The 115,343-nt window shown below is 63.4% G+C and carries 99 protein-coding genes and 4 pseudogenes (2 of these 103 running past the window's edge); 55 read left to right on the plus strand and 48 right to left on the minus strand.

The annotated features are described in order from the left end of the window. From SPYCW_RS17290 to SPYCW_RS17310, 5 genes are all read right to left on the minus strand, one after another. Positions 1-1,652, minus strand: the 5' portion of a protein-coding gene (locus SPYCW_RS17290) for an efflux RND transporter permease subunit (RefSeq protein ID WP_120217857.1). Its footprint begins 1,510 nt before the window's first position; the window shows 1,652 of its 3,162 coding nt (coding positions 1-1,652); it begins with the start codon at positions 1,650-1,652; the stop codon falls past the left edge of the window. Positions 1,653-1,669: 17 nt separating this feature from the next. Next, a complete protein-coding gene (locus SPYCW_RS17295) occupies positions 1,670-2,932 on the minus strand; it encodes an efflux RND transporter periplasmic adaptor subunit (protein WP_003046516.1) in 1,263 nt (420 codons plus the stop codon). Beyond that, positions 2,929-4,164 carry a TolC family protein gene (locus tag SPYCW_RS17300; protein WP_003046513.1) on the minus strand — a complete coding sequence of 412 codons (1,236 nt, stop codon included), beginning with the start codon at positions 4,162-4,164 and terminating at the stop codon, positions 2,929-2,931. Before SPYCW_RS17300 ends, SPYCW_RS17295 begins: the two co-directional genes overlap by 4 nt. A gap of 65 nt (positions 4,165-4,229) precedes the next feature. Beyond that, entirely contained in the window at positions 4,230-4,568 is a 339-nt protein-coding gene (locus tag SPYCW_RS17305; RefSeq protein ID WP_003046510.1) for a hypothetical protein, read from the minus strand. A 49-nt stretch (positions 4,569-4,617) separates the two neighbouring features. Next, on the minus strand, positions 4,618-4,992 hold the full coding sequence (locus SPYCW_RS17310; protein ID WP_037553271.1) for a DUF3703 domain-containing protein: 375 nt from the start codon (positions 4,990-4,992) through the stop codon (positions 4,618-4,620). A 446-nt stretch (positions 4,993-5,438) separates the two neighbouring features. On the opposite strand from SPYCW_RS17310, the gene SPYCW_RS17315 reads away from it, so the two are divergent. From SPYCW_RS17315 to SPYCW_RS17370, 12 genes are all read left to right on the plus strand, one after another. Further along, positions 5,439-5,801: a hypothetical protein gene (locus SPYCW_RS17315; protein ID WP_003046504.1), complete on the plus strand. Its 363-nt coding sequence runs from the start codon at positions 5,439-5,441 to the stop codon at positions 5,799-5,801. Between the two features lie 65 nt (positions 5,802-5,866). Then, entirely contained in the window at positions 5,867-7,174 is a 1,308-nt protein-coding gene (locus SPYCW_RS17320; protein ID WP_037553274.1) for a TolC family protein, read from the plus strand. A 109-nt stretch (positions 7,175-7,283) separates the two neighbouring features. After that, positions 7,284-8,453: an efflux RND transporter periplasmic adaptor subunit gene (locus tag SPYCW_RS17325; RefSeq protein WP_003046498.1), complete on the plus strand. Its 1,170-nt coding sequence runs from the start codon at positions 7,284-7,286 to the stop codon at positions 8,451-8,453. A 3-nt stretch (positions 8,454-8,456) separates the two neighbouring features. Beyond that, complete coding sequence (locus SPYCW_RS17330; RefSeq protein ID WP_003046495.1) at positions 8,457-11,699, plus strand: efflux RND transporter permease subunit; 3,243 nt, start codon at positions 8,457-8,459, stop codon at positions 11,697-11,699. A 12-nt stretch (positions 11,700-11,711) separates the two neighbouring features. Next, positions 11,712-12,056 (plus strand): DUF190 domain-containing protein, encoded by a 345-nt coding sequence (locus SPYCW_RS17335; RefSeq protein WP_003046493.1) that lies wholly within the window; start codon positions 11,712-11,714, stop codon positions 12,054-12,056. A gap of 81 nt (positions 12,057-12,137) precedes the next feature. Beyond that, positions 12,138-12,608, plus strand: coding sequence for an SRPBCC family protein (locus SPYCW_RS17340; protein WP_003046490.1), 471 nt, complete (start codon positions 12,138-12,140; stop codon positions 12,606-12,608). Between the two features lie 190 nt (positions 12,609-12,798). After that, a complete protein-coding gene (locus SPYCW_RS17345; RefSeq protein WP_003046486.1) occupies positions 12,799-15,339 on the plus strand; it encodes a heavy metal translocating P-type ATPase in 2,541 nt (846 codons plus the stop codon). A gap of 44 nt (positions 15,340-15,383) precedes the next feature. After that, positions 15,384-18,563 carry an efflux RND transporter permease subunit gene (locus SPYCW_RS17350; RefSeq protein WP_003046483.1) on the plus strand — a complete coding sequence of 1,060 codons (3,180 nt, stop codon included), beginning with the start codon at positions 15,384-15,386 and terminating at the stop codon, positions 18,561-18,563. 13 nt (positions 18,564-18,576) lie between these two features. Further along, positions 18,577-19,062, plus strand: coding sequence for an SRPBCC family protein (locus SPYCW_RS17355; RefSeq protein WP_003046480.1), 486 nt, complete (start codon positions 18,577-18,579; stop codon positions 19,060-19,062). Then, on the plus strand, positions 19,059-19,493 hold the full coding sequence (locus SPYCW_RS17360; RefSeq protein WP_003046478.1) for a disulfide bond formation protein B: 435 nt from the start codon (positions 19,059-19,061) through the stop codon (positions 19,491-19,493). The genes SPYCW_RS17355 and SPYCW_RS17360 overlap by 4 nt, the downstream gene beginning before the upstream one ends. After that, positions 19,490-20,134 (plus strand): DsbA family protein, encoded by a 645-nt coding sequence (locus SPYCW_RS17365; RefSeq protein ID WP_003046475.1) that lies wholly within the window; start codon positions 19,490-19,492, stop codon positions 20,132-20,134. The genes SPYCW_RS17360 and SPYCW_RS17365 overlap by 4 nt, the downstream gene beginning before the upstream one ends. A gap of 191 nt (positions 20,135-20,325) precedes the next feature. Beyond that, positions 20,326-20,631, plus strand: a complete 306-nt coding sequence (locus SPYCW_RS17370; protein WP_003046472.1) for a hypothetical protein — start codon at positions 20,326-20,328, stop codon at positions 20,629-20,631. Positions 20,632-20,658: 27 nt separating this feature from the next. Here SPYCW_RS17370 and SPYCW_RS17375 read toward each other — a convergent pair whose 3' ends face one another. The 4 genes from SPYCW_RS17375 to SPYCW_RS17390 all read right to left on the minus strand — a co-directional run bounded on the left by SPYCW_RS17375 (position 20,659) and on the right by SPYCW_RS17390 (position 24,775). Next, positions 20,659-21,318: a class I SAM-dependent methyltransferase gene (locus tag SPYCW_RS17375; RefSeq protein WP_037553277.1), complete on the minus strand. Its 660-nt coding sequence runs from the start codon at positions 21,316-21,318 to the stop codon at positions 20,659-20,661. A gap of 47 nt (positions 21,319-21,365) precedes the next feature. Beyond that, positions 21,366-21,920, minus strand: a complete 555-nt coding sequence (locus tag SPYCW_RS17380; RefSeq protein WP_171005260.1) for a helix-turn-helix transcriptional regulator — start codon at positions 21,918-21,920, stop codon at positions 21,366-21,368. A 261-nt stretch (positions 21,921-22,181) separates the two neighbouring features. After that, entirely contained in the window at positions 22,182-24,128 is a 1,947-nt protein-coding gene (locus SPYCW_RS17385; protein WP_003046463.1) for a cytochrome c/FTR1 family iron permease, read from the minus strand. A gap of 5 nt (positions 24,129-24,133) precedes the next feature. Next, positions 24,134-24,775, minus strand: coding sequence for a cation transporter (locus SPYCW_RS17390; RefSeq protein WP_037553278.1), 642 nt, complete (start codon positions 24,773-24,775; stop codon positions 24,134-24,136). A 70-nt stretch (positions 24,776-24,845) separates the two neighbouring features. On the opposite strand from SPYCW_RS17390, the gene SPYCW_RS17395 reads away from it, so the two are divergent. Then, positions 24,846-25,259 (plus strand): MerR family transcriptional regulator, encoded by a 414-nt coding sequence (locus tag SPYCW_RS17395; protein ID WP_003046458.1) that lies wholly within the window; start codon positions 24,846-24,848, stop codon positions 25,257-25,259. A gap of 35 nt (positions 25,260-25,294) precedes the next feature. On the opposite strand, the gene SPYCW_RS17400 is transcribed toward SPYCW_RS17395, so the two are convergent. Together SPYCW_RS17400 and SPYCW_RS17405 are read right to left on the minus strand one after the other, a co-directional pair. Continuing rightward, positions 25,295-25,522 (minus strand): GDCCVxC domain-containing (seleno)protein, encoded by a 228-nt coding sequence (locus SPYCW_RS17400; RefSeq protein WP_081611194.1) that lies wholly within the window; start codon positions 25,520-25,522, stop codon positions 25,295-25,297. Beyond that, complete coding sequence (locus SPYCW_RS17405; protein ID WP_051066412.1) at positions 25,515-25,874, minus strand: mercuric ion transport protein, MerT; 360 nt, start codon at positions 25,872-25,874, stop codon at positions 25,515-25,517. Before SPYCW_RS17405 ends, SPYCW_RS17400 begins: the two co-directional genes overlap by 8 nt. Before the next feature lie 72 nt (positions 25,875-25,946). Between SPYCW_RS17405 and SPYCW_RS17410 the strand changes: the two genes are divergently transcribed. Next, the gene (locus SPYCW_RS17410) at positions 25,947-26,348 is read left to right on the plus strand and encodes a MerR family transcriptional regulator (protein WP_003046453.1); all 402 of its coding nucleotides are present in this window, start codon (positions 25,947-25,949) and stop codon (positions 26,346-26,348) included. A gap of 84 nt (positions 26,349-26,432) precedes the next feature. On the opposite strand, the gene SPYCW_RS17415 is transcribed toward SPYCW_RS17410, so the two are convergent. From SPYCW_RS17415 to SPYCW_RS17445, 7 genes are all read right to left on the minus strand, one after another. Then, positions 26,433-26,801, minus strand: a complete 369-nt coding sequence (locus SPYCW_RS17415; protein ID WP_003046451.1) for a copper-binding protein — start codon at positions 26,799-26,801, stop codon at positions 26,433-26,435. Then, positions 26,798-29,932 (minus strand): efflux RND transporter permease subunit, encoded by a 3,135-nt coding sequence (locus SPYCW_RS17420; protein WP_058539243.1) that lies wholly within the window; start codon positions 29,930-29,932, stop codon positions 26,798-26,800. The genes SPYCW_RS17415 and SPYCW_RS17420 overlap by 4 nt, the downstream gene beginning before the upstream one ends. Next, the gene (locus tag SPYCW_RS17425) at positions 29,929-31,155 is read right to left on the minus strand and encodes an efflux RND transporter periplasmic adaptor subunit (RefSeq protein WP_003046445.1); all 1,227 of its coding nucleotides are present in this window, start codon (positions 31,153-31,155) and stop codon (positions 29,929-29,931) included. Before SPYCW_RS17425 ends, SPYCW_RS17420 begins: the two co-directional genes overlap by 4 nt. Further along, positions 31,152-32,378 (minus strand): TolC family protein, encoded by a 1,227-nt coding sequence (locus SPYCW_RS17430; RefSeq protein ID WP_003046442.1) that lies wholly within the window; start codon positions 32,376-32,378, stop codon positions 31,152-31,154. The genes SPYCW_RS17425 and SPYCW_RS17430 overlap by 4 nt, the downstream gene beginning before the upstream one ends. 66 nt (positions 32,379-32,444) lie before the next feature. Continuing rightward, the gene (locus SPYCW_RS17435; RefSeq protein ID WP_003046439.1) at positions 32,445-32,711 is read right to left on the minus strand and encodes a hypothetical protein; all 267 of its coding nucleotides are present in this window, start codon (positions 32,709-32,711) and stop codon (positions 32,445-32,447) included. Positions 32,712-32,775: 64 nt separating this feature from the next. Next, entirely contained in the window at positions 32,776-33,138 is a 363-nt protein-coding gene (locus SPYCW_RS17440; RefSeq protein WP_003046437.1) for a hypothetical protein, read from the minus strand. 102 nt (positions 33,139-33,240) lie between these two features. Continuing rightward, positions 33,241-34,062: a MauE/DoxX family redox-associated membrane protein gene (locus SPYCW_RS17445; RefSeq protein ID WP_003046430.1), complete on the minus strand. Its 822-nt coding sequence runs from the start codon at positions 34,060-34,062 to the stop codon at positions 33,241-33,243. A gap of 80 nt (positions 34,063-34,142) precedes the next feature. Between SPYCW_RS17445 and SPYCW_RS17450 the strand changes: the two genes are divergently transcribed. Together SPYCW_RS17450 and SPYCW_RS17455 are read left to right on the plus strand one after the other, a co-directional pair. Next, positions 34,143-34,541 carry a MerR family transcriptional regulator gene (locus tag SPYCW_RS17450; protein ID WP_003046425.1) on the plus strand — a complete coding sequence of 133 codons (399 nt, stop codon included), beginning with the start codon at positions 34,143-34,145 and terminating at the stop codon, positions 34,539-34,541. A 642-nt stretch (positions 34,542-35,183) separates the two neighbouring features. Continuing rightward, positions 35,184-37,298: a TonB-dependent receptor gene (locus SPYCW_RS17455; RefSeq protein WP_052181951.1), complete on the plus strand. Its 2,115-nt coding sequence runs from the start codon at positions 35,184-35,186 to the stop codon at positions 37,296-37,298. A 307-nt stretch (positions 37,299-37,605) separates the two neighbouring features. Here the strand turns inward: SPYCW_RS17455 and SPYCW_RS17460 are convergent, their stop codons facing one another. The 8 genes from SPYCW_RS17460 to copC all read right to left on the minus strand — a co-directional run bounded on the left by SPYCW_RS17460 (position 37,606) and on the right by copC (position 45,839). Continuing rightward, the gene (locus tag SPYCW_RS17460; protein ID WP_037553287.1) at positions 37,606-38,883 is read right to left on the minus strand and encodes a hypothetical protein; all 1,278 of its coding nucleotides are present in this window, start codon (positions 38,881-38,883) and stop codon (positions 37,606-37,608) included. Between the two features lie 185 nt (positions 38,884-39,068). Further along, positions 39,069-39,662, minus strand: a complete 594-nt coding sequence (locus SPYCW_RS17465; protein WP_223181176.1) for a c-type cytochrome — start codon at positions 39,660-39,662, stop codon at positions 39,069-39,071. Positions 39,663-39,926: 264 nt separating this feature from the next. Then, positions 39,927-40,403 (minus strand): YybH family protein, encoded by a 477-nt coding sequence (locus tag SPYCW_RS17470; RefSeq protein WP_037553291.1) that lies wholly within the window; start codon positions 40,401-40,403, stop codon positions 39,927-39,929. Between the two features lie 52 nt (positions 40,404-40,455). After that, a complete protein-coding gene (locus SPYCW_RS17475) occupies positions 40,456-42,777 on the minus strand; it encodes a heavy metal translocating P-type ATPase (protein WP_120217858.1) in 2,322 nt (773 codons plus the stop codon). A gap of 166 nt (positions 42,778-42,943) precedes the next feature. Continuing rightward, entirely contained in the window at positions 42,944-43,621 is a 678-nt protein-coding gene (locus SPYCW_RS17480) for a class I SAM-dependent methyltransferase (RefSeq protein ID WP_003046415.1), read from the minus strand. Positions 43,622-43,758: 137 nt separating this feature from the next. After that, positions 43,759-44,448 carry a helix-turn-helix domain-containing protein gene (locus SPYCW_RS17485; RefSeq protein WP_003046411.1) on the minus strand — a complete coding sequence of 230 codons (690 nt, stop codon included), beginning with the start codon at positions 44,446-44,448 and terminating at the stop codon, positions 43,759-43,761. Between the two features lie 32 nt (positions 44,449-44,480). Beyond that, a complete protein-coding gene (gene copD, locus SPYCW_RS17490) occupies positions 44,481-45,449 on the minus strand; it encodes a copper homeostasis membrane protein CopD (protein ID WP_003046408.1) in 969 nt (322 codons plus the stop codon). 6 nt (positions 45,450-45,455) lie between these two features. Further along, the gene (gene copC / locus SPYCW_RS17495; protein WP_011542702.1) at positions 45,456-45,839 is read right to left on the minus strand and encodes a copper homeostasis periplasmic binding protein CopC; all 384 of its coding nucleotides are present in this window, start codon (positions 45,837-45,839) and stop codon (positions 45,456-45,458) included. Positions 45,840-45,982: 143 nt separating this feature from the next. Here copC and SPYCW_RS17500 point away from each other — a divergent pair, with 143 nt between their 5' ends. The 9 genes from SPYCW_RS17500 to SPYCW_RS17545 all read left to right on the plus strand — a co-directional run bounded on the left by SPYCW_RS17500 (position 45,983) and on the right by SPYCW_RS17545 (position 54,528). Next, positions 45,983-46,249, plus strand: coding sequence for a hypothetical protein (locus SPYCW_RS17500; RefSeq protein WP_003046403.1), 267 nt, complete (start codon positions 45,983-45,985; stop codon positions 46,247-46,249). Positions 46,250-46,251: 2 nt separating this feature from the next. After that, positions 46,252-46,689: a periplasmic heavy metal sensor gene (locus SPYCW_RS17505; RefSeq protein ID WP_003046401.1), complete on the plus strand. Its 438-nt coding sequence runs from the start codon at positions 46,252-46,254 to the stop codon at positions 46,687-46,689. Beyond that, positions 46,686-47,270 carry an RNA polymerase sigma factor gene (locus SPYCW_RS17510; protein WP_003046398.1) on the plus strand — a complete coding sequence of 195 codons (585 nt, stop codon included), beginning with the start codon at positions 46,686-46,688 and terminating at the stop codon, positions 47,268-47,270. Before SPYCW_RS17505 ends, SPYCW_RS17510 begins: the two co-directional genes overlap by 4 nt. Before the next feature lie 119 nt (positions 47,271-47,389). Beyond that, complete coding sequence (locus SPYCW_RS17515) at positions 47,390-49,225, plus strand: copper resistance system multicopper oxidase (protein ID WP_374046507.1); 1,836 nt, start codon at positions 47,390-47,392, stop codon at positions 49,223-49,225. Continuing rightward, complete coding sequence (locus tag SPYCW_RS17520) at positions 49,222-50,433, plus strand: copper resistance protein B (protein WP_003046391.1); 1,212 nt, start codon at positions 49,222-49,224, stop codon at positions 50,431-50,433. The genes SPYCW_RS17515 and SPYCW_RS17520 overlap by 4 nt, the downstream gene beginning before the upstream one ends. A gap of 92 nt (positions 50,434-50,525) precedes the next feature. Continuing rightward, positions 50,526-50,915, plus strand: coding sequence for a DUF305 domain-containing protein (locus SPYCW_RS17525; protein WP_223181178.1), 390 nt, complete (start codon positions 50,526-50,528; stop codon positions 50,913-50,915). Between the two features lies 1 nt (position 50,916). Next, on the plus strand, positions 50,917-51,441 hold the full coding sequence (locus tag SPYCW_RS17530) for a DUF411 domain-containing protein (protein WP_003046385.1): 525 nt from the start codon (positions 50,917-50,919) through the stop codon (positions 51,439-51,441). Between the two features lie 26 nt (positions 51,442-51,467). After that, positions 51,468-51,815, plus strand: a complete 348-nt coding sequence (locus tag SPYCW_RS18855; protein ID WP_003046382.1) for a hypothetical protein — start codon at positions 51,468-51,470, stop codon at positions 51,813-51,815. Between the two features lie 241 nt (positions 51,816-52,056). Further along, on the plus strand, positions 52,057-54,528 hold the full coding sequence (locus SPYCW_RS17545; protein ID WP_003046379.1) for a TonB-dependent receptor plug domain-containing protein: 2,472 nt from the start codon (positions 52,057-52,059) through the stop codon (positions 54,526-54,528). Between the two features lie 36 nt (positions 54,529-54,564). On the opposite strand, the gene SPYCW_RS17550 is transcribed toward SPYCW_RS17545, so the two are convergent. Further along, positions 54,565-55,470, minus strand: coding sequence for a LysR substrate-binding domain-containing protein (locus SPYCW_RS17550; RefSeq protein ID WP_003046376.1), 906 nt, complete (start codon positions 55,468-55,470; stop codon positions 54,565-54,567). Between the two features lie 55 nt (positions 55,471-55,525). Between SPYCW_RS17550 and SPYCW_RS17555 the strand changes: the two genes are divergently transcribed. The 7 genes from SPYCW_RS17555 (at position 55,526) to SPYCW_RS17585 (ending at position 65,209) form a co-directional block, all read left to right on the plus strand. Then, positions 55,526-56,596 carry an amino acid ABC transporter substrate-binding protein gene (locus SPYCW_RS17555; RefSeq protein ID WP_003046368.1) on the plus strand — a complete coding sequence of 357 codons (1,071 nt, stop codon included), beginning with the start codon at positions 55,526-55,528 and terminating at the stop codon, positions 56,594-56,596. Continuing rightward, positions 56,593-58,785, plus strand: a complete 2,193-nt coding sequence (locus tag SPYCW_RS17560) for an ABC transporter permease subunit (RefSeq protein ID WP_223181174.1) — start codon at positions 56,593-56,595, stop codon at positions 58,783-58,785. The genes SPYCW_RS17555 and SPYCW_RS17560 overlap by 4 nt, the downstream gene beginning before the upstream one ends. Further along, positions 58,775-60,022, plus strand: coding sequence for a cystathionine beta-lyase (gene metC / locus SPYCW_RS17565; RefSeq protein WP_037553302.1), 1,248 nt, complete (start codon positions 58,775-58,777; stop codon positions 60,020-60,022). Before SPYCW_RS17560 ends, metC begins: the two co-directional genes overlap by 11 nt. After that, positions 60,019-60,771 (plus strand): amino acid ABC transporter ATP-binding protein, encoded by a 753-nt coding sequence (locus SPYCW_RS17570; protein ID WP_037553304.1) that lies wholly within the window; start codon positions 60,019-60,021, stop codon positions 60,769-60,771. Before metC ends, SPYCW_RS17570 begins: the two co-directional genes overlap by 4 nt. Before the next feature lie 285 nt (positions 60,772-61,056). Then, positions 61,057-63,762, plus strand: a complete 2,706-nt coding sequence (locus SPYCW_RS17575) for a TonB-dependent receptor domain-containing protein (RefSeq protein WP_037553305.1) — start codon at positions 61,057-61,059, stop codon at positions 63,760-63,762. A gap of 11 nt (positions 63,763-63,773) precedes the next feature. Beyond that, positions 63,774-64,478 (plus strand): PepSY domain-containing protein, encoded by a 705-nt coding sequence (locus SPYCW_RS17580; RefSeq protein ID WP_011542692.1) that lies wholly within the window; start codon positions 63,774-63,776, stop codon positions 64,476-64,478. Continuing rightward, on the plus strand, positions 64,475-65,209 hold the full coding sequence (locus SPYCW_RS17585) for a PepSY domain-containing protein (protein ID WP_037553306.1): 735 nt from the start codon (positions 64,475-64,477) through the stop codon (positions 65,207-65,209). Before SPYCW_RS17580 ends, SPYCW_RS17585 begins: the two co-directional genes overlap by 4 nt. A gap of 6 nt (positions 65,210-65,215) precedes the next feature. Here the strand turns inward: SPYCW_RS17585 and hutC are convergent, their stop codons facing one another. Together hutC and SPYCW_RS17595 are read right to left on the minus strand one after the other, a co-directional pair. Continuing rightward, on the minus strand, positions 65,216-65,917 hold the full coding sequence (gene hutC / locus SPYCW_RS17590) for a histidine utilization repressor (RefSeq protein ID WP_120217859.1): 702 nt from the start codon (positions 65,915-65,917) through the stop codon (positions 65,216-65,218). 196 nt (positions 65,918-66,113) lie between these two features. Further along, entirely contained in the window at positions 66,114-66,884 is a 771-nt protein-coding gene (locus tag SPYCW_RS17595; RefSeq protein ID WP_081932949.1) for an AraC family transcriptional regulator, read from the minus strand. An 83-nt stretch (positions 66,885-66,967) separates the two neighbouring features. On the opposite strand from SPYCW_RS17595, the gene SPYCW_RS17600 reads away from it, so the two are divergent. The 6 genes and pseudogenes from SPYCW_RS17600 (at position 66,968) to SPYCW_RS19445 (ending at position 71,467) form a co-directional block, all read left to right on the plus strand. After that, positions 66,968-67,702 carry a class I SAM-dependent methyltransferase gene (locus SPYCW_RS17600; RefSeq protein WP_172595545.1) on the plus strand — a complete coding sequence of 245 codons (735 nt, stop codon included), beginning with the start codon at positions 66,968-66,970 and terminating at the stop codon, positions 67,700-67,702. After that, on the plus strand, positions 67,644-68,573 hold the full coding sequence (locus SPYCW_RS17605) for an alpha/beta fold hydrolase (protein ID WP_197411521.1): 930 nt from the start codon (positions 67,644-67,646) through the stop codon (positions 68,571-68,573). The genes SPYCW_RS17600 and SPYCW_RS17605 overlap by 59 nt, the downstream gene beginning before the upstream one ends. A 237-nt stretch (positions 68,574-68,810) precedes the next feature. Beyond that, positions 68,811-70,004, plus strand: coding sequence for a hypothetical protein (locus SPYCW_RS17610; RefSeq protein WP_037553308.1), 1,194 nt, complete (start codon positions 68,811-68,813; stop codon positions 70,002-70,004). A gap of 121 nt (positions 70,005-70,125) precedes the next feature. Further along, positions 70,126-70,773: pseudogene (locus tag SPYCW_RS17615) on the plus strand (ParB/RepB/Spo0J family partition protein); the annotation flags it as partial. 380 nt (positions 70,774-71,153) lie between these two features. Then, a complete protein-coding gene (locus SPYCW_RS19440) occupies positions 71,154-71,276 on the plus strand; it encodes a hypothetical protein (protein ID WP_255265930.1) in 123 nt (40 codons plus the stop codon). Positions 71,277-71,344: 68 nt separating this feature from the next. Then, entirely contained in the window at positions 71,345-71,467 is a 123-nt protein-coding gene (locus SPYCW_RS19445) for a hypothetical protein (protein WP_255265931.1), read from the plus strand. A 289-nt stretch (positions 71,468-71,756) separates the two neighbouring features. Here SPYCW_RS19445 and SPYCW_RS19080 read toward each other — a convergent pair whose 3' ends face one another. Beyond that, positions 71,757-71,951 carry a hypothetical protein gene (locus SPYCW_RS19080; RefSeq protein WP_172595386.1) on the minus strand — a complete coding sequence of 65 codons (195 nt, stop codon included), beginning with the start codon at positions 71,949-71,951 and terminating at the stop codon, positions 71,757-71,759. Between SPYCW_RS19080 and SPYCW_RS19560 the strand changes: the two genes are divergently transcribed. Together SPYCW_RS19560 and SPYCW_RS17625 are read left to right on the plus strand one after the other, a co-directional pair. After that, positions 71,857-72,183, plus strand: a complete 327-nt coding sequence (locus SPYCW_RS19560; protein ID WP_443029470.1) for a lasso peptide biosynthesis B2 protein — start codon at positions 71,857-71,859, stop codon at positions 72,181-72,183. The two genes, SPYCW_RS19080 and SPYCW_RS19560, sit on opposite strands and share 95 nt — an antisense overlap. A 353-nt stretch (positions 72,184-72,536) precedes the next feature. Then, positions 72,537-73,880 (plus strand): asparagine synthase-related protein, encoded by a 1,344-nt coding sequence (locus tag SPYCW_RS17625; RefSeq protein WP_443029471.1) that lies wholly within the window; start codon positions 72,537-72,539, stop codon positions 73,878-73,880. On the opposite strand, the gene SPYCW_RS17630 is transcribed toward SPYCW_RS17625, so the two are convergent. The 6 genes from SPYCW_RS17630 to SPYCW_RS17655 all read right to left on the minus strand — a co-directional run bounded on the left by SPYCW_RS17630 (position 73,781) and on the right by SPYCW_RS17655 (position 83,328). Further along, complete coding sequence (locus SPYCW_RS17630) at positions 73,781-75,754, minus strand: Atxe2 family lasso peptide isopeptidase (protein WP_037553315.1); 1,974 nt, start codon at positions 75,752-75,754, stop codon at positions 73,781-73,783. The two genes, SPYCW_RS17625 and SPYCW_RS17630, sit on opposite strands and share 100 nt — an antisense overlap. Next, positions 75,748-78,684: a TonB-dependent receptor gene (locus SPYCW_RS17635; RefSeq protein WP_052181959.1), complete on the minus strand. Its 2,937-nt coding sequence runs from the start codon at positions 78,682-78,684 to the stop codon at positions 75,748-75,750. The genes SPYCW_RS17630 and SPYCW_RS17635 overlap by 7 nt, the downstream gene beginning before the upstream one ends. An 87-nt stretch (positions 78,685-78,771) precedes the next feature. Continuing rightward, the gene (locus tag SPYCW_RS17640; RefSeq protein WP_052181960.1) at positions 78,772-79,692 is read right to left on the minus strand and encodes a FecR family protein; all 921 of its coding nucleotides are present in this window, start codon (positions 79,690-79,692) and stop codon (positions 78,772-78,774) included. Further along, entirely contained in the window at positions 79,689-80,333 is a 645-nt protein-coding gene (locus tag SPYCW_RS17645) for an RNA polymerase sigma factor (RefSeq protein ID WP_136173115.1), read from the minus strand. Before SPYCW_RS17645 ends, SPYCW_RS17640 begins: the two co-directional genes overlap by 4 nt. A 206-nt stretch (positions 80,334-80,539) precedes the next feature. Then, entirely contained in the window at positions 80,540-82,198 is a 1,659-nt protein-coding gene (locus SPYCW_RS17650; RefSeq protein WP_037553316.1) for a hypothetical protein, read from the minus strand. Between the two features lie 203 nt (positions 82,199-82,401). After that, on the minus strand, positions 82,402-83,328 hold the full coding sequence (locus SPYCW_RS17655) for a lipid kinase (protein ID WP_052181962.1): 927 nt from the start codon (positions 83,326-83,328) through the stop codon (positions 82,402-82,404). A 369-nt stretch (positions 83,329-83,697) separates the two neighbouring features. On the opposite strand from SPYCW_RS17655, the gene SPYCW_RS17660 reads away from it, so the two are divergent. Together SPYCW_RS17660 and SPYCW_RS17665 are read left to right on the plus strand one after the other, a co-directional pair. Then, positions 83,698-84,021: a DUF736 domain-containing protein gene (locus tag SPYCW_RS17660; protein WP_037553318.1), complete on the plus strand. Its 324-nt coding sequence runs from the start codon at positions 83,698-83,700 to the stop codon at positions 84,019-84,021. Positions 84,022-84,104: 83 nt separating this feature from the next. Next, positions 84,105-85,034 (plus strand): HEPN domain-containing protein, encoded by a 930-nt coding sequence (locus SPYCW_RS17665; protein WP_037553319.1) that lies wholly within the window; start codon positions 84,105-84,107, stop codon positions 85,032-85,034. Positions 85,035-85,040: 6 nt separating this feature from the next. Here the strand turns inward: SPYCW_RS17665 and SPYCW_RS17670 are convergent, their stop codons facing one another. Continuing rightward, the gene (locus tag SPYCW_RS17670; RefSeq protein ID WP_037553321.1) at positions 85,041-85,271 is read right to left on the minus strand and encodes an EexN family lipoprotein; all 231 of its coding nucleotides are present in this window, start codon (positions 85,269-85,271) and stop codon (positions 85,041-85,043) included. Between the two features lie 209 nt (positions 85,272-85,480). On the opposite strand from SPYCW_RS17670, the gene SPYCW_RS17675 reads away from it, so the two are divergent. The 4 genes from SPYCW_RS17675 (at position 85,481) to SPYCW_RS17690 (ending at position 89,495) form a co-directional block, all read left to right on the plus strand. Continuing rightward, complete coding sequence (locus SPYCW_RS17675) at positions 85,481-86,557, plus strand: PIN domain-containing protein (protein WP_037553323.1); 1,077 nt, start codon at positions 85,481-85,483, stop codon at positions 86,555-86,557. A 163-nt stretch (positions 86,558-86,720) separates the two neighbouring features. After that, positions 86,721-87,818 carry a MarR family transcriptional regulator gene (locus SPYCW_RS17680; RefSeq protein ID WP_037553325.1) on the plus strand — a complete coding sequence of 366 codons (1,098 nt, stop codon included), beginning with the start codon at positions 86,721-86,723 and terminating at the stop codon, positions 87,816-87,818. Next, on the plus strand, positions 87,818-88,726 hold the full coding sequence (locus SPYCW_RS17685; RefSeq protein WP_037553327.1) for a hypothetical protein: 909 nt from the start codon (positions 87,818-87,820) through the stop codon (positions 88,724-88,726). Before SPYCW_RS17680 ends, SPYCW_RS17685 begins: the two co-directional genes overlap by 1 nt. Positions 88,727-88,778: 52 nt before the next feature. Beyond that, on the plus strand, positions 88,779-89,495 hold the full coding sequence (locus tag SPYCW_RS17690) for an SDR family NAD(P)-dependent oxidoreductase (protein WP_037553328.1): 717 nt from the start codon (positions 88,779-88,781) through the stop codon (positions 89,493-89,495). A gap of 10 nt (positions 89,496-89,505) precedes the next feature. Here the strand turns inward: SPYCW_RS17690 and SPYCW_RS17695 are convergent, their stop codons facing one another. The 4 genes from SPYCW_RS17695 to SPYCW_RS17715 form a co-directional block, all read right to left on the minus strand. Then, positions 89,506-92,442: a YecA/YgfB family protein gene (locus SPYCW_RS17695; RefSeq protein WP_197411522.1), complete on the minus strand. Its 2,937-nt coding sequence runs from the start codon at positions 92,440-92,442 to the stop codon at positions 89,506-89,508. Continuing rightward, positions 92,439-93,224: a hypothetical protein gene (locus SPYCW_RS17705; protein WP_120217863.1), complete on the minus strand. Its 786-nt coding sequence runs from the start codon at positions 93,222-93,224 to the stop codon at positions 92,439-92,441. The genes SPYCW_RS17695 and SPYCW_RS17705 overlap by 4 nt, the downstream gene beginning before the upstream one ends. Positions 93,225-93,263: 39 nt before the next feature. Continuing rightward, positions 93,264-96,227 carry a TrlF family AAA-like ATPase gene (locus tag SPYCW_RS17710; protein ID WP_037553330.1) on the minus strand — a complete coding sequence of 988 codons (2,964 nt, stop codon included), beginning with the start codon at positions 96,225-96,227 and terminating at the stop codon, positions 93,264-93,266. Positions 96,228-96,738: 511 nt separating this feature from the next. Beyond that, positions 96,739-97,644: an endonuclease/exonuclease/phosphatase family protein gene (locus tag SPYCW_RS17715; protein ID WP_037553331.1), complete on the minus strand. Its 906-nt coding sequence runs from the start codon at positions 97,642-97,644 to the stop codon at positions 96,739-96,741. Between the two features lie 140 nt (positions 97,645-97,784). On the opposite strand from SPYCW_RS17715, the gene SPYCW_RS17720 reads away from it, so the two are divergent. After that, the gene (locus SPYCW_RS17720) at positions 97,785-98,060 is read left to right on the plus strand and encodes an HU family DNA-binding protein (RefSeq protein WP_037553418.1); all 276 of its coding nucleotides are present in this window, start codon (positions 97,785-97,787) and stop codon (positions 98,058-98,060) included. 249 nt (positions 98,061-98,309) lie between these two features. Here the strand turns inward: SPYCW_RS17720 and SPYCW_RS17725 are convergent, their stop codons facing one another. Then, on the minus strand, positions 98,310-98,774 hold the full coding sequence (locus SPYCW_RS17725; protein ID WP_231732705.1) for an SOS response-associated peptidase family protein: 465 nt from the start codon (positions 98,772-98,774) through the stop codon (positions 98,310-98,312). A 103-nt stretch (positions 98,775-98,877) separates the two neighbouring features. Here SPYCW_RS17725 and SPYCW_RS17730 point away from each other — a divergent pair, with 103 nt between their 5' ends. Next, the gene (locus tag SPYCW_RS17730) at positions 98,878-99,495 is read left to right on the plus strand and encodes an SOS response-associated peptidase family protein (RefSeq protein WP_037553333.1); all 618 of its coding nucleotides are present in this window, start codon (positions 98,878-98,880) and stop codon (positions 99,493-99,495) included. Continuing rightward, positions 99,492-99,929, plus strand: coding sequence for a DUF1810 domain-containing protein (locus SPYCW_RS17735; protein ID WP_037553335.1), 438 nt, complete (start codon positions 99,492-99,494; stop codon positions 99,927-99,929). The genes SPYCW_RS17730 and SPYCW_RS17735 overlap by 4 nt, the downstream gene beginning before the upstream one ends. 12 nt (positions 99,930-99,941) lie before the next feature. Here the strand turns inward: SPYCW_RS17735 and SPYCW_RS17740 are convergent, their stop codons facing one another. Next, the gene (locus SPYCW_RS17740; RefSeq protein ID WP_037553336.1) at positions 99,942-100,499 is read right to left on the minus strand and encodes a cytochrome b; all 558 of its coding nucleotides are present in this window, start codon (positions 100,497-100,499) and stop codon (positions 99,942-99,944) included. 295 nt (positions 100,500-100,794) lie between these two features. Between SPYCW_RS17740 and SPYCW_RS17745 the strand changes: the two genes are divergently transcribed. Next, positions 100,795-102,078, plus strand: coding sequence for a hypothetical protein (locus tag SPYCW_RS17745; protein ID WP_145986011.1), 1,284 nt, complete (start codon positions 100,795-100,797; stop codon positions 102,076-102,078). On the opposite strand, the gene SPYCW_RS17750 is transcribed toward SPYCW_RS17745, so the two are convergent. After that, a complete protein-coding gene (locus SPYCW_RS17750) occupies positions 102,079-103,347 on the minus strand; it encodes a site-specific integrase (protein ID WP_120218387.1) in 1,269 nt (422 codons plus the stop codon). Positions 103,348-103,898: 551 nt separating this feature from the next. Here SPYCW_RS17750 and SPYCW_RS17755 point away from each other — a divergent pair. Further along, positions 103,899-104,093 (plus strand): hypothetical protein, encoded by a 195-nt coding sequence (locus SPYCW_RS17755; RefSeq protein WP_120217865.1) that lies wholly within the window; start codon positions 103,899-103,901, stop codon positions 104,091-104,093. A gap of 682 nt (positions 104,094-104,775) precedes the next feature. Here the strand turns inward: SPYCW_RS17755 and SPYCW_RS17770 are convergent. Then, a pseudogene (locus tag SPYCW_RS17770) lies at positions 104,776-105,096 on the minus strand (ATP-binding protein); the annotation flags it as partial. A gap of 48 nt (positions 105,097-105,144) precedes the next feature. Beyond that, positions 105,145-105,918, minus strand: a complete 774-nt coding sequence (locus SPYCW_RS17775) for an SDR family oxidoreductase (RefSeq protein ID WP_120217867.1) — start codon at positions 105,916-105,918, stop codon at positions 105,145-105,147. A gap of 198 nt (positions 105,919-106,116) precedes the next feature. Here SPYCW_RS17775 and SPYCW_RS17780 point away from each other — a divergent pair, with 198 nt between their 5' ends. Further along, the gene (locus SPYCW_RS17780; RefSeq protein ID WP_172595546.1) at positions 106,117-106,938 is read left to right on the plus strand and encodes a helix-turn-helix domain-containing protein; all 822 of its coding nucleotides are present in this window, start codon (positions 106,117-106,119) and stop codon (positions 106,936-106,938) included. A 600-nt stretch (positions 106,939-107,538) separates the two neighbouring features. Next, positions 107,539-107,991, plus strand: a pseudogene (locus SPYCW_RS19565) (tyrosine-type recombinase/integrase); the annotation flags it as partial. Between the two features lie 25 nt (positions 107,992-108,016). On the opposite strand, the gene SPYCW_RS17790 reads toward SPYCW_RS19565, so the two are convergent. Then, a protein-coding gene (locus SPYCW_RS17790; RefSeq protein WP_120216151.1) for an IS630 family transposase occupies positions 108,017-108,960 on the minus strand; the annotation gives its coding sequence in 2 pieces (ribosomal slippage) (positions 108,017-108,622 and positions 108,625-108,960; 942 coding nt in all). Positions 108,961-109,428: 468 nt separating this feature from the next. On the opposite strand from SPYCW_RS17790, the gene SPYCW_RS17795 reads away from it, so the two are divergent. Together SPYCW_RS17795 and SPYCW_RS19570 are read left to right on the plus strand one after the other, a co-directional pair. Continuing rightward, on the plus strand, positions 109,429-110,784 hold the full coding sequence (locus tag SPYCW_RS17795) for an EAL domain-containing protein (protein WP_120217870.1): 1,356 nt from the start codon (positions 109,429-109,431) through the stop codon (positions 110,782-110,784). Positions 110,785-111,994: 1,210 nt separating this feature from the next. Beyond that, positions 111,995-112,342 (plus strand): annotated as a pseudogene (locus SPYCW_RS19570) (BapA/Bap/LapF family prefix-like domain-containing protein); the annotation flags it as partial. A 57-nt stretch (positions 112,343-112,399) separates the two neighbouring features. Here SPYCW_RS19570 and SPYCW_RS19385 read toward each other — a convergent pair. Then, positions 112,400-115,343, minus strand: the 3' end of a protein-coding gene (locus SPYCW_RS19385) for a hypothetical protein (RefSeq protein ID WP_232014757.1). 6,071 nt of this gene lie beyond the right edge of the window; the window shows 2,944 of its 9,015 coding nt (coding positions 6,072-9,015); its start codon lies beyond the right edge, outside the window — the gene reads right to left on this strand; its stop codon occupies positions 112,400-112,402.

Genomic DNA, 115,343 nt, shown 5'->3' on the forward strand with positions numbered 1-115,343 from the left:
CTCAGCGCGACAAGCGCCAAAGCACCAGCCAGCGCAGCCTTCGGCCAATTGAGGACGCGGTCGAGCATCGGGCGGTAGCCCTTGCCGAGCCCGCGCATCAGCCAATTTTCCTTTTCTTCGACCTTGCCGGTCACGAACAGCGCCACCGCGGCCGGAACCAGGGTGAGCGACAGCAGCAGAGCGGCGGTAAGCGCGAGGACGACGGTGATCGCCATCGGATGGAAGGTTTTGCCCTCGACGCCCTCGAGCGCGAAGATCGGCAGATAGACTGCGGTGATGATAATAATGCCGAAGATGCTCGGCTTGATCACTTCTGCGCTTGCGGAAGCGACTAGGCCGAAGCGCTCGTCGCGGTCGAGCAGGCGTCCGAGCCTGTGCTGAGCCTCGCCGAGCCGGCGGAGGCAGTTCTCGACGATGATGACGGCCCCGTCGACGATGAGGCCGAAGTCGAGCGCCCCGAGGCTCATGAGGTTTGCCGATGTCCGCGTCTGGAGCATGCCCGTCAGCGTCATCAGCATCGCGACCGGAATGACCGCCGCCGTGATCAGCGCGGCCCGGAAATTGCCGAGCAGCAGGAACAGGATCACGATGACGAACAGCGCGCCCTCGGCGAGATTCTTCTGCACCGTCGAAATCGTCCGCTCGACGAGCGCGGTGCGATCGTAGAGCGGCTTGGCAACGACACCCTTCGGCAACGCACGCGAGGCTTCGACGAGGCGTTCGGCCGAGGCCTGCGCCACCACGCGCGGATTCTCGCCGATCAGCATCGAGACCGTCGCGAGGACGACTTCCTTGCCATTTTCGGTTGCGGCGCCTGTGCGGAGCCCCGAGCCGATCGCGACATCGGCGACGTCGGCGATCCGGATCGGAACCCCGCCGCGGGTGGTGACGATGATCTGCGACAGGTCACGCTCATTATTGGCCTGACCCGGCACGCGGATCAGAATCTGTTCGCCGCTGCGCTCGACATAACCGGCCCCGCGGTTGGCATTATTGGCCTCGAGTGCGGTGACGACATCGTTGAGCGAGAGATTGAGCGAGGCGAGCGAGGCCGGGTTGGGTGTCACATGATATTGGCGGGCATAGCCGCCGATCGTGTTGATCTCGGCGACCCCCGGAATCGTGCGCATCTGCGGCCGGATGACCCAATCGGACATCGTCCGGAGGTCTTCCGCCGTATAAGGCGTGCCGTCGGGTTTTCGCGCGCCCGGTTCGGCCTCGATCGAGAACATGAAGATTTCGCCGAGGCCCGTCGAGATCGGGCCCATTTCGGGCTCCATCCCGGGCGGAAGCTGGCCGCGCGCGGCCTGGAGCCGCTCGTTGACCTGCTGGCGCGCGAAATAGATGTCGGTCCCGTCCTCGAAGACGACAGTGACCTGGCTCAGGCCATAGCGCGAGATCGACCTGGTATAGTTGAGGTTCGGGATGCCCGCGATCGCGGTCTCGATCGGATAGGTGATGCGCTGCTCGGACTCGAGCGGCGAATAGCCTTCCGCCTTGGTGTTGATCTGGACCTGGACGTTGGTGATGTCGGGAACGGCGTCGATGGGCAATTTGGTCGCGCTCCACGCGCCGATCGCGCAGAGGAGCGCGACCACCGCGAGGACGAGCCATCGTTGCCGGATCGAAAAGCCTATGGTTCTGGCTAGCATGTTATCCTGCTCCCCGATCAATGGTCGTGGCCCGCGCCGGACTTTTCGATGTCGGCGCGAACGAGGAAACTGCCCTTGGTGACATAGGCGGTGCCGGGCTTGATGCCCGACAGGACCTCGGTCCATTCGGGCGACGAACGGCCGAGCTTCAGCATCCGGACCTCATAGTCCTGCCCGAAATTGGCATAGACCACCTTGAAGTCGCGGAAGGGCTGGATCGCCTCGGTGCGCACGGCAAGCGGCACGGTGACGGGGTTGACCATCACGCGGCCGCGCAAGGCCATGCCAGGGCGGAGCGTTCCCGAGCGGTTCGGGATGGTCGCGCGGATGAGCGCAGTGCCCGCCTCGACATTGCCGTCGGGCAGGAACTGCCCGAGCGGCGCGGTCGCGATTTCGGCGCCGTCCTGCGTCTCCACCGTCACCCGCATGCCCGGACGTATGATCGCGAGGTCGCGGGGGAAGATGTTGAAGACGACCGTGGTCTGCGCCGGGTCGGTGACCACATAGAGTGCGCGCCCGTCGGTGACGTCGCCGGGGTTGGCGTTGCGCTCGGCGATCACGCCGCCGACCGTCGCATATACCGGATAGACCTGGAGGCTCTCGCTCGACTCGATGCGCGCGAGCAGTTCCCCACGGCGGACGCTGTCGCCCACCGCCTTGGTCACCGAGACGACGCGGCCGGGGAACTGGCCGCGAATTTCGGAGCGGGCGGTCGGCGACAGTTGGACGGTGCCGTAGAGTTCGCGCATTTCGCCCACCGTCGCCGGTCCGACGACCGCGGTTTCGATGCCTCCGGCCTTGGCGGCGTCAGCCCCGATCCGCGTGCGCCCTTCGGGGTTCGCATATTTCCAAACGTGCCGCTTGCCGCCCGTCACCGCGACAACCTCGACGTCGAAGCTGTGCGGTTCGGTGACGACACCTTGCCCTGCGAGGAATTTGCCCTGCGGGCGGAAGGTGAAGCGATCGACGTCGCCGCCAAGCCGCGTGAGGGTGATGGCGAGCTGGACATCCTTCGGGTCGACCGGTTTGCCGTCCCGCGTTGCGAAAACGCGGAATTGCGGCTCGGTGCCATTCTCGAAGATTATGACCTCGACCGCGAAATCGCCATTCTTGAGCAATTTGCCACCGTTCGGGCCTTTGGCATCTTCCTCGCCTTCGCCCTCAGCGTGGCTTTCGCCTTCTTCATGCTTGTCTTCGCCCTCGGCTCCGCCACCGCAGGCAGCGAGAGGCACAGCAAGGAACAGCGCCGCAGCCGCGGCGGGAAATGGAAACTTCTTCATGGAATATTCTCCGCAAGGGGAGCCGCATCGAAGCGGCCGGTCAGGCGATCGATCTCCGCGAGCAAATCGCGGTAGCGTGTCATGGCCTCGGCCCACTGACCCTGGATCTGGATGATGACGTCGGCGGCATCCTGTACGTCGGCGAACAGGAACCCGCCGCGGGCATAGCCTTCGCGCACCTGGCCGAGCGTCTTCACCGCCTTGGGATAGACGTCGTTCATGATGCCCTCGGCCCGGACGCGTGCGGCGTCGGCATCGGCGCGCAGCGACGCGAGGCGCCGCAGCCGCTCGAGCCGGCTCGCTTCGGATTGGAACTCGAGCTGCCGCCGTTCGGCCTGCGCCCGGGCGATATTGCCCTGGTTGCGGTCGAACCGTCCGAGCGGGATCGAGATGCCGCCAAGAACGGCGACATCATTGGTCTCGCGAAGAAAGCGCGTGCCGCCCGAGACCGTATAGTCTTGGTGCGCACGGCTCTGCTCGACGACGACCTGCGCGCGGGCCCGGTCGACGGCGGCGTCGAAGACCGCCGCGTCGGCTTCGGCGAGCGGCGGATCGCGCGGATCGGGTTTCTCGATCCCCTCGGCGATAACGAGGCTGTCAGGCGTGCCGCCCCAGAAGGAGGTGAGCAATGCGCGTGCGGACTGCCGCTTCGCCTGGGCTTCCTTCAGGGCCAGTTCGGCTTCGAGAATGCGGGCATCGGCGCGCGTCTCGACGAAGAGCGGATCCTTGTAGCCGCGCACGCGCCTGATCGCTTCGGTCCGCATCTCCTTTTCAAGTTTGACGCGATCCTCTGCGATCCAGACCATCTGCTCGGCGATCTGGACGTCGATATAGGCGCGCTGCACTTCCTGGGCGATGTCGAGCCGGACGAGCCGCCACTGCGCCTCGGCGAGAACGACACCGCGCTCGGCAAGCGCCATTCGCGCCTCGCGCTTGCCCCCGCGTTCGAGCGGCTGCGAATAGGTGACGGTGAGTTCCGATTGCCGGAACAGGCCATAGCCGCCCGTCCCGACGCCATTGTCCATGTCGACCGACACGGTCGGATTGGGACGGACGCGGGCTTGCAGCTGGTCGGCGCGCGCGGCGTCGACCCCCGCTTCGCCCGCTCTAAGCTCGGGCGATGCAGCGATGGCCCGCTCGACCGCCTGGTCGAGCGTTAGCGGCTGGGCCCAAACGGACCCCGCCAGCAGCGCAGCCCCGGCCAACAGGGCGGCGCGCATATGGATATGCATGAATGATCACTCCTGAACGATTCGACTGAGCGCAGGCCGAAAAGGGGCCGCGCGGCAGGCGGCGTTCAGGCGAGGGGAGGGTTCAGGGGCGGTGCGAGCGCGCGCGAAGCGAGGCGCGTCGCGGGCAACGCAAAGTGCAGGCCGCCGGAAAAACAGGACAGATCGTCATGACCCGAAAGGGCCTGATCGGATGCGACCGGGCAATTATGGTGACTGCCGTGGAGGTCGGCGTCCTGCTGACCTTTTTGCGTGTCCTTGTCCGACGCATGGCCCGGCTCGACATGGTGCGAAAGATGCGAATCCGTCGCATGGTGCGTCATGCCCGCCATCGCCGGCGCAGCATTGTGGAGCCCGCTGAGCAGCAGGATGAACACAAGCAACAGGCGAAGGGTAGCGCCGGACATGGTCGCGCCCCTAACAGCGAATGACCCGTTCCGGAAGTCCAAAACCGGATCAATCGGTTCGCGCAGCGCGGCTCTCCGTCGACCGGGCCGTTTCGATCAGCGCTTCGAGGGCCTGCGGCATCGGCATCGGCTCGAAGGCGCTCACCCGCGCGCGACCATTATTCCCTGCGGGGAGGCGGCCGGTCAGCGAACCGAGCGGGACGAGCAGGAACCGCATTGCCTGACCGGTAGCTTCACGGGCATCGCCGAGCTCGATCGCATAGCGAAACATGTGCCAGTGGGAGGCGAGATGCGCGCCCATATAGGGCTGGCTCAATATATGTTCCCATTCCAGCGCCTGCCACGCAGCGGCTTCATCTCCGATTCGGCGTGATTCGCAAAACAGGCGATATTGCTCGCGCAGCAGCGGCTCGATGACGGCCATGCTCACGGGATTTACTGTCGGCGGCACCATCCTCTTTCCCCCTTTTTTGTGCAGGGCAGGCTCTTGCACCCTGTAGTAGATACAGGGTCAAGCCCTGATGTTCCGGCAGGACGCTGTGCCGCTCTGCGTCCGATTTACCCCCTCGTCTCACGGGAAGCATATCGCTCGAATGTCGTCCCGAACAAAGGAGGCGGGAGCCAATAGCGAAGCGATAGAAATAAGAGTGAAAGACAATTGTAGAATTATTGTGCTTAACGCGTGATTGTTCGGCCGATATCCTGTTTCTTGAGGCGCATCTGCAACTATAGAGGGGCAAGGTGCACTGCTCTCTTACCTCCATGAGATAAAATTACGGAGCCGGTTCGGGGGTTCGAAGAGTGCCGCCGAAGTTGATTGAAAATCTTCTACTTTTCACCGCGCCGTTTCGATGCTAGGGGCCGGTTTCAATGCGACGGGTGATCCTCTTCCTCCTGACCCTTCTCCTTGCATCCGGAACGGTTGCGGGGTCGCTCGCACATGCGACCGAGGATCGGGCCGAGGCGAGCCTTTTCGTTGCTGTGATCGAAGCCGGCTGCGTTCCCGCACCGGCGATCGAAGGCGCCGAAGTCGACAAGAAAAAATCCTCTCCCGGCGAAAAGCAGCAGGTGCCTGCCGCCGCTCATGGCTGCCACGGTCACCATTCGGGCGTCCCGGCGGAATCGCTGTCGGCAGCGACCGAAACGCCTGCCCCTGAAGCGCATACGCGCATCCTGACGGCCGCCTTGCCGCCCGTCGCCTATATCGGGACGTTCCGCCCTCCAATCGCCTGACGCTCTAGGTCTGCGCGTGCCCTTCGCGTGCGCTTCTCCCTGGAAACGTCAGGAGTCTCCTTTTCATGAAATCCATAGTTGTCGCCGCGAGTCTCGTGGCGCTCGTTGCAGGCTCAAATTCCGCGCCCGCCGCTGCCCAGTCGGCAGCGACGGAGCTGGTGGGACCGCCTTCTTCCGCAGGCGAGGCCGTGCGTACCGGCCCGCTTCCCGCTCGATTGTCCCTCGCGCAGGCGATGGAGGAAGCCGACGCGCGCTCGCCGCGCGTGGTTGCCGCCGAAGCCGAAGTGGAGGCCGCTCGCGGTCGCCAGCGTCAGGCGGGCTATCGCTACAATCCGACGCTCAATGTCGATGTCGAGAATTTCGCAGGCACCGGCCCCTACTCGGGCCTGAACGGTCTCGAAACGACCGTGTCGGTCAATCAGCGTCTCGATATCGGGGGCCGGCGCCGGTCGCGCATGACGCTCGCCGACGCCGAGTTTCTGGCCGCGAAGTACAAGTTGGAGATTGCACGCGCAGATCTTGCGCTCGATGTCCGCAACCAGTTCGCGACCGCTCTCGCGGCCCGCGATAGCCTCGCGCTCGCACGCGAAAATGAAGCGCGTGCCCGCGAACTCGTCCGCGTGGCACAGGCCATGGTCGATACCGGCAACGAGCCGCCGCTCCGTGCGTTCCGCGCCAATGCGGCTCTCGTTCAGGCCACCGCCGAGCTACGCACGGCCGAGGCCGAAGAAAGGACCGCCCGGCGTTCGCTCGCGGCGCTCCTTGGAAGCTCGGTCCCGCCTGCCGAGTTGATGGAAGGCGATATGTGGGTGGCACCGGAGACGGTGGACTCGCTCGCGACGCTCGACGTTCGCTTGGCAGAAACCGAGAAGCTGATTGCTGAAGCGCGGCTCCAGGGGCAGCGCGCCGATGGCCGGCTCGATCCGTCGGTCGGCTTCGGGGTGCGTCAGCTTCGCGACACCGGCGATCGCGCATTGATCGCCAATGTTTCCGTGCCGCTCCCCGTCTTCGACCGCAACCGCGGCAACATCTCGGCAGCCAAATCCGATGTCGCCGCCGCCATTGCGCGGCGCGAGAATGCAGTGGTCAATGCTCAGGCGGAGATCGCCAATGCGCAGGCCGAACTCGAAGCCGCAGAGGCCCGCCTCGCGGCGCTTGAGGGTAGCGGCATCGAGCAGGCGCGCGAAGGTGTCCGGCTCGCCGAACTCAGCTACCGCGCCGGCAAGTCCTCGCTCGTCGAATATATCGACGCGCAGCAGGCCTATGCGGCAACGCAGGCCGAACTGATCGCGGCGCGCCAGGCCCGGGCCGAAGCCCGCGCCATCCTATCGCGCCAGGCAGCCGCCGACGGCGATGCGGATCATCAGCCATGAGCGCGCCGAGCCTTCCAGTGGACGGAGGCGCCTTCGCCATCGTCCTTCCAAGTCAACAGGGGTGCGCCGCCGGTCGGCGCGCGAACCGCATCAACAGCGGAGATAGAATATGATCACCAAGGACAAGCGTCTCCTCGGCACTGTCGCGGGCGCCATGATACTCGCTGCCGTCACGGGCTTCGGCGTTGCACGCTGCACCGCCGACCCGGCCGCCGCGCCGGCTGCCGAAGGCGAAAAGGAAGCGGCGAGCGAAGCCCTTCCGAGCAGCCTCGCCATCACGCCCGAAGCGATCAAGGCCGCCGAGATCGGCGTCGAGACGATCGGCGCCGGCGGACTCGGTTCGGAAATCATCTCGCAAGCGACCGTTACCGCCGCGCCGAGCGGCGAGGCGATCGTCACCGCCCGCGCGGGCGGCGCGGTCACCCGTCTCTTCAAGCGGCTCGGCGATCCGGTCAGCGCCGGTGAGACGATCGCGATCGTGCAAAGCCGCGACGCCGCCCAGATTGCGGCCGAACGGATTGCCGCCGATGCGCGCTCGACGCTCGCGCAGAAAAATCTCCACCGCGAGAAGACCCTGTTCGACCAGAAGGTGTCGGCGCGCGTCGACTATGAGCAGGCGCAAGCCGAAGCCGCGGCCGCCGCGGCCGAAGCGCAGCGCGCGCGTGCCGCAGCGAGCGCCGCGCAGGTCACGCGCGATGGCAGCAGCGTCATCGTGGCAAGCCCGATCTCGGGACGGATCACGGCCGAGAACGCCAGCCTTGGCGCCTTCGTTCAGCCCGAAACCGAATTGTTCCGCGTTGCCGATCCCAGCAAGGTGCAGATCGAGGCCGCCGTCGGTCCGGCCGATGCCCAGCGGCTCTCGCCCGGAGACCGTGCGATCATCGAACTTCCCGACGGACGGACGATCGATGCCCGCGTGCGCGCCGTCACGCCCGGCCTGTCGGGCGACACGCGCTCGGCAACCGCCGTGCTCGACGTACCCGGGGCGCTCCAGCCGGGCTTGGCGGTCCGGGTGCGGCTGCTTCCGAGCCGCGGCGCCGAAACCGGTGGGCCGGCCCGTATCGTGATCGCGGACGAAGCCCTCCAGACGCTCGAAGGCCGCGACGTGGTGTTCGTCCGCACGAAGGACGGCTTCCGCGCGCAGCAGGTGACCGTCGGCCAGCGCAGCGCGGGCCGTGTCGAAATCCTCGCCGGGCTGAAGCCGGGCCAGATCGTCGCGACCAAGAACGCATTCCTGCTCAAGGCCGAACTCGGCAAGGGCGCGGGCGAGGAGGAATAAACCGTGATCGCGAAACTGATGGCGCTATCCGTCCGCGCGCGCTGGGCGGTACTCTTTCTCTTCCTCGTGATCGCGGGACTCGGCGTATGGCAGCTCACCAAGCTGCCGATCGACGCGGTTCCCGACATCACCAACAAGCAGGTGCAAATCAACACGATCGATCCGCGTCTCTCGCCGGTCGAAATCGAGAAGCTCGTAACCTATCCGATCGAAATCTCGCTCGCCGGCATTCCGGGGCTCGAGACGACACGCTCGATCTCGCGCAACGGCTTCAGCCAGGTGACGGCAATCTTCACCGATGAAACCGACCTCTATTTCGCGCGCCAGCAGGTGGGCGAACGGCTTCTCCAGGCGGGCGAGAATCTTCCCGACGGGGCCCAGCCGCAGATCGGTCCCGTCACGACGGGTCTCGGCGAGGTCGTCATGTACACCGTCGGCTACAAAAATCCCGACGGGAAGGGCGCCAAGAAGGTCGCGGGCCAACCAGGTTGGCAACCCGACGGCAGCTATCTGACCCCCGAGGGCGATATCCTCACCGACGAGATCGCCAAATCGGGCTATCTTCGCACGGTCCAGGACTGGATCGTCAGCCCGCAATTGAAGTCGGTCGGCGGCGTCGCCGGCGTCGACTCGATCGGCGGCTATGCCAAGACCTTCGTGGTCGAACCCGATCCGACCCGCCTCACCAGCTACGGCATTTCCTATAGCGAACTGGGCGAAGCCCTTGAACGCGCCAACCTCGCGGTCGGTGCCAACTACTATAACCGGGCAGGCGAGGCCTATCTCGTGCGCGTCGATGCACGCGTCCGCTCGGTCGACGAAATCCGCAACGCCGTCGTCGCGACGCGCGGCGGCGTGCCCGTGACGGTTGGACAGCTCGCCAATGTGAAGATCGGCGGCGACCTCAGAACCGGTGCGGGCAGCATGAACGGCAAGGAGGCGGTCATCGGGACCGTGCTCATGCTGATCGGGCAGAATAGCCGCACTGTTGCGGAGGATGTTTCGGCGAAGATCGCGCAGGTGTCGAAGACCCTGCCGCCCGGCGTCGAAGTGAAGGTGGTACTCGACCGCGCCAAGCTCGTGAACGCAACCGTCGGCACGGTTGAAAAGAACCTCACCGAAGGCGCGCTGCTCGTAGCGGCCGCGCTCTTCTTCCTGCTCGGCAACTGGCGCGCCGCGATCATCGCGGTGCTCGTCATTCCCTTCTCCTTCCTGATGATGGCGATGGGCATGAACGCCTTCCGGGTCCCCGGTAACCTGATGAGCCTCGGCGCGCTCGACTTCGGTCTGATCGTCGACGGGGCGGTGATCATCATCGAAAACTGCCTCGCCAGACTGGCGCACCGGCAGGAGCATGAAGGGAGATTGCTCAACCTTCGCGAACGTCTCGAGGAGACGATGCGCGCGAGCCAGGAGATGATCAAACCGACCGTCTTCGGCCAGGCGATCATCCTACTGGCCTTCGCGCCGTTGCTGATGTTTACGGGCGTCGAGGGGAAGACCTTCTCGCCGATGGCCATCACCATCATGCTCGCGCTCGTTGCGGCCTTCATTCTCGCGATCACCCTGGTTCCGGCGCTTGTCGCGCTGATGATTCGCGGCAAGGTTGCCGAGAAGGAAGTCTGGGCGATCCGCAAGTCGAAGGAGCGCTACCTGCCCTTGCTCGACAAGGCGCTCGCCAAGCCGTGGGCTTTCATCGCCGGCGGCTTTGCCTTCTTCGTCCTTGCGATCCCGGCGTTCGGACTGCTCGGCTCGGAATTCATTCCGCAGCTCGACGAGAAGAATATGGCGCTTGCCTCGACGCGCGTGCCTTCGGTGAGCCTCGAACAGTCTCTGGTCATGCAGCGCAACGTCGAGACGGCGATCTCGAGCCTGCCCGAAGTCGAGCTGATGTTTTCGAAGACGGGTACGGCCGAGGTGGCGACCGACCCGATGCCGCCGAACATCTCCGACGGTTTCGTGATCCTGAAACCCCAGGATCAGTGGCCGGCAGGTGTCGATTCGAAGGCCGATGTCGTCGAGCGTATCGAGAAAGCCGCTGGCGGCCAGCTCGGCCAGCTTTATGAAGTCAGCCAGCCGATCCAGCTTCGTTTCAACGAACTGATCGCGGGCGTTCGCGGCGACGTGGCCATCAAGCTCTACGGGGACGACCTCGACAAGATGTCGCTCGCGGCGAACGAGATGGTGCGCGTGCTCCAGGGCATACCGGGTGCGGGCAGCGTCAAGGCCGACCAAGTGGGCGGCGCTCCGACGCTCGACGTGAAGCTCGATCGCAATGCGATCGCGCGCTACGGTCTCTCGGTACAGGAGGTTGCCGATACGGTGTCGGCGGCGCTCGGCGGGCGGGAATCCGGCCTGCTCTATGAGGGCGACAGGCGCTTCGACATCACGGTTCGCGTCCCCGACGCGACCCGGGTCAATCTCGACGACATCCGCGCGCTGCCCGTGTTGCTGCCCTCCGAGGGCGGCAATCGCGGACAGATACCGCTCGCCCAGGTGGCGCAGATCCGGCTGACCGAAGGGCTCAACCAGATCAGCCGCGAAAATGGCAAGCGGCGCGTCGTCGTGCAGGTGAACCTCGAAGGCCGCGATGCGGGATCCTTCGTGGCCGAAGCGCAGGCGAAGATCGCCAATGTGAAGCTTCCGGCGGGCTATTACCTCGAATGGGGCGGGCAGTTCGAAAGTCTGCAGGCCGCATCGCAGCGGCTCTCGATCGTGGTGCCGCTCTGCTTCGCGGGCATCTTCATCCTGCTTTACATGGCGCTCGGCACGTTCGGGCGCGCGACCGCCGTGTTCCTCGCCGTGCCGCTTGGGCTCGCGGGCGGGGTGTTCACTCTCGCGCTTACGGGCATCAACTTCTCGGTGTCGGCGGCGGTGGGCTTCATCTGCCTTGCCGGCGTCGCGGTGCTCAACGGTCTCGTCGTCATGACGGCGATCCGCGAACGGCTCGAGAATGATGTCCCGCTCACGGAGGCAATCCGCGAGGGCATGACCGAGAAGATGCGTGCGGTGATCATGACCGGCTTCGTGCCCGCGATCGGCTTCGTGCCGATGGCGATCGCGACCGGCACGGGTGCCGAGGTGCAGAAGCCTCTCGCGACGACCGTCATCGGCGGTCTCATCGCGGCGACCATCCTGACGCTGCTCGTTCTCCCCGCGATCGCAAAAGTCGTCCTCGGGGCGAACTGGCAGCCGAAGTTCCTCAAGCGAAAAGCGGAGTCGGCGGTCCAGCCGGTCACGGAATAGGGAGAGACTGTCATGACAAAAGCATCCAAGCTCTTGCGCATCTACACCGATGAATCCGCCTTCTTCGGTGATCAGCGGGTCTTCGAGTTCATTTCCGAACTCGCTCGCCAGCAAAAGCTGGCAGGCGTTACGGTGCTCGAAGCGGTTCTCGGTTTCGGTCGCTCGGCGCATCTCCACCGCAAGCATGCGCTGGAGAATGACCGGGCGGTCGTGATCGAGATCATCGACGAGGAGCAGCGGCTCCGCGACTTTGCGGCGCAGCTGACCGAAATACCGGACATCGGGCTCATCACGCTCGAAGCGGTCGAAATCCTCGGCGGGAAATCCGCCGCGGAGCCCCCCGATGTTCAGAGCTGACCGGCATCTTGCCGGTCTACACCGCGGCGCAGGTCCCCGGCCTGCGTCGCGGACCAGCTCGTGCGAGCGAGGAGGTCTCCGATGTTCTCGGTAGGCACCTCGCTCCGCTTGCCGGTCCCGATCGGGCGGGTCTGGCGACTGCTCGTCGATATCGAGCGGTACGACGACTGGCATCCGACGCTCCGTTTCACCGATCGTCCGGGAGATGATGAGCGCGTAGGCTATGTCTATTCTCCGCGCGGGAAGCGGGGTCCGGAATTTGCATCCGAGGGGCGGATAACCGGCCTCGACTGGCTGACGGGCTTCTCCTGGCGGACAGGCACGCGCGGGCTGCTCGTCATCGAGGAGAGCTACCGGCTCGAAAAGCTCGGCCAAGGGGTGGAGGTTACCCATCGCCTGGAATGCGCGGGTCTCTTCTCATGGCTCGGCTATCCCATTCTGCGGCGGGTTTGCAGCGTTTTTCTCAAGCGCTCGAACATGGCGCTCGAACAGCAACTCCGTCGCACGACAGTTCAGTCCCGCTACGCGCGGCCAAGCGGGCGCCGCGCATGATCTTGAATTCGAAACCTGGCCGTCGGAGGCCCCTCTCAATCGCCCCCCTCACCACGGGCAGGGATTTCCGGCTGTCAGGGAGGTGCGGGAGCCGGGTCGCATCCCGCAATGGCTCCCGCACCTCATCCTGCCGCGCGTTTAACATGCGCCCGGATCGCATTGCCGACCGCCAACAGAAAAGGATGGCATCATGAGTGACCAGTTGCGGCTCGATATTCCGCTTCTCCTCCCCGAAGTCGCCGATACCGCCGACCGCTGCGTCGCGCGCCTGACGAGCGAACTCGAAGGACGCGAAGGCGTCGACAAGGTCCATGTTGTCCGCTCAAGCGACGGTTCGCCGCCACAGCTCTGCATCCATTACCGTCCGGATATTCTCCCGCTCGAACGCGTGCGGCAGCTCGCGCGCAGCGCCGGTGCCGAGCTCACCGGCCAGTATCAGCATCTCTTCTGGGATGACCTCGAAGGCGTCGGCCACGCCCGTCGCGCGCGGACGATCGGACTGAAGCTTCGCGAAATGCCGGGCGTGATCGAGGCCGAAGTCGGCGCCGCCGGTACGCTGCGCGCCGAGTTCCAGCGCTCGGAGACCTCCATCGAAATGATCAGAAAGACACTCTCGGATATGGGCGTCACTCAGAAATCGACTGCCGTCGCCGCGGCTGCCCCGGCACAAGCCGCCCACCAACATGGCGATGATGGCCATGACCATGGTCCGGATCACGCGCATGGGCCAGATCACAAACATGGCCATACGGGCGAGGATAGCCACGACCATGGCCATGATCATGGCGGCATCTTCGGCGAGCGGACCGAGCTGATCTTCGCGCTGCTGTGCGGTCTCGTCCTCGGCATCGGCTTTGCGATCGAGAAGCTCGCCGCGGCGCCGGAGTGGGTGCCGCTCGCATTCTATATTGCCGCTTATGGCTTCGGTGGCTGGTTCACTGTCCGCGAGGCCATCGAGAATCTGAAGCTCAAGCGCTTCGAGATCGACACGCTGATGCTCGTCGCCGCGGCCGGCGCTGCCGCGCTTGGTGCGTGGGCCGAAGGCGCGCTGCTCCTCTTCCTCTTCAGCCTCGGCCATGCGCTCGAACATTATGCCATGGGCCGCGCCAAGCGCGCAATCGAGGCGCTTGCGGAGCTGGCGCCGCAGACCGCGACGGTGAAGGATGCCGACGGGACGGCTCGCGAAGTCCCGGTCGAGCAGCTGGCGATTGGCGACACCGTCATCGTCAAGCCCAACGAGCGTCTTGCCGCCGACGGCTTCGTCGTCGTTGGCCGCACGGCGATAGATCAGGCTCCGGTGACCGGCGAGAGCGTCCCCGTCGACAAGGAACCGGTGGCCGATCGTGCGCAGGCCGCGGCAAAGCCCGATGCACTCGACGCAAAATATCGCGTCTTCGCGGGCACCATCAACGGCTATGGCGCGATCGAGATCGCGGTAACCCGTCTTGCGGCCGATACCACGCTCGCTAAGGTCGTGAAGATGGTGAGCGAGGCGGAAACGCAGAAATCGCCGACCCAGCGCTTCACCGACAAGTTCGAGCGCATCTTCGTGCCGAGCGTGCTCGCGCTTGTGTTCGTCCTGCTCTTCGCCTGGGTCGTTGTCGACGAGCCGTTCCGCGACAGCTTCTATCGCGCCATGGCGGTCCTTGTCGCGGCAAGCCCGTGCGCGCTCGCGATCGCGACGCCGAGTGCCGTCCTGTCGGGCGTTGCGCGTGCGGCGCGCGGCGGCGTGCTGGTCAAAGGCGGTGGCCCGCTCGAAAATCTCGGCTCGCTGACCGCGCTGGCGTTCGACAAGACGGGAACGCTCACCGAAGGAAAGCCGCGCATCACCGACGTCCTGCCGGCCAGCGGCGTGCCGAAGGAGGAACTGCTGCGGATCGCGGTGGCGGTCGAGCGGCTGAGCGATCATCCGCTTGCCGCTGCCATCGCGCGCGATGGCGAGGCCATGCTGACGTCGACGCGCGTACCGGTGGCGGACGACCTTAACAGCCTGACGGGTCGCGGCGTCACGGCAAAGGTCGAGGGCGAAACCGTCCTGATCGGCAAGGCCGAAATGTTCGGTGCCGACGGCATCGCGCCGATCGGCGGCGAAGTGGCGGCTGCGATCGCCGGCCTCCGCGAGCAGGGCCGCACGACGATGGTCGTTCGTATGGGCGACCGCGATCTTGGCGCGATCGGTCTGATGGACACGCCGCGCGAAGCGGCGCGCACCGCGATCGCCAAACTGCGCGAGCTCGGCATCGGCCGGATGATCATGATTTCGGGCGATCACCAGAAGGTCGCGGAATCGATTGCCGCCGAGGTCGGGATCGACGAGGCCTGGGGCGACCTGATGCCCGATCAGAAGGTCGACGCCATTCGCGACCTCAAGGCGCAGCAGCCGGTCGCCATGGTCGGTGACGGCGTCAATGACGCACCGGCGATGGCGAGCGCCACCGTCGGGATCGCGATGGGCGCCGCGGGGTCCGATGTTGCCCTCGAAACCGCCGACGTCGCGCTGATGGCCGATGACCTCGCTCATCTGCCGTTCGCGATCGGACTTAGCCGCCAGACGCGCCGCATCATCCGCCAGAATCTGGTGGTCAGCCTCGGCGTCGTCGTGGTCCTCGTGCCGGCGACGATCTTCGGACTCGGAATCGGTGCGGCGGTCGCGGCGCACGAAGGCTCGACCCTCGTCGTCGTCGCCAACGCGCTTCGCCTGCTCGCCTATCGCGATCGCAGCATGGGCTGAGGGCGCACAGTCGCGGTGGGATCGAACCGGAAGGGGGAGAGAGGATGAACTTCAAGAATATCTCGGCCTGGTCCATCCGGAACCCGATCCCGCCGCTCGTCATGTTCTTCGGTCTGACGGTGGCGGGCATCGTCTCCTTCCTCATGATGGGGGTCCAGAGCGATCCCGACATCGATTTTCCGGGCGCCATCGTCATCATCGCCCAGCCGGGCGCCGCGCCCACCGAACTCGAAACGCAGGTCACGCAGCGTGTCGAGGCGGCGGTGCGGACGATCGAGGGGATCGACGAGCTCAATTCGACGGTTACCGAAGGCCAGTCGCAGACCTTCGTCCAGTTCGCGATCGGCACGCCGATCGACCGGGCGGTGACTGACATTCGCGACAAGATCACCCAGATCCGCAGCAACCTGCCGAACGGCATCCTCGAACCGCAGGTTATCCGCCTCTCTACCTCGGGCAACACGCTTGCCTATTGGTCGGCTTCGGCCACCGATATGACGCTCGAGGAATTGAGCTGGTATGTCGACAATGTCGTCGCGAAGCGGCTGATCGCGGTCCCCGGCATGGGCGACGCCTATCGCCGGGGCGGCGTCAGCCGCGAAATCCGCGTCATCCTCAACCCCGAACGCATGCGCGCCTACGGCCTTACCGCCGCCGCGGTGAACACCCAGCTCGTCCAGCTCAATGTCAATGCGGCCGGCGGCCGGATGGAGGTCGCGGGCTCCGAGCAGGCGGTGCGTATCCTCGGGAACGCGAGCAGCGCCAACGCGCTCGGCGAGACGCTAATCTCGGTCGGGACGAACCGGACCGTGCGCCTCGCCGATATCGCCGAGGTCAAGGATCTCTACGCCGAGCAGCGCTCGGTCTCGAAGCAGGACGGGCGGCAGGTGCTGACCTTCGGCTTCGAGCGCGCCAAGGGCGCCTCGGATGTGACCGTCTATGACGCTGCGGTCGAGGAGCTGCGAAAACTCGAGAAGGAAAACCCCAAGGTCAAATTCACCGAGCTGTTCAGCGATATCGAATATACCAAAGGCCAATATCATTCGGCGATCAATGCGATGGTCGAGGGCGCGATCCTCGCGGTCGTCGTCGTCTTCCTTTTCTTGCGCGACTGGCGGGCGACGTTGATCTCGGCGCTCGCCATCCCGCTGTCGGCGGTCCCGACCTTCCTGTTCATGGACCTCATGGGCTTCTCGCTCAACATGATGACCTTGCTCGCGCTCAGCCTCGTTGCCGGCGTGCTGGTCGACGATGCGATCGTCGAGATCGAGAATATCGTGCGCCACATGCGGATGGGCAAATCGGCCTATCAGGCCTCGATCGATGCGGCCGACGAGATCGGCCTCGCGGTGCTCGCGACAACCATGACGATCGTCGCGGTGTTCCTGCCGGTCGGGCTGATGCCGGGCGTCGCCGGGCAATATTTCAAGAATTTCGGACTGACGGTCGTGGCCGCGGTGCTGATGAGCCTCGCGGTCGCGCGCATGATCACACCCATGCTCGCCGCCTATTTTCTCTCTGCGCAGGGTCCGCAAAAGCATGGCGAGGGCCCGCTGATCGACACCTATATGCGCATCTTGCGCTGGAGCCTCGACACCAGCGGGGCCGCTGCCGCGCGTGCGCGCGGCGGGCGCTGGAAATGGCTCGGTTACATCAAGGACCATCGCGTCTGGGTGGTCGGCATCGGTGTGCTGGCGCTCTTTGCGACCATTTTCAGCTTCTCGCTGCTCCCGATGACCTTCCAGCCGTCGATCGATTCCGACACGAGCCGCGTGGCCATCCAGCTCGCCCCGGGCGCAACGCTCGAACAGACCGAGGCAGTGGCCGACGAGGTGACCGATCTCATGAAGCGCGACCCGCTCGTCGAATCCGCCCTGTCGCGGATCGATGTCGGCACGGCGACGGTCTATCTGAAATTGCGCAAGGACCGCGAGCTGACCTCGACCGAGTTCGAAAAGGACCGCGCGCCGCGGCTAGCGCAGGTTCCCGATGCCCGAATCAACTTCCAGTCGCAGCATGGCGGCGGCGGCGGCAGCAGCCGCGACATCTCGATCACGCTCGGCAGCGACGACCCGAAGAAGCTCGAAGATGTCGGCAACCGGCTGCTTGCCGAGATGGCCCGCGTGAAGGAAATCCGGTCGCCGCGTGTCGAGGGCAATCTTCAGCGCCCCGAGATCGTCATTCGCCCGCGCTTCGCGCTCGCGGCGCAGCTCGGCGTGACGACGCAGGCGCTCAGCCAGTCGATCCGCGTCGCGACATTGGGCGAGATCGACCAGAATAGCGCGAAATTCTCGCTGTCCGACCGGCAAATCCCCGTTCGCGTCGCGCTTGCGGAAACCGCGCGCGAGCGGCTCGATACGCTGCGCAATATGCCTGTTCCGACCCGGAACGGGGGAACGGTGCCGCTCTCGGTTGTGGCCGAGATCGGCTTCGGCGCCGGCCCGACCCAGATCAATCGGACCAACCAGGTGCGCCAGCTCACCATCGGGGCCGACCTGGCTCCGGGTCTCGTGACCGGTCAGGCGATGGACAAGGTCGAGGCGCTGCCGGCGCTCAAGGCGCTGCCCGCCGGGGTCACGCGGCTGGTACTCGGGAGCGCCAAGTGGCAGGCCGAGATGCTGCGCAACTTCGCGATCGCGGTCGTATCGGGGATTTTTCTCGTGCTCGCTGTGCTGATCCTACTCTATCGCAAGATCATCCCGCCCTTCGTCAACATGGGCTCGCTTCTGCTCGCCCCGCTCGGCGGGGCGGTCGCGTTGCTGCTGACGGGCTATCCGCTCTCGCTTCCCGTGTTCATCGGCGTGCTGATGCTGCTCGGTATCGTCGGCAAGAACAGCATCCTTCTCGTCGACTTCGCGATCGAGGAAATGGCGTCGGGGGTGCCGCGCGACGAGGCGATTGTCGACGCCGGACACAAGCGCGCGCAGCCGATCCTGATGACCACGGTCGCGATGGTCGCGGGCATGATCCCGACCGCGCTGTCGCTCACCGGCGACGGCGCATGGCGCGCGCCGATGGCGGTCACGGTGATCGGCGGGCTCATCCTGTCGACGATGCTGACACTGCTGATCGTGCCGGCGTCCTTCAGCCTCGCGGCGGGCTTCGAACGCCGGATGGTCCCGCGCTTGCGCCGCTGGTTCACGACGGGCGGCGCGCACGCCGACCCATCGCCTGCGGGCGTCACCGACATCGGCGCGGGGCAAAGCCCGGCGGCCGATCGATAGAGGAGTTAAGCTGATGGAGTTCGAGCGGGAGCATGACCTCCCCTATAGTCCGGAGCAGATATGGGCGGTCCTCGGCGATTTCGAGAACCACCGGATCTGGAATCCCTATGTCCGGATCGAGCAGCTTGCCGAGGACCCGATCGCGATCCGCTATTCGATGCGCATGGATCCGCACAAGCCCAAGTTTCTCGAAGTCTCCGCGGCGGTGCTCTCCGCGCGCCCGGGCGAGGAGCTGATACTCGACGTCAAGCCGAGCTTCATCCTCCAGTTCGAGGAGAGTTATATCCTGACGCCGACGGCGAGCGGGACGAAGTTCGTTCACCGCTATCGTTGCCGCGGGCCCTTTGCCTGGCTCCGGCTTCCCGGCATCAAGACCAGCTTCCAGCGAATGATCGCGTCGATCGACGGCATCCTGCTCAGCTACCTCAAGTCCAAATACAGCAAGCCGCCACCGCCGCCGCGACGGCCCAAGTCCAAGTTCAAAGGTGGCCGGCGATGACGAGCTTTCCGCTGCTCGCGCCGCACAAATGGCGTCCGCTCGGCGCGGCCTGGGCAATCGCCCTCCTGTCGAGCCTGGCCGTCCTCTTCGTCGGCGAGGTCATGGGCCAGGCGCCGTGCGACCTCTGCTGGTTCCAGCGTAGCTTCATGTTCCCGCTTGCGATCATTCTCGGCATCGCGGCGTTCAGGTCGGACCGCGCCATCGTTCCTTATGGGCTGGCGCTGGCTGCGGGCGGTGGTCTCGTCGCTTTCTATCATAGCCTGCTCTACGTCGGCGTCATTCCGGCCCCGATCGTCCCCTGCACCGGCGGTCCATCATGCTCGGGAGAGAGCATGGCAATCGGAGGCGTGCCGCTGCCCCTCCCGTCGCTGACCGCGTTCGCGCTCATCCTCACCCTCTTGCTCAACTTCCAAAGGAGACTGAAATCATGAACAAACGCATCGGAGTGGTGGCCACGCTTGTCGTTTCCGCACTCGCTTTCACCGGCGGCGCGATGCTCTACAGCGGAACCGCCGAGGGCGAACCCACGAAGAAGGTCGTGGCGGGGCCCGTCGACAGCCTCATTCGCCCGCATTCGCCGATCATCGGACCGAAAAATGCCCCGGTCACCATCGTCGAATTTTTCGACCCGTCGTGCGAGGCCTGCCGCGCCTTCTATCCCACGGTGAAGGGCATCGTTGCCAAATATCCCAAGGATGTGCGTCTCGTTATGCGCTACCTGCCGCTGCACCCCGGCTCGGCCGAGGCGATCGTGATCCTCGAAGCCGCCCGCGTCCAGGGCAAGCTCGAGCCGGTGACGGCCGCCCTGCTCGAAGCGCAGCCCGAATGGCACGACGGCAAGATGGACGGTGCCTGGGCGGCCGCCGAGAAGGCCGGCCTCAATGTCGCGAAGGCGCGCGCGATGCCGACAACCGATGCGATGGCCTGGATGGAGCAGGACATCGCCGACGCGCGTGCGGTCGGCGTCCGGGGCACGCCGACCTTCTTCGTCAATGGCGAGATGCTCGTCCAGCCGAGCCCCGAACAGGTCGAGGCCCGAGTCCAGGCCGCGGTAGCGGCAAAGGGCAAATGAGGGCCCGCACCCGTCCCGCTTCGTCCACGCGGGACGGGTGCCCACCATGCGGCGCGATACTGTCTCTCCCGCCATCGGCCTGTCGCATGGAGACGCCGGGTCACCGTCCGATCGGCAGCATCGGAGCCAATATTCACAGCGCATTCAAACATGAAGGGGGATTTTGAACGCCACGAAAAGGAGAGACTGACATGCGAAAACTGATGACGATCGCGGCCGCGATGCTCGCCTTCGCGCTCCCCGGAACAGCGCTTGCCCAGCACCATGGCGATCGCGGGGGATATAGCCGCGGACATGACGCGCCACGTGGTCATGACCGCGACTATCGTTCCTCACGCCACGGCGTGCCCAATTATGGCTATGATCGTGGCTATCGTGGCTACGATCCCTACTACCGCGGCCATGATCGCCGCTATGAACGGCGGGACCGCTACGAGCGGCGCTATCAGAAGCGCCGGATGCACCACCATCACCGCGGGCGTCACTGGCGCGGCTAGCCGCGACCGCGCGGGCCGGGCGAGAAACTACCGCTTCGCCCCATAGATTGAAATCGAGCCGGTCGGCGTCGGGATGACTCTCATCTCTTCGACCGCCTCGAAACCCGCGGCTTTAAGGATCACCGGGACGCAGCCCTTAGCGTTGGGTTCGGTATATTCGAACCCGTCGAGCAGCTGGATCTGTCGAAAAAGCATGCGCATCAGCAGCGAGCGCTGCTCGCCATAGTCGGCTATGAAAAGGGTCCCGCCCGGCCTCAGGAGCCTGAACATCTGCGCGGCAATCGCTTCCTTAACGGCCATCGGGCACTGGTGAAGGACCAGGCTCGATACGATCTTGTCGCATTGCCGGAGTGCGTCGATGCCGTCCAGCTCGTCGCCCATAGCCTCGAACCATCGAATCTCGGCATCGGCAACCTCAGCCTTGGCGCGCGCGATTTCCAGCACGGCGGGGTCGGGATCGACCGCCAGAACGATGCTCTCCGGCGCCGCCTGCTTGAGGGCGATCGCAAAGGTTCCCGTGCCGCACCCGATATCGACGATCCGCTCGCCCGGCCGCGGTTCGGCGAAGCGCAGCAAGTCGCTTCGCCATCTTTTCTCTCTGGTCATGAGGGCTATGGCGGCATCGTAGCGGTCGAGCGATCCGCTCTTGCCGAGTGCCGGGACGAAGTCTCTGTGTGCGTCTGACATGATGCGCCTCTACCAGGCGCGATCACGCACCGGCTTGAACGGAGAGGCTATGATTCGATGAAAAGGTCGCTTGCCCGGATACCGAACATCGCCTTGATCGTGCGGGCGAAATGCGCGCTGTCGCTGAACCCTGCCATGTGTGCGGCCTCGGTCGCGCTGCGGCGCATTCCCAATTCGTCGAAGGCGATAATCAACCTTCGCCAGAGCACAAAGCGCTGGAAGGGCATGCCGATCTCGGCGGCAAAGAGATGCCGGAAGCGGCCGAGCGAAAGGCGGCTCTCCTCCGCCACAGCCGCGAGACGGACAGAGCCCATGGGGATCAGGCGGTCAATCGAGGCGGCGGCGCGGGTGATGCGCGGATCGAGCGGGGGTCGGGCGCCTCGCGTGAGCCAGTTTTTCCAGAAGGACCGCTGTCCCGGCAGCGCGACATGAATCGGATCGGAGCAGATCAGCCGGTCTTTCAGATCTACCGGCGGACCGAAGACCACTGTCGGCTCGACGAACCATAATTCAGCCGTGGGCGCGGGGAGCAGCCGGTGCACGGTATCGGGTTCGATGAGCAAGCAACGCCCCGACAGGCGCGCGCCATCAGCATCGACCACGGTAAGCGGCTCGGCACAAAACACTGCCTGCGCCGCAAAATGGCGGTGCGCGGCGGCATCGCCAACCGAACCCGACCAGAGAGCATGATAGTCGCCGAGGCTAAGTCGGCCGTTCCAGTTGGACGTTTCGGGCATCGGGTCGCAATAGCAGGCCTAACTCGTGTGCGTAACGGGCGCCGGGTAAGCACTCTGGCTCGGAGGCTCTTTTCGGAAGCCGTCTTACGGCCAAGGAGGAGTGCGCCGACCCCGTGATGATTCCCCTCATCGACCGGGCGCTGTCTCGATGCGGCGATGTTGCCGACTGTTGTAACGATAGCCGATCCAGAGGATTGCAAGCGCGAGAAGCTGGAGCAACAACGGTTCGAGCGAAGGAAATATCCCCATCGCCGGGAAGCGGGGAAAATGAGCTAGCGGGGTGATGCCGAGGAGGCCGGCTTCCTGTAGCGCGCCCGCGCCCTTGCCGGCCAGGACAACCGCGAGGATAGCGATGAGCGAAGAGCTGTAAGCGAAAAATCTTCCGATCGGCAGGACCCGGCTGTAACGAAGCATGACCCATGCGATTGCTGCCAGGATCACCACTGCGGTTCCGGCTCCGGCGGCGATCGCGCTGCGGCTTCCTTGCGCGGCGAGAGCTGCGAAAAACAGGATGGTCTCAAAGACTTCCCGATAGACCACGAGGAAAGCGAGCCCGAACAGGAACCAGGCCGAGCGACGTGAAAGCGCTTTGCCCATCGCTTCGCGAATATAGCGCTGCCAGCTCTCCGCATGTGACTTTCCGTGCATCCAGATGCCGACCCAGACGAGAACGACTGCGGCGAAAAGCGAGCCAAATCCCTCTGTCAACTCGCGGTTCGCTCCGCTGATCGAGATTGCATAGGTCGCGACTGCCCAGGTTGCGCCGCCGGCTGCCAGGGCTGCGATCCAGCCGCCATGGACATAGGGTAGGACCTCAGGCCGTTCGGCCTTTCGTAAGAAAGCGATCATCGCCACGATGATCAGAAGCGCTTCGAGACCCTCGCGCAGCAAGATGGTAAGCGCCCCGACAAAGGTCGATGCGTCGCTGGCTGCATCGGGAGACAGTGCAGCTTCGGCATCGGCGAAAAGGGTTTCGACTGCGGCGGCTTTACCCGCGACCGCATCGACCGGCACACCTCGCGCGATGGACACGCGATAATCGGACATCGCGGATTCGATTTGCGCCATAAGGGCGGAATCGCGCGTCGTCAGGATCGGCTCAATCGGTTCGAAACCGTCGAGATAGGCGGACAGCGCGAGACGCTCTGCCTCGCTCCGATTTCCCTTGCGGTACGCGGCAAGGCTTTGCGCCAATTTGTCACGGGCAACCGCAAGCGTCGCGGGCGAAGCGGTTGTCAATGCTTGGGGATCTGAGCGCAAATAGGCGGTAAGCGCGTCGGCCTGCTCCGATCCCAGCCCACGACCAAGCACTTCCGGGCTGAGACTCGTGAAGGCTTGCAGGTCGGGGACCAGTTCGCGCGCCGCAGGGGTCTGGTTCCAGACACGCCGGCCGGCTGCGACGTCGCGAAAGGCAAATCCACCGGCATAGGCTGCTACCGCCCAGCGGTCGTCGGAGGGCAAATGGGCAAAACTGGGCATGGACGTGCCTTCGAGCCCCTGTCCTATCACCTGATAGAGCGCGAACAGACTGCGCTTGCGAGCGCGTCCGGCGTCGGTGAAATCGATAGGTGCCGGGTCGAGCCCCTTGGCCTGAGGTCCATTGCCATCGCCGCGCGCGCCGTGACAGCTGGCGCAATTTTCCAGATAGACTTGGGCTCCGCGCCGGGGATCTGGAGCGTTGCGCGGCGCGAGGGGCACAGGGTAGGCGGCGAGGAGGTCCGCCGCGAGTCCGCGCGCCTGGCCAGCCACCTTGCCGGGGTCCGCCTTCGATGCGATCGCCGTCTGGAGTTGTCCCGCTTCACTGACAAGGCGAGCCCGCGCCGGGGATACCGGAAGCGCTTCGATCCCCTTGCGAACGGTGGCGGAAAACTCGGTCATCTCGGCATATTCGACCGTGCTCGTCACCGCGCCATTCGAGACCGCTCCACCATAGTCGACCGCAACATAGTCCAGCAGGCGCCAGATGGTCTGGACTTCGCCGGCATCAGTGCGGGCCTGTGCCGTCGGCACGACGAGGCCGCAGATTGCAGCGAGCGCGATCAGCAGAGAGAGAAAGCGGCGGGCGGGGGGCATTGGCCCTATTGTCCGGGCACAGTCGACAGTTCGCGCAATTCGGTCCGCGCGCTGCGTAGAATCTCATAGGCCGAATGCAGGAAAAGCGTGGCAATGATGGCGGCGACTGCAAGGTCGGGCCAGGCTTGCCCGGTCCATGCGACGAGGCCGGCGGCGATGATCACCGCCACATTGGCGATCGCGTCGTTGCGGCTGAACAGCCACACCGCCCGGACATTGGCGTCGCCTTCGCGGAACCGCGAGAGGACCGCGGCCGAGGTGAGGTTGACGAGGAGGGCGGCGGCGCCGATGCCGCCCATCAGCTCGGCTTCGGGCGGAACCGCGGTCAGGGCACGCCACAGCGCGACGCCGATGACCCCTATGCCAAGCGACAGCAGGAACAGGCCTTGGGCTAAGGCGATACGCGTGCGGGCGAGCGCAGTCCAGCCTATCGCGACGAGGCCGGCCAACGTGATCGTGCCGTCGCCGATAAAGTCGAGCGAGTCGGCTTTCAGCGCCTGGCTGTTGGCGATGAACCCGCCGACGATCTCGATCGCGCCGAAGCCGAGATTGAGAATTACGACGATCCACAAGGCCCTTCGATAGGCGGGATCGCGTTCGGCCCTGACGGTGTCGCCCGTGCAGCCGCAATTGCTGTCGTTGCTCATTCCCCTGTTCTACATTCTACAGTAACTGTAGAAGCAAGCTGAAATCGAAACGAGACTGAGAGGAAGGGAGATGGCGCGCGACACGCGGCTGCCGATCGGCGGCCTGGCGAAACGCACCGGCACCAAGGTAAACACGATCCGCTTCTATGAGGATATCGGATTGCTGCCTTGCGCAGCGCGCACAGCCTCTGGCCGGCGCACCTACGGGGATGAGGATGTCGGGCGCCTCGCATTCATCCGCAATGCCCGCGGCCTCGGCTTTTCGATCGATGAAATCCGGTCGTTGACGGCGCTGGCCTTGGGGCCGGGGCAGGACTGCGCCGAAATCCGCGCAGTTGCGGCGCGTCACCTGCTCGATGTCGATGAAAAGCTGGAACGGATGGCGCGGCTCCGTGCTGAACTTGCCCGTATCGTCCAGCTCTGCGATGGCGGGCCGGTGTCGGATTGCCGGGTCATCGAGGCCATCGCCGCCGGAAATGCCTAGCCGCCGCGCTATCGGGACTGTCGGCGGCTTGCGGCTCAGCCGCAGCAACTGCCCTTGCCGCCGTCAACCTGTATTGGCGGGCAGGGTACCGTGCCATAGGAACAGAAGACACAGCAGTCTCCTGGCAGCGGCTTGAGCAGCGCGCCGCATCCCTTGCAGTCGTAGAAATACTGACACGCATCGGTGGGCATGATTTCGTCGGCGATTTGACCGCAGAGCGGACACGTCAGCGTCGATTGCAGGACCGGCGAGGGATCAAGCATAGCGATAGCCGAGCCAGAGGAGGACGGCGGCGAGGAGCAGTCCGATCAGGGTCACAAAGCGCAGCGACGCGGGCACGCACAGGCCATCGGCGCCGCAGCGCGCCGCGCGCATCTGCTGGCGCGCCAGCAGGACGCCACCGGCGACGAGCGAAATTGCGCCGAATGCGACGAACCAGAGCCGGTAGGGCGCGGCCGGGACCGCTATGCCGACGAGCCAGGCGGACCCGAGCCCCGCCGAGGCCAGCAGCATGGGGAGGGCGCAGCAGGTGGCTGCGAGAAAGCCCGATGCGATCCCGCCAAGCGCCAGCGAAATGGCCCCAAATCCTTTTGGACGCCTTGCATCTCCAGCCAAATTCAAACTCCTTGTTTCGCGGTAGCGGCAAGTCTACCATCTGTAGTGACTACAGATGCAAGCGGAATCGCAATGGCCCCCTCAAGCACCATCCCCATCGGCGAGCTTTCTCGGCTTACCGGCTGCAATATCGAGACGATCCGCTATTATGAGCGCATCGGCATTCTGCCCGCGCCGGTCCGGTACGGGCGATTTCGCCGTTATGATTCAGCTGGTGTGCGGCGCCTTGCATTTGTGCGCCGCGCGCGCGAACTGGGGTTTCCCCTCGATACGGTCCGGACTTTGCTCCTTCTTGCCGAAGGCGGCGGCCATAGCTGCGATCAGGCGCGCCATATGGCCGAGAGCCAGCTTGCCGACGTCCTCGCCAAGCGCGCCGACCTCGACCGGATGGCCGCTGTCTTGGGCGATCTTGTCGAGGCGTGCGGCGCCGGCGATGCCGGGGGCTGCCCGCTTCTGGAGGCGCTGTCCGACTAGGTTCGAGTACAGCCGTCTTCCGCCAGCGCCCCAAAGCAGCCATTGCGCGCGGCAACTAGGGCCACCGCGCGCAATGGCGGCGCGTTACGGCGCCTTGTCGAGCTTGGTGATCGTCCCGGCCTTGCCGTCCCAATTGAGCTCGAACGCGACCTTGTCGCCGACCTTGATGTCCTTCAGCAGCTCGGGTTTCGCCGCAAAACCCATCGTCATCGGCGGCCATTCGAGTTCGGCGATCGCGCCATGATCGAGCGTGACCTGGCCTTTTGCCGTATCGATCGCGGTCACGGTCGCCGTGCCCTTGCCATGCTTCGTTTCGGCCGGGGCCGCCATGGTCCCTGTGTCATCGGCCATCGCGGCCTTTTCTTCCGTCTTCGGTGCTTCGCCTTGCTTGCCGCAGGCGACAAGTCCAGCGCCGAGCGCAAGGCTGAGCGTAATCGCAGTGAGTTTATTCATGTCGTTTCTCCTTCGGGTTGGACGGGATGAGCCGCACGCCTTCGCATCAGCAGATAGGCGGCGGGAATGATAAGCATCGACAGCAGCGGCGCGGTGAGCATGCCGCCGATCATCGGCGCGGCGATGCGGCTCATCACTTCGGAGCCGGTGCCGGTCCCGACGAGGATCGGGAACAGGCCCGCGAGGATAACCGCAACGGTCATCGCCTTCGGGCGGACGCGGAGCAGCGCGCCTTCGCGAACCGCGGCCAATATGTGGCCGTCGCTGCGATCGGCGAGCGCATGCTTGAGATAGATGAGCATGACGACCCCGAACTCGGCGGCAACGCCCGCAAGCGCGATGAACCCGACCGCGCTCGCGACCGACTGGTTATAGCCAAGCAGATAGAGGAGCCAGAGCCCGCCGGTGAGCGCAAAGGGCAGGGTCGCCATGATGAGCAGCGCCTCGTCCCAGCGGCGGAAGGTCAGGTAGAGCAGCAGGAAGATGATCGCGAGCGTGACCGGCACGACGACCTTCATCCGCTCGGTCGCACGAACGAGGAACTCGAACTGCCCGGTGTAGGAAACGCTGACGCCGGGCGGCAGATCGACATCGCGCGCGATCGCCCGCTGGATGTCCTGCACGAGGCCCTGCAAATCGCGGCCGCGGCTGTCGACGTAGATCCAGGTCACCGGGCGGCCATTCTCGCTGCGCAGCATCGGCGGCCCGTCGCTGACCTTGACTCTGGCCACCGTGCCGAGCGTGATCTGCTGGCGCGACGGCGTCAGGACCGGAAGGCTCGCGAGCTCGCCGATACTGTCGCGCAGCTCGCGCGGGTAGCGGACGCTGATCGGATAGCGGGCGAGCCCCTCGACCGTCTGGCCGATCGTCTCGCCGCCGATCGCGCCCGAGACGATCGCTTGCACGTCGGCGACATTGAGGCCGTAGCGTGCTGCGGCGGCGCGATCGATGTCGACATCGATATAGCGCCCACCAGTCAGCCGCTCGGCCAGCGCCGACGCTACGCCGGGTACGGTCTTGACGACCGCTTCGATGCGCTTGGCGGTGCGATCGATCCCGGCAAGATTCGAGCCCGCGACCTTGATGCCGACCGGGCTCTTGATCCCGGTCGCAAGCATGTCGATGCGATTGCGGATCGGGGGAATCCAGAAATTGGCGAGCCCCGGAACCCGGACCCGCGCGTCGAGCTCCTCGATCAATTTCTCCTCGGTCATGCCGGGGCGCCAACGGTCCTTCGGCTTGAAGCGGATCGTCGTCTCGAACATCTCGAGCGGCGCGGGGTCGGTCGCGCTGTCGGCCCGCCCCGCCTTGCCGAACACGCTCTCGACCTCGGGCACGGTCTTGATCAGTCGGTCCGTCTGCTGGAGCAGGCTCGATGCCCTTGCGGCCGAGATGCCGGGTAGCGCCGAGGGCATGTAAAGGAGGTCGCCTTCGTGCATCTGCGGCATGAACTCGCCGCCGATCTGGGTCATCGGCCACAGGCTGGTGGCGAAGACGAGGCCGGCGATCACGAGCGCTTTTTTCGGCCGTTCGAGCACCCAGTCGAGTGCCGGGCGATAGATGCGGGTCAGCCAGCGGTTGACCGGATTACTCTGTTCGGCGGGTATCTTACCGCGGATCAGCCAGCCCATCAGCACCGGGATGAGCGTGATCGAGAGGATCGCGGCGGCCGCCATCGCATAGGTTTTGGTGAAGGCGAGCGGCGAGAAGAGCCGTCCCTCCTGGCCTTCGAGCGTGAAGATGGGGAGGAAGGAGAAGGTGATGATGAGGAGGCTGAGGAAGAGGGCGGGCCCAACCTCGGCGGCGGCGTCGGTGATGACGCGCCAGCGTTCGGCGCCTTTCAGTTCCTCGCCCGGATGATCGCGCTCCCAATGTTCGAGATGCTTATGGGCATTTTCGATCATCACCACCGCAGCGTCGACCATCGCACCGACCGCGATGGCGATGCCGCCGAGCGACAATATATTGGCGTTGAGTCCCTGCAGCCGCATCACGATGAAGGCGATGAGGATGCCGAGCGGCAGCGTCAGGATCGCGACCAGTGCCGAGCGCGCGTGCCAGAGGAAGAGCGCGCAGACGAGCCCGACGATGATGAACTCTTCGACGAGCTTCGAGGTAAGATTGTCGACCGCGCGGTCGATCAACCCCGAGCGGTCATAAGTGGTGATGATCTCGACCCCGGGCGGCAGGCTGCGCTTGAGCTCGGCGAGCTTGGTGCGCACGCCGTCGATGACTTCGCGGGCATTCTTGCCCTCGCGCATGACGATCACGCCGCCCGCGACTTCGCCCTCGCCGTTGAGTTCGGCGATGCCCCGCCTTGTGTCGGGACCGATCTGCACCGTCGCGACATCGCCGACCGTTACCGGGAGTCCGCCCGCGGCGGTGCGGATCGGGACGGCGCGGAAGTCGTCGAGCGACTCCAGATAGCCGCTCGCGCGGACGATATATTCAGCCTCAGCGAGTTCTAGGGAGCCGCCGCCGCTTTCCTGGTTGGCGCGCTTGAGGGCGTCGGCGACGTCGGTTGCAGTCACCCCGAACGCGGCGAGCTTCTGCGGATCGACGATGATCTGATACTGGCGCACCATGCCGCCGATGCTCGCGACCTCGGCGACGCCGGGAACCGATTTAAGCTCGAAGCGGAGGAACCAGTCCTGAAGACTGCGGAGTTCGGCAAGATCGTGGCGGCCGCTTTTGTCGACGAGCGCATATTCATAGATCCAGCCAACCCCGGTCGCGTCGGGACCGATGCTCGCGCGCGCGCCCTCGGGGAGACGGCTTTGCACCTGGCTCAGATATTCGAGCACGCGGCTGCGCGCCCAATAGGGATCGGTGCCGTCGTCGAACAGGACATAGACGAAGCTGTCGCCGACGAAGCTGTAGCCGCGCACCACGCGCGCGCCCGGCACCGAGAGCATCGTCGTCGTGATCGGATAGGTGACCTGGTCCTCGACGATCCGCGGTGCCTGTCCCGCATAGCTGGTGCGGACGATGACCTGGACGTCCGACAGGTCGGGCAGGGCGTCGACCGGAGTCGTGCGCACCGCGGCGATCCCGAGCAAGGTCAGGATCAGCGCCGAAGCGACGACAAGCCCGCGCGCCGCGACCGAGGCGCGAATAATGCGTGCGATCATTGCGCTGGCTCCAGCGGACGAACCGTGAGACCGGTCAGGCTCGCCTCGGAATCGAGCAGGAACTGGCCCGACGCGACGACCTTCTCGCCGGGGGCGAGCCCTCGCAATATCTCGGTCTTGCCGCCGCCTTCGCGTCCGGCGACCACTTCGGCGGGATGGTAGCGTCCGTCGCCCTTCTCGAGCATCACGATGCTGCGCGTGCCGGTGCGGATCACCGCTTCGCTTGGCACCAGCAGCGTTGGCTTGGCGTCCCCGCCGAGCGCGACGACGGCGAACATGCCGGGGCGTAGGCGACCGCCGCGGTTGGCGAGCTCGATGCGCACTGTCAGCGTCCGGCTGTCCGCCGCTGCGGTCGGCAGGATCGCGACGACCCGCCCGGTAAAAGCCTCGCCGGGAAAGGCGGTGAGGTTCGCGGTGGCAGGTTGGCCGATCTTCACCAGTCCGGCCTGCGCTTCGGGGAGCGCGGCATTGAGCCACACCGTTCCAAGTCCCGAGATTTCGGCAAGTGTCTGCCCCGAGGCGAGAGTCACGCCTGCACGGGCATTGAGCGTCTGGACCACGCCGCCGATCGGCGCGCGCACCGTCAGTCTGCCGCCGGTCCGTCCGCTCCGGTCGACCTCGGCGATCACGCCTTCGGGCATGCCCATCAGCCGCAGCCGCTGCCGCGCGGCCGCCGTGAGTTCAGGTTTGCCGAGCTTCTTGACGCTCAGATATTCGGTCTGGGCGCTGCCCCATTCAGGCAATTGCAATTCGGCGATCGGCGCACCGGCGCCGATGACATCGCCAGGCGCGAGGCGATAGACGCGTTCGACGAAGCCGCCCGAGCGCGCCTGGACGATCGCGACATCGCGCTGGTTGAAATCGATACTGCCGTTGACGTCGAAGGTTGCGGCAAGGCTCCCCATTTCGGCCGCGACCACTCTTATGCCGAGGCTCTGACGCGCCGACGGGTCAATCGACACGCCGGGCGCCGCGCCGCCACCCTCGTCGGCATATTTGGGCTCGAGCTGCATGTCCATGAAGGGCGACTTGCCGGGCTTGTCGAACTTCTGGTTCGGGAACATCGGATCATAATAGTAGAGGATCTTGCGCCCGCCGCTTGCCGTCTCGGTTGGTGCATCGCTCTTGCCGCTCTGTCCCAACCAATAACCGCCGCCGCCCGCGATCAGCACCGTGGCCAGGATTGCGACGCGCCAGCGCGCCGCTGATGTTGCATCGGTCATCGACCTGCCTCCCCATAAATATAATTGATCCGGATCGCGTCGCGCGCGACCTCGGCTTCGCGCGCCAGCGCATCGACTTCGGCCTCGGCAAGCGCGAGAGTCGACAGGAGCGCGGTCCCGAGGTCGAGCTTTCCGGCGGCGTAGCTTGCAAGATCGAGCTCGGCGCGCTTCTTCGCGAGCGGCACGAGCCGCGTACGTGCATTGGCGAGCTGCTCATGATGCATGCGGTGATCGGCGAGATCGGCGTCGAGCGCTGCCGCGATGTCGCGCTTGGCAGCCTCGCGGTCGAGCCGGGCGCGCATCGCCTCGCTGGCGCGCGCGGCGATCTTGGGGTCCTGCCGCTTTTTCGAGAAGAAGGGCAGGTCGACGGTGACCCCGACCGTGACGAGATCACCGTAATTGGGCTCGCGGCGCCCATAGGCCGCGTTGACGCTCCAGTCGGGTCGCTTGTCGGCGCGTGCGAGACCGGTCTCGGCGTCGGCGGCGAGGGCGCGGGCATCGAGTGCTCTGAGCTTTGGCAGGGCGTCGATGCCGGCGCGCAATCCTTGTTCGTCGATCGACTGCGGCGGCAAGTCGCCGAGCGTGTCGGCGGCGGGGTCGCCGGTGAAGCGGGCGAGCTGCGCGCGGGCGCGGGCGATCTCGGCGGCGAGCGCGCTGCGGCGATCGTTGATCGCGGCGCGAAGCTGATCGGGTTCGAGCGCCTGCGCCGGGCGCGCCGCACCGCTGGCAAGCCGCGCCGTCACGGTCGATTGAAGGTCCTCGAGGCCGCTATCGAGCAGGTCGAGTTCCTTCAGCTCCTTCTTGGCATAATAGAGATCGACCCAGGCGAGCGCGGTCGCGAGCCTGATGTCCTGCGCGGTGACCGCTTCGTCGGCGCGGGCGATTCCAATGTCGGCCTGCGCGCGGGTCGCGCGCGCGCGGCGTTTGGCGGGGTTCGGAAAATCCTGGCTGACGCCGATGACCTGCATCGTGAAATCGTCGCGATTGAACCGGCCCGCGTCGGGTCCGGTCACCGGGAAATCCTGGAGGACGATATTGAGTTTCGGGTCGGGCAGCCGGTCGGCGGCGATCGCCGCCGATTGGGCGGCGTCGACGCCCGCTTCGCGGCTTTGCAGTTCGGGTGCCTCCGATGCTGCTCGGCTGAGCGCCGAATCGAGCGTCATCGGCTCGGCGTGAAGAGCCGAGGGCAGCGCAAGCAAGGCTGCCGTAAAATATGGGCGCATGATGTCCCCCTGCTGTGGACTGGGCGAAAGCCTCCCCGGCGTCTGTACGCCGGGGAAGAAAGACCGTTACCCTTGCGGGGGCATCCTTTGGTCGCCGGACATATTCTTCATGCAGTCCGCCGGACTCACCTTCATCATGTCGCAGTCGCAATGCGCCATCTGTCCCGGCTTGTCCTTGACCCAGACGCGGACTCGCGAGGTGGTATTGGACTTGTTCGGCCCTGGCACCTGGCGGGTCTGCCATTCATGATGGCCGCCGGACGGTTCTTGGGCGAGGACGGGAGCGGCAAGCGTTGCTGCCGCGAGCGCGGCAACGGCAAAAAACGGTTTCATGTTGAATTCCTTGATTGAAAAGCGTGAAACCGCGCGCCGGGACGAGCCGGTGCGCGTCGGCAATTCAGGCAAGAAATAGGGGCGGGTCGGGTTCGGGGCCGAATGTTCTTCCGGCGAGGCGCCGGACAGGAAGCGGATCGAAAGAGCCGGCGACAAATGTCTTTTCGGCAAGGGGGGTAGCCGGAGAGACGACGGCGGGCGGTAGCGCGCAGCCCATCTTGGCGATGCAGTCGAGCGTGAGGCCCTTGCACGGAGCGCTCTTCTGGGATTTTTTAATCCCCATCATCTCCGCGCATTCGTCGCTCATCGCCGCCGCGAACGCCGTCTCGGCCGACGGGAGCGCGGGCGCCGAGGCGAATGCGGTCTCCTGCGCCAGAAGGCCGAGTAAGGCTCCGACAAGAAGTAGAAAGGTGAGCCAGCGTTTCACGGTCGAAGCATGATCCTTGTCAAACTTGGCGTCAATCTAAACCGGGGTGGAGATCCCGCTCACTTGTTCGCCGACTGTCCCGTCGTGGTTACGCCGGACCCGTTAAGAATGGCCCATTGTCATGGCGGCGGGCGCGACCAGCATCCACAGCGCCATGGCGATCATCATCAGATTTTCGGTCAGTGAGATGAAACCCAGCGGCACATTGCTGTCGCCGCCGACGCAGGCGCATTTGAGTTCGCGCTTGTCGATATACACCGCCTTGAACACCGACACGGCGCCGATGATCCCGATGAACAGCGCCACCGGAATCGATATCCAGTTCAGCGCGCCAGAAATCATCAGGATGCCGGCAAGACCCTCCGCAAAGGGATAGATGGTAGCATAGGGTACCCAGCGTTTGGCGAGCAAGTCATAGTTCAGGAACATGCTCGAGAAGCTCTCGATGTCGCGGAGCTTGAGGAAGGCAAGCAACGCCATGCTGAACCCGATAAACCATTCGGCGGCACGGATTGTGAAGGGCGTGCCCGACACCGCTTGGCTGGCGGCCAGCGCCATCAGCGCGGTGATAGAGAAGAGCGCGATGACGGGCTTATAGGTAAGCGCCTTAGGATCGCGGACTTTCAGACCGAGATGGCGCCTCAGATCGTCAAGACCGCCGATCCGCTCGCCTTCGATGAAGGTCTGCGGCGTCGTCGCGACGCCATGTTTCGCCTTGAATGCGTCGGTTTCCTCGCGGGTCGTCAGCCAGACATCCTCGACGTCATAGCCGCGGCTGCGCAACAGATGCAGCGCCTTCAGGCCATAGGGGCAGATATGCTGCTCCATCACCATGCGATAGATGGTCGCCCGCGGCTTGCCCGAAACCGCCGCACCAGTGTGCGCTGGCGCGCTTTCGTTCGCGCGCTGAACCTGCATATTCATCGATTCGCCTTTCTTGATTCCCGATCGCTTCCCGCTATATAGGCTCCGTACCATAGTACGGAGTCAAGGCCTTGCGTGACATGACCATCGGCCAGCTTGCCCGGCAGGGCGGCGTCAATGTCGAGACGATCCGCTATTACCAACGCCGCGGCCTGTTGCCCGTTCCGCCTCAGTCGGCCAGCGCCCCGTCGGAAGGCCGAGTCCGGCGTTACGACGAGGCGGTTCTGCGCCGTCTGCGCTTCATCAAATCGGCACAAGCAGCGGGATTTACGCTCACCGAGATCGCCGAACTGCTCGAACTCGACGCGTCGAGCGATCGCGCGCGAGCGCGCGAACTGGCCGATGCGCGCATCGCGGCGATCGAAAAGACGATCGCCGAACTCGATGCGGCGCGGCGCGCGCTCATGGGCCTGTCGCGCCAATGCGCTGCCGCCGACACGCTCCACTGCCCGATCATAGCGGCGTTCGAGCAGGTCTAGCCCGACTGGCCTTGGCGGCGGATGGTGCTGACGGCCGGTCTCACCTCCCAACTGGTGTCAATCGGTCGCAAATGGTTCCAGCATCCCGGCTACAAGCGATGGGATGGTAATTCCGGCTGCGACATCGAGCAGAAGGCTAGCGCGGATCGCAGCCGCAGGTCTCGCCGCTGCCGCGTCCGGAGTTGCGACGGCCGTCCGAAGTGCCTGGGTCAGGCGCCATCGAATCTCCGCGGCTAGGACCGGCATCAGAGCGAACAAATAGGCTTCCACGGGGAAGACCTGACCATAGGGTCAAGCGAGCGATTGCGTCACGTGCACGGCGCCGACCAAGGCTCCGACGAGGGGCAGAAGCGAAAAGCGCCGCTTCTGGATGAAGGTAGGAGCCTTTGGGCGTTCCGGATCAACTTCATCCTGGCGATCTGAACAAATCGGGGAGCCCAATTCCAATGGTTTTACGTCGCCCGAACCATTTTTGAGGGATGAGTCGTTCTGGTGCGTAATCAATGTCAGTAGGGGATGTTGGGTGCTTGAACTCGGAAGCCGTAAGCAGCGGTTTCCGGGCATGCATGTTTTTGTCCTCGACTTCCCCGAAACTCATTTGGGCTGCGCGAAAGGGCAGTTCTTCGAAACAGGGGAAGCATAATGAACAAATTATACTGTTATTCGTCGACGAAGCGCGCAATGCAGCGAAGCTCGATGGCGGCGATTGCGGTGGCGGTCGCGTTTCCCGCGCAGGCTCAGGAAGCCCAGTCGGACGGCCTCGCCGAGATCATCGTAACGGCGGAGAAGCGCGAGGAAAATCTGCAGTCCGTTCCCGTCTCGGTGACAGCGATGACCGGCGAGGCGCTTACGGCAACGGGCATATCAAACGTCGAAGACCTCCAATTTTTTGTGCCGGGCGTGTCGATCACCAACGATTCCATGGCGATCATCAATATTCGTGGAATTGGCACCTCGGCGTTCGGCGTTGCGACCGACCCCAGCACGACAGTCCATTATGACGGCGTCTACATCTCGCGCCCGACCACAAGCTATCAGGATTTGTTCGACGTCGAACGCATCGAGGTGCTGCGCGGACCGCAAGGCGTTCTCTTCGGTCGCAACTCCGCCGGCGGCACACTCAACATCATTTCCAAAATGCCTACGGAGGATTTGACTGGCGCGCTGGGGCTCACCGTCGGAAATTACGAGAAGCGCTCGCTGAGCGGCACGATTTCTGGACCGCTTGGAGCGGGCGTCCGAGGCCGCCTCACCTTGCTTGCCAACCAGCGCGACGGCATCTACCGCGACGTCGTCTCGGGACGGCGATACCAAAACGAAGATAATCTCGCTGGACGACTGACGCTTGCGATTGACGCGAGCGACCGTCTTGAGATCGTGTTGCGGGCGGATGCCAGCCGTGATCGCGAGACCGGCGCGCGGTCTGTTCGGCCCTTTTATCCGCAAGGCTTCGTCGATGCGGGGGCGACGATCCCGGCCAATGACAAAGAGGCCGCACTCGACCGCCTGCCGCGTTACGATGTCGATGCCTGGGGCGTGTCCTCGACCATGAACTGGGACGGCGGCCCGGTCACGCTCCGCTCGATTACGGCGCTGCGCAAGAGCAAGGTCGTCCAGGCGCTCGACGTTGACTCGACTGACCTCTTCCTCCGCGATATCGAATTTTACGAACGTTCCCGCAGTTTCACGCAAGAGTTCCAACTTCTCAACAACGATGCGGACAAGCTGCGCTGGATCGTCGGAGCATTCTATCTGAATGAAAAGGGCAACGACGAAATACGGATCATCGAACCGGGTCGTCGGCTCGCGATCCCGGAAAACAATACGACGAATGCATTCGCGCTCTTCGGACAAGCAAGCTACGAACTCATCGACCGCCTGCGATTGACCGGAGGGCTTCGATACTCATACGAAAAAAAGGATTTCGGATATCGTGTCCTGCTGAACGGAAATCAGGTCGATGCCGGTCAGCCCAAATCATCCTGGACCGCCTGGACTCCGAAAATTGGGATCGATTACGACCTTGCCGATGACGTCATGGCTTATGCGTCGGCAACCCGCGGGTTCAAATCGGGTGGATTCCAGCTGGGAGACGGGCGGCCTTTCCTCCCGGAGTATGTCTGGAGCTACGAAGTCGGCCTGAAGTCGACGCTCCTCGATCGCCGGCTTCGAGCTAATTTTTCCGCCTTCTATTATGATTACACCAATCTTCAGGTGGTCGAGTATAATAATGGCGTTGCCAGTACCACCAACGCCGGCAAGGCGACGATCAAGGGCGTTGAAGCGGAACTGATGGCACGGCCGTTCGATCGCCTGACGCTTACATCCACGATCGCTTATCTCGATGCGCGCTACGATGTCTATTTTGACGACGTCGGCGCAAGCCTCAAGGGCAAGCGGCTGCCGAACGCGCCGAAGTGGAACATCACTTTCGGCGGAGAATATAAGGCCTCCCTGGGCGGCGGAATGCTGACATTACGGACCGATATCTCCTGGCGCGACAGCGTCTTTTTCAAGCCCAGCAACAATCCGCTTTTTTCCGGAAACGCCACGACCCTTATAAATGGGCGTGTCACATGGCAGCCGGCGAGCGAAGCGTGGGAAATTGCGCTTTATGGCCGAAATCTCACCAACGAGCGCTATGTGAGCTATAGTACGATCGGGACGGACGCGACGGGTGTCTCGAACCCTACTCTTCCGCTCTACATCTACGGCGAGCCGCGCCAGTATGGACTGCAGCTGCGCTACTTTTTCTGAGGTTCCTCGTCCTGCGAGGTCCCCCGGCGACTCCCCTACGGTCGTCGGTCCCCCTGGGCGCTTGCGCCCGGGGGGAATACTTCCTCTGAACGCAGGACATGATATGTCCCTGTTCTCACCGGCGCCGTTACTTGAACGGCCCTGCTGATGGCACGATGAGCCGGGCAGTAAGATGGCACGAACAGATACGGGCTAGTCCCATCCTGAACGTCGGTAGCGCGCGCGATTTCGATGCCCGGCTTTCCCTGTGACGCCGCGAGGATGCAAAGACCAACTGCTTTCGGAGGCCTACGCGTCGTCGGCTGCCTCACGGCAATGGATGGGAGATCGCCTTGATCGCCTTCAGGCCCGTACCGAAGCGGGCAATGGCGACCCTGTTCTGTTCGAGCTCGGCGTAGGGCAGGTAGGAAATGTCGAGATCACCGATCCGGCTGAAAGCCGGGCGTCGGAGCTGAGCGCGGACATCGGCTTCTCGCGCATCGGGTGCAACCAGGAAAAGTGGCGTCGACAAATGAAGATTCTCGCTGCTCAGCGCGAGATCAAGCATGCGGACAATTCCGGAATAAATGGATGTCGAATGCTCCACTTCGAATGCCGCCGCGACCGTAGCCGTCGATTGCTCGAGCCATAAGATGTCGATCAGTCTTATGGCATCGCTTCCTTGAGCGGTTGCGATGGCATGCGGCAAGCTATCGAGGCATCGAGACCCGAGCGGCACACCCTCATGAAGGCGCCCCCGGTCATTTGCCGCTACCCAGACGTCATATCCAAGTGCAAGCCCGAGGTCCCGAAGCCAGGATTGGACTTCGCTATGCGTCCGGTCGGTCTCTTTCTGATTTGCAAGCCCCTTATCGAACTTGTCGGACTGTGAGCGCGTTTCATTCAGCAAGGCCATCCAATCGCGCGCATTTTCGCTCGAACCGCTGAGCGGTGGGGCTGGAAACCGTCCCGATCCGATATCGAACAGCAGCCCTCCTATCGCCCCCAAATCGTTGGAAAGAAGATCCCGGTAGCGATCGTTGAGATCCAGAATGCCCGCGCGCATCGCGAGAAAATGCTCCCAACTGCCAAGCTTCACATTCGCACCCGTTAGCGCGTTGTAGCCCTTTACGATTGCCGTATTGAACGGAGGCACAAGAGTGGGATGCAGAAAATAGAGAATGTTGGCCACCGCAGGACCCAACCCCTTGATCTTCTGTCTATCGATTGCGAGGATCCCGGCGACGACCTCCTCGGCGGTATCGCAACAGGAGCAATGGTGAAGAAGTCTGCCAAAAGCTCGTTGATTGTCGGCGTTCTCGTAGATGTCCGGGATTCGGAGTTTGGGCTTCCACAAGAAAGCATGATCCGCACCTTTGAAAATCTGTCGTTGCTCGGCGATTGAATGAACAATGATCTCCAATGACGAGCCCCGATATGCCGCTCCGAAGGTGCCGGCCTCAATTTCGGCGACGACCTGCGAGATGCCTCTTCTGATCGACCGAAAATTCTTCAGTCGCTCCTCCCACAGGAACCAGCTTTGATAGGTCGAGCCGGAATCGCCGCGCCAGCGCTCGATCAGTTCGCGAACAAGGTCGCGCTTCATGTTTATAGCCCCCGCTTGATCCATTCCGAATTGCTGTTTTCCACCTGCGGCTTGCCGGCCAAGACAGTTCGCTCGATTCGGCCCTTAGCGAAAGGCGAAACCTTCCGTCCCACCGGCAAGGTGGGCGGGAATGGAAGGTCGAAACGAGCCCGTTCACGCCCGGCGCTGCATAATTGTCGACGACCTCAGTGCCCTGCGTGTTCGCCCGCTCCGCTTGGTTTCTGACTCGCGCCTTCCGCCTCTGTCATGCCCTTCATCATCGCGTCATGGTCCATTGGCGCATTCTGCGTAATAGCCTGATATTGTGCCGGCGACAGGCCAGGGAGTTTTCGGACAAACGCGACCATATCCCAGATGAGACGATCATCATGCGTTTTCCCCCAGGCCGGCATGGCGGTCATCTTGATGCCATGCTTGATGATCCAGAATTGCTCCGCAGCCGAACGTTCCGAACCTTTGAACAAGACGGGCGCTTGCGGATACAGCCCTTGACTCATTTCGGTCTTTTCCATCCCGGGCGCGAGATGGCAGCCGCTGCACATCTCGGTATAGAGACCTGCGCCCGACGCGATCCGCGCCGGAGCCGCCAAATCTGCCGGCACCGCGATCGATCCGGATCGCGCTGCGATGGACTTCTCCCTGAATGTTTCGATGACGCTGTAAGTCAGCCGGTTATGGGGGGCATCGGCCGCTATATTATATAGGCCGAGATAGACGGTGATCGCACCCGCGCCCGCTATCAGGGCCACCGCCAGCAGCGTGAACGTCACGCTCGGCATATGCTTTCGGAAATCGAAAGTTCGAAATCGCTCCATTATCTATCTCCCGCATAACAGGCCTTGAGCTTTGCAGCCGAACGCAATGCGGCGGCTGTTCAACAGATGATACGCACCCCAACAGCTTTGCCCTTGTCACAGACGAGGCAGGCGTTTCCGTACTTGCCGCGACGAGCCATTTCAGGGTGCCCACACCCGCTCGGGCTCATGCGTCCTGCTAGGTGTGGGTTCGGAGAGATCGTGAGGACTAGCCCCTTTTTTGCCCGCTCAGCTGCCACCCGCCGGTCGCACCTTCGGCTTGCGTGAGGAGCTGTGGAGATTGAAGATCTGCCACTTTCCGTTGTCCTGTTTGAGGACACTCGTAGCGACGCCATCCCGTTCGATGGTCTCGCCGCTCGCGAGCACAATCGAGAAGCTGTAGGTCTCGGTTGCGATCGCGATATTTCCTTCGCCGCGAACCGAAATCTTGTAATTGCGGAAGGTGAAGGATTTGAATTCCTTGAGTTCGGGACCCAGGTGATGGTCGCGATAGTGGGCGAAATTCCCTTCAACGCCGCCGGATTCGAATATCTGGGCGTCTGGCGAAAAGAGGGCCTCGACGCCGGTCAGGTCCAGTTTCTCCATCGCCGATTTATACTGCGCGAGCGCTGCCGCCGCGCCCTGAAAATCCGCAGGCTCGGTCGCCTGAGCCGGGACGGCCACCAGCATGGCCAATGCGATTGCTGTAATCGTCAGTCGTCTCATATCATTTCCCCTTGTTGTGCCGACACTTCACGAGTGCCTCCCGTGGTTTCGATCAGATTCTGGCAAAGCGCAGCCGCAAAGAATTGGCAATGACGCTGACGGACGAGAGTGCCATTGCAGCGGCGGCAATGACCGGCGAGAGCAATAGTCCGAAAATCGGATAGAGCACGCCCGCAGCGACGGGAATCCCGGCGACATTATAGGCGAAAGCGAAGAAGAGATTCTGACGGATGTTCGCCATCGTCGCATGGCTGAGATGCCGCGCCCGCACGATGCCCAGAAGGTCGCCGCGCAGTAGCGTCACACCCGCGCTTTCGATGGCGACATCGGTTCCCGAGCCCATCGCGATGCCGACGTCGGCGGCGGCGAGCGCGGGGGCGTCGTTGACCCCGTCGCCGGCCATGGCGACGATCCGGCCCTCTTCGCGCAGCCGCTGCACGACCGCGCTCTTCTGGTCGGGGAGGACATCGGCCTCGACGTCGTCGATGCCGAGGCGCCGCGCGATCGCCTCGGCGGTGACGCGATTGTCGCCGGTGAGCATGATGACCTTGATTCCGGCTTCGCGCAGCGCAGCGAGCGCGTCGCCCGTCGTTTCCTTGACGGGGTCGGCGATGGCGATGACCCCGGCCGCCTTGCCATTGACCGCGATGTAAATCGCCGTCGCGCCGTCTGTGCGAAGGCGGTCGGCTGCCTCGGTGAGCGCGCCCAGATCGACGTCATATTCTTCAAGAAAGCTCGCATTGCCGAGGACTATCGCCTTGTCGTCGACGACCCCGACGATACCCTTGCCGACCGGCTGGTCGACCCCCGATGGCTCGACCAGCGCGAGGCCCCGGTCCTCGGCGGCCTTGACGATCGCGGCCGCCAATGGATGTTCGCTGCTGCGCTCGAGGCTCGCGGCAATCCGGAGCAGATCCTGCTCCTCGAAGCCGCCGGCGACTTCGATGGCGACGACCGAGGGTCTGCCTTCGGTCAGCGTCCCGGTCTTATCGACGACGAGCGTGTCGACCTTCTCCATCCGCTCAAGCGCCTCGGCATTTTTGATCAGCACGCCGGCTTCGGCGCCGCGCCCCACGCCGACCATGATTGACATTGGCGTCGCGAGGCCGAGCGCGCAGGGACAGGCGATGATGAGCACCGAGACGGCGGCGATAAGGCCATAGGCCATGGCGGGCGCGGGCCCCAGAAGCGACCAAACAACGAAAGCGACAATGGCGACGACGATGACGCCGGGCACGAACCAGCCCGAAACGGTATCGGCGAGACGCTGGATCGGCGCCCGGCTGCGCTGCGCGTCGGCGACCATTTGTACGATCCGCGCGAGCATCGTGTCGCGCCCGACCTTCTCGCTGCGCATGAGCAGGCCGCCCGTCTGGTTGATCGTTCCGCCGATCAGCGCCGCGCCGGCCGCCTTGGTCACCGGCATCGATTCGCCCGTGACCATCGATTCGTCGACCGTGCCGCGGCCTTCTACGACGATGCCATCGACGGGGACTTTTTCGCCCGGACGGATGCGCAGCATGTCGCCGACCGCGACTTCCTCGAGCGCTACCTCCTCGTCGCTTCCATCGCTGCGGACGCGCCGGGCGAGCTTCGGTGTCAGGTCAAGGAGCGCGCGGATCGCGCCGCTCGTCGTCTCGCGGGCCCTGAGTTCGAGCACCTGCCCGAGTAGCACCAGCACCGTGATGACCGCGGCGGCCTCGAAATAGACCGCGACCGAGCCATCGGCGGCGCGGAAGGCTGCCGGGAAGATTTGCGGGAGAATCGCCGCGATCATGCTGTAGCCCCAGGCAACGCCCGTCCCCATCGCAATGAGGGTGAACATGTTGAGGCTCTTGTTGCGGATCGAGAGCCAGGCGCGCTCGAAGAAGGGCCAGCCCGCCCATAGAACGACGGGGGTCGCGAGCAGCATCTGGACCCAGTTGTTCGTCTGGCGGCCGACATATTGGTGGAGGCCTGTCAGATGGCCGCCCATTTCGAGCGCAACCACCGGGAGTGCGAGAAGGAGCCCGATCCAGAAGCGCCGCCGCATATCGCGATATTCTTCGCTGGGGCCGCCCGATGCTGTCGGCATGACGGGCTCGAGTGCCATGCCGCAGATCGGGCAGCTTCCGGGGCCGGCGCGCTGGATCTCGGGATGCATCGGGCAGGTCCAGATGGCGCCTTCGGGTGCATCGGCTGCGGCCGGCTCGCGTTTTGCGGCATAAAGATCGGGATCGGCCTCGAATTTGGCGAGGCAGCCTGCGCTGCAGAAATAGTGATGCTTGCCGCTATGCGTCGCGATATGAGGTGTGGTGGCCGGATCGACCATCATGCCGCAGACCGGATCAGTCGTGCTCCCGCTGTCTTTTTCTGCGCCCTGATGATCGTGCATCGCCGCCGCTCCCGTATGTGTCGGATGCCCGCCTCGCGGCGGGGCGGTCCAAACGCCACCGGTCGAGTTCGCCGTTGGCGTCGTTCCTGGCGGTTCCAGAATGGAGCCGCTTCTATCGATACGCAAGAAGAGCGGTTATCCCTTGGATTTTCTTTGCCCCGTGCCGTCAGGTCCCGGGCTTTCGGGCCTCGATGATCCCGATCGCACCGGTTGGCGTGCGGAACGTCTCAAGCTCGCGAACATCGCAAAAGCCTGCCTCTCTCATCAGCACCGGGAGCAATCCATCGGCGTTGGGCTGGGTGTCCTGGACGCCGTCGAGCTGCTGGATCGTGAGGCGGAACAACAACCGCATGAGGCGGCTGCGCTGTTCCCCATAGTCGGCAACATAGAGTTTGCCGCCCGGCGCGAGCACCTGCCGGGCCTCGCGTAGCAGACGTGCCTTTTCCTCAAGCCCGACCTGATGAAGGACGAGGCAGATCGCAATCTTGGCAGGCGGGGGCCAGTCATCGATCGCCGAAGCCGCGAAAAAGCCAACTCGAAACTCCGGCGGTGGAACAATCTGCGCGGTCTTCGTTCGGGCAATTCGCGTCGCTGCCTCGTCGGGGTCGAAACCAAGATAGCGGACGTCCCGGCTATGGCGAGCGATCGCCAGCGCAAGATTTCCCGTACCCGAGCCGATATCGAGAATGACGTCACCCTCGCCGAGCGCCATATGGCGAACGAGACGGTCGCGCCACACGCGCTCGCGCGTTGTCACCGCGACGCCGAAATCATAAAAGGGCGTCAGGAAGTGATATCCTGCCGCTGGCGTGTAGGATCTTGCTACGGGTTTCGGGTCGGGCATGGCCGTCTCCTTTCGACGCTTTGGCTTGCCGCCGGATTGCGGCCGCAATCGCCGGTCTCGACGAGACGCTTAAGGGCAAACAGGCGCGGCAGTCTTGAATGTTTCGCCGGGGCGACGCGGTGCGAGGCGCATCCGGCTCAGGGCACGATTTCGAACGCGAAGGCACTAAGGCCGGCCGAAGGCGTCACGCCTAGCCATTGAGCGCAGCGGCGCGTGAAGTGCGACTGATCGGCGAAGCCTCCCGCCGCCGCGGCGTCGGCAAGACCTCCGCCGCCGACCAGCGTCCGCACGGCGCGTTGAAGCTGGAGCCATTGCAGCAATTTGGCCGGAGGCACGCCGAAGTCGCGGCTGACGATTTCGCGGAGGCGCGAGGGCGAAAGGCAGGCGACGTCGGCCAAGGCGCGCGCGGTCGACAAATCGTCAGGGGCCGCGAGCACTTCGGACAGGCGGGCATCCACCGGACGCGCCTGCGAGCGGTCGAGATAGTCGGACGCCCAGCGCTTCGCGTCCGCGCCGCTTGCGATGTCACCTAGTCCGGCTGTCTCTATCGGCGTCAACAGGACAGGCGCCGATCCGGCGGACAGCCGGGTGCCGGCACGAAAAAGCGGGTCGAGATAAAATGACCGCACGAGGGCGCCCGGCGGCCCGAGGCGGTGCCGGACATGCGACGCTATCGCAATGGCGTGTCCGGCGGGAACTATCAGGTCGGCATCACCGGAAATTTCGAGGTCGCGTTCGATGGCGAGGCTGATCTGGTGCGCCACATGGTTATGGGGACGGCTGCTCCCGATGCGCGCGTCAATGAGCGCCCAGCCGGTCCCGAGCATGATCGAACCCGACCAAGAGGCGGTGCTTGGGGTCAAACCGGATCGGCGGTGACGAAGGGTTCGAGCGTACCGAACCAGGCAACCAGCGCGAGTATGGCGAGCGCGGCCGACGCTTCGATGATGAGGCTTCTGCGCATGGCTGCAATCGCGAGGTCGGGGTCGGCGTCGACATTGTCGGTATCGGTCCCCGGGACGGCGGCCGCGAGCGCCGGGGTCAGCCGCCAGCGGTTCGCCGCCGCGAGCGCCAGCATCAGTCCGAACAGCGCAAGCTTGGCGAGAAGCAATTGTCCATAGGGCGAGCCGAGGGAACGGCCGAGATTCTCGGCGCCGACGATCATCTGGCTGTTGACGAGGCCGGTGGCGGCGATGACGAGGACGCAGATCGTACCGACGCGCGAGAATTGATCGAGGCTCCGCGCCGCAATTTGGAGTCCGCCCGGCCATTCGCGGACACGACGTGGTGAGATCAGGATCAGGAAGGCGCCGATCGCGCCGATCCAGACCGCCGCTGCAATCAGGTGCAAGATGTCGCTGATCCGGTGCACGGTGCCTGCGGCGCCTTCGGTCGCGCCGGCGTGGCCGGACCAGACCAGACTCGCGACGGCCACCGAGCCCGCGGCCGCGAGTACGGCGGCCGAAGTTGTCGGCCAGCGGACCATCCAGATCGCGACTCCCAGCGCGAGCAGCAGCGCTGCGCTCCGGTAGACCCAGGCTGTGCCGACCTCGGTCTCGCGAACAAGGTCCCAAAAAGGCTGGAGTTCCAGGGAGAGGAGCCCCACACCCTGCATCGAAGCCGCGAGCACGCCCATCCCCAAGATGGAGAGAAGCAGTCCGGCGGCGCAGAGCCATCGCTCTGCGCGCCAGATCGAGGCCATCATCGACTGCGGCGCAAGGCGTTCGCTCCGTGTCAGCGCAAAAAGCGGGAACGCAGCAAGGCCGGCGATGAGCATCAGGTCCGCATAAAGTGCGAACCTGATGCCGATCAGAACGGGGTCCCCCACCGTCTTTTACTTTACGGTGAAGCTGAATTCGCTGCCCATGCGGTGGGTATCAGCGCCCGCCGCCGACCATGTGACCTTGTAGGTTCCGGCTGTCAGCGGCCGCTTGAGCATCAGCATCGCCGACTTGCCCTCTTTGCCCATCATCGACGAGTAAGGCACCTTCATCGGGGCATGATTGGCCATGCCGGGCATGCCGGTCATGACCAGCTCGGTCTTGAGGGTCGAGGCGACGATCTTTTCGTTGAACTGAAGATTGACCGACGTGACCTTCGAAACGGTCGAATTGGCGGCGGGCGTCGAGCTGACGAGCTTGGTGTGCGCGCTTGCCGTGGCCGGCATGAGAAGCAGAGCGAAAGCCGCCGCTGCAGAGGGGAGAAGAGACTTGAACATGAACACCTCCAAATGCGTGTCTGTCCTGCTAATACGCAGGATATCGGCATGGCCCTCAAATATTCCGGAATAATATTCTGGTGTGAGGGGTGAGGCGCTTCGGCGCGTATGTACAATGATGGAAAGGTTTGAAGAGACGATCGATGGATAAGGAGCTTCGCATTTTGAACAGGATCGATCTGCCCGCAGCGCTCGATGCGCTCGATGATCGCATCATGGGCGCATTGGCGATCCGCCGGCGCGAAGCGGTAGCGATGCGCCGCCTGATGGCGCTCGCGGCCTTTGTCTCGCTCGGCGGCGGTGTCTTTGCGGGGAGTGCGATTTCCCAGCCGGCGGTCGCGGCAAGCCCCCTGACCCCATTCGGCCCGCCTAGCGCATTGGTGCCTTCCACCTTGCTGGATGTACAGTAGCGATGCCGTCGCGCCGTCTTCTTCTCTTGGGGCTCATTGCCTTCGCCGCGGCGATTGCCGGCGTGTTCATCGGCCGTCTGGTAGCCGATGCGCCCAAAGCCAGCGAAACCGAACTTCATGCGCTTCTCCACGGCCAACTCGACCTGACCCCGGAGCAGGAAAAGAAACTCGAGCGGATCGAAGCCGACTTCGCCGGTCGCCGCCAGGCGCTCGAACTCGAGATGCGCGCCGCCAATGTCCGGCTCGCGCAGGCGATCGAAGCCGAGCATGGCTATGGACCGCGCGTCACCGAGGCGATCGACGAGACGCATGAGGTGATGGGGACATTGCAGAAGGAAACGCTCCAGCATCTCTTCGCGATGCGCGGGGTTCTCAACCCCGATCAAGCGGAAATGTTCGACAAAAGCGTGGTCAAGGCGCTGACCGCCGATGCGCGGTGAGCGCCGACCTATCGCAATGTAGCGACCAGGATCTGGCGGCCTTTGCGCGCGCGCACCGCGAAGACGCCTATCGCGAGTTGCTGCGCCGTTACAAAACGGGCGTCTACCGGCTCATCGTAAAGCAGATCGGCGATGCCGACGAGGCGATGGATTTGACGCAGGAGACGTTCGTCTCCGGCTTTTCGGCGCTCGATCGCTATGATGGCGAACGCCCCTTCCGCACATGGATCGCCCGTATCGCGCTCAACAAATGTCGCGACTGGGCACGACGGCGAAAGGTGCGCGCCTTTTTCTCCCGCGCGCTCCCGCTCGAAAATGCGCATCACGTAGCAAGCGATGGTCCTGGGCCCGATTCCGCGGCGACCGACAGGCGAGAGCTCGCCAGGGTTCGCGGGGCGATCGATCAGCTGCCGCAGAATTTGCGCGAAGTGTTGCTCCTCCGCGGTGTCGACGAGGTCAGCCAGGCCGAAACAGCGGTCATTTTGCGGGTCAGCGAGAAAACAGTCGAAACGCGCCTCTATCGAGCGCGGACCAGGCTCCGGGAATTGCTCGCGGGAACATCTGCGAGCGCCGAGGGTTGAGGGTTCGACCGCTCGTTCAGGCGGCATCTCCTCATCGTCCGGCATTTTTATTGAGGGGCAGGCGTGCCGCCTGCGTATAGCTTTAGGAACAGTCAGTAACGGTCGGAAAGAATATGCAGATGGAAAGGCGTCGGTTCGTCAGTGGAGCTTTGGGTGGAGGGGCTGCTGCGGCGATGGCCGCATGGTTCCCGGCCTGGGCCCAGCCGGTGTCGTCCGGCATCACCGCGCCGCTTCCGACCGTATCCGGCAATGACATAACGCTGCGCATCGCGCGCCAGACGATGCGCATCGACGGCAAGGTCAGTCGCGCGATCGGGATCAACGGCACCGTGCCCGCGCCGCTCGTCCGGCTGAAGGAGGGACAAAACGCGCGCCTCACCGTCGTCAACGATCTCGACGAGGACAGCTCGATTCACTGGCACGGCCTGATCCTGCCGTTCCAGATGGACGGCGTGCCCGGCGTCAGCTTCCCCGGGATCAAGCCGCGCTCGAAGTTTGTCTATGAATTCCCGGTCGTTCAATCGGGGACCTATTGGTATCACAGCCATTCGGGGCTTCAGGAACAGCTCGGCCATTATGGCCCGATCGTCATCGATCCCGCGGGCGCCGACCCGATCGGCTACGACCGCGAGCATGTCGTCGTCCTGTCCGACCACAGTCAATTGTCGCCCGAGGCGATCTTCCGCAAGCTCAAGGTCAATCCCGGCCATTTCAACATGCAGCGCCAGACGCTGGCGGGCCTGCTTGCCGGCAAGGATCAACCGCTCAAGGAGCGGATCGATTGGGGCAAGATGCGGATGGACCCGACCGACGTCGCCGACGTCAATGGTTCGACCTACACCTTCCTCGTCAACGGCCATGGTCCGCGCGACAACTGGACCGCGCTCTTCAGCCCCGGCGAGCGGGTACGCCTGCGCATCGTCAATGCGTCGGCGATGACGATCTTCAACGTCCGTATCCCGGGCCTCAGGATGACCGTCGTCCAGGCTGATGGGCTCAATGTCGTGCCGACCGAAATCGACGAGTTCCAGATCGCGGTCGCCGAAACCTATGACGTCATCGTGACCCCGGTCGAGGACCGTGCTTATACGCTCGTTGCCGAGGCCAATGACCGCTCGGGCATGGGACGCGCGACGCTCGCACCGCGCGCTGGCATGGTCGCCGAGGTGCCGCCGCTCCGCGAACGGCCGCTCGCGACCATGAAGGACATGGGCATGGGCGACATGTCGGGCGGCGCGATGGCGGGTATGGACCATTCGGGCGGCGATATGGGCGCCATGCCCATGCCGGCGAGCGACCCTTCTTGTCCTCCCGAACATGCCAAGATGGGCCATTGTACGCCAGCGGGGGAAAGCGGCGCGATGGCGGGCATGGATCATGGATCTGGCGGAGGCATGCAGCACAGCATGCGCGACTTCAGTGTCGCGCCGCAGGTCAAGCGCGATCCCAGCGTTCAGACGATCTCGCCGATGCCGATGGATCGCATGGGCGAGCCGGGGCAGGGACTGGAGAATGTCGGGCACAAGGTGCTGACCTACCATGACCTTGTCGCGCTCGAGCGCAACCCCGATACCCGCGCCGCCTCGCGCTCGCTCGACATCCATCTGACCGGCAATATGGAACGCTTCATGTGGTCGTTCGACGGCATCAAGATGTCCGACTATCACGAGCCCATCCCCTTCATCGAGGGAGAGCGCGTGCGGATCAACCTCATCAACGATTCGATGATGAGCCACCCCATCCACCTCCACGGCCATTTTTTCGAACTGGTGACGGGCAAGGGCGACCGGTCGCCGCGCAAGCATACGGTGCTTGTCCAGCCGGGCGGCATCGCGAGCTTCGATTTCACCGCCGACGCGCTCGGCGACTGGGCGTTCCATTGCCACCTTCTCTATCACATGCACGCGGGGATGATGCGCGTCGTCAGCGTCCGTCCGAAGGGAGACGGCGAATGACCCGGGTCGCGCTTCTCCTCGCGGGTATCGCCCCGCTGGCCTTTGCTGTGCCCGCCGCGGCGCAGTCGATGGATCATTCGATGCATGGTGCGGCGCCCGCGCCGACACCCGCTCCCTCGCCAACGCCAGCACCCGTAGCGCAGTCCGCGCCCGAAGCGCCCGCCGAAGGGTCGATGGAGCAGATGGACCATGGGAACATGCAGGGCATGGACATGGAACCCGAGGCTTCAAGCTGCCCGCCCGAACATGCGGCGATGGGTCATTGTACGCCTGAGGCGGAAGCTCCAGGCAAGGGCGCTTCGGACATGGGTGCGATGGATCATGGCGCACCGCAGCCGTCCGATCCCGATTGCCCGCCCGAACATGCCAAAATGGGCCATTGCACCCCGAAGGGCGGATCTGCGGACGCGATGGCGGGAATGGAAGGCATGGCGACCACGAGCAGCGCTAGCGGCACCGATTTGCCGCCGGGCGATGCTACCGCGCCTGCGCCTCCCGGCGACTGGTATGCCGATCGCATTTATCCCCAAGCCGAAATGGAGCATTCGCGCCACGACATGATGAAAGAGAATGGTGCGCAGACCATCGCTTTCATCAGCTTCAACCTTGCCGAATATCAGGCGCGCAAGGGCCGCGACGGGTTCCGCTGGGACGGTGAGGCTTGGTACGGCGGCGACATTAACCGGCTGACGATCAAGAGCGAAGGCGAGGGCGTGTTCGGCGAAGGCATCGAGAGCGCCGAGGTACAGGCGCTCTACAGCCGGGCGATCGGACCCTATTTCAACGCGCAGGCGGGTATCAGGCAGGATCTTGGGCCCGGCCCCGACCGCACCTATGCGACGATCGGCTTCGAGGGGCTCGCCCCCTATTGGTTCGAAGTCGAGGGCGCGCTGTTTCTTTCGAACAAGGGTGATCTGCTCGCCCGGCTCGAAGGCTATTACGACCAGCGCATCACCCAGAAACTGATCCTCCAGCCGATGGCGGAGGTCAATTTTGCGCTCCAGGATGTCCCCGAGACCGGCGTTGGTTCGGGGCTTTCGGATTTCGAGCTCGGGCTTCGCCTGCGTTACGAGGTCGTGAAGGAATTCGCGCCTTATGTCGGCGTCGAATGGGCGCGCAAGGTCGGCGATACCGCGCGTTTTGCCCGCGCCGCGGGCGAGGATGCGAGCGGCGTCAGCTTCGTGATGGGGGTGCGGGCCTGGTTCTAGAAGTTTCGCGGGGTGGCGACACGTCGAGGAGAAATGCCGTGAAACCAGCCTATCGCAGCCTCGCGCTGCAGACGATCGTCAGCGGCGTCATCATGTATCTGGTGATGTTCGTCATGATCGACCGCCTCTCGAGCTTCTACAATAATCTCAACATGCTCTACATGACGCTGATGATGGTCTCGCCGATGGTCGTGCTGATGATCGTCGCAATGCCGGGCATGTTCCCGTCGAAACGTCTCAATACGTTCCTGCTGCTGGGATCGGCAGTTGCCTTCTTCGGGAGCTTCGGGCTCATCCGGACACAGACGACGATCGGCGACACGGCCTTCTTGCGTTCGATGATCCCGCATCACTCGGGCGCGATCCTCATGTGTGAACAGGCTTCTCTCAAAGATGCCGAGATACGCGAACTCTGCCGCGGCATCATCGCGGGGCAGGCGGCCGAAATCGAACAGATGAAATCCATTCTCGCGAGGAAATGACATGAAAAATCTGATGACGCGCCGTCATCTTTTCGGCCTGATTGCGGTCGGATCGGGGATGGCGCTTGCGGCATGCAATTCTGCCTCGGGCCCGGCGGCGACCAGCGATAAGAATGGCGCGGCGCCCGCGCCGGGCGCCGAGACGTCCAGCCCCAAGCGAATGCTCGTTTATCGCGATCCCGAATGCGGCTGCTGCGAAGCTTGGGCGGATATCGCACGCAAGGCCGGTTATGATGTGACTGTCGAGAACCGCGCTGACATGGCCGCCGTAAAGACGCGATATGGTGTGCCTGGCCAGCTGGCGTCGTGCCACACGGCCGTGATCGGCGGCTATGCGATCGAGGGTCATGTGCCGATGCGGCATGTTGCGAGACTCCTCCACGACAAGCCACGCGACATTCGCGGAATCGCCGTGCCCGGCATGCCGCGCGGTTCTCCGGGAATGGAAATGCCGGACGGAAGCGCGGACGCATTCGAAGTGATGGCATTCGGCAGCGACGGCAAGGTTTCTGAATTCCGCGCATGACCTGCCGACACGAAGAGGAGACAGATATGACGAGATTCATTCCCCTAGCGAGCGCCGCCGCGCTGATATTTGCTCTGGCAGGATGCGGCACTGAGCCCGCGCAGCAGAGCGACGTCACACCGGAACAGAGTGAGGTCACTGCCGGTGAGCCGCCCGCAATGGTCGAGACCATGCCCGTAGCGGACGAGCCGCCCGCCGCGTCTGCCCCGGCGGCGCCGACCGAAGAAGCGATGCCTCCGGAGAAATCCCGCCCCAAGCAAGAACCCGCCGCGAAGGCCGCTGTGCCGCCGCGGGCAAAGGCCGCGCCGGAAGCGCCGAAACCTGTCGAACCCGAACCCGATCCTCATGCCGGGCACGATATGGACAAAAAATAAGGAGCATGTGCCGACGCGGCATGTCGCCCGGGCGGTCGAGGACAAGCTGCGCGAAGTGTCCGGCATCGCCGCGCCCGGCATGCCGCGCGGTCGGGCGCTGCTCGATGCCGCAGCGAGAGATATAACCATATGGAATAACCATCTCGTTTATAGCGATGAGTGGTGATTATTTCTGGTCATGCCAAGGCCGCGAAGATAGCTCGGTGGCGAAGCCGAGAGCTTTCGCAAATGGGAGGGGACCATGAGAAAATTGCTTCGCACGAGTGGCTCGATTATCGCCGTCCTGGCAGGCATGTCGGCCGCCGCCGCCTTCGCGCAGGATAACGCCAAAGAGGCGCCGGGGCCAGGCGCGTCGCAGGGCGAAATCGTCGTGACGGGTACGCGGCGGAACGATCTCAAGGCGGCCGATTCCGCTCAGCCGATCGACATCATCACCGGTGCCGAACTGCTCGAAAAGGGCACGGCCGACATGAATGATCTCCTGCGCACCGAGGTCCCGTCGCTCAATGTCCAGCGCCTCGTCAGCAACGACGGCGCCGTTTTTACCCGGCCTTTCTCGCTGCGCGGCCTGCCGCCGGACCAGACGCTGGTGCTCGTGAATGGCAAGCGGCGCCATCGCGGCGCGACGGTCCAGTTCACCAATGTTCCCTATATCCGGGGATCGCAGGGACCCGATCTTTCGGCGATCCCGTCGATCGCGATCGGCCAGCTCGAGGTTCTGCGTGACGGCGCGTCGGCGCTCTATGGATCGGATGCGATCGCCGGCGTCCTCAATTTCGGTCTGCGCCGCGACCGCGAAGGCGGATTGCTGATCGCCCGCTATGGCCAATTCTATAAGGGCGACGGCGAGGATTTCCTCGTCCAGGGCAATGTCGGGCTTCCCTTCACCGACGCCGGTTTCGTCAACATCAGCGGCGAATATGTGAACGCCAGCACGACGTCGCGCGGCATTCAGCGTCCCGACGCGCAGGCGCTCATCGATGCCGGCGTTCAGGATGTCCCGGTCCCGGCGCAGCGCTGGGGAAATCCCGAATCCGAGGCGGCGCGCATCTTCGTCAATGCCGGCATCGAACTGTCGGACGAGATGGAATTCTACACCTTCGGCAACTATAGCTGGAGCCGCGGCACGACGGCCTTCTTTTACCGCAACCCCGATGCCAGCTTCATTTCCACCTCGATTCCGCTCACCAATACGCCCGGAGGACAGCGGTTCAGCTTCCGCCAGCTCTTTCCCGGCGGTTTCACCCCGGATTTCGGTGCCACGGTGACCGATGCGGCGCTGGCGGCCGGCCTCAAGGGCGAATTCTCCTCGGGCCTGACCTATGACCTCAGCGCTTCCTATGGTCAGAACCATGCTTCCTACCGGATCGAAAATACGGTCAATCCGTCGCTTGGCCTCGCGTCGCCGACCTCCTTCAAGCCGGGGCAGCTCGAGCAGCGCGAACTCGCTTTCAATCTCGATCTCACTTACCCCATCGCGATCGGCACCTCCGATCCGCTGACGCTTGCAGGCGGTCTCGAGTATCGGCGCGAGACATATGAGATCACGGCCGGCGACATCGCATCATGGCAGGTTGGTCCTTTCGCGTCGGTCATCGATCCCGATACCGGAAACCGCGTCGGACTGCCGGTCGGCTCGAACGGCTTCCCGGGCTTCAGTCCCATCCAGGCGGGCGAGTTCGCGCGCAGCAACTGGGCCGCCTATACGTCGCTCGAAGGCAATCTCACCGACGCGCTCCAGTTCGGCCTTGCCGGCCGCTACGAGAATTACTCGGACTTCGGCTCGAAATTCACCTGGAAGATCAACGGGCGATATGATTTCTCGGACGTCTTCGCGGTGCGCGGATCGGTCAACACCGGCTTTCGGGCGCCGACGCCGGGCCAGTCGAACGCCTCGCAGGTCCAGACCAACATCGACTCGATAACCGGGGCGCCGCTGACCGCAGGCATTATCGCGCCCAACAATCCGGTGGCGCAATTCTTCGGCGCGACGCCGCTTCGGCCCGAGAATTCGTTCAACGTCGCCGGCGGCATCGTGGTGAAGCCCTCCAATCGCATCACCTTCACGCTCGACTATTTCAACATCAAGGTCGAAGACCGGATCGCCGTATCGGGCAATTTCAATCTCACCCCGGCGCAGCGTGCGCAGCTCGCGGCGCTTGGCATTCCCGGTGGGGATTCCTTCCAGCAGGTGAGCTTCTTCACCAATTCCTTCGACAGCCGCACCCAGGGCGTCGATGCGGTGCTCACCGTGGGCTTCGACCTCGGCGACGGCAAGGCCACGCTCGGCCTCAACGGCAACTATACCAAAACCGATGTCATCAAGGCCTCGCCGGTGATCACTGCGGACCGCGAGCGGCTGCTCGAACTCGAGGGCTTCGTTCCGAAGTGGAAGGGCAATGCGTCCTTCACTTATGCGGGCGAGCGCTTCGGCTTCGTCGCGCGCGCGAACTATTATGGCAAATGGACCGACTATGGCGCCGCACCGGCTGCCGACCAGACGGGCGGCGCCGAACTGCTGGTCGATCTCGAGCTGTCCTACAAGGTTAGCGACATGCTCAAGCTCGCGGTCGGCGGCGAGAATATCTTCGACAATTACCCCGACGTCGAGGCGCGGCAATCCCAGATCAACAACGGGATCCGATATCTCCGCTTCGCGCCGACGGGGTTCAACGGGGGCTTCTGGTACGTCCGCGCGACCGCCTCCTTCTGATCGGTGGCCGTGAGGGCCGTGCGGCGTCTTGTGTCTTCAGCTGGCGTCGGAGCCGAACATCGCGTCGCGGTGGGATTCGAGCACCGCGATAAAGGCCGCAGCGACTTGGGACATCGGCCTCAACTTCGGCGTGAAGAGCATATATTCGAAATGGACCTCCGGCGCGAAATCACGGACCGTAAGGCCCCGCTCGGCATAATCCGCTGCGGTCACGGGGTTGAGAATCGAACATCCGACCCCCTGCATGACAAGCGCGCAGATGGTCATCGCATATTGGGTTTCGATGACCATCTCGCGGTGGACGCCCGCGTCCTCGAAAATGCGGTCGATGCGGTGACGCACGCCGTCCTCGAGCGCGAGCGAAATGAAGGGCTCGCCCTCGAGATCGGCCGGCCGGATGACGTCCTTGACGGCCAAGCGGTGGCCGGCAGGGAGAACGCAGGCGCCGGGGCAGCGCAGGAAGCGCTCCATCCTTATGCCGGGCAATTCGCGCGCCGGCGTCGCGAGCCCGATGTCGAACTGCTGGTTCGCCATCCATTGCCGCACCGTCGAGGAACTGCGGGTCTGGAGCTGAACGGTGACGCCGGGATGTGTCTCGCGAAAGGCCGCGATCACACGCGGCAGGAAACTGACCGCGAGCGCCGGAAGGGCGGCGATCCGGAGCGTGCCGGTCGCCATGTTGCGGATGTCTTCCGCTACCCGCTTCAGGGCCGCAATGCCCGAGAAGCTCCGCTCGACTTCGTAGAAAAAGGCGTCGGCTTCGGGCGTCACGGTGAGCGCGCTGCCGCGCGAACGCAGGAAGAGCTGAAAGCCCAGCTGATGCTCGAGCTCGGCAAGCATCTTGCTCACCGCGGGTTGCGACAGGTTGAGCGACTGCGCGGCCTGGGTGACCGATCCCGAGAGCATCACGGCCCTGAAGGCTTCGAGGTGACGCAGGTTCATCGGACATCGCTCCCTATAGCTATTTCTTATGGCGCTAGCATTGAAAGCCTCGTTTATGAATAGGTCGCACGCATCGCGCCGCTGGTTACCGGCGCTGCTCGCCGCAGGCGCCCTGTTACTCGGCGGCTGCGGCCGCGAGCCCGCCGGCACCGGTGGGCATGAAATCGCCGCGGCGAAGGGATCGACGCTTGCGCGGATTCGCGCGCGCGGAACGCTCAATTGCGCAATTCATACGGGGCAGCTCGGCATGTCCTATCTCGACAAACGCGGACGCTGGCAGGGCTTCTTCGTCGATTACTGCCGGGCGCTCGCCGCTGCGGTCCTCGGCGATGCCCGCAAGGTCCGGTTCATGCCGGTCGCCTCGAACAAGCGCTTCACGATCGTGCAGACGGGCGAGGCCGACGTCCTGTCGCGGACGACGACATGGACGCTGACGCGCGACACCGACCTCGGGGTGAATTTCGTCGGCACCATGTATTATGACGGGCAGAGCTTCCTGGTGCCCCGGCGATCGGGTGTGCGGCTTCCGACGGATCTCGATGGCGCATCGATCTGCATCACCAAGGGGACGACCTCCGAACTCAACACCGCCGAATATTTCGAGCGCAAGGGGCTGCGTTTCCAGTCCGTCGTGTTCGAGAATCCCGAGGAAGCCAAGCTCGCCTTCTTTGCCGGGCGGTGCGACGCAATGACCACCGATGCCTTCACGCTGACGGTGATCCGCCTGGCCGACACCGCGCATCCCGACGATTATGTGGTGCTGCCCGAGCGGCTCACCAAAGAACCGGTCGGCCCAGTCGTGCGCAGCGACGACGAGCAATGGTACGAGATCAACAAATGGGTGCTGAACGCGCTCTTCGCTGCCGAGGAAATGGGGGTCACCCGCGCGAATGCCGCGCGCATGCGGATGGCCTCGCGCGACCCTGAAGTGCGCAAGATGCTCGGCGGCTTGCCCGGATTCGGCAAGTCGCTCGGCCTTGACGATGACTGGGCGTACCGGGCAATCGAGGCGACCGGCAATTATGGCGAAATCTTCGACCGGCACATTACGCCGCTCGGCGTCGAACGCGGACAGAATAAGCTCTATCGGGACGGCGGGCTGATCTACCCGTTGCCGATGCGATGACTCATAAACACAGGCGGCTTGCCATCGCTGCGTTACCCTGGCTGCTGATCGCGGGCGGGCTTGTGGTCGCCTACGGCCTGTTTGCGACATTGGCGGACAATCTCGCGGACCGAAACATCCGGACGGGGTTCGGTTTCCTGTTCGACCGGGCGGGTTTCGCGATTGGCGAAACGCTGATTGCTTACGCGCCGGGCGATTCCTATGCCGCGGCGCTGGCGGTGGGTCTTCTCAACACGCTCCTGATATCGGCGCTCGGCATCATCTTCTCGACCTTGCTCGGCCTCGCGGTCTGCATGGCGCGCCTGTCGTCCAACTGGCTGCTTGCGAGGCTCTCCGGCCTTTATATCGAGCTGGTTCGCAATATTCCGCTGCTGCTCCAGATGTTCGTCTGGTACGCCGCGCTGCTGTTCGGTCTGCCCGGACCCGGCCCGGGCGCCGTCGGACCGTTCGACCTCGATAATCGGGGATTGCACCTCCCCGCGCTCTCCTTGGCCGATCCGGGACGGCCGGTCTTTCTCATCGCGATCGTCGCCTGTGCGATCCTGCTGGGTGCCGTGCGGCGAGGAGCCGTTCGCACGCGCACTGCGCTGGCCTTCGCCGGCATCTCCCTGGTGCCGCTCTTGCTGTGGGGCGGGATCGATCTGCCGCGGGCGGGGCGCTTCGGAACCGTCGGCGGATTGTCGCTCTCCACGGAGTTTCTGACGCTGGTCGCCAGCCTTTCGGTCTATGCCTCGGCCTATCTGGCCGAGATATTCCGCGGCGCGATCCTCGCCGTTCCCGCAGGGCAGAGCGAGGCCGCCAAAGCGCTCGGCCTGTCGCCCGCGCAAACAATGGGACGGATCGTGATGCCGCAAGCGCTGCGCATCGCCATACCGCCGATGACGAGCTGGCATCTCAACACGATCAAGAACAGCTCCCTGGGGGTCGCGATCGGATATCCCGAATTTGTCTCGGTGGTCGATACCGTCATCAGTCAGACAGGGCAGGCGATCGAGGGCGTCGGCCTGATCGTCGCGACCTTCCTGCTGCTTTCGCTATCCTTGTCGTTCGTCACCGGCCTCTATGCCCGCCAGTTGGGCTGGAGCGTCGCCGGGCAGCCCGGCCGGAGCATCCAGTCGGCGCCCCTCGAACCCTTTCCGCTGCGCTCGGCGACCGCCTGGCCGTCGTGGATACGGCGCAATCTGTTCAGAGGAGGACGCCAGTCGATACTCACCATCGCGATCCTCGCCATGACCGCGGCTTTCGCCGGCAAGGGGCTCTCGTGGCTGCTGTTCGACGCGACCTTCGCCGGGGGCGCGGCCGATTGCCGTTTGGCCAGCGGTGCTTGCTGGCCATTCCTCCGCGAAAATGCGCGGCTGATATTGTTTGGCACCTATCCCGAAGCCGAGCAGTGGCGGTCCGCAGCAGCGGCGGCCGCGCTGCTTTCATGCCTTGCCTTCTCCTTCGTCCCGCGATTCTGGCGCAGCCGCCTCGGGCTTGTCTGGCTCGGCGCAATCGCCGTGGCGGTACTTCTGCTACGAGGAGGATTCGCGGGCCTTTCCTATGTCCCGATGGAGAAGTGGAGCGGCCTGCCGGTCACATTGCTGCTCGCGAGCCTTGCGGTGGTCGGCGCTTTTCCATTGGCTATACTCCTCGCGTTCGGCCGCAGGTCGGCGCGGCGCGGCATTCGCTGGCCGAGCGTCGCCTTCATCGAGCTGGTTCGCGGAACGCCGCTGATCGGAGTGCTCTTCCTCGCTGCGGTCCTGTTCCCGCTGTTCGTGCCCTCCTATCTCTCGATCGACAGCCTGCCGCGCGTCCAGCTCGCGCTCATATTCTTCACTGCCGCCTATATGGCCGAGGTCATCCGGGGCGGCCTGCTGGCGGTTCCCGTCGGGCAAGCCGAGGCCGCGCATGCTCTTGGCCTCACCAAATGGCAGGCGCGGCGCCATATCCTGTTGCCGCAGGCGCTGAAAGTCAGCGTGCCGGGGCTGGTCAACACTTCGATCAGCGAGGTCAAGAACACGACGCTCGTCCTCATCGTCGGCGTCTTCGATTTGTTGCAGACGACCCGCCTCTCCTACGTCGAGGCGCAATGGCGACCCTATTTCGCCGAAGCCTATCTTTTTACCGGGACAATCTTTTTCCTCCTCTGTTTCTCCCTGTCCCGGCTCAGCATGAAGATCGAACGGAAACTAAACTATGCAGGATAATCACGACAGAAAATGGCCCGGGGAGCCGGCAAGCCCGAAAGGGCACGCCTGGCAGGACCCGACGCGTGCCGTTCACGGCGGTCCCCGCCCGCGCGATCAGCGGGGCCTCATCAATCCGCCCGTCGATCGAGCCTCCACCATTATCTACGGCAGCGTCGAGGCCTATATGGACCGGCACCAGGGTCTCTACGATGAGGTCATCTATGGCCTGTACGGAACGCGAACGACCTTTGCGCTCGCCGAGGCCGTCAGCGAACTCGAAGGCGGCTGCGCCACCGTCATCACCTCGTCTGGAACCAGCGCGATCGCGCTAGCCCTCACGGCTTTCGTGGCCGGGGGCGATCATCTGCTCGTTGCGGATTGCGTCTATGGGCCGACCCGCAAGTTTCTGACCGACGTTCTCGCGCGCTTCGGGGTCGAGGTGGAATATTTCCGGCCCGATATCGGAGCGGAGATTGCCGGGCTGTGCCGCAGCAACACCCGGCTCATCTACATGGAGACCCCGGGCTCGCAGACATTCGATATGATCGACGTCCCCGCGATCACGGCGGTTGCACGCAGCCGGGGCATATTGACCGCTCTCGACAACACCTGGGCGACGCCGCTTTTCTTCAAACCGTTGGCCCATGGGGTCGACATCTCGCTTGCTTCGGCAACCAAATATCTCTCGGGGCACTCCGACTGTCTGCTCGGCACGATGACCGCCGCCAGCGATGCCGTCTACCGCCAGCTCAAGGATGCGGCGGCGCGCTGGGGCAACTGCGCGAGTCCCGACAATTGCTATCTCGTCCACCGGGGCATCAGGACGCTCGATGCCCGCCTTGAACGCCACCAGCGTACCGCGGCGACGCTGATCGAATGGTTCGCCCAGCAACCCGAAGTGGTCGCGGTCCGCTATCCGGCCCATCCTTCCGATCCCGGCCATGCGATCTGGAAGCGGGATTTCACCGGAGCGTCCGGATTGTTCGGTGTTCAGCTCGATGGTCTTACCCCTCCGGAAACCAGCGCCTTTTTCAACGAATTCTCGCTGTTCCAGCTCGGTTCGAGTTGGGGCGGCTTCGAAAGCCTCGCGGTTCCGGCGTGGCCCGCTCCGATCCGCGATTTTCCCAATGGCGAGGCAGATGGGGCGCTGATCCGTATTCACGCCGGCCTCGAAGCGCCGCAGGATCTGATCGCCGACCTCGCCGCAGCCTTCGCGCGGGTACGGGCGATACGCGGCCGGGGGCAGGCGTCATGACCGATGCCTCGGGCCACGCGGCCGTCAGCTTGCGGCAGGTCGACAAATATTATGGCGCCTATCATGCCCTCCGCTCGATCGACCTCGAAATCGCCCCGCGCGAGCGGATCGTGATTTGCGGCCCTTCAGGCTCCGGCAAATCGACGCTCATTCGCTGCATGAACAGGCTCGAGGTGCCCGACTCCGGTGCCGTCCTGATCGAGGGAACCAGGATAACCGACGCGTCGCGAGAGGCCGTTGCGGCGCTCCGCGCCATTGGCATGGTTTTTCAGCAGTTCAATCTGTTCCCGCACAAGACGGTGCTGGAGAATTGCACCCTCGCGCCCGTCCTGCTCGGCGGCTTGTCTCTTCCGGAGGCGGAGGCGCGCGCCATATCCTATTTGGACAAGGTGAGGATTGGCGACCAGGCGGGCAAATATCCGGGGCAGCTCTCGGGAGGGCAGCAACAGCGGGCCGCGATAGCCCGCGCTCTGGCGATGGAGCCCCGGATTCTTCTCTTCGACGAGCCGACATCGGCGCTCGATCCCGAGATGATCAAGGAGGTACTCGATGTGATGACGTCCCTTGCCGGCGAAGGACGGACGATGGTGTGCGTGACGCACGAAATGGGATTCGCGCGCGAGGCGGCCGATCGCATGCTTTTCATGGATCAGGGCCAGATCATCGAAGACGCAAGGCCGGCAGATTTTTTCGCCGCGCCGAAAAGCGAACGCGCACGGACCTTTCTCGAACAGATACTTTCGCATTGAGCGGCTCAAGTCGGTCGCGCCCCCAAGCTGTGCCGACCCACTTAATCATGTCATTTCATAAGCAAGCCGAGGGAGGGGCCCGCCGGCTCCTTGCGCGAAAAGGCTCAGGCCGGAAAAAATTTCAAAATTGATGAGGGGTAGAGCTTTGGGGTGCGTATCTAGTAGGTATCGTGCGCCCGGAATTTACTTCATAACCAATTGATATGATTCAATAAATTCCTATTGACCTGTATATACATTTGATGCTCTCTGAGGGGAATCAGCCAACCATCAGGGGGTTTCGCTATGATGACCAGGACAATTTTGCTCGCCAGCGCCGCAGCGGTCGCGACCTTTGCAACGCCAGCGCTCGCGCAGAGCGATGCTGCGACGCAGTCACCCGCCGCGGAGGATGCTCCGAACGGATCGGACATCGTCGTGACCGGCTCGCGCATTCGTCGCCAGGATCTCGCGGGCGTCGGCCCCGCGACCGTCGTGTCGGCCGAGCAGATCGAGAACACCGGCGTCGTCAATATCGAGACGGTGCTGCAGCGCCTTCCCGCCAACGCCGGCTTCGCAGGCAACCAGACCTCCGCCTATTGGGCGAACAATGGATATGGCACGGCGCAGGTGAACCTGCGCGGTCTCGGCATCAAGCGCACGCTTGTTCTGCTCAACGGCCGCCGCCTCGTCGCGGGCGGCACCGGCGCGAACTCCTCGCCCGATCTTAACATGATCCCGGTCGCGGCGCTCGCGCGCACCGATGTGCTCAAGGACGGCGCCTCGGCGATCTATGGCGCCGACGCGATGGCGGGCGTGGTCAACCTCGTGACCCGCACTGACTATGAAGGCCTCGGCCTCAGCGTGCGCCAAGGCATCACCGAAAAGGGCGATGGCTCGGACTTCACCGCCGACCTCCTGTGGGGCGTCCGCAACGATCGCGGCGGTTTCATGGCGGCGGTCACCTATCAGAAGACGAGCGCGGTCAATATGGCAACGCGCGCGCCTTGCTCGCTTGCCGAAACCACGCCCGGCATGCTGAGCTGCGTGAACAGCGCCTCGACGATCGGCGGCCGCGCGGTGCTGCCGAACGGCCAGCAGATCAACTTCAATCAGGTGCTGGGCGGTAACGGCAACTTCTTCGAGCCGTACAGCGCTGCCAAGCACAACTTCAACTCGAACCCGTTCCTCAACGCGGTGAGCCCGGTCGAGCGCGTGAGCACGGCGTTTTTCGCCGACTATGACATCACTGACAATATCGAGGCGTTCGGCGAATTCCTTTACACCTTCCGCAAGTCGAATCAGATCGCGACGCCCGGAACGCTGCGCAACCTCTCGATCGCGGCGAGCAATCCCACCAATCCGACGGGGCAGAATATCGTCCTCATCCAGCGCCGCCTCGCCGAGCCCGGCCCGCGCCAATTCTTCCAGGAAACCGATACCTGGCAGGGTACGTTTGGCCTCCGCGGCAAGCTCTCTAACGATTGGGGATGGGAAATCGCGGGCGCCTTCGGCCGCAACACCGCGGTCGATGGTTCGACCAACATCGCCAATCTCGAGCGAGTGGCGAATTCCCTCGATACGACCAAGTGCAGTCTTGCTGCCGGTGCCACGATCCCCTGCGCCGACTATCTCGGGTTCGGCGACCTGACCCCGGAGGTTCTCGACTATATCCTGTTCACGTCGCGCGACCGCGGCGGCAACGAGCTTGCGACGGTCACCGCCGATATCAACGGCGATCTCTTCAAGCTGCCCGCAGGCCCCGTCTCCTTCGCGGCGGGTGTCGTCTATCGCAAGGAAAAGGGTTGGCGCGATCCCGATCCGCTGACGGTGCTCGGTATTGCCAACACCAACCAGCAGGATCCGATCTCCGGAACGAGCACGGCGAAGGAAGCCTATCTCGAACTGTCGGTGCCCGTTCTGGCCGACACACCCTTCTTCCAGTCGCTTACCCTCGACGGCGCGGTTCGCTACTCGAACTACGACCTGTTCGGCAGCGACTGGAACTACAAGGGGAGCGTCGACTGGGTCATCAATGACAGCTTCCGCCTGCGCGGCACCTACGGCACCGGCTTTCGCATTCCGAACGTCCCCGAATTGTTCGGCGGCGTCTCCGAGGGCAATCTGACGACCACCGACCCCTGCTCGCGCTATTCGACCAGCGGCAATGCGACACTGATCGCCAATTGTCAGGCGTCGGGCGTGCCGGCCAATTATGTTCAGCTCGGTACAACGATCCTGACAACGGTCGGCGGCAACGAGAATCTGAAACCCGAAAGCTCGACGACCTGGACCGTCGGGACGGTGATTTCACCGAAGGGACTGGTTCCGGGACTCTCGCTCACTGCCGACTGGTTCGACATCAAGATCAAGGATGCGATCCGTGCTATTCCGGGCTCGACAAAGCTCAGCATTTGTTATGCGAGCCAGAATCTTTCGCATCCCTTCTGCGAAGATTTTACCCGCAGCCCGTTGACCGGCGAGGTTACCTTCCTCTCCGCGCAACCGATCAACACGGGCCGCGAAGAAATGAACGGCCTCGATCTGGGTCTCGTTTACAACAATGACATCGGCAGCGTGAACGTCTCGCTCGACGTCAACGTGACCTATCTCAACAAATATGTGGTCCTGCCTTTCCCCGGCGGCGCGCCGATCGACTTCGACGGCTTTATCGGCGGCGGCAATGGCGGCTATCCGAAATGGCGCGGCTATGGCGTGCTGACCGCTGAAAAGGACGGGGTCAGCGCGACCTGGTCGACCCAGTGGATCGGCAAGGCGACCGACTTCAATGCGGCCCCCGGCGACATCGGCTACAGCACGCCGAATGTCTTCTACCACAATCTCCAGGTCGCTTTCGAAATCGACGAGAAGACCCGGTTCCAGGTCGGTGTCGACAATCTTTTCGATCGCAAGGCGCCCTATATCCAGAGCTTCACCGATGCGAACACCGACACGATGACCTATGACCTGCTCGGACGGCGTTTCTACGTCGGCTTCCGCACCGCGTTCTGAGGGTAATCGATATGGCGATCCGTTGGCCGCTGCTCGTCCGGCGAACGCATAAATGGCTGGCCTTGGTGGTCGGCGTCCAGGCGCTGCTCTGGACGCTGACCGGCTTCTACATGGTGGTCGTGCATATCGACACCATCCATGGCGACCATCTCGTGCGCGCGCCGATGGTTCAGCCCTTCGACCTCGCGGGCCTCGCGCCGCCGTCGCGGATCGTTGCGGCCGCGCCCGGTGCGTCCGAGGTTCGCTTGCAGCGGTTCTTCGATCGCCCCGTCTGGCGCGCTGAAACTCCCGAAGGGGCGCGGCTGTTCGATGCCCGCTCGGGTGCGCCGCTGCCTGCGCTTACCGAGTCCCAGGTCCGCGAGCAGGCGCGGCGCATCTACACCGGCGACGGCAAGATCGTGTCGGTGCGGCTGTTGACCGAAGCGCCACAGGAAATGCAGTCGCGCAAGCCGCCCTATTGGCAGGTCGAGTTCGAGGGCTGGAACCGCCCGACGCTCTATCTGTCGCCGACGACCGGTGAGCTTATCTCGCGCCGGCACGCATTGTGGCGCGTGTTCGACTTCGCGTGGATGCTCCACATCATGGACTATGATGAGCGGACCGACGTCAACAACCCGTTGCTCCGCGTCGCGACCTGGAGCGTCTTCGCGATGGCGATCAGCGGGGCGTGGTTGCTGATCTGGTCCTTCAAACGCCGCAAGAGGAAGCAGGCATGAAACGCATCCGACTGACGCCGCTCTTCTTCCGGCGCATCCACAAATGGGTCGGGCTGATCCTGGGTCTCCAGTTCCTGCTCTGGGCGCTCAGCGGATCGGTGATGGCGCTGCTCGACAAGGATAAGGTCGGCGGGCACGGCGGCGGGATGTCGCATGCGCATCCACTGCCACCGGGGGAATATTTCGACGTGGCGGCCCTGCCGCGCGGCGAACCTGTCACGGGCGTGATCCTTCGCGATCTCGGAACCCGGCCGGTCTATGAAGTGCGCTCCGCAAAAGGCGTCCGTCTCGTCGACGCGACAAGCGGCGAGCACATCCGGGTCGACGAGGCCATGGCGCGCGAAGTCGCCTCCATGATGAACGAGGCGCCGATCCGAGAGGTGAGCGTAATCGCCAAGCCGAACCTCGAATCGCGCGATCATGAGGGGGCGATGTGGCGCGTCGATTTCGCGGACGACGAGAACAGCAGCGCCTATGTCTCGCTCGATACCGCCCGCTTTCTCGTGATGCGCGGCGATACCTGGCGCACATGGGACTTCTTCTGGATGCTCCACAATATGGACTATATCAACCGGTCGAGCTTCAACCACCCGCTGATCATCTTCGTCGCCTTCGGTGTACTATGGCTGTCGGGAACCGGCTTCTACCTGCTGTTCAAAAGCTTCAGCAAAGCCGACTTCCGTTGGCTGCGCCGGCGCCGCAAGCCGGTCGTGGTCACCCGCACCGGCTGACCGGCCTCAATCGTCGATCGAAAAGGCGGCTGACAGCTCGAAGCGTGTTCCGGGGTGTGTCAGCCAGGCATGCGACACAAGGCGCGAGCGGCTCCAAGTCCGGCGCGTCATCTGGAGCACCGGTTCGCCGTCGGACAATCCCAGCATGCCGCGCATCCGCTCGTCGGGCATCGTCGAGCAAACGCGATGCTCGACCCGTTCGAGCGGTGCAATGCGCGTCAGATATTCATTTGGTGTCATCCGCGTGAAGTCGAGCGTGCCATAGTCGGGGGCGATCGACGCGAGAACGAACCTCTCTTCTATCTGTATCGGAAATTCGGCTTCGTGATGGACGATGATCGAATGGAACAATTTCGTGCCCACGGACACCTCGAGCAGCGGCGCCGTCTCTACATTGGCGCGCTCTTCGCGGTTCTGGATCACGCGGGCGCGGTACGCATGACCGCGCTCCCGGATTTCCTCGGCGATGTTGCGGATTTCAATCATCTGGCCGATCGGCTTTGGCTCTGCGATGAACGATCCGCTGCCGGCGCGCCGCACGACGACGCCCGCCGCCTGCAACTCGCGTAGAGCGCGGTTCGCGGTCATCCGCGAAACGTCGAACTGCTGAACCAGCCCCGCTTCCGACGGCACCCGGTCTCCTGGGTTGAGGCGGCCGTCCCGCACTGCATCGCAAATGCTTTGCTTGATGGCGACGTACCGGGGCATCACCTCGCCTCCCGTCTCTTCGGGCGGCCGGGTTGCCTCGCGGGGCCGAGATTCTGAAGCGGGGGATTTTCGAGTGAGCGAAGGGTTCATAAGTCGTCTATACAACTTCGCCGACTCCCAGCTAGGTAAAACAGAATGTCACGCGCCGATTGCGCAAAAACTTGCGCGCCAAGCCACTCTCGGTGAGAGCGGGAGACTAATTGTCTCGATTCCGCTTGCGATCGGGAAAGTAGCGTGCCGGCGTTACACCGGTCAGTTCGCGAAACGAGCGGATAAAGTTACTCGCCGTCCCAAAACCGAGTTCGAGCGCGATCGATGTGACCGCCTCGCCCTGCGCCAGCCGCAAGAGCGCGGCCTTGAGCCGAATCTGGTTCCGAAACGCGGTAAAGCCTGTTCCGGTATCGCGTTGGAACAGCCGCGCAAGGCTTCGGCTCGAGATATGGAGTTGCTCCGACCAGGCTTCGAGGCTCCTCCGGTCGCCGGGATTGCGATCGAGTGCCGCGGCGATTTGCGCGATACGGGGCGCTGTGACCGACGGGATCGTCAGGGCAGGCGATATTTTCAACGCCATCTCGTCGGCGAAGAGGAAGGCCAGATGCCGCTGACGCGCCCCTGCGCCCGTGCCTGCGGCCGCAAAAATGATCTCGCGCATCAAGGGGCTCACGGAAGTTAGCCCGGCTTCTTTCGGCAGCCTCCGTAGAATGCTGCCGAAACAATATATGCTGTACATCTCGAAACCGCCCGAGGTCTCGACGCGATGCTCATGGTCCGCGGGCAGCCAAACGCCCTGCTGGGGCGGAACGACCCATTGTCCCTCACGGGTGTGCAATATCATGACCCCCCTGCTCGGGTATATCAGTTGGACTACTGGGTGCCGGTGCCACTCCCCGATGCTTCGTGCATGGAATGTGGCTCGTTCCACCTCGATCGAGACCGAAGGAGCATTCTTGTCGGATAGTGAATTCATTATGTCCTGATATCATCTATCGGACATAGTCTCCAACGCTCAGCATCGTCTTCGCAATCGACGGAGACCTTATGCGCCTACCCATGATGATCCAGTCCACGAAGCGTTCGTCCGCCGCCCGTCCCCATGGGGAATATAAGCGCCAATTGCTCGACGAAATTGTCGCTCTCAAGCCGGCAACCTTACTCGACGTCGGATGCGGCACGGGCGATCTTCTCGTCGCAGCGCGCGAAGCGGGCATCGCCCGCACTGTCGGGATCGAGCCGGAAACCCAAGCTTGCGTCCGCGCGCGATCCCGGTGTTTGGACGTCATTTCATGTCGTGCCGAAGCGCTGCCATTCGAAGACCGCAGTTTCGACGTCGTGACGCTCGATTATGTCGCACATCATACGGAGAATTTGCCGAGAGCATTGCGCGAGGCGTCGCGCGTCGCGCGCTGCGCCGTGCTCATCCTGGATTGCTGGTTCGACGACACCCTTGCTTCCCAGCGCGTCGCACGACGCTATGACAACTGGCTGAAGAGGCGCGACCGCAAGAGCGGATATGTGCACAACGCCTGCCCCACGGCGATCGAACTAATCTCTATGTTTGCAGCCGAAGAATTTTCGATCGACTATTTTTGCCGCCTTATCCTTTCGCCGCTCGACGTCGCCGAAGTCGAACGATCGGCCCGCGGTCTCCTGGAAAATGACGACGACCCGATCGGGAGGCTGGAACTGGAGGGCATTCTAGACGATGCCCGCCGCGACGGAATAAGCGATGATGGCTGCATCGTCGCTCGCTTTCTTCGCGACGGCGAAGCTGCAGACACCGCCTAGGCCCGAGAATGAAGGAGAGGCGATCATGTCGAGGCAAGCGGCTCTGGCCGAGATCCGGTTTCTGGGCGATGATCGATGTGAGTTGTCTGCCTGGGTGTCGGCGGCGGCTCCAGGGATCGAGAATCCAACGCCGATCCTGCTATGCCACGGTGGCGGACCCGATCACGCAATGTTCCTGCCCCTGATCGAGACAATCCCGGACGAATATGCGGTAATACTTCCCGATGTGCGCGGCTATGGCCGATCGCGATGTCGCGACACGGCGCGCCACACTTGGGCCCAATATGTATCCGATGCAGTCGCGTTGCTTGACGCCCTTGGTTTCTCGCGCGCCATCATCGGAGGCGCCGGACTTGGATCGACGATAGCACTCCGCTTCGCGGTGGATCTTCCGACCTATGTTCTGGCTGTCATCGCGATCGGGATCGAGGATATCGAGGACGATAAGGCAAAGGAGGCTGAAATCCGGATGATGGAGGCGTTCGCCTTGCGAGTACAGCGTGACGGCATTCTGGCCGGATGGGAGCCCCTCTTGCCGCATCTATCTCCGATCATCGGCGCGATGGTTTGCGAGGCGATCCCGCGTTCCGATGCGGAGAGCATTGCCGCGGCTGCGGCGATCGGTCGCGACCGATCCTTTAAAGATCCCGAAGAGCTTGCCGTCATTTCCGTTCCGGTCATCTTGTTCGCGGGTGACGACGCGAGACACCCGCAGTCGCTGGCCGAAGAGCTTGCGAGCATCATTCCCCGTGGCCGATTGGCGGCGGCTTCGCTGTCATCGAACGTGAAAACAAGCCGCGATTTCGGTCGGTTCATCGCGCCCGCTCTTCTCGACTTTATTGCCGAAGTTCGAGCCGCACCCACAGGATGATCGCAGCCTCTACGATCTGACCGACGGATAACCGCCGAAGCAGGCCCATCCAGCCGGACCTGGCGCGCACCCGATTGCGATAGCAGCAAGCGGTCTCGGCCGGCACCTGCGTCGGTGGTGCGATGTCCCGCCGCGAAGCGCGGCCCCCTTCGGCGGCCGCAGAGGGAGAGGAGAGAGGGGCCAGGTGACGGGTTGAAACCGGGAGAGAGTCTTCCGGACCCGTCGCGGAGACACGCCATGACACTTCTACCCAGCACCCTCGCCCGCGATTCGTCCCCGGGCTACAAGGTCGATATCTCGCGAGGCCGGCGCATCGGCCGCGTCTCGTCCGAATGGTTCTCCCGGCCCGACGACGAGCGCTACCTGTCGCTCTCCGACCTTTATGATGCAGTGCGCGCGCGGGCCGAGACCGCGACTGCGCGGACTGTCGAAACCCGCGCCATTCGCGTCATCGCCGCGCCCGACGAACCCGAGCGACTGAGCCTGCTCCTTCCCGACCGCGAAGCGCCGGTTGCACCCACGCACTGGTCTTTCGGGCAAATGTGCAGTCTCGTCGGGGCGCCGTCGGCCTATCTGCGCCAGCTTCCCGCCGCATTGGCGGGCATCAACATGCAGCACGGTCTGCTCGCGCATCGCGGGGAATTGGTGAAGACGCTCGAGACCGGCGACGGGCGCACCGAGCTGCGTGCCGTGACCGGCCCCGATTATGGCCGCATCTGGGATCATGAGCTTGTCGCCGCGGTCATGAAGATCGCGGGCAATGGCACTGGCGACACGCGGTGGAAGGTGCCGGGGCTCCTCGACTGGTCGACGATGCGCCACAATCCCTTCGTCGAGGTCATGAAAGATACGACGACGCTCTACGCCAGCGACCGCGACGTCTTCCTCTTCCTTGTCGACGACGCCAATCCGATCGAGGCCGGTCGTCTGCCCAACGGCGATCCCGACCTCTTCTTCCGCGGCTTCTACTGCTGGAACAGCGAGGTCGGGTCGAAAGCCCTCGGCATGGCGACCTTCTATCTTCGCGCCGTCTGCATGAACCGGAACATCTGGGGCGCCGAGGGCTTCGAAGAGATCAGCATCCGGCACAGCAAGTTCGCGGCCGGTCGCTTCGCGCAGGAAGCGGCGCCCGCGCTCGAACGCTTCGCCTCTTCCTCGCCGGTCTCCTTTATGAACGGCATCAAGGCCGCTCGGGCCGCGATCGTCGCGCGCGACGATGACGATCGGCAGACCTTCCTGCGCAAACGCGGCTTCTCGAAGGGCGAGAGCGAGCGGATCATCCGCAGCGTGCTGCAGGAAGAGGGGCACCCGCCCGCATCGATCTTCGACTTCGTGCAGGGGATCACCGCGCTGGCCCGCGAGCGTCCGCATCAGGATGGACGGCTCGAGCTGGAAGCCAAGGGTGCCAAGCTTCTGGCCTCGGTCCACTGAGCAAATCTCGCGTTCGCCGGCGGCGTGGTCCTTTCCCTTCAGAGGGAGAGGGCTGCGCCGGAGCCATGACGGGCTGAGAGCCGGGAGAGAGTCTCGCGGCGGCCTGTCATGGAGAAGCATCATGACGAAACAGGCAAAAATCACCCTCAGCGGCGCGCGGGAAATTCCCTTCAGCGCGCTCGTGCTGAGCCAGGCCAATGTGCGGCGCGTGAAGGCCGGGGTGTCGATCGACAGCCTTGCCGCGGACATCGCGCGGCGCGGCCTCCTCCAGAGCCTGACTGTTCGCGCCCAGCGCGACGAGGCGGGCCAGGAAACCGGTCGCTTCGAAGTCCCGGCCGGCGGTCGCCGCTTCCGCGCGCTCCAGATGCTGGTGAAACAGCGGCGCCTGGCGAAGACCGAGCCCGTGCCCTGCATCGTCCGCGAGGATGATGCCGTGTCGGCCGAAGAGGATTCGCTCGCCGAAAATGTCCATCGCGAACCGCTGCATCCGCTCGACCAGTTCCGGTCGATGCAGAAGCTCGTCGAACAGGGCACCGACATCGAAACGATCGCGGCGACCTTCATGGTCACGCCCGCGGTCGTGAAACAGCGCCTCAAGCTCGCCGAGGTCTCGCCCAAGCTCCACGACATCTACGCCGATGACGGCATGACGCTCGAACAGCTGATGTCCTTTTCGGTGTCGAGCGATCACGCGCGGCAGGAACAGGTCTGGGATATGCTCGCCTCGAGCCACACCCAGCAGCCCTGGTATATCCGCGCGCGGCTGTCCTGAGGGGCTCAATGGCCTCTTCCGGACCATCGCAATCGGCAGCAGCAACGGCGAACTTCGCGCTACCATCATCAATTGTGTCGAGCGAAGCATGACAATCCGCACATTGGAGGTTCGTGTCGATGGGTCTGTGGGCGACGCGCTCACGGCGATGGCGGACGATTACCGGTTCGGTCGATGGAGCGCTTTACGCAGTAAAATCACGCGCTTCCATCGCCGCCGCGCGTCATATGCCGGCCGCGTCGCGGCCGAAATCCGGCGCCGGTCCGAGCCGCTGGATAATATTCGGAGAATATGAGTCGTATTAAATTCCTATACGGCGCGGCCTCCCTAGCTTCGAGAGGGCCGCAATTCCGCGGCAATCATGGAAGGAAGCGATCATGGACCGCGAACTCAATGAGTTGATCGAACTCGGCAGCGTTACCGGCGACACCGCGGGCAGCGAAGACGTCGGCATCGAAACGAACGGCAAGTTCAAGCCGCTCGGACTCAGCCAGGACTGACCAGCGCTCCGGGGACCGGCCCGAGGCCGGCCCCCGGTCGTTTCCTTGTGTCTGAGAAGGGAAGCAACATGGAACGCGATAACGACACGCTCGTCGAACTCGGCTCGGTCTCCGGTGACACCGCCGGCGACTGGGGCCTGTATGTCGAAGCCGGCGGCCGTATGCCGACGCCCGGTCTCGTCCAGGACTGACTGGTGTATCCGGGAGCCGTCCAGCATCGAGCGGCTCCCGGGTCTCGCGCGGCGCCATGACGACCGGCTGGAAACTGGCAACCGGAACGGGCTATTGCGAAGTCGACGGAGATCTCGTCTTCCTCGACCTTGTCCGGGACAAATATTTCGCGCTGCGCGGGCAAGACCGCGCGGCCTTCGAGCGGCTTCGGGCAGGCGAGCCGAACGACAGCGAGGCGATGGGGCGTCTTGTGGCGACAGGATTCCTCGCACGGTCGAGCGAGCCGACGAAGCTCGATCCGGCCTCGCCTCACATTCCGGCCAACGATTTGTCGGCGGTCGCCGACGGACCGACATCGCTCCGCATGGGTTTCGCAGCGTCCCGCGCGCTGCGCTGGGCAAGACGTTCGATGCGGCCAAACCGGATCGCGTCAACGGTGGAAGCCATGCGGAACGCAAAGCTTCGGCTCGGCGTGCCGGGCGCCGAAGCGGCGGTTCGGGGCATCGCTTCATCCTATGCAGCATCGCGCTGGATGGCGCGGACCCCGCCACGATGTTTGATCGACGCGCTAGCGCTCGACCACATCCTCCTGTCGCACGGCCTAGGCGCGCGGCTGGTTTTTGGGGTGCGTCTCAGCCCCTTTGCCGCACATTGCTGGTTACAGAGTCCCGGCGCGGTGTTGACCGGAACCTCGGCCGAGGCCCGCAACTTCACACCAATATTGGCGATCGGATGAAACGCGGCATTCTCGCACTTGTGGGAACCACGTCCGGGGGGCTGGCGCTTGCGGCAGCTGCCGAGCGCCACGCATTGCGATGCGTTCAGAATGCGGGCGCACTGACCGTCTATGCAGGCGCCGGCATTGCTGACCAAGTGATGGAAAGCGGTGCCCTATTGCTCGGGGACATTTATTCGCTTTCGGGCGCTACCTGCCACGCGCCCGGCGACGGCTGGGGAAGCTATCTGGCCTTCACCGTCGACGATGCATCGGTCGAGATCGCGCGCGCCGCGCTCACCGGCATGCCGATCTACTGGACCCGGTTTGAAGACGGCTTTCTGCTTTGGAACGATCTCGAGCTGGTCGCGCCAATGCTTGGCATCGGGTCATTCGATTGGCAGTTCATCGCCGGGACTTTGGCGTGCGCCAATCTGCGGACCGAACGGACCGGGCTTGAAGGTGTGAGCGAGCTATTGCCCGGCAGCTGTGCCAAGTTTTTGGCCGAGGAGTCAGCTGTCCAGACTTTGTGGACGCCTTGGAAGGCTGTCTCGCAGCCCGATCTTCGACCAGTCGCTGAACTTGCGCTAGACCTCGAACGTCGGTTCCTTGGGTGCTTGCGAGGCTGGTGTGGGAATCGGAGCGACATCCTGCTCGAGCTGTCGGGCGGACTCGACTCTTCGATCGTCGCGGCAGGCCTGTCATCGGCGCAAGCCAATTTCTCTGCCGTCACTTTCGTTTCGTCCGGTGCCGACGGCGACGAGCGTCCCTACGCGCGCGCCGTCGCGGCGCATTGCGGTGCTGAGCTTCTCGAAATGCCCCACGCGGATACCGGCATCGATCTGGTATCGCTACCGCCTGTCCTTCACGCGCGGCCCTCCGCCTATGGCGTGCTCGGCGGGATCGACGATGCCTTCGAATCGGCGTTCCCCGTTTCCGATGCCGCGATCTTCGGGGGCATCGGTGGGGACAATATCTTCGATTTCGACACGAGCGTCGCGCCGATCCTCGACGCCTTTCGTCATTTCGGGCCGCGGCGCCCTGCATTCGAGACGATGCGCGACGTCGCGCGCGCGGGCGATGCAACGGTCTGGCAGGCCGCTCGCTTGGCGTATCGGGCGGTGCGGGACGGCCCGAGCGGCTGGCGCCGTGAGACCGGCTTCTGCGTCGCGGACCAGGTGCCGGCCTCGCCGCCGGCTCATCCCTGGGATGCGGGCGAGGAGGATGCGCCGCGCGGCAAGCGCAACCATGTGCGCGCGCTTCGGCGCATCCTCGACTTCGTCGACCGGCCGCGCCGCTGGCGGGACCGCGATGTCGTAGCGCCGCTGCTTTCACAGCCGGTGGTAGAATTTTGCCTTACTGTTCCGAGCTGGGCGTGGGTGAGGGGCGGTCGCGACCGCGCGGTTGCCCGCGCCGCATTCGCGTCGCGACTTCCGCCGGAGGTCGTTTGGAGGCGCGGCAAAGGGCGGCTCGATTCCCTCTGTACCGCAAGCTATCTTCGCCAGCGCGGTGCGCTCGCCGACCTCCTGCTCGGCGGGCGGCTGGCGGAACGCGGGCTGCTGGACAAGCCTGCGATCGAGACCTACCTCGCGCACGATCTCGTCGAGGGCGACTTCGCCTATTTCCGGCTGCTCGAAATCGCCGATGTCGAACGTTGGGTGCGGTCGGTAGAAGCCTCGCCCTTGATGGGGCCGAGCAGCCGCCAGCGACGATACTGATCGGCCTTCGCTGGATCGGGGTCGATCTCGCCTTTGAGCCAGAAGCGGAACCAGTCGAGATTGCGCTCATAGGCCGCGAGCTTCTGGCGGGGTTCGACCTTCAGATGCGGGGCGAGGGGGAAGAGGTGGGTCTCGCCGAGACCGTTGGTAGCAAGCTTGCTCATCAGTTCGGCCGACTGGCGCGCTTCGCTCTCGGGAAGTTGCAGCAGCATCGGCGCCGTGATCATATCAATATTGAGCGCGGCCGAAAGCGCCTGCCACTCGGCAGGTTCGGTATCCGGCGGGCCGAGCTTCCAGTTCTGCCGGATATTGCGGGCGAATGTCTCGCGGCCCGGGCGAGCATTGTACCAGTAATACGTGGGTTCGATCTGGACCGAGGCGATCGAAACCGCCTTGAGAAGATCGCTGTGCATGGCAGTCCATACCGCAACCTCGCTTCCGAAGCTGAGACCGCCCATGCCGACGCGGCTGCGATCTATCGTTCCGCGCCGGTCGAGGGTGTCGATCGCGGCCCGCACGGCTTCCATGCCGATCTGGTAGCGATCCTGCGCGATCTCGCCGCCTGGGAGGACGTCGATGCAGAGCGATGCGATGCCGCCCGCGGCAAGCGCGCGCAGAGGCCATTCGTCGCCTGTTCCGCCGCGCAGATATCCATTGCAGCGATAGTAGGTGACGAAGAGCGGCAGCCGCCCGGGGATCTTCGGGCGGATGAGTATGCCCGACGCACGGCTGCCGCTCACCTGCCACGCGATCGTTTCGACAAGGAGCCCGTCGCGGCCAGGAAATGAATTTGGGGAATCGATGATCTTCTTGCGGCCAGAGGCCTCGATCCGGACGAGGCGGGGTGAGACCGACGCGGCCGCCTCGACGCAAAAGATTGCTTTTTCGCCTGCAGCGCAGGGCTTGCTGTCGCTCCGCCCACTCGAGAGCTGTCCTGCCGAGACCGCGATCATCTTGAACTTCGCCGACGCGGGCGTCCACACATGCAGGGTCGTTTGGCCCGATTGGGCGCGGAGTGCGATCAGGACGCGGCCGTCGGCAAGCCCGCTCCGCCATGCGATACGCTCCGCATCGTTCGGGCAGCCGCTCGCCGCGACGCAGACGCCGCGCTGCCGAAGAATGCCGCGGAGGCTTTCGGGGATGTCCGGCCCGGGCGCCGGCTTGAGCAGGGCGCGTTCAGCGTCGTTCGCCGGGCGCTCGCTGGTGCCGGATGCGTCTCGGGCAACGACAGCGCGCGGTGTATCTTCGAGCAGCGGCACGCGGTCGAACCAGTCACCAGAGAAGCGCTGCGTCGAAGGACGTCCATTGATTGAGGCGCCGCGATAGAGGGGTTGGGCAAGATCGACGCGCGCGTCGAACAAGATACCGGTGTCGCGCTCGGCCTCCTCTGCCCGCGCGATCGCATCGCGCGGAGGTCCTTCGCGCGAGATGACGGTACCGTCAGCGGCGATGGCAAAGGCCTCGATTTCGCCTTCGCTTGGCCCGATCTCGTGGAATCCCGACCCGTCGATGGGACTCACCCACAGGCCGATTCGTCCGTCGACAAGGGCACGGACAACGACTGCCTTGCCGTCGGGCATCCATGTGGCTTCGCCGGGCAGGACGCTCCCGGCGTCGTTCCACATCGCGGTGCCGAGTCGTCCGAGCGCGCGGGGAGGGGCGGTGGCGTCCGTGGGCGCTAGATACCAGTCGATATCGATCCGGTTGGTGACGGTGGATGGGCGCTCGACCCGATAGGCGATCCAATTTCCGTCAGGAGAGACCGCGAGCCCCGACAGGTCGGCAATCTCGGCGATTTCGCGCGGGGTCGTCTGGCTGGCCGCGGGCGATGCCGCGGCCAGGAGACAGCCGAGGATCGCGGCTTTGCTCACCATCGGATGGTGGCCTGGAGCGACATCATGCGGCCGAGCGGGCTCGCCTTCTCGGGGTCGTAGCCGAGCGCGGACGACACGCTGCGGTTGTTCACATAGGGCGGATCCTTGTCGAACAGGTTGGTGATTCCAAGGCTGAGCCGCAGGCCCCGCCCTTCCACGCCATCGCCGCCCCCGATGCGCTGCGAGATGCTGAGGTCGAACGTGGTCCAAGAACCGACCCGCTCCATCGGCGTCACGACCTGGTTGAGATAGCCGTCGATGTAGTTGACGAAGGCATTGGCCGAGAAGCCGCCCGTCGCCCAACCGAAGCGACCGCGAAGGCGCCATTTGACCGGCTTGGCATAGGTGCCGACGACATCGACCTGCGGCCCGCCCGGAGTCAGTTGCTGTTTTATCGAGAAGATATGCGTGCCCGCGATGCCGAGGTCGAGCGTTCCGCCCGCGAATGCGGGGGAATAGCCGACATCGAAATCGATCCCGCGCTGGCGTTCGGCGGCGAGGTTGCGGATGCGACCGTCCAGGATCGCGGCGACCTGGCCCGGCGCGATGTTTGCTGCGTTCACGAAGCTGGGACGTGCGAAATATCCCTCTACCAGTGCCAGCGACGGATTGTCGGTGATCAGCCCGCCGAAGCGCGCCCGGTCGACAAGAAAGCGGGTGTAATCCTCGCTCGCCGTCCCGATGCGGTCGCGATAGTCGACGTCATAATAGGTGACCGACGCCTTGAAACCGGCAAGCGACGAGGGGGCGACGTCGATGCCCGCGGTCCAGGTCGTCGCTCTTTCGGGACCTACGTCCGGTGCATAGCCGAACAGGCCGAGTATGTTGGTCGTGCCCGTCGGCGAAGCGGGGTCGGGGACCGCTTCGGTCTGAAACAGCGAAATCGCCTCGCCGATGAGCTCGTCGAAGGCGGGCGCGCGGAAGGATTTTCCGTAGGACCCGCGCAGCGCAATGCCCTGGAACGGTTCCCATCGGACGCCGACCTTGGGATTTTCGCTTCGGCCGACGTCGCTGTATTTCTCGGCGCGCCCGGCCAACGAAATGTCGAGCCTGCGGAAACCCGGCATCCCGTTATCCGGCCCGAAGACCGGCACGAGCAGTTCAGCATAGGCTGCGCGAACCTTCCGCACGCTCGGAATGATGTCGAATGGGTCGGTGAAGGGCGTCGCGAGGCTGAATCCGTTGACGGTGTAATAGTCGAAATTCTCGCGGCGATACTCCGCGCCGATCGCGAGCCGGACCTCGCCGCCGGGCAGGCGGAAGAGCGGGCCGTCACCGCGGAGCGCCGCCGACCAGCTTTCGAAATCATTGACCGACTGGAATGTGCCGCGAATGCTGTCGATGGTGACCGGATTGTTTGCGGTGCCGTTTCCGAAGACGTTGAATGCGGTTGCTCGGTTGGTGTCGGCAAGCGCCGCAGCAAGGCGCGGGCGATTGACGAGATTGGCCTTGTTCGCGATGCCGCGCTGATGGCCATAGGCGCCGCCGACCTGCACGCGCCAGCGGCCAATTTCCTGGTCGAAGCCCGCTGAGGCGGTGAGGCCGCGCGCCCGGCCGCTGTCGATCTGCGGTCCCAAGTCGTTCACGAAGCGATAGGCGACGCTGACCGGCTGGTTCGTGCCGATCGGATCAACGTAGAAAGGATTGGTAACCGGCACCCGCGCGGCCTGGATGAAGTCTCCGGTACTGACGCGGCTGTAGCGGCGCTGCGCCGCGAGCGCGCTTGCGCGAAAGGTCAACGTGTCGGTAAGGTCGAATTCGGCAGCGGCATAAAGGCTGTGAATGCGCGTTCTCGGCAAAATGTCGCTGTTCACGCGACCGTCGTAGCGGTTCTGGACACCTGGAATCAGCTGAGCGGCAGTCAATGCGCGGCCGTCTTGTCCGGCCGGGATGCCAAACCGCTGTCCATTCGCGGCCGTAATCGTCCCGGGCACCGCGAAGTTGGTCCGATAGTCGGGGCCTCCGAAGGCCCGCAGATCCTCGCGCGCGAAATCGCGGGAGGCGCCCGCGAGCGCACCGCGCTGCGAGTATTGGTAAGCAAGCACCAGCCGTGCGCCGCCGAAGTCACGACCAAAGATTTGGCCGAACTGCAACTCGGTCGTATCGCCATCGGCGGTGCCCGCGCGCAGCATTGTCTCGGCTCCCTCGAAGCGACTCCGCATCCGCACGTTCACCACCCCGGCGACCGCGTCGGCGCCGTAGATCGCCGATGCGCCGTCGATCAGCACTTCGATCCGTTCGACCGCGCCTACCGGGATGAGCGAGATGTCGGCGAAGACGCCGCCGATCCCGCCAAGCGCTGGGCGCGCATTGTCGATGAGGACGAGGGTCGACGAGGTCCCGAGGCCGCGCAGGTTGATGCTCGAGCCGAAAGTCGAATCCGAACCCCCGCCGTTCCGGGTCGTGGTCGTCGAGACTGCCTCGTTGGGGCCGCCGCCAAATGCCTGTGGCAGTGATTGGAGCATCTGCTGAACAGTGCCATAGCCGCTCTTTTCGATGGCTTCGCGGTCGATGGTGACGACCGGAGAACCGGTCGGTCCTGCACCGCGAATGCGCGAGCCTGTAACGATGATCGCTTCGCCGTTCGTCTCAGTCGATCCAGTCTCCCCGGCATCGACGTTTCCCGAGCGAAGGACCCATGCGCCTTCGACGAGTTCGATCGTCAGGCCCGTGCCGGTGAGGAGTCGGGAAAGGGCGGCGTCGGGAGAGAGTCGCCCGCGGACACGGTTGCTGCGTCGGCCTTCGAGCAGGCTCGAAGCCGCGATGACCTCGCGGCCGGAAATGTCCGAATATTTGCGAAGTGCGTCGCTAAGGCGCTGACCCTCGATATTGTAGGTCTGCTCGCCCGTCTGCGCACACGCGCTGGGTGCATAGAGTGCGGTCGCCGAGACGCCCGAAGCCAGAACGGCCGCGAAAAATTTCATCGTCATTCATCCCTCCCGTGCGGCCGATTTTGGCCGTCTGAAGGGAAAAAATGACGGGGGCTCCGAACACCCTATGGGTTTTTCTTGGGTGTCCTACTCGGATTTCGCGCCGAGAATCGGTCCGTTCGCACCGAACTCGACCTTGAGATCGAGCGCGGCGCCGAGCTTCAGCGCAAGTTTCCGGGCATCGGTCATGTCGAAGCGTCCCGTCACCTGCAGCGATGCCAGCGCCGGATCGGCCAAGCTGATCTTGACGCCATTCTCGCGGCCAGCGCGGTCGAGGATCGCGCCAAGCGGGAGATTGTCGGCCCACAGTGATTTGGCCGGGGCGTTCGCCTCCTCGCTCTTGATCGTCTGGGGGCCGGTCGACCTGACCTCGGCGCGTTCGCCGGGGCGGAGGCGAAGTGCCTTTCCGCCTTCGAGGCGCCGCACTTCGACCGAGCCTTCGACCAGCGCGATGCGCGGAACATCCGCGCGGAGATCGACCTCGAAGATGGTGCCGAGCGCGCGCGTGACCGAATCTCCGGCCTCGACGAGAAAGGGACGCGACGCGTCGTGTGCGACCTCGAACCTGGCTCGGCCGTCATACAGAATGACGCGGCGTTCGCCGTCCGAGAAGCGCGTCTCGATGCGGGCGCCGTCCATCAGCGTCACGCGCGTCCCGTCGGCGAGCTGGCTCTCGCCTTGCGCCGAATTGGTGGCGATGATCGGCTGATCGCTGTCGCGGCCGACCAGATACCAGGCGAACCCGACCGCGATCACCGCAGCGAGAATTGTGGCAAAAGCCCATCGCCGCCCGCCGGGTTCACGCTCCCGGGCATCGGCCCGAACATCGGCCTCGATCCGGGACGGCGACATCGCCGCAGACCAGTTCCAATTGTCGCGCGCTTCGTCATAGGCCTTGGCGTTGTCCGGCTTGGCCAGCCATTCGTCGAACGCCGCCCGGTGCTGGTCGGCATCGGGGCCCATCATCTTGTCGAGCCAGGCGGTGGCTTCGCTTTCGGCGCGGCTCACTGCTTACCCCGCGCGCGCTTGATGGCGGCAAGGGCTTTGGTCATGTGGCTTTCGACCGTCTTCACGCTGATTCCCTTGATTCGAGCGATCTCGGGATAGCGTAGTCCTTCGAAGCGATGCATCAGGAAAATCTCGCGCGTGAGCGGAGATAGCCTCGAAATGGCTCTTTCTGCCCGGCGAAGGACGTCGCGCGCTTCGAGCGCGGCGTGCGGGTCGCTCGCTCCCTCATGCTCGTCACTGAAACTGTCGTGCTGCGACCGGTGACGGCGCCCGTCGGCGCGACCATATTCGGCGAGGAGCATCCGGGCGCTCTTCACGAGATAGGCTCCGGGGCCTTCGACCAGCGCAGCGAGGCCGCCGCGCGCGCTCGCAAAGCGGCTGAAGACTTCCTGCACAAGGTCGCCGACATCTTGGGTCGGCGCGCGGCTCTTGAAGAAGCGGGTTATTTGGGGGCGGTGTTCGGAGTAGATCGCCTCGATGCGCGCCGATCGGCCGAAGCGCTCCCAATCCTCTGGCGGCAAGGGGTCGCCGCCGGCAATACCCGGTCGCTCGCTGTCCTTGTCCTCGAAGTCCATACCTGCCGCCTTCCCGTTCGGGACGAAGGCGGCAAGCCGGGCGTTGAGAACTTGCTTAGCGAACAAGCGCCGCCGCCTTTAGCCCGAGGGCTTGGACATGCGCAGCGGCCACCCGGCAGGATGGAATAGGAAAACTAAGCTAAGCAGGTTCTCACGCCTGGCACCGTGCGCCTTGCCCGATGCACCTCAAAGCATAGCTTTGCCCCTGTCGCTTGCAAGCCGGCTGTGCGGAGATAGGTCCAGATCGAGTCAAATTCCTGCGGACCGCGAGGCTATTTCGCGCCCTTTAGTTCGTCGTCGAGTGAGCATTCGGTGACCATCCCCGAAAGGTCGGGAAGGGCGGGCAGCCCCGAGGGGCCGGGTCCCGTGTCTGGCTTGAAAGCAGGCATCATGAACGACGGGAAATTGAACTCTGGAGGATTTTCGGCCGCGAGCGTCTTGCCGACCTCGGCGAACGGGTGTTTGAAAAAATGTTGGTTGAGCGCGTCGGCGATACCCTTTTCCTTTCCGGCACGCGCCAACGCAAGAACCGCATCCCCGTCCTTCCAGTCGATCGGCGCCTTGGACCGCTTGGCCTTTTCTTCCTTGAGAAGATAGAGAGCGTCGGCATCGATCGTTCCGCTCGTCCATATCTCGAAGCGATGTTCGGCTTCTCGTAGGGCGGCATGGTTCGCATAGTGCGCACGAAAGATCGGAATCTTTTTGAGCCAGATTTCGACCTCAGCGCGCGACAGTGATCCGCCGGGCTCTTTGCCTTTACATTCGATCGCTGTCACCGCGCTCGACTGCTGGGTGATGGCCTGAACGTCTATGTCCGCGGTCTGGCCGGTCGCAGGATTTCGCGCGGTAACCCCCATATCGATAGAGATAGCGCTTCGCCGGGCGAGGTAGCCGACCACTAACTCGAATAGGATGCCGCGCAGGTTGAGGCTGCGTCCCTCGATGTCGAGCAAATTGTCGAGGAGGTATGTGAGCCGCTCAGGACTGGACGATGCATATTTGGCGGCATTTTTTAGGACTTCGCATAGTGACGCAATCGCCACCCCAACCCGTTTGCCGAACAGATCTTTCGGCGTGGCGAGCATCACGCCCGCGGCATGGCCAGCCTTCATTGCTTCGCCGGTAAATTCTTCCGCGACAATGATCGACAACACCCCGATATTCTTGAGGGTCGCCTTGAGCATCCTCGCCTTGCGGATGAAGAACTGGATTTCGTCGGCGGTAAGCCGCCCCTCAGCGAACACGTCGGCGACAATGAAGCCGGGCTTGCCGCCGGGACCCTGGAGCGGAAGCAGGTAGCTCGGGCCGGCGAAATCGAAGGCGAAGGGGCCGATGGGCTGGAGTTCTTCGTCGCCGCGGATGCGGATCAGATTGTAGCTCGCAAATCCGATCTTCCTCGCCCATTCGCGCATTCCGTCGAGCAGAATCCCCTCTGTGAGGTCGCGGGCCCTTAGTCCGGCAGGCGTGCCGAAAGCCAGCGACGGCGCGAGCTCGAAACATCGGCCGTGGTCGATATTATGTATTTCCTTGATGAACCCTGCGGCGATCAGGCGTTGCGCGACCGTCTCGACCGGCAGCTGTCCGCGCTGCGGGATGACCGTCGCGCCGCTGATCGACGCGAATTGGTCGGCACGGATGAGGCCGCCGCGTGCGATCATGCCATCGACCGATGCAGCGAAGACCGAATTGGTCGCGCGCATGTCGCGAATGAAATTCTGCCAGAAGCGTTCGCTGTTCCGATCCTTGTCGAGATAGAGAAAGGCTTCGCGCTTGGGCAGCATCGGGACTGGAAAGCGGCGTATCGGTTTTGCGACCCGAGCGACGCGCTGGCGCGCTGCCTCTGGGCTCGCTCCGGCAGCGACGAGCGCCTCGACAATCAGCGACGAGCGCGATGGGCCATGCTCTGAAAGATATTGCGCGATGGTGGTCATGGTCGATGTCACACTGCTTAATTTATTAATTTAACTACCCTGTGCCTCCTCGTTTTTCAACCTTCGATATGAACTCAAATTTTTCAAATACTTAACGAGACGATTTTTGGACGTCCGCGCGGCGCGATGTCACAGAGCCATTTCGAACGACTGAAAATCGTCGCCGCACGCTGCAGCCGCAACTGCGCTGGGCCTTCGCTCGGTCAGTGATGGTAGAGCGGGAATTGCCGTGCGGTGGTCGGGCATTCGCACGGGGCGAGCACCGATATCGCTCGAGGCAAGACGCGGAAATGCGCAGGCGTCGCGGTGACGATCTCACCGTCGGTGTTCACCGGCATCGGCCGCCGCGTCTCGATATCGAACTCGACGCATTTGGCGGTGCGCACTTCCTTCCACGCGCCATGCGTGCCGGACCGGAAGGCGCGAAGCATGAGGGCGAGCTTCCAGAGGTTTTTGACCTCGAGACTATAAAGATCGAGCGTGCCGTCGTCGATCGCGGCATTCTCTTCTACGACATTACCTCCCCCGTAGAGACGCCCGTTGCCGATCGCGACCTGATAGGTGCTGACGGTCCTCGACTCGCCCTTCTCCCTGATCCTCGCCCGGAACCGCTGGGCAGCCAGGATGACCCGCAGCGCGGCGACGGCATAGCCGAGGCGGCCGAACCTTTTCTTGATCGCCGGGTCGAGCTTCTGCGCAAGTTCGCTGCTGATCCCGATGCTCGCGACATTGAAGAAGGCATGGCCATTGACCATGCCGACATCGATCCGTCGGCTGTGACTCTCGACAATGACGTCGGCCGCCGCCGCGAAGTCGAGCGGGATCGACAGGGTGCGCGCCAAGTCATTCGCGGTTCCGGCGGGAATGATTCCCAGCGGCAGGCCGCTCTCGATCACCGCGGGCGCGGCGGATGAGATCGAACCGTCGCCGCCGCACACGACAATGATATCGGCGGTCTGATGCAAGCGTGTCACGTCGCGTGCAATTTCGGGCAAGCTCTCGAACGGCTCGACCGTCACCAGAAGGCCGCCGGCAGCGAGGCGCTCGCGAACGGGAACGAGCGCCTGCTCGCCCTGCCGCGCCTTTGCATTGTGCAGCACGAGGGCGCGCGTACCTTTGGGCCACGGCATCGACACGATCCTGTTCAGCAGAGTTACGACCGTCGAGCGCGTGCCTTCAGAAGAACCACGCCCGATAGAGCAGGCCTATATATCGCCGCGACGAGGCCGGGAAGCATCCGTATCGATGCAGCTCCCTTTTCGGCTTCGTCATATCCTTGGCGCGATCGCTCGCCCTGATCGCTCTTCCATTTTCGAAGTTCGACCGGTCCCACCCAAGAGCGCTCCGCCAATCTGGTCGGCGGCGGCGCCCGCGCAAGCGAGGCGTAGCCTCACTCCTCCGCTGCGCTTCGGCCCTTCGGGTGCGCAAGCGCCTCAAGCCGCCGACCCGCCCGGCTGCACGCCCGGGATGGTCCCGGGCAAATCAGCAGGAGTATCGACATGGCGAGCATCGGCATCGTCAGCGGCAGCATCGAGAAGGGCTTTGTGGGCCAGCTCATCACGCTGTCGATCAAGGCACCGATCGAGATACGCCCCAACCGCGGCAAGGCGAGCGATGTGCAGCCCGACTATCGCGTTTGGTCCGATGGCGTCGAGATCGGAGCCGGCTGGATTCGCGTCGCCGAGCAATCGGGGCGTCCCTATGTCTCGCTCTCGCTCGCGACCCCCGAGTTCGGGCCGCGGCGCATCTACGCCAATCTCGGGCGGGCCGCGGGGCAGGATCGCGACGATGTTTTCGCGATCATCTGGACACCCGCCGACTGAGCGGCGGCCATCTTGCGGCATCCTTGCGCATCGGAACAATCTTCCGGGTGCAAGGGTGCCGCCACCTTGTTAGGGTGACCCCAATGCAGAGCAGCCTCGAACATCTTCCCCCGCACAAGCAACGCGAGATCGAGCGCGTCGTCGAGATCATCTTCGAGGAATTCGAGGATGCGCTGGCGCTCGCGACGCAGGACTGGAAGCGCAAGGGCCGGATTTCCAAGATCATCCTCTACGGCAGCTATGCACGGGGTGGGTGGGTCGACGAGCCGCACACGGCGAAGGGCTATCAGTCGGACTATGACCTGCTGATCATCGTCAACGACAAGCGGCTGACCGATCGGGCGGACTATTGGTCGAAGCTCGACGACCGGCTCATTCGTGAGCTGTCGGTAACGAAGCGGCTCCGCACGCCGGTGAATTTCATCGTTCACAGTCTCGACGAGGTGAATGCCGGACTGACGCAGGGTCGCTATTTCTTCATCGACGTCGCTCGTGACGGGATCGCGCTGTACGAGGCCGACGGGAAGGAGCTCGCAGAACCCAAGCCGATGACGCCGCATGCGGCGCTCGAGATGGCGCGCGAGTATTTTGATGAGTGGTATCCTAGCGGAGCGCAGTTTCTTCATCACTATCGAAGCGCTGTCGCTGCAGGTTGGTTGAACAATGCGGCCTTTCAGCTTCATCAGGCGACGGAACGATATTACCACTGCATCTTATTGGTATGCACTTTCCACACGCCGCACATCCATAATCTTGTTTTCCTGCGCACCCAAGCCGAGCGGATCGATGATCGATTGATCGAGGCATGGCCGCGAGAAGTTAAGGCCGACCGGTCGCGGTTCGAAAAGTTGAAGGAAGCGTACATCAAGGCGCGCTATTCGAAGCATTACGCGATCACCGCCGACGAACTGGAATGGCTCGGCGCGCGGGTTCAGCATCTCGCCGGTATCGTCGAGACTATTTGCCGTGACCGCATCGCTGAGCTTGAGACAACAGCGCGTCAGGCAGGTTGAGACCCGCTACTTTTTCCCGCGGAACCGCTCGAATTTGGCCTTTCCCTCGGCAGTCTCGACCGCGACATTGGCATTGCTGCATTCATCGCCGCGCTTGTCGCCCGCCGTGCAGCTTTGGACGACGTCGCGTGCCTCATCGAGATTGGCCTCGAAATATTGAACGCTGCGTGGCTCCGGCGGAGCACATGCTGTCAGGATCGTCAGGCTGGCGATCGCCAGCATCTTGAAAATGATCATCGTCACCTCCGACGATCAACTCTAGCGTCGGCGACCCGGTCCATGCAGTGGCGATTTGAGATTTAGAACCAAATTGAGGCTAGTTCTCCGTCCATCGGCCTATGTGAGCCAGTTTTGCGCCATTCTTAGCTCTCTCTCAAGCGTCGCATTGGGCGGCGAGGCTCAAGGGAACGATTGAGGAAATCCGTCGCAAAAGCTAGTTTGCAACGATGAGCGAACCACCAGCACCGCGCGGACAGCGCCTCGTCACACCATATGCTTTCATCGATACCGAGGCTTTTCGTGCGGCGGGTCTCGACTGGCAATCGCGAACTTGGTCCAGCCTGATCGATCTAGCGTCGAAGAGCACGCTCGAGCCGATCACGACTTCCATCACCACGCGGGAGGTTGAAGCGAGACTTTCGGAAGCGCTGGCGGAGGCGGAAGCAGCAGCGAAGAAGCACGGCGCGATTTTTGGCCAGCTTGGAGAAAGCGGTCCCTTTGGTGATACCGATCCAGCCGATCGGAAGGCACTGCTTCACGCGCGCTTTCGAGAATTCCTAGCGACAGCAAAATTTACCGAAATCCCCGTTGTTGCCGATCACAAAGCGATTTTTGACGATTATTTTGCTGGTGCTGCGCCCTTTGGGGAGGGCAAAAAAAAGAGCGAGTTTCCGGACGCCTTTGTGCTGTCGAGCCTCCTCGCCTGGATCCGGCCCGGTCGACCCAGAATATATGTGGTTGGCAAGGATCCGGACCTGGTGAAATTCTGCGAGGGACGGGACGATCTGATCCAATTGGACTCCGTTGCCCAGCTTCTCTCGCTGGCTCTGGCGTCAGCCCAGTTGGTGAAGCGTCTTGAAGCGCATGTCCGTGGAGACGCGTCCCTGCTCGAAAGGCTGAGGGCACGCCTTAACTCCTATCGTCCGCGCCGTGTCGATATCGAGGTTGAAGATGTCGAGTTCTTCGATCTTGAGATTTCGAGCGTGTTTCTCGTCGACGAATCCGAGGAGGGACAGGATTTTGTCCTTGAGGTCGAAGTCTTGGCTGAGGTCGAAGCCGACGTTCGTGAGACGGGTCATGAGTATGTCATCTCGCGGCGGGGAGAGCCTGATTTGGATATTCGGACTTACCATGCTCGTCCAACTTCCAGCGCGGCTATTTATGTTGAGGTGCTGGTGTCCGAGGACGATAGTGGCGAAGAGCCAGCCTTGGTGACGACCGATTGGGCTATCACATCGGGCGATATCGAGATCAAATTGCCATCTCAGTTCAGCAGGCGTGAAATCACCCTCGAGGCGCGGTGACGCCAAAATCCTTCGTTGACGCCACCGGAGCGTTGCCAGTTTCGACGCTTTCCAGATTTCAGATGAAATTTTTTCCATTTTTTTAATGCAAATTTTCTGCGCAGCAAATATCAAGGTTTTTCCGAATATTCACTTTTAGGGTGATTTTTGCTGGGCACAAAATATGGCCGAATTTGAAAATTCTCAGCGCGAATTGCTCGATGCGCTTTTGGAGGCGCTTTTGGCGCTGCCGCAGTCGCACGCGCAAATCGAGCGATATGAGGTCGAAATCGGGCCTCGCGGCCGCGCCGACGCCCTGATCGGCGCATATATCGGCCGCCAGCCGCTCTTATTGCTTGTCGAAATCAAGGCGCAGCTTTTTCCGCGCGATGTGCGCGAAGCAATCTGGCAGCTTCGGAATAATCAGGCCCATCTCAGCAATTCCGGTGACGACCGGGAAATCATTCCTTTTTTTGTCGCCCGTGCGATCTCGCCGGGCGCTCGAGAGATTTTTCGGGAAGAGCGCGTCGGATATTACGACCTCGGAGGCTCGCTTTATATTCCGGGGAAAAAGGCATTCATATTTCTCGATAAACCGGCTCCGAAAAAAGGGACGAAGAAATTCGATTCCATTTTTCAGGGGCAAAAGGCGCGCGCACTCCATGAAATTTATGAGAGGCGGCAGGACTGGCTGGGCGTGAAGGATCTCGCCGATGCGAGCGGCGTATCGCCCGCTACGGCTTCCGAGACCCTCACGGAACTCGAACGGCGCGAGTGGGTGGATGTGCAGGGGGCGGGTCCGTCGAAACAGCGTCGATTGCGCGCCGCACGGCCCCTTCTCGAAGCTTGGACCAGCTATGCGAGCGATCAGAAGGCGCCGACAGTGCGGCGTTACTATGTCCCGAAAGGGAGTGACGCACTGGCGCTGGCGCTGCGCCTTGATCAGGCGTGCGACGAGGCGAAAGCCGCCTATGCGGTCACCGGCGAGGTAGCCGCTCAAATCTATGCCCCCTATCTTTCTTCCATCTCGCAGCTTCGTTGCCGGATCGAGCCCGGGCAGAAGCTGATCGAGGCGCTGCTCAATCTCGACGCCCGGCCCGTGGCGGAGGGGTGGAATCTCGGTATCATCGAGGCGAAGAGCCGGCGCGATGTCGCGGTCGGCCAACGGATCGATGGCGTCTGCTATGCGCCGCCGCTGCAGGTCTATCTCGACCTGCTCCAGGCGTCCGGCCGTTCCCGTGAATTGGCGATGCACCTCCGTAGCGAATGTCTGGATAAATAATGCCCAAACCACAGACGATCAGCGGCTATGAGGACATGGTCACCGACGCGTGCGAGCGCGTACTGGTCACGCTCCTGCGCGGGCTTGGACCATGGAAGGATTCGGTCTTTCTCGTCGGCGGACTCGCGCCGCGCTATCTCGTGACCGCCAGGCCGCCGAAAGTCCCGAAACATGCGGGCACGGGTGACGTCGATATCGTCGTCGACGTCGGAATCCTCACGACGACCGAAGCCTACAGTACGCTAGAAGAAAATCTAAAGGCGATGAACTTCGAGCGCGCCGAGAATGAAAAGGGTGCGAAGCAATCCTGGCGGTGGCGCGCCGAGATCGAGGACGGCACGACGATGATCCTCGAGTTTCTGGCGGACTCGCCGGAACTTGGAGGCGGCAAGGTAAAGGAACTTCCTTCGGACGGAAATGTCTCGGCGTTGAACATCCCCCACGCTTCCATGGTGTTCGACCATCACGGGACCGTCGAAATCACGGCGGACCTGCTGAACGGTAAGGGCCGTGCCACCGAGGTCGTGCGCTACGCTGATATCGTCACCTTCACCTGTCTCAAGGCCTTTGCTTTCGATCAGAGGTTCGAGCGCAAGGATGCGCACGACCTGATCTACTGCATCGAGAATCTGGAAGGTGGCGTCGGCGCGGCGCAATCCGCATTCGCGGCTGCACTGACCGGTCCGCATGCCGAGGCGATACGCGAGGCTCTTACTCGCATGGCGGCTCGCTTCCGCGATCCCAATCCCGACGAGAGCTATTTGCGCGACGGGCCCGTCGCCGTGGCAAGTTTCGAAGACGACGAAGCCGATGTCTCGGCCGACCCCGATCTGCTGAACGCCCGGATCTTGCGGCAGCGACATGCCGCGGAAATTATGGCCGACTTCCTCAAGGCATTCGAAATCTGATGACGAAGGCTGTGATCGCAGTTTCGTTCCGGCGCATTCCAAGAGCTTGCCCGTGAACAAAGCGATCATAGTCGGCGCGAGTTCAGGGATCGGCCGAGAGCTGGCGATGCTGCTCTCGCATCATGGCTATTCGGTTGGCGTCACCAGTCGGCGCCGCGACCTGCTCGCCAATCTCGCTGGCAATTCTTCCGGTTCGATAATCTACGAGGCGTTCGACGTGGCCGACACGACCGCGATGCAACGCGGACTCGCCGCCCTGATCGAGCGGCTTGGCGGGCTCGACTTGCTGGTGATCAGTGCCGGGGTCGGCCACATAAATGCCGATCTTGTCTGGGAGGCGGAACGCGAGACCATCGCGGTGAATGTCGAAGGTTTCGCGGCCGCGGCCAATATCGGCATGCAGCACTTCATCGCCCAAGGCACGGGGCATCTGGTGGCCATTTCGTCGATCGCGGGATTGCGGGGAAGCGGCGACGCGCCTGCCTACAATGCGTCCAAGGCCTTCGTCTCCAACTATATGGAGGCGCTACGCCAGAACATGGCGCGCCGGGGCCTGCCGATTGCAACGACCGACGTGCGGCCCGGCTTCGTCGACACCGCGATGGCGAAGGGTGACGGACTCTTCTGGGTTGCTTCGCCTGAAAAGGCGGCGAAGCAGATCTACGGCGCCATCCGCGCCCGTAAGTCTCATGCCTATGTCACCAAACGCTGGTGGCTCGTCGCTGGCCTGATGAAACTTCTGCCGAACGCCATCTACGACCGACTCTAGCCGCTCGCGATCATCGCCCGTGGCAGATTTTGTATTTCTTGCCAGAACCGCAGGGACATTTTTCGTTGCGGCCGACCTTTTTCCTCGGCTCAACCTCCCTGGGGGCACCGCGACGCTGATCGAACAGCGCCTGCAAAGGGGCAGGAATCACAACCTGTCGCTGCGGGGGACCGCCTTTGCGCCGAACCTCGCGAATGATGGCCTTCTGCTCCTGGAATGCCGCGCGATGGTTCGGATCCATCGCATCCTCGAACGGCAGCAGCCGCTCGACCTCGTTCGCCGCCGCATCATGGTCGCCGCAGTACGCAAGAACCACCGCATATAGAGCGCGAGCTTCGAGAACGGGCCCCGCGAGGCCCGCGCCTTGCAAGATGGGGAAGATGTTCCGTTCGAAGGCCTCGCGGGCGCTTATGAAGTCGTTCACCCAGACCAGTTCTTCGACAAGATCGAGACCAACCCGGACGAATGACTGGTAGGATTGCGACAGTTCGTAGAATTTCATCGCATGGATGCGTGCGAGAGTAGATCGCTGGCTCTTCCGGCCCAAGGCCTGCGCGAAAAGATCGTGACTGTCTGCCAGATGTTTCAGCCGATCGGTGAGATCTTCGTCTTTGGGAAGAAGCTCCCGAAGTTCGGGGGCGTTCCGTCCTATCACATCGTCGGGCCTGATCCCGAGCTCCCGATAATATTCGCCGATGAGGGCGAGTGCCTCACTTACCGCTGTATCGTTGTCGCCGAGCTTGAAGAGGGCGAGGGCGCGATTGTAGCGAAACACGCGCAGATGTTCGGGCTGGTCGGGAAGTCGATCCGAAACTTCGTCAAGCATGGCCCGGACGCCATCAATGTCGCCAAGCTCGGACAAGAGCAACATCCGCTTCATGCCCCAGGCCATCCACTCCTCGTCGCCGAGCTCGTTCGCCCTCAGCAGCGATTCCATCTCGTCGACCCGCTCCCGGCCGGCCTCATAATCTCCCTCGCGCAGATCATTGAAGACCAGGCCGTCGAGCGCCCACAGCCTTGTCTCGGCATCTCCGTTCGGATCGGCCGCGATCGTCAGCAGATAGGGTTCGATTTCCGGCCAGACCCCGAGTTCGTGGAACAATTCGTCTGTGGCAAACTGCACCAATATTCTCGCCTGACCGAGAAGCCCGAACAGACGGATGAGCAGTCCTAACTTCGCGAGGCTCCAGTTGGTCCGGATCGAGCTTACGATGACCCGCTGCAGCGAGCCCAAGGCTTTCTGCTCGAAGTCCTGACCCTTTGCCGAGACGTCCGCTTTGCCGAGTATCCTCACCGCGTCGTGAATTTTTAGGCCGCTATTCCCGAATAATTCCAGCGCACCCGTTGCGGGAAGCGCGCGCAACCGGGCCGTGGCCGCCTTCGCGTCGATGTCGCATGCGGCTTGAAGCAAGGCACTGGCTTCGTCCCGTGAGAGCGCGACATCGGCGAGGCTCAGGACCGCGATCGTTTCTCTGTCGACCGGCGGCAAGCCTTCGAACGCGCGCCTCAGGATAATCTCTTGAGCCGTCTCGACGATATTGGTCTGCTGCTCGATATCCGTACAAAAGGCCCTAATGTCGCCGCCATATTCGCGCGCCGCGATCGTCGCCGCATTGAGTACATAAAATGGCAGGCCTCCGGTAATTCTGGATAGCCGCTCGCAATCGCCGAAATCGGCACGGCAACCAGCATCTTGAACTGCCGCCGCGATAGTGTCTTCGTCCCAGCCGTTCAGAGTCTCGGCTTGAATATCTAGTCCTGCTTCGAGTTCGGCGATGTGCCGACCCGGTTGGCTCAGCAGGACAAATCGGAGATTGGGGCCCCGTGCTACCAGCGCCTCTATATCGGCCGCGGGAATGCGGTGGCTGTTATCGATGACGACAGCCGCGTGAAGGCCGTCTTCGCCGAGCTTGATGCTCAGCGCGCTCACCATGTCCAATCCGCTCGCGCCCGGCAGAAGAATTTCGCCGAGCTTGTCGTTGGAGCGACCGAACATCTTCGCCGCCACTTCGCGCGCTACCGCTGACGCGAGCGCGGGTCCCGGCGTGTCCCCAACGTCGAGATAGGTGACCGGGAGCGCAGCATGGACCGCGGCCTCGGCCATCCAGGCGGTTTTCCCCGAGCCCGAAAGTCCCGCTATGATGCGGACGGGCTGGTCACTTAGCAGGGCGGGTTCGTCGACCTGGGCGCGGTACACCGGGGGCGGCGCCGGAAGCTGCTGCATCTGGACCACGAGCTGCTCGAACAGGTCCGGCAATTCCTCGCGGGAAAAACTGTGATCCTCGCGCGGAGGCGTGCCAGCGGATGCGAGCATGACCATGGCGGCCAGCTTCCAGGTCAGCGTCTCCGGCCTGAGCAACCCGAATGGCAGCTGCGCCGCGAGATCCGAGCAATATGCAGCCATACCGGCAACATTGTCGGCAGGTCGAGGCAGGCAATTGTCGGAGGGCTCAGGACCGCCTGGCCAATGCAGCTCGACATCGTCAGGCCAGTCATCCGCGGCAATCTTCTTGAGCAGGGCTGGCGACGGAGGCGCATTCGTCGCGATCACGAATCTCGCGTCGCCAGCTCGCAGGCCGTTCTGATGATCCGCACGTATGTCCTCGAAACGCTCTAGTGCTCCTGAAATATCACTGGGATTGAGGACGTCCTGCCGCGTTTTGACCTGCGCATAGATACGGGCGTCCGGAAGCTGGACTTCAATGTCCTCGTCCCGCTCGACGATGATATGTTCGGCTCCCGCCTTTCCCGCGAGGAGAAGGCACGCTGCCGCGAAAAGATGCTGGTAGAGGAAACCCCTGTGTACGGCCTCGATCCGGATGAGTTGGCGCTCGTCGAGAACGAGGAGTTCGTCGACCGGCGGCTGTGGGCGTTCTGCCTCATCCTCCGCGCGGTGATCGGCCGCATTATGACCGGAATTGTCTCCGGGATCTTCTGACGCGGTCATCGTGTCGTGAAGGCTGCGACGACCTTGTTCGTCCCGTCCATGAGCAGGCCGCACTGAATGTCGGCGACCAGGACCGTCGAATTCACCGTGATATCGGTCGGATTGCTGATCGTCGTCTTGCCATAGGGGTAGGTGGCGCGAACGACATTCGGGAGCTTCGGCACGACAACAAAGGCAATCTTGGCTTGGGGTTTGAAGGCTTGCGCTTCGGCGACGCTCATGGGGATGGTCCCGATGACCCCACCCTTGTTGGCGATGAAAAGCTCTTCGCCATAGCGCGCCGGTTCACCCTCGAAGATCGCGTTCTCGGTCCGGGTAATCTTGCTGATGGTGGCCTTCGCCCCGAAGCCATTCTGCGCGGAATAGGTGCCGGTCGTGACCTCGCTGCTCGAAATCGTCACGTCGAGGTTGCTGAGGGTGCTGGCCTTCGGACTTTCGACTTTTGCATAATAGAAGGTGTCCCAAGCGCTGAAGTTCGTATTGTCGAACAGGTAGGACTTCACCTCGAAGGCTCCGAGATCGGCATTATAGGCCAGATATTCCGCGCCTTCGATCTTCTTCGAGATGATGAGGGGGCCGGAGCCGCCCGCTGCTGCGAGCCGGGCGCGGTATGCATCGCTGGTCTCGAATTCGTCCTTCGGCGCGACGGGCTTGATGGACGCGATAGCCTGGTCGAAGGTCTGGGGCTGCACCATGCTGCCCGTATAGGCTGCACAGCCCGATTGCGCCTGCGCCAGTCCCGGCGCGCAGATCAGCGCCGCAGCCAGAATGATTTTCCTCATTGGTTTTGCTCCCCCTTGAGCCCGTGCAAAATATCGAGACTAACGCTCCAGGCGAACGCGCAGGCGCCGTGCGCGCTCGCGAAACGCATGTTCCCCGCCCTCGAGAATGTCGCAGACCATCTTGCGGATCGGTGCATCTTCGAGGCCGCCGCTCGCATAGGCGATCTCGGGCAAGCCATCCCCCGGATGCGGGCCGGCCGATGCAACGATGACCTGATCGGCGTCGGTGTTGATCACCAGATTGGCGTTATGCGTGACGATGATGACCTGGCGCTTCGCCTTGGCCTTGAGGAACAGGCCGACGAGTTCATCATAGATCGACTTGGGATCGAGATTTTCCTCGGGCTGATCGATGATCAGCGGCCGCTCATCTGCGTTGTCGAGCGCGAGGTACAGCAGCAGGAGTACGATGCCGCGCGTGCCCGGCGAAAGTTTGCGGATGTCGACCCCATCATAATCGACGCTGTACCGGACTTCGATATGATCGGTGCCATAGAGCCAGCGCGCGAACAGCTTGAGCCAGCCGCGGAATGCGGCGGCATCGCTGCGCTGTGCGAGAGCATGTTCGAAGAAGCTCTTCTGATATTTTTGGCGAAAGTCTTTGAGCGCCTCGGTCACTTCTTCGGCGGTCCCACTCTCCCAAACGCCGCGAAGCTCGTCATTCGCGGCCTCGAGCAATTTGCCCTCGCCGCGGAACGGGCCCTGTCGGCGAAGGTCCAGCAGATCCTCGCCGCGCTTTGCCCACTCCGCCATGTCTGCTCGGCGGGTGACGGTGAATGCAAGCTTCCCGAGCGTCCCGCCCGTCTCGTCCATTCGCGCCCGGATGGGTGCGTAAAGGTCGTTGAGGACCTGCTGTTCCGAAAACACCGCTTCGAAGATCCGCCGGTAGCTTGACTGCCTTTCCGTAGGCAGGCCCTTGGCGCGCTCCTCTGCGCCCTCATAGTCCTTCAGCTTGTCCTGCAGGACCGAGAGCAATTCGGTCTCGGTCGTGATTTTCGTCGACAGGGAATTGAACCGTTCGCGTGTTTCCTTGTCGACGTTTATGATATCGCCGAGCCGCCGGATTTCCGCATCGAGCCGGCCAAGGGGAAGTCTCGTCAGATCGGCATCGTCGGCGATGAGCGGGGTCGCTGGATCGGTGATTGCGATATCGATCCCGCGCCACCCGTCACGGTTCTTCCGGGTGGAGGACAGGTTGTCGTTGATGATGCCGTCCACATTGCCGCTGTACTGCGTCAGAAACGGGTCCCACGCCTCTCCGGCTATGCCGGCATCCTTGTGGCGCTCTTGCGCATCGCGCAGATTTTCGGGCGCCTGATGGGTCCGGAAGTCCGAAACCTCGTCCTGGACGAGTAGCAACTTCTGCTCGCGATTGGTCAGGCGCCTAACCCGTGCGCGCACTTCGTTTGCCGCCTCGGTCAGGGCCTCGAGGCGCTTGATCCGGTCCTCGCTGCCTTTGCGGACAAGCTTGCCGCGGTCCTCGGTGAGCTGGGTGATCTTGAGCTTCTTCTCGTCGACCTGCTTCCGAATGGCCACGATCTGAGATTGCTTCTCGAGCTCGATGTTGATCCGGTCGGACAATTCCTCGAGCTTCTGTTCTTCGCGGCGTCGCGCCTCGCGGAACCGGGCTGCCTTGAGGTCGCGAAGGTCCGCAAAATCGACCGCGCCCTCTCGCTCGGTCGGGCTGTGGGCGTCAAAGACCACGCGCTCGACTTCCGACAGCAGGCCATCGGTCATTCCCTCCGGTGAGCAGAGCGATTCCACGAACTGCTGTGTCAGGTATCGAGCGCGGGCGTAGCCGTCCCATGCCGCCGCGGCATTATCGAGGCCGCGTTCGGTGACAACGCCATTGCCCCAATCGAGCTTCACCGTCGCATCGTCGAGATATTCGCTCGCCCGAACCAGGAAAGACTGCATAGGGAGCTGGTCGGCATGGGCATCGCAGCCCGCTGCGATCATGTCGGCCAGCGCGGTCTTGCCGGACCCGCGCGCACCAATGATCGCGACGAGGCCCGGGTTGAGATCGATCACCGAATTGGGGGCCCACGGCGCATTCGTCAGGGTCACACGGTGGATCGTCTCAGACGGCGCAGCTGCGGGCGGCGCCTCGGTCCCGACGTAAGCGCGGCCCTCGGGATCGATGCAGGCCTGCTTCAGTCCGTCGAATGTCGCCGCACCTTTGATCCAGGTATAGCGGTCGCCATCGGGCGCGCCCGTTCGTTCCACAGAATGCCCGTCGCTGCCGTGCATGCAGGGCTTGAGCCCGCCGTAGGTCTCGCAGATATGCTCGCGACTGGTTTTTCGGCCGAGCCAAAATTCACGTTGCGCCGGGCTCGACGCGAACATGATGTGAGCAAAATGTTCAATCTGCTGGCGCAAAGCTTGGTCTGCGCCATCTTGAAGTCCCGATGTCCCATCGCCCTTCGCGCCGGCGACCGCGATCAGGATATTCTCCTGCGCCCAGCTCATCCCCTTATATTCTTCACGGAGCTGATCGAAGCTTACCTTGAATTGTTCGGAGCCGTGGCGAAGCGCTGAACGATCATCGGTCAGCTCGGAATTGAGCGAACGTCCCAGGCGGATCAGCTCCGAAGGATTACAGGCGAAGGTGTCGGTCGTGGTCTTGAAGGTCAGGCGCTGAAGGAAGCGCGTGAGCTGCTCGATATGATCGGGATCGTCGGGGCAGACGAGCAGATGGGCGTTGATCCACGACCGCGCGGTTCCCACGCTGAACCGAAGCTCGATATTCGGAAAGATCAGGTCGCAGTCCTTGAGGCGACCTTGCTCCTTGCGCGCGCGAACCTCCTTGTAGAGTTCAAGCCCGTAATAGTCGGTAATACCGAGCGCACGGATCGCCGGCGTCGCACCCTCGATCGCGGCAAGATAGGCTTCCCAATCGCCCTTGAACTGGTCGTTGAAGATCGTGCCCGGGGCGTGGACGTGCGGATCCCATCGCAGCCACAACGATCCCGGTCCGATCGATTCCTCTTCCCCCACGGTCATGGCGCGGCACGCTATCGTCAACAGGGGGGAAACGGAAGTGCCGCCGCCAGATCAAACCATTTTGGATCTATTTTGTGCCGGGGCCTGCGGCCTGATCGCAGGGCGGCTCGGGCTCGCCGGAACCGCAGGACTTGCCGGCCGTTTCCCAGTGGCAACGTCCATAGGAGCTGTCATGGCAAGCGCACCGCCCGACCCGCATCCCGATTCTCCCCCGACCGGCCCCGAGCAAGTTCCGGAGCAGGTTCCCCTTCCTGATGACGACGGTCGGGAAAGTGTCGAGGACGTGCCTGACGCAGAATGATCGTCGGGCCGCTTGGCTTCTCGCCTGCGGCATGGCGCCCGCATATCTGCGGAGCGGAAATGGTAAGCCCCGCTACATCGCTGCAGCGGGGCTTCCCTAGATTGCATCCGAAGATGCGATCAAATTCTGCCATTCTTTCGTCTGGACAGGTAAGTGAAACGTGCCGGGCGCGCGATGGTTCCGTGGGCTACTTCGAGGCCCGGAATTTTTCTATCGCCGCAGCGTGACCGCGATCGGGCAGTGGTCCGAATAATGCTTCTCGCCGGGCGCATAGAGCGTTTCGCTGAACCCCGTCCGGTCGGCGGCGGCGCGCCGGTCGAGCACGATATGATCGATGAAACTGTCGTAACGCGGATCGCAGGCCGGCGGCTGGCCCGCGTCGGCGAGCATCAAATCGGCGTTGGCCGGATCGCCATCGTCGATTTTAGTCCAGATCGCGTCGCCGGGAAGCGCGAGCCGCCGGTTCCAGTCGCCCAGCACCGCGAAGCGCTCGGGCCCGGCGGCGGCCGCGTCGATCCAGGCTTCGAGCGCCGGAATCTGGTCCTGGAATATGGGGCAGGCCTTCGCCTCGTTCCCGGAGAAGCAGCCTGACTTGAGGTGGATGCCGAGAAGGCGGATCGGTGTGCGGCCCTCGGGGCGGAGCGTGATGTCGACGCCCGAGCGAAGCTGTTCGTTGCCGCGCATCAGCGACGTCACATCGGCATGGCGATCGAAGGCCATATCCTTGCGGATCGCAAAACCGACCGCTTGGCGGATCACCGTCTGCGACGGGAACTTGCCGCCGCAGGTGCCGCCCGGCGCGCCCTTCCGCGCTTCCATGATCACGACATATTTGGCGGGGTCGAAGACCCGCGCCGCGGCGGTCTCATTCTCGGCCTCCTGAAAGGCGATCACATCGGCGTCGAGGTCGTCGACGATGCGGCGCATCGCGGCATAATCGCTGTCATCCCTGGGGTTGCAGCCTTCGCCGTTCCTCGCGGCGAGAAATTCCAGGTTCCAGCTCGCAAGCTTGAGCGGTTTCGATGGAGCAGACGGGTTCGCGGGTGCGGAGGTCGCGGGCGAGCAGGCGGCAGCCAGCAGGAGCAGGGCGGATGCGATGAGGCGGTGGGGAAGCATCCGCCGCTACTGCCGCACGCCGCCACCGAGTGCAACTCGCCGTGCCGCGCCTTGGCGCGGCGCAGATGGCGCCGATCCGTCCGCGGCGCTATAGCGCCCGCCCGGCCGGGATCCTTCCGGCCGCTCAAGGAGATGATTTTATGAACCACGCCGAACTGTCGGACAGCGTCGCAACCGCACTTGGTCTGAGCAAGGCCGATGCGAAGAAGGCTGTCGATGCCGTTTTCGCTGCGATCACCGACGCCGCCGCCAAGGGCGACGAAGTCTCGGTGAACGGCTTCGGCAAGTTCAAGGTCAAGGAATCGGCCGCGCGTGAAGGCCGCAATCCCTCGACTGGCGAAACCATCCAGATTGCGGCTTCGAAGAAGCTGACCTTCGGCGCCGCGAAGGCCGTCAAGGATCGTCTGAACGGCTGAGCCGGTACGTCCCGCCGGCGTGCCCGGCGGGACGGCCGCGCGGCGGCATGTCGGGCGCGGCATCTGATGAGCGCGCTCTGGCCTCGCAGGCTCGGCCAGGGGTCGCACTTTTGTTTTGGCCGCGCGGCACACTCGGCTCGCTATCCTTGCGGGGCGGCGGCTAGGCACGGGAGCGCATCGCACGCCGCCCCGCTGCGGGCTCGCCAAGAGTGCGGTTGTTCGGGCCCTGCGGGCCGGCGACATCATGACCTAGAGCGGAAGTTCCGCCTGTTTGCGCAAAGGCTCAACGAACAGCGTGCGACGCGGCGGTTCCTCGAACAGCAGCTCGTTCGGCAGGCTGCCGTCGAGCCAATGGTTCGCGTCGCGCCGCTGGATGATCACGCCGTGGCGCGACTGATAGGGAATGACATCGGCGCCCGCCGGGATGGTGAGGATGCGGTAGGACAGCGGCCAGTCGGCGAGTGGCGGGTCCCACACTGCGGCGAGATAGAAGAAATTGCCGCTGTCGAGCGTCACCCGGTAGCGGTGATCGCCGGTTCCCATGCGAAACTCGGACGCCGGGATCAGGCAGCGGCGCGCCGGGAAGGCGCGGCCCTCGGCGCGCACGAAACGATAATTGATCCCGTCGCTAAACCGCGGGTCGGAACCCCAAACCGCTTTGACCATTTCGATCTCGGTCATATTGTCGGGATTGCGCCGGACGAGCGCTTGCACGCCTCCGCTCGGGGCGTCGGGATCGAAAGGGGTTGGCGCGATACCCATATGTGGAACATAATGGGAACGATGTTGAGTCGCAAGGGCGAGGGGGCCGACGCGCATGTGCAATGATTATCGGCTCGAAATTGACATCGCGTCGATCGCCGAGGACTTCGACAACCTCCAGATCAAGATCGACATGCCCGAGGGCGCACCGAACGTGCCGGCGCGCGAGGATGTCCGCATCACCGATACAGCGCCGATCGTGAAGAGCAGCGACGGCGCCGCCGCCGGATCGCTCGTCAACCGGCGCTGGAGCTGGCCCGGACAGGGCGGCAAACCGGTCTATAATGTGCGCTCGGAGCGCCGCGATCTCGGCATGCAGCGATGCCTCGTCCTCTGCGACGGTTTCTATGAGTTCACCGATCCCACCGACCCTGCGCAGAAGCGGCTCGACAAGTGGCTGTTCACGCTGAAGGACCATCGCTGGTTCTGCATGGCCGGCGTCTGGCGCGACAGCCATGTCGGCGAAGCCTTCAGCCTCCTGACCATGGACGCAGGTCCCGACATCGCACCCTATCACCATCGCCAGATCATTCCGCTGCCACGCGATCAATGGGCCGCTTGGCTCGATCCGCGCGTTCCGGCCGAGGACATATTGAAATGGCTTCCCGAAGGCAGCCTCGAGGTGACGCAGGTATATGGTAAGCCGCCTGCACAAGGCGCTCTTGCCTTATGACGAACGAAGAGGGACTCGATCTGTTCGTGACCGCGCAAGAGCAAATCTACCCGCGCGCGCTCGGCGAGATTCGCCGCGGCAAGAAGTGCTCGCACTGGATGTGGTTCATATTCCCGCAGCTGGCAGGCCTTGGCCGAAGCGCGACGTCGAAGCTCTACGGTCTCGCGGGAGCCGATGAGGCGCGGGCCTATCTGGCCCATCCGCTTCTCGGCGCGCGCTATGCCGAATGCGTCGAAGCGATCCAGGACCTGCCGGCAAGCGACCCGGTGGCGGTCTTCGGCGAGGTCGACGCCGTCAAGCTGCGTTCATCGCTGACATTGTTCGAGGCCGTGAGCCGGCGGCCGCTCTTCTCCGCCGCGCTCATCCGCTGGTTCGGCGGCGAGCGCGATGAGCGCACCCTCGGCCTGCTCAGCCGCGACGACAGCATGCCGTGACGCCGACGCGTGTCAGCCGCGCGGATTGCGAAACAGCGGCAGCATCCGGTGGAGCACTTCGTCCTTGTCGAAAAAATGATGCTTGAGCGCGCCGAGAACATGCAGCGCGAGCACGACGTAAATGGCCTTCACCATCAGCTTGTGTATGTCGCCGAGCTCTTCGGCGAGATCCTCGTTCAGCGGTAGCGGAAGATTGGGCGCGGGCACGGCGCCGTAAAGCGGCACTTCAGGCGCCCCGCCCGCCGACGCTGCGGCCCAGCCGAGAAGCGGGGCGCCGATCATCAGCACATAGAAGAGGACATGGGTCGTGCGCGCGAGCATCCGTTCCCATGACGGCATGCCGCCGGGGAAGGCCGGCCAGGGATGGCCGAAGCGCCAACCGAGCCGGATAATGCTGAGCGCGAGGATCGTGATCCCGACCGATTTGTGCAGATGATAATAGCCAAGTTTCTCGCTGTCCGAGGCGTCCTCCATCCAGCCGCCAAAGGTGGCATTGGCGATGATCAGGATGGCGATCGTCCAGTGCAGGACGATCGAGACGGTGGAATAGCGGCTGTGATTCTCACGCATGATTCGCCTCGCAATAGGTCCGTCACCGGTCTTCCAATGCTTTGGCGGCGATCCTCGTTCCGTCAGCAGGACGCAGCCGTCACGATCATGAGCCCAATTTGTTTCGCTTTTACAGAGGCCGGGCGGAAGGCGCGCACCGATTCCCGGCGGTTCGTCGCGGCCCGCTTGACGCGCCCTTTGACTCGGTGGAACATAAAGGGAACATTTGAGTCGATATTTCCCATGAGCACGACGCCCCAATCTGCACCTCGGCCAAGTGCCAGAGATATCGACGTGCTTCGCGCGGCGGTGGCGCGTGTATGCGGAGCGCCTGGGTGAACGTCAGCCCGAGGAGGAGCCGGAAGGGGGACTTGAAGGCATGTTCGCGCGCGCGGCCAACCAGCCAGCGGGCGACCTCGGTGGTCGGCCGCTGGTTACCGGCAGCCCGCGACCGCACAGCATCGAGACCCGCGTTATCGGCATGCGCGTCGCGGTGCATCTATCGGGCAGCGACACAGCGCTGCTCGCCGGCCAAACCCTGCTGGCGGTTATCGACACGCTGTTTGCTACGGTTATCGGCCTGCGGATCGGAGCATTCGTCGAGCGCTTTGATATCGATCTCGTGGAAAGCGATGTTGCCACAGCACCGAACGTTGATTTCGATGGCAATAACATGCGCGCCAAACTTCATTGGCCTGCCGGATCGACACCCGCCGATCATCTCGGTGAGAGCGGAACCCATAGCCAATTCCTGCTTCTCTCAACGCTGATGCTCGTCGCGACCTCACTCGCCGACCGGCAAAAAATATCTCTGGAGAAGCTTTTTCGGGAAGAATCACTCCTTGAGCGCGTCAGCGCCGCAGTCGCGAGTTCGAACAGCCGCATCCGGGCGATGAACAGTCCAGCGTCGCGACTGACGGATTGGAACGAGCTATCGCTCGAGCGGTTTCCGCCGAAGGCCGACCGGCCGGTAATTGTAAGGGTGCCAGAGGCTGATCCCGAAGAAGAAACAATCAGCGAGCGATACGCGACTGGCGATCACCGCAGCGTCGAAGTGCGCTCGATCTTGGACATTCCGCAATGGGAGCAGGCCCGCTGGATCGGCGTGATGCTCGGTCTGCAGCATGATCTCCCGATCGTCGGATTGCACTTTGAGGATCGCGAGGCGGGACGCCAAATTTTCGAGCGTTGGCGCGAACGGTTCGGCGCACGAGATGCCAAAGGGGCTATCCACATCGCGATCTTGCGCGAACTACCTGGTCGGCCCCCGTCCCACTATGCGGTGCTATTGATGGCGGGAACTGAGCCAGGGGATTTCGCTGGTACGCTGGTGAGCATGCCGAGCCGCCTCAAGCTGCTCGAACCTGCCGCCGACACGAATCTGAGGTTCTTTCTCGATAACTATCCCGCGGGTGGCTCGTTCATTCTGGTTCCCACTTACGTGAAGGAGAATGGCGAGCCCGATCTGATGATGGACCTTGCCATACTAAAGCATGACCTCTCGATCCGGAGAGTTGCCGATATCGGCAAGTCCGATTTGGAAATCATCGGAGTGCAGCTTCTCGAGCAAATGGAGGCGCGCGACGGTTCGCCGCCTTGATCAGGCGGCGAACTTCATCTTTGCCGCCTTCCGCACGCCAGTCTCAAGATGTTTTGCGATCTCGTCCGAAGTGCGGCTGACCGCCAGCTTCACGGCTTCATCGATATGAACATAGTCCTGCGTCACACTTTGCGACGCGTGGCCTAGCATCGCGCGGATCGTGAGCTCGGAGAAGCCGAGTTCGCCCGCCATGCTGCCGAAGGTGTGGCGCAGCGTATGCGGCGTTACGCCCTCAATGCCGGCCGAGCGGCATAGTCGGGCCAAGCAGTCGCTGACGGCGGTAAACGGGCCTTCGCCATTCGACGCGGGAAAGACGTAGGGGCAGCCGGCTATTTCGGGTTGAGCGACGACGATCTTGATCGCCTCGGGTCCGATCGCCCGAAATTGTGCATCGCTCTTCGTGTCGGGGAACGCGACGTAGCCGCCCATGGGGTTAACCCACTGCCGCTGCAGCGCCTGCGCCTCTTCGCGCCGATAGCCGGTCAGAAGGAGCGTCCTGACAATTGCGAGCGCAACGGGGTTCTCGGAACCCAGTTCGGCCCGGCCGATCGCCCGACCCAGCAGCTCGATCTCGGCGATGCTGAGACGCCGGGTCCTTTTCTTGGTCGCGAGCTTCTTCGCGCCCTTCGTAGGATGTTCCGCAATCAGTCCCTTGTGCTTTGCATGGCCTAGGATGGCCTGGAGGGTGCCGAGGCTCCTCCCGGCAACGCCGGCACCGCCCGTCGGGCGGCCGCCGCGCCCGCCCGAAGGAGGCTTTCGGGTCTGACCGGTTGCAATGTCATTTTGCATTGCCTCGACGTCGGCGATCGTCAGCTTCCGCACGAGGCGTTTGCCCATCAGCGGGATGATATGCGTCAGGATGCGGCTCTCATCCATGTTGAGCGAGGTGTCCTTGATCGGGCGGTTCTTCCGTCCAAGAATGCGGCCGGCTCGCGCTTCGACGAGATACCATTCGCACATCTCGGCGACATTGAGATCCTTCCGGACCCGGCGCGACTCCTCTGCGGGATCTTCGCCAGAGGCGACCTTGCCCAACTGAATCTTCGCGAGCTCGCGGGCTTGCTCGACCGTCATCACGCCGAAGCGCCCGATCTTCACTCGCCGAACCCGGCCTTCCTCATTCATATACTGGATGACGAAGGTTTTCGTCCCGGTTGCGCCGACACGGACACCGAAACCTTTGATCTCGGTATCCCAAAGAAATGCCTGGCCTGTCGCTGGTGCAGCCAGCGCATCGACCGTCCGCTTATTGAGCTTCGCAAGCGCCACAAGTTCCTCCATCATATTACGCGAGGGTGGCCGATTCGAAAAGTAATGAGGACGTAATAGAAAATCACCGCTTCGCAGGGTAGGGCTAGGATAAATTATCGTAGGCCGAAGTCAACAAATGCTTGGATTTTCGTACCTTGGCGTAGAAAAAGAAGCTCTGGGGTATTTGCAGTAATTTCTTGCCAAGGTTGGGGTCGAGGGTTCGAATCCCTTCGCCCGCTCCAGCGTTTTCCCGAGAAATCAGGACATTAAGCGGCCTTCGGGCCGCTTTTTTGTTGGAGACAAAGCCCTCGAAACGGCCGTTGTCTCCATAATGTCTCCAGAAAATCGGCAAGAATGGGCCACTTCTGGCTAGGCTGGCGAAGGTGATGACAGTCCCCCGCGCTATCGGGAGGGTTTTCTCTCCCCCCATCGGGCAAGGTCGTGATTGGAGACAACGGCCGACGCCGGCTGGAGACAATGCCTCTAAAGTTGGAGACAACAGCCTCCGCTCCTTTCGCATGACCGTTCAAATCGGTTGGTGATGATGGTGGTGGTGGTGGGAAAACCTTGTGATCGAGCCGGAAATAAAGGGCGACAAGCCGGCCGGCGCCTATTTCGTCACCGTTGGCGAGGATCTCGGGCTGTCCTATCGGCTGCGCACCAAGCGCAAGGAGATCAGGAAGAACCACTGGGTTCATTGCCATCTCAAGGCCGACCCGGAGCCGGTGGACGAGGAGGCCGCCTACTCGGCTGCCGCCGAATGACGACCGCCGTGTCTTCCACCGCAAAGGCGATAATCACACGGCAGAGCTAGGTCGTCGTTCGCAGGCCCGGCCGCAGATCGTCGCACATCGTGCCGCGCCGGGGGAAGTCGGTCAGCTTGCCTATATGATCGAGGATGCCATCGGTGAAGCGTTGCGCGATGTCCGGGGACCCGAGCTATGTTACGGAGAACATCGGTGTGTCTTCGAATCGCTCACCCGTAACCACGATGTCGGCTTCCGATACTCGGTCCTGTGCTTCAGCGCCCGTCGCAGCGACCATCGCGAACACGACGCCAGCCGACCACTTGCAAGATTCGATCACACCTGCCCCCAACGCCGCAGGCGAGTTATGTTGCATCATATCGTATTTTGCAAGAGCCAGCGCGTTGATCGTCCCGCGATATCACTGCGGCGGCTACCGCTTCGTCTTCCTCGTAATCTGGGTCATCTGTCTCCAGCTCTGCTGGGTCCACATCCAGAGCCGAATCACGACACTACCCCTATGAGTGTCAAACGGCGTTCAAAAGGGACCCCCGATCGGCGTCGAAGAGGGACCCCCTTTGAGGATATGCTGAGGGTTTGTTGAGGATGGCCTTGCGCTGCGTGCGGCGGAGGGCGGGCGTAGCCCGACCGGAGGCGCGCGCAGCGCAAGATAGATTTTTGAAGGCGCCGAAGGTGGCGGTCAGCTGCGGTTTTTGAAGCGCCAGCTGTCGTTGCCGGTCTCGACGATATCGCAGTGGTGGGTGACGCGGTCGAGCAGCGCCGTGGTCATCTTGGGATCGCCGAACACGGTCGGCCATTCGCCGAAGGCGAGGTTCGTGGTGATGATGACGCTGGTGCGCTCATAGAGCTTGCTGATGAGGTGGAACAGCAACTGCCCTCCCGAGCGTGCGAACGGCAGATATCCAAGCTCGTCGAGCACGATCAGATCGAGCCGCGACAGCTGCGCCGCCAGGGTCCCGCCTTTGCCGATCCGGGTCTCCTCTTCGAGGCGTGTCACCACCGATGACCGGCCACCCTGATCGTCGCGGGGCGGCCCATGCCTTCGAGGTCACTTCGTCGTGTAGCCGCCGTTCACGAGAATCGTTTGCCCGGTCATCCACCAGCCTTCGGAAACCATGAAGCGGACATAGGGAACGATGTCCTCGATATCGGTGAGACCGGTTTTGGAGAAGTTCGACAACGCGCCCGCCGTCTTGTGGTACGCGACAGCATCCGCACCTTCGGCCGGATAGAAGAAGGGCGTATCCATCGGCCCGGGGCCGATCGCCGTCACCGAGATGCCGCGTTCGCCAAACTCCTTCGAGGCCGCCCGCGTGAAATGCTCGACCGGCGCCTTGGTGCCGGCATAGGCGGCATAGAACGGTGTGTAGGCACCAAGCAGCGAAGTCACCAGCGTACAGATTTTGCCATTGTCGTTTACATGGCGACCGGCCTCCTTGAGGAAGAAGAAAGCCGTTTTGGCGTTCACAGCGCTCATTTCATCATATTCGGCTTCGGAGATCTCGACGATTGGCTTCTTTAGCACCTTGCCGACCGTGTTGATGGCAATGTCGGGCCGACCGATCGCGGCGACCGTGTCCGCGAACAGTTTTTCCATGGCGCCTGCGGTGGTCAGATCAGCCTGGAAGGCCACTGCTTCGGCGCCGGCCGCCTTGACCGCCGCGATGGTTGCGTCCGCCTCAGCTTTCGTCGAAGCGCTGTTGTAGTGAATGGCAATCGCTTTCGCGTCATGCTCGGCCAGATCGCGAGCGATTAGCCCGCCCAGGTTCTTCGCGCCGCCCGCGATGATGACGGTTTTTCCTCTGATGCTGTGATCGGCCATATGATTTGTCTCCTATGCAATACCGCTGCCGACAAACGCGGCATCGATTCCGAAGAAGATAGCTGCTGGGCCGCCATCTCGCTTTCAAATAAATCGGTCATCTTGCAATTTTACCGACAAGAGCGGGATCTCCACGAAAGCGAGGACTTGTAATCTATGCATCATGAGCGAAGGATGGTTGCGTATCCACGGCAGGAGTTGAGCCGCCGCAGCGCAACTTGGCGCGGAATAACAGTCGCGACAGCGCTTGAAGATATTCGGTGCCCGACGGAATGGACCTTCGAGCAGGATCGCCATGTGCTCGTCATCCATACCGAAGGCCGCATGACTTCGCTGGAAACAGATTTCGACAACGGGCCGCGTAGCGACATTCTTCCGGAAATTGGCGGAATCTGGCTCGTCCCCGCTGGCAGGCGCTATACAGCGCTTGCGCGCGGCAACACTGCAGGCTTTATCGAGATTCAACTTCCTGCTCGGCTGCATGGCAGTCCGGGCACCGACCTGCGTCCGGTGATCGCAGGCACCGATCCGTTTGTGGCGCGAGCCGGCGAGCGCCTGGTCTCTTTGATCGACGCGGAAGATGATCTCGGGCAGATGCTCGCCGAGAATCTGGCCGAAGTGCTGCGCATGCACCTCCTGCACGAATATGCGCTGGGGGATATGGTCAGCGAGCAGATCGCTTTGCCGGCGCGTTTCTCGCTTCGCGAGCAGGCCTTGCTACGCAGCTTTATCGAGGATCATCTGAGCGAGCCCCTCTCGCTGGAACTCATGGCGGCCCTGGTGGAGCGCAGCATTCACAATTTTCTGACCGCCTTCCGTGCCGCCTTTGGCACGACGCCTATCCAATATGTAATCGAGCGTCGCCTCATTCGTGTGCGGGCCATGCTCCGCGGCACCTCCATGCCGATAACCGAGATTGCGCTCGCTACCGGCTTTGCGAGTCACAGCCATCTCACAGCAACCTTTCGCAAGCACATGGGCGCAAGTCCGACTGAGTGGCGTCGCGACCGGCGAGGATAATGCTCCGTCAAGCCAGGCTGATGGCACGGCATTGCGGCCGCGCCACCATGACATGCGATTGCTGCTTTCAAAATCTCCTGCGAACTTATAAATTCTTCATAATTGGCCCATACAAGGCTTCGAGAGAAGGGTCTGAGATTGGCTTCATGGAAGACCGTGCGGTCAGGTTGTCGGACTGCAGGATCGCGTTATCGACGCGGGTGAGTGTTACGCTGCCATCGTGCAGTTCGTCGCGCAGGATGGACGCAAGCGCGTCCACCAAGACCAGGGCTGGTCTTGGCGTGCAGCCGTCAGGCCAATCGGTTCGGCCGAAAATTCGGGCGTACCGGGGGCGCCCGTTCAACAGGAACGGTCAGAAGTGGTCTAGGAGACTTCGGCGCAGGAGCTAGGGAATGTCTCGTGCGCTACGCCATCGCAGGGGGAGAGAGGCGGCTATTCCGCCTTTCAAACCGGAGAAGATCGATGCCGACTGAAAATATTGTTGGATACACTTTAGCCAAATCTGTATCAACCCAAGGAAATCAGCGCTTTAGAAACGATTCTGCCGCTACGCCCCCGTCGTCAACAGCGACGGAGGAGCGTAAACAGATGCCTTGGACGATGTATAACCGTGAGGGTCAGCGGAAGTACCTCACGAGATCCGAAAGGGCTTCCTTCCTGGAAGTGGCCAAGCAGAAGAGCGAGGCGGTTCGGACGTTCTGCTGGATAATCGCTGCAACCGGCTGCCGTATTTCGGAGGCTCTGGCGCTCACCGGGAAGAACATCGACTTCGAGGCGGAGCATGTCATTATCGAGTGCCTCAAGAAGCGCGGCAAGCAAGTGTTTCGGGCCATCCCGCTGCCCACCGAACTCCTCGAGCACCTTAAAGCCCTGATGTCCTCAAAGGCACAGCCGAGCGAACGGCTGTGGCCGTGGTCGCGAATGACGGGATATCGGCGGATTTGCGAGGTAATGCAGCAAGCTGGCATTGCGGGCGCTCAAGCGACACCTAAGGGGTTGCGCCACGGATTCGGCGTCTGCGCCATTCAGGCCAAGGTGCCGCTGAACCTGGTTCAACGCTGGCTAGAGTCTTTCTGGCTTAGATTGAGGCATATCCGGCTCCACGGATGTAGTTGGCGCACTCGTTGGGCGGGAAGTGATCGAGCAGTTTTCCGATGCGCCGCCATGTGGTTTCGACGGTGCGCTCGTTGGCCTTTCGGAGCAGGCGTTTGAGCTTGGCGAACATTTCCTCGATGGGGTTCAGATCGGGCGAGTAGGGCGGCAGGAAGAACAGCCTGATGCCCGCCGTCTTGAGCAGTTTGCGCACCTGGCTGCCTTTGTGGCTGCCGAGGTTGTCGACCACGACGATGCAGCCCGGCTCCAGCTCGGGGATCAGGAACTGCTCGACCCAGGCGGTGAAGCTCTCGCCGTTGATCGGGCCGTCGATAACGCAAGGAGCGACGATGCCGTCATGGCGCAGCCCGGCAATGAAGGTCAGCGTCTTCCAATGCCCGTGCGGCACCTTGTCGATCAGCGCCTCACCCTTGGTATGCCAGCCATGGGTGCGAGTCATGTTGGTCTTCGCCCAGGTCTCGTCGATGAAGACCATCCGCTTGGGGTCTACCCAGCGCTGGACCCAGCGCCAGCGGGCACGGCGGCGAACGACGTCGGGCCGGTCTTGCTCCTTGGCGAAGAGCGTCTTTTTTTAAACGTCTTGCCGCACCGCCTGAGGAACCGCCACAGCGTGTCGCAGCACACCGTAACTCCCCGCTCGTCACGCAGCTCGGCCAGCAACTCGTGCAGGGTCAGATCCTTCTTCTGTTCGATCCGAGCCAGCAGCCACTCGCGCTCACCCGCCAGCAACGGCCGCATGTGACCGCCGACCTTGCCCGGCTCAACCGAACCTCGCGTCCGCCATGCCTGTGCCCAGCGAACCCCCGTGGCCGGGCTCACCTCCAGCAACCGGGCCGCCGCCCGCGCCGACATGCCCCGATCCAGAGCACGGCAAAATCGAACCCGCAAATCCTGCGATAATGGCCTCATCCATGCTGGCCTCCTCACCAGTGGCCAGCTTGAATCACACTTCTGAGCCCCTGGGAATCCCCCGCGATTCATTCAACATCGGAAAGACTCTAGGGCATGCCGACATCAAGACAACTGCAATCTACACGAGCGCCATGGGCCCGGAAGAGCGGGAGATCGCATCGCGCATGTGGTGCGACAGCCTTACGGGCGTGAGCAAGCCGAAATCGAAGACAAGATCAAAATCGAATGCGCGCCACAAGGGCTGCAATGTGCCGAACACCGGATTCTCTTCACCTTCGCAATCGTATCGCGAAAGTGAATCTTCGATAAATAGAGATCCGGACCTGCCGAAAGTAATCGGGGACGCTCAACCAACGGTTAACATCCAAAACGGGGCTTTCCCAAAGATTTCTTGCCACCTGATACAGATTTGGCTATTCCGTCTCAGAATCAGGCGGCTCCTCTGCCCGATTCCAGGGGGCGAAGATGGGGGATCAGCGAAGGCAAGATCGTCAGGCAGGCATTAGCCCTCCGGAGCGGTCCGAGGGTTCTGCCGCAGATGCACTGGAAAACGTATTCGCGCTTCGAATCGAAAATCTCTGGGCGGTCAGGGATGCCTATGGCGAGGGCGCTGCAGATTGCGCCTTGGCTCATGTCATTGCGCAGCTCGGCACGATCATAGGCATCCCCGTTGCGACCATCGTGCGCAACAGCTGGATCGTTGCGGACGGGCAGTGGATCGAGGTGCGGCTCCCCCCTCAAGCGGGTCGCCCGAACGTCCATGGCGAGGGCGCGTCGCAAAGTCTGGCGCTTGCTCTCTGCGCCAGTGCGGCGGCGCGCCCCTTTGCGTATGATGGGCACAGCATCCATCTGGTTTTGTCATGTCATCCGGTAAGAGCCCGGCGGGTCGCCTCCGAGCCCGGCTCGGGTGCGGCCGCGTTATCCACTGACGCGGCCGCACCAAAGGATCAGGACGAGCCGGCAGTTGCGCCGGCGCGTCCGGATGCCGGTTGGGTGGGCCGTTATCGATCGGATATGGTGGAGGCCAGTGGCCTTCTGCGGGCCATTGAAGGCGACGACTTCTATTTGGCCTGGCAGCCAATTCGCAGCTCGTCCGATCCATATGAAATTCTCTATTATGAGGGTCTGCTCCGGACGGCACAGGCTGCGGATGGCGATGACGCTGCTCCGCACGACGCCCTCGGCGCCTTGGAGCGGCTGGGCCTCGTCCGGCATCTCGACCATCAGGTCGTGTCCCGTGTCATCGATCAGCTCGAGTGTGATCCGACGGTCGTTCTCGCGGCGAACATCTCCGCTCTCAGCGCCGTCTTCGACCAGTGGTGGATCGCTATCGAAAGCCGACTGCTGAAGCGGCGCGATGTCGCCCGGCGCCTCGTCTTTGAAATTACAGAAACGGCTGAACTCAGCCCTTCCGAGGCGACGATATTCACGGATCGTATGCGGCGTCTCGGGTGCCGCATCGCCGTCGATGATTTTGGGGTCGGCTTCGCTTCGATCCGGCGGTTGCTCGCGCTCTCTCCGGATATCGTGAAGGTCGATGGGTCGTTCGTTCGGCGCATGGACCGATCGGAGCGCGATCGCCGGATACTTGCGAGCGTGATTGGGCTGGCGCACGCGATTTCGTCCCTTGTGGTTGTCGAAGGGGTCGAAACGGAAACTCAGCGCGAGTTCTTGGAGAGCCTCGGAGCCGACTGGATCCAGGGGAACTGCGTCGGTCGTCCGAGTGTGGTCCGGTCATGGTTGTTTCCCAATCGCCAGGTCGAGGCCCTGAATCGATTTCGTGACGCGACCGTAGCTCATTTCGCTCGGGGGGCGGCGTGATGAGGGATCTGGACCTGTTCCTGTACCGAGCGCATGCGTCTGGCGGCCGCCCCATCGGTCAGGACCATGGCGGAGCCCTGCACATGTCGGCCGAGCAGTCGCCGCATGATAGGGCGGAGGCCGGTTCGAGATCGCGGGTCGACTGGCTGGTCACCCAAGATCCATATCAGACATCGAGCGATTGGGATCAGCCGAACTGCCCCTCTGTGGGGAAGGCGCCAGGCTGGGTTCGGGCAATAGCTCTCTTCGGGTTGCCGCTCCTGATCTGGGTGATGCTGCTGTTCACCCCAGTCCTTCTTCTGTCCATTTTGATCGTTTTGGGTTCCGCCCTCTATTGGTCATCACGGCGAGAGGAAAGGCGAACTGCCCCCTCGCTCCCGGAGCGGAAACCAGACGGCTGCCTCTCACCTGATGCGCGGACCAAGGAATCGGATCTTGGGGAGCGTTCGCAATCTCGCGGCGAAACCAATGGCGATCAGTCGCCAGCCTGGGCGGCGCTCTTATTCTGGGTTCCGGTCGGAGGGCTCGTCGCTCTACATCTGTTCGGCGGAGCGGTGTCATGATCGCCGCCGTCGCTCATTCCAGACGTTTCCGTGATCGTCCCGGCCGAAAGTTCCGGATTCCTGCGCTGCGGCGCCGCGAGAGCCTCTTGTTCCTCGCTTGGATCGGTTTGGGCTTTGTCGCCGCAGAAACGCTGTCCGAGGTTATGACTTACGGTCGATCGGTCGAACTGAATCCGTTCGGTCCGATTGCGCTTGCGCTACTGACTTTGCTTGCCGGGTATCGAAGCGTCCCCCCCGATAGACCCTGCTTCATACCTGGTGGCTGCACGGTGGCGAGTGCTGCACGCCACCGTGCATTCTTTCACCGCTGCCTCTCCCTTGAATACGTAAGTGGGTGGGGCAGCGGCGGAAGCGGTCGAGCAGTGCTCGCCACCTCTCCGCCAGGCGGACCGCATCGGGCGGCTTCTGCCGGCCTCATTCCCGATGATGGAAGCGGGTGCATGGCAATGGGCCGGGGACAGACTGTCCTCGGCCCTGAGGTGCTTGATTGCTCGGCCGCATGTGATGTGCCGGTAGCCTACCGGTTTGTTCGGGCGGTGAAGTCGAGGGGATCTCTCCTCGCTTTTACGCCCCCTTTTGCTGCATCGAGGGAGCGCAGTTCTCAAAAAAACAGTCCTTCGCCAATAGCTTGAGGAACCTATCCGGTTATGGCTACAAAAATAGTAAGCAAGGTAGATCGATCTACCGAGACGTTAGACCTGAAACAGGTCGGAAACGTCATCACCCTTGATGAGGTGAGCGTCGTTCAGCTCTCTTATCATCCACGCGATGTGCAATCGTATGTGAAGGAAGGGGAGGATCTGATCCTGACCCTGAAATCCGGCGAGACCATTCGCATTCGGAACTTCTTCGTCGACGGACCGAACGGCGACGAAAGCGAGCTCGTCCTGGAAGACGATGATGGCAACCTCTGGTGGGGCCGCCATAGTCCTGGCTATGCCAATTTCCAGTTCTCGGAAATCGGATCGCTCGATGTCATTTTGGGCTCCGCGGCGAATGAGGCGGCGGCCGCCGTCATTCCGACTGTCGGAGCATTGGCTGGTCTTGCAGCTTTAGGCGGCGTGATCATCCTTGCTGACGACGACGATGATCGCCGGCCCGATAGCGACGCTGACGCTGACGCTGACGCTGACGCCGATGCGGACGCGGACGCTGACGCTGACGCCGATGCTGATGCGGACGCCGATGCCGACGCGGATGCTGACGCCGATGCGGATGCCGACGCCGATGCGGACGCGGATGCCGATGCCGATGCGGATGCCGATGCTGACGCCGATGCGGACGCGGACGCGGACGCGGACGCTGACGCTGACGCGGATGCCGACGCCGATGCGGACGCGGATGCCGATGCCGATGCGGATGCCGATGCGGACGCGGACGCGGACGCGGACGCGGATGCCGATGCGGATGCGGATGCCGATGCCGACGCCGACGCCGATGCGGATGCGGACGCCGATGCGGATGCCGACGCCGATGCGGATGCCGACGCTGATGCCGATGCCGATGCCGATGCCGATGCCGATGCCGATGCCGATGCCGACGCTGATGCGGACGCTGACGCTGACGCCGACGCTGACGCTGACGCCGACGCTGACGCTGACGCCGATGCTGATGCGGACGCCGATGCCGACGCGGATGCTGACGCGGACGCGGACGCGGACGCTGATGCGGACGCCGACGCTGACGCCGATGCGGATGCTGACGCGGACGCAGATGCCGATGCCGACGCTGATGCGGATGCTGATGCCGATGCCGATGCCGATGCTGATGCCGACGCCGATGCTGACGCTGATGCCGATGCTGACGCCGATGCGGACGCGGATGCCGATGCGGATGCGGATGCGGATGCCGATGCCGATGCCGATGCCGACGCTGATGCGGATGCTGATGCGGACGCTGACGCTGACGCCGACGCGGATGCCGACGCTGACGCGGATGCCGACGCCGATGCTGATGCGGACGCCGATGCGGACGCGGATGCCGATGCCGATGCGGATGCCGATGCCGACGCCGACGCTGATGCCGATGCGGACGCTGACGCCGACGCTGACGCCGATGCGGACGCGGACGCTGATGCGGACGCAGACGCTGATGCGGATGCCGACGCAGATGCTGACGCGGACGCCGACGCCGATGCGGATGCCGACGCGGACGCTGATGCCGACGCGGATGCTGACGCTGACGCTGACGCGGATGCCGATGCTGATGCGGACGCCGACGCAGATGCTGACGCCGACGCGGATGCTGACGCCGACGCTGACGCCGATGCGGATGCGGACGCAGACGCTGATGCGGATGCCGACGCAGATGCTGACGCGGACGCCGACGCCGATGCGGATGCCGACGCGGACGCTGATGCCGACGCGGATGCTGACGCTGACGCTGACGCGGATGCCGATGCTGATGCGGACGCCGACGCAGATGCTGACGCCGACGCGGATGCTGACGCCGACGCTGACGCGGATGCGGATGCCGACGCGGATGCGGACGCCGATGCTGACGCTGACGCCGATGCTGACGCTGACGCTGACGCTGACGCCGATGCTGACGCCGACGCCGACGCCGATGCGGACGCCGACGCTGATGCGGACGCCGACGCGGACGCCGATGCGGATGCTGATGCTGATGCGGACGCCGACGCCGACGCCGATGCTGACGCTGACGCTGACGCTGATGCCGACGCTGATGCGGATGCTGATGCGGACGCTGACGCTGACGCCGACGCGGATGCCGACGCTGACGCGGATGCCGACGCCGATGCTGATGCGGATGCTGATGCCGACGCTGACGCCGATGCCGACGCTGATGCCGATGCCGACGCTGATGCGGACGCTGATGCGGATGCCGACGCAGATGCCGACGCCGATGCTGATGCGGACGCCGATGCGGACGCGGATGCCGATGCCGATGCGGATGCCGACGCCGACGCTGATGCCGATGCGGACGCTGACGCCGACGCTGACGCCGATGCGGACGCGGACGCTGATGCGGACGCAGACGCTGATGCGGATGCCGACGCAGATGCTGACGCGGACGCCGACGCCGATGCGGATGCCGACGCGGACGCTGATGCCGACGCGGATGCTGACGCTGACGCTGACGCGGATGCCGATGCTGATGCGGACGCCGACGCAGATGCTGACGCCGACGCGGATGCTGACGCCGACGCTGACGCGGATGCGGATGCCGACGCGGATGCGGACGCCGATGCTGACGCTGACGCCGATGCTGACGCTGACGCTGACGCTGACGCTGACGCCGATGCTGACGCCGACGCCGACGCCGATGCGGACGCCGACGCTGATGCGGACGCCGACGCGGACGCCGATGCGGATGCTGATGCTGATGCGGACGCCGACGCCGACGCCGATGCTGACGCTGACGCTGACGCTGATGCCGACGCTGATGCGGATGCTGATGCGGACGCTGACGCTGACGCCGACGCGGATGCCGACGCTGACGCGGATGCCGACGCCGATGCTGATGCGGATGCTGATGCCGACGCTGACGCCGATGCCGACGCTGATGCCGATGCCGACGCTGATGCGGACGCTGATGCGGATGCCGACGCAGATGCCGACGCCGATGCTGATGCGGACGCCGATGCGGACGCGGATGCCGATGCCGATGCGGATGCCGACGCCGACGCTGATGCCGATGCGGACGCTGACGCCGACGCTGACGCCGATGCGGACGCGGACGCTGATGCGGACGCAGACGCTGATGCGGATGCCGACGCAGATGCTGACGCGGACGCCGACGCCGATGCGGATGCCGACGCGGACGCTGATGCCGACGCGGATGCTGACGCTGACGCTGACGCGGATGCCGATGCTGATGCGGACGCCGACGCAGATGCTGACGCCGACGCGGATGCTGACGCCGACGCTGACGCGGATGCGGATGCCGACGCGGATGCGGACGCCGATGCTGACGCTGACGCCGATGCTGACGCTGACGCTGACGCTGACGCCGATGCTGACGCCGACGCCGACG

This window comes from Sphingopyxis sp. EG6, from assembly GCF_003609815.1.
In the GTDB taxonomy this organism is placed as follows: Bacteria; Pseudomonadota; Alphaproteobacteria; order Sphingomonadales; family Sphingomonadaceae; genus Sphingopyxis.

Excerpts from the sequence above, each read along its gene's own strand:
- SPYCW_RS17295 (WP_003046516.1), bottom strand. The coding sequence starts at position 2,932 with ATGAAGAAGTTTCCATTTCCCGCCGCGGCTGCGGCGCTGTTCCTTGCT.
- SPYCW_RS17300 (WP_003046513.1), bottom strand. The coding sequence starts at position 4,164 with ATGCATATCCATATGCGCGCCGCCCTGTTGGCCGGGGCTGCGCTGCTG.
- SPYCW_RS17305 (WP_003046510.1), bottom strand. The coding sequence starts at position 4,568 with ATGTCCGGCGCTACCCTTCGCCTGTTGCTTGTGTTCATCCTGCTGCTC.
- SPYCW_RS17310 (WP_037553271.1), bottom strand. The coding sequence starts at position 4,992 with ATGGCCGTCATCGAGCCGCTGCTGCGCGAGCAATATCGCCTGTTTTGC.
- SPYCW_RS17315 (WP_003046504.1), top strand. The coding sequence starts at position 5,439 with ATGCGACGGGTGATCCTCTTCCTCCTGACCCTTCTCCTTGCATCCGGA.
- SPYCW_RS17320 (WP_037553274.1), top strand. The coding sequence starts at position 5,867 with ATGAAATCCATAGTTGTCGCCGCGAGTCTCGTGGCGCTCGTTGCAGGC.
- SPYCW_RS17325 (WP_003046498.1), top strand. The coding sequence starts at position 7,284 with ATGATCACCAAGGACAAGCGTCTCCTCGGCACTGTCGCGGGCGCCATG.
- SPYCW_RS17335 (WP_003046493.1), top strand. The coding sequence starts at position 11,712 with ATGACAAAAGCATCCAAGCTCTTGCGCATCTACACCGATGAATCCGCC.
- SPYCW_RS17340 (WP_003046490.1), top strand. The coding sequence starts at position 12,138 with ATGTTCTCGGTAGGCACCTCGCTCCGCTTGCCGGTCCCGATCGGGCGG.
- SPYCW_RS17345 (WP_003046486.1), top strand. The coding sequence starts at position 12,799 with ATGAGTGACCAGTTGCGGCTCGATATTCCGCTTCTCCTCCCCGAAGTC.
- SPYCW_RS17350 (WP_003046483.1), top strand. The coding sequence starts at position 15,384 with ATGAACTTCAAGAATATCTCGGCCTGGTCCATCCGGAACCCGATCCCG.
- SPYCW_RS17355 (WP_003046480.1), top strand. The coding sequence starts at position 18,577 with ATGGAGTTCGAGCGGGAGCATGACCTCCCCTATAGTCCGGAGCAGATA.
- SPYCW_RS17360 (WP_003046478.1), top strand. The coding sequence starts at position 19,059 with ATGACGAGCTTTCCGCTGCTCGCGCCGCACAAATGGCGTCCGCTCGGC.
- SPYCW_RS17365 (WP_003046475.1), top strand. The coding sequence starts at position 19,490 with ATGAACAAACGCATCGGAGTGGTGGCCACGCTTGTCGTTTCCGCACTC.
- SPYCW_RS17370 (WP_003046472.1), top strand. The coding sequence starts at position 20,326 with ATGCGAAAACTGATGACGATCGCGGCCGCGATGCTCGCCTTCGCGCTC.
- SPYCW_RS17375 (WP_037553277.1), bottom strand. The coding sequence starts at position 21,318 with ATGTCAGACGCACACAGAGACTTCGTCCCGGCACTCGGCAAGAGCGGA.
- SPYCW_RS17385 (WP_003046463.1), bottom strand. The coding sequence starts at position 24,128 with ATGCCCCCCGCCCGCCGCTTTCTCTCTCTGCTGATCGCGCTCGCTGCA.
- SPYCW_RS17390 (WP_037553278.1), bottom strand. The coding sequence starts at position 24,775 with ATGAGCAACGACAGCAATTGCGGCTGCACGGGCGACACCGTCAGGGCC.
- SPYCW_RS17395 (WP_003046458.1), top strand. The coding sequence starts at position 24,846 with ATGGCGCGCGACACGCGGCTGCCGATCGGCGGCCTGGCGAAACGCACC.
- SPYCW_RS17400 (WP_081611194.1), bottom strand. The coding sequence starts at position 25,522 with ATGCTTGATCCCTCGCCGGTCCTGCAATCGACGCTGACGTGTCCGCTC.
- SPYCW_RS17410 (WP_003046453.1), top strand. The coding sequence starts at position 25,947 with ATGGCCCCCTCAAGCACCATCCCCATCGGCGAGCTTTCTCGGCTTACC.
- SPYCW_RS17415 (WP_003046451.1), bottom strand. The coding sequence starts at position 26,801 with ATGAATAAACTCACTGCGATTACGCTCAGCCTTGCGCTCGGCGCTGGA.
- SPYCW_RS17420 (WP_058539243.1), bottom strand. The coding sequence starts at position 29,932 with ATGATCGCACGCATTATTCGCGCCTCGGTCGCGGCGCGCGGGCTTGTC.
- SPYCW_RS17425 (WP_003046445.1), bottom strand. The coding sequence starts at position 31,155 with ATGACCGATGCAACATCAGCGGCGCGCTGGCGCGTCGCAATCCTGGCC.
- SPYCW_RS17430 (WP_003046442.1), bottom strand. The coding sequence starts at position 32,378 with ATGCGCCCATATTTTACGGCAGCCTTGCTTGCGCTGCCCTCGGCTCTT.
- SPYCW_RS17435 (WP_003046439.1), bottom strand. The coding sequence starts at position 32,711 with ATGAAACCGTTTTTTGCCGTTGCCGCGCTCGCGGCAGCAACGCTTGCC.
- SPYCW_RS17445 (WP_003046430.1), bottom strand. The coding sequence starts at position 34,062 with ATGAATATGCAGGTTCAGCGCGCGAACGAAAGCGCGCCAGCGCACACT.
- SPYCW_RS17450 (WP_003046425.1), top strand. The coding sequence starts at position 34,143 with ATGACCATCGGCCAGCTTGCCCGGCAGGGCGGCGTCAATGTCGAGACG.
- SPYCW_RS17455 (WP_052181951.1), top strand. The coding sequence starts at position 35,184 with ATGAACAAATTATACTGTTATTCGTCGACGAAGCGCGCAATGCAGCGA.
- SPYCW_RS17460 (WP_037553287.1), bottom strand. The coding sequence starts at position 38,883 with ATGAAGCGCGACCTTGTTCGCGAACTGATCGAGCGCTGGCGCGGCGAT.
- SPYCW_RS17465 (WP_223181176.1), bottom strand. The coding sequence starts at position 39,662 with ATGCCGAGCGTGACGTTCACGCTGCTGGCGGTGGCCCTGATAGCGGGC.
- SPYCW_RS17470 (WP_037553291.1), bottom strand. The coding sequence starts at position 40,403 with ATGAGACGACTGACGATTACAGCAATCGCATTGGCCATGCTGGTGGCC.
- SPYCW_RS17475 (WP_120217858.1), bottom strand. The coding sequence starts at position 42,777 with ATGCACGATCATCAGGGCGCAGAAAAAGACAGCGGGAGCACGACTGAT.
- SPYCW_RS17480 (WP_003046415.1), bottom strand. The coding sequence starts at position 43,621 with ATGCCCGACCCGAAACCCGTAGCAAGATCCTACACGCCAGCGGCAGGA.
- SPYCW_RS17485 (WP_003046411.1), bottom strand. The coding sequence starts at position 44,448 with ATGCTCGGGACCGGCTGGGCGCTCATTGACGCGCGCATCGGGAGCAGC.
- copC (WP_011542702.1), bottom strand. The coding sequence starts at position 45,839 with ATGTTCAAGTCTCTTCTCCCCTCTGCAGCGGCGGCTTTCGCTCTGCTT.
- SPYCW_RS17500 (WP_003046403.1), top strand. The coding sequence starts at position 45,983 with ATGGATAAGGAGCTTCGCATTTTGAACAGGATCGATCTGCCCGCAGCG.
- SPYCW_RS17505 (WP_003046401.1), top strand. The coding sequence starts at position 46,252 with ATGCCGTCGCGCCGTCTTCTTCTCTTGGGGCTCATTGCCTTCGCCGCG.
- SPYCW_RS17515 (WP_374046507.1), top strand. The coding sequence starts at position 47,390 with ATGGAAAGGCGTCGGTTCGTCAGTGGAGCTTTGGGTGGAGGGGCTGCT.
- SPYCW_RS17520 (WP_003046391.1), top strand. The coding sequence starts at position 49,222 with ATGACCCGGGTCGCGCTTCTCCTCGCGGGTATCGCCCCGCTGGCCTTT.
- SPYCW_RS17525 (WP_223181178.1), top strand. The coding sequence starts at position 50,526 with ATGTATCTGGTGATGTTCGTCATGATCGACCGCCTCTCGAGCTTCTAC.
- SPYCW_RS17530 (WP_003046385.1), top strand. The coding sequence starts at position 50,917 with ATGAAAAATCTGATGACGCGCCGTCATCTTTTCGGCCTGATTGCGGTC.
- SPYCW_RS18855 (WP_003046382.1), top strand. The coding sequence starts at position 51,468 with ATGACGAGATTCATTCCCCTAGCGAGCGCCGCCGCGCTGATATTTGCT.
- SPYCW_RS17545 (WP_003046379.1), top strand. The coding sequence starts at position 52,057 with ATGAGAAAATTGCTTCGCACGAGTGGCTCGATTATCGCCGTCCTGGCA.
- SPYCW_RS17550 (WP_003046376.1), bottom strand. The coding sequence starts at position 55,470 with ATGAACCTGCGTCACCTCGAAGCCTTCAGGGCCGTGATGCTCTCGGGA.
- SPYCW_RS17555 (WP_003046368.1), top strand. The coding sequence starts at position 55,526 with ATGAATAGGTCGCACGCATCGCGCCGCTGGTTACCGGCGCTGCTCGCC.
- SPYCW_RS17560 (WP_223181174.1), top strand. The coding sequence starts at position 56,593 with ATGACTCATAAACACAGGCGGCTTGCCATCGCTGCGTTACCCTGGCTG.
- metC (WP_037553302.1), top strand. The coding sequence starts at position 58,775 with ATGCAGGATAATCACGACAGAAAATGGCCCGGGGAGCCGGCAAGCCCG.
- SPYCW_RS17570 (WP_037553304.1), top strand. The coding sequence starts at position 60,019 with ATGACCGATGCCTCGGGCCACGCGGCCGTCAGCTTGCGGCAGGTCGAC.
- SPYCW_RS17575 (WP_037553305.1), top strand. The coding sequence starts at position 61,057 with ATGATGACCAGGACAATTTTGCTCGCCAGCGCCGCAGCGGTCGCGACC.
- SPYCW_RS17580 (WP_011542692.1), top strand. The coding sequence starts at position 63,774 with ATGGCGATCCGTTGGCCGCTGCTCGTCCGGCGAACGCATAAATGGCTG.
- SPYCW_RS17585 (WP_037553306.1), top strand. The coding sequence starts at position 64,475 with ATGAAACGCATCCGACTGACGCCGCTCTTCTTCCGGCGCATCCACAAA.
- hutC (WP_120217859.1), bottom strand. The coding sequence starts at position 65,917 with ATGCCCCGGTACGTCGCCATCAAGCAAAGCATTTGCGATGCAGTGCGG.
- SPYCW_RS17595 (WP_081932949.1), bottom strand. The coding sequence starts at position 66,884 with ATGAATTCACTATCCGACAAGAATGCTCCTTCGGTCTCGATCGAGGTG.
- SPYCW_RS17600 (WP_172595545.1), top strand. The coding sequence starts at position 66,968 with ATGATGATCCAGTCCACGAAGCGTTCGTCCGCCGCCCGTCCCCATGGG.
- SPYCW_RS17605 (WP_197411521.1), top strand. The coding sequence starts at position 67,644 with ATGATGGCTGCATCGTCGCTCGCTTTCTTCGCGACGGCGAAGCTGCAG.
- SPYCW_RS17610 (WP_037553308.1), top strand. The coding sequence starts at position 68,811 with ATGACACTTCTACCCAGCACCCTCGCCCGCGATTCGTCCCCGGGCTAC.
- SPYCW_RS19440 (WP_255265930.1), top strand. The coding sequence starts at position 71,154 with ATGGACCGCGAACTCAATGAGTTGATCGAACTCGGCAGCGTTACCGGC.
- SPYCW_RS19445 (WP_255265931.1), top strand. The coding sequence starts at position 71,345 with ATGGAACGCGATAACGACACGCTCGTCGAACTCGGCTCGGTCTCCGGT.
- SPYCW_RS19560 (WP_443029470.1), top strand. The coding sequence starts at position 71,857 with ATGCGGCCAAACCGGATCGCGTCAACGGTGGAAGCCATGCGGAACGCA.
- SPYCW_RS19080 (WP_172595386.1), bottom strand. The coding sequence starts at position 71,951 with ATGCCCCGAACCGCCGCTTCGGCGCCCGGCACGCCGAGCCGAAGCTTT.
- SPYCW_RS17625 (WP_443029471.1), top strand. The coding sequence starts at position 72,537 with ATGCTTGGCATCGGGTCATTCGATTGGCAGTTCATCGCCGGGACTTTG.
- SPYCW_RS17630 (WP_037553315.1), bottom strand. The coding sequence starts at position 75,754 with ATGGTGAGCAAAGCCGCGATCCTCGGCTGTCTCCTGGCCGCGGCATCG.
- SPYCW_RS17635 (WP_052181959.1), bottom strand. The coding sequence starts at position 78,684 with ATGACGATGAAATTTTTCGCGGCCGTTCTGGCTTCGGGCGTCTCGGCG.
- SPYCW_RS17650 (WP_037553316.1), bottom strand. The coding sequence starts at position 82,198 with ATGACCACCATCGCGCAATATCTTTCAGAGCATGGCCCATCGCGCTCG.
- SPYCW_RS17655 (WP_052181962.1), bottom strand. The coding sequence starts at position 83,328 with ATGCCGTGGCCCAAAGGTACGCGCGCCCTCGTGCTGCACAATGCAAAG.
- SPYCW_RS17660 (WP_037553318.1), top strand. The coding sequence starts at position 83,698 with ATGGCGAGCATCGGCATCGTCAGCGGCAGCATCGAGAAGGGCTTTGTG.
- SPYCW_RS17665 (WP_037553319.1), top strand. The coding sequence starts at position 84,105 with ATGCAGAGCAGCCTCGAACATCTTCCCCCGCACAAGCAACGCGAGATC.
- SPYCW_RS17670 (WP_037553321.1), bottom strand. The coding sequence starts at position 85,271 with ATGATCATTTTCAAGATGCTGGCGATCGCCAGCCTGACGATCCTGACA.
- SPYCW_RS17675 (WP_037553323.1), top strand. The coding sequence starts at position 85,481 with ATGAGCGAACCACCAGCACCGCGCGGACAGCGCCTCGTCACACCATAT.
- SPYCW_RS17680 (WP_037553325.1), top strand. The coding sequence starts at position 86,721 with ATGGCCGAATTTGAAAATTCTCAGCGCGAATTGCTCGATGCGCTTTTG.
- SPYCW_RS17685 (WP_037553327.1), top strand. The coding sequence starts at position 87,818 with ATGCCCAAACCACAGACGATCAGCGGCTATGAGGACATGGTCACCGAC.
- SPYCW_RS17695 (WP_197411522.1), bottom strand. The coding sequence starts at position 92,442 with ATGACCGCGTCAGAAGATCCCGGAGACAATTCCGGTCATAATGCGGCC.
- SPYCW_RS17705 (WP_120217863.1), bottom strand. The coding sequence starts at position 93,224 with ATGAGGAAAATCATTCTGGCTGCGGCGCTGATCTGCGCGCCGGGACTG.
- SPYCW_RS17710 (WP_037553330.1), bottom strand. The coding sequence starts at position 96,227 with ATGACCGTGGGGGAAGAGGAATCGATCGGACCGGGATCGTTGTGGCTG.
- SPYCW_RS17715 (WP_037553331.1), bottom strand. The coding sequence starts at position 97,644 with ATGCTTCCCCACCGCCTCATCGCATCCGCCCTGCTCCTGCTGGCTGCC.
- SPYCW_RS17720 (WP_037553418.1), top strand. The coding sequence starts at position 97,785 with ATGAACCACGCCGAACTGTCGGACAGCGTCGCAACCGCACTTGGTCTG.
- SPYCW_RS17730 (WP_037553333.1), top strand. The coding sequence starts at position 98,878 with ATGTGCAATGATTATCGGCTCGAAATTGACATCGCGTCGATCGCCGAG.
- SPYCW_RS17735 (WP_037553335.1), top strand. The coding sequence starts at position 99,492 with ATGACGAACGAAGAGGGACTCGATCTGTTCGTGACCGCGCAAGAGCAA.
- SPYCW_RS17740 (WP_037553336.1), bottom strand. The coding sequence starts at position 100,499 with ATGCGTGAGAATCACAGCCGCTATTCCACCGTCTCGATCGTCCTGCAC.
- SPYCW_RS17775 (WP_120217867.1), bottom strand. The coding sequence starts at position 105,918 with ATGGCCGATCACAGCATCAGAGGAAAAACCGTCATCATCGCGGGCGGC.
- SPYCW_RS17795 (WP_120217870.1), top strand. The coding sequence starts at position 109,429 with ATGGGGGATCAGCGAAGGCAAGATCGTCAGGCAGGCATTAGCCCTCCG.